A 113470-nucleotide genomic window follows, 5' to 3' on the forward strand; every position below is an offset into this window, starting at 1 on the left:
CTCCTGCTGGATCTCCAGGCTGGAGGCCTCGCGGCCGTTGGCCAGCCGCACCCGCCGCCGCCCGGTCATGTCGTGGGAGACCTCGCGGATCGCCCGGATCGGGTTCTCCAGCGACAGGTCCCGCATCACCGTGCCCGACTCGATCATGCGCAGCACCAGGTCGGTGGCGCCGACCTTGAGCAGCATCGTGGTCTCGCTCATGTTCGAGTCGCCGACGATGACGTGCAGGCGGCGGAACCGCTCGGCGTCGGCGTGCGGCTCGTCGCGGGTGTTGATGATCGGCCGGGACCGGGTGGTGGCGCTGGAGACGCCCTCCCAGATGTGCTCGGCCCGCTGCGAGACGCAGTAGACCGCGCCGCGCGGCGTCTGCAGCACCTTGCCCGCCCCGCACACGATCTGCCGCGTCACCAGGAACGGGATCAGCACGTCCGCCAGCCGGCCGAACTCCCCGTGCCGGCCGACCAGGTAGTTCTCGTGGCAGCCGTAGGAGTTGCCGGCCGAGTCGGTGTTGTTCTTGAACAGGTAGATGTCACCCGCGATGCCCTCCTCGCGCAGCCGCTTCTCGGCGTCCACGAGCAGGCCCTCAAGGATGCGCTCGCCCGCCTTGTCGTGGGTGACGAGCTCGATGACGTTGTCACACTCGGGTGTTGCGTATTCAGGATGGCTGCCCACGTCCAGATACAGACGTGCGCCGTTGCGGAGGAAGACGTTGCTCGATCGGCCCCAGGACACGACTCGCCGGAACAGGTAGCGCGCGACCTCGTCCGGGGACAACCTGCGCTGGCCCCTGAACGTGCAGGTCACGCCGTACTCGTTCTCCAGCCCGAAGATGCGACGATCCATCACCTCACACTATGCCCACGGATCGGCAAGCGGGAGAGATCTTCGCAGGTGTTTTCCCTCCGGAGTCGCCGATGACCGCTTTCGCCGCGCTTCGGCCCCCGTGCCCGCCCCCACGGGGCGCGGGTGCCGCGGCGCGCCTCGTCAGGGGGTGTAGATCTCCTGAACCTGGACGATCTTGCCCTTGTGGACGGTGATGAGGGCCGGGTGGCCCGCCTTGCCGTGCCGCTTGATCAGCGTCGCCCTGGAGCAGCGCTTGGCGCCCAGGCCCGTCTTGCGGCTGACGGTCAGGTTCCCGCCGGACGGCTTGCAGCCGTACGCCGACAGGAAGATCACGTCCGTGGCGACGGGCGAGGCGTACGCCATGACGTCACCCTCGGGCGGGCCCTCGAAGTGCCCCTCGGTGTGGGTGCCCTTCTTCCACCTGATCGGCTCGTACTCGGCCACGCCGCCCCGCACGTAGGTGAACCAGCCGCGCAGGATGCCGTCGTGGCGGGAGTGGATGCGCTTGGTGAAGTCGTGCTTCGGGTCCGCCTGGAACGTGGTGCCGAAGATCTTCGGCACCTTGTACCTGGGGAACGCGGTGGCGGCCTCGGCGGCCACGCCGGAGGTGAGCATCACGGCCGTCGCGGCGCCCGCCGCGAGAAGGCCACGCAAGGGAGTGTTCACGGATCATGAGATCCGCGATCAACGGGAGTGGTTCGGGCAGGCGCGAGTGAAACAGCTCACACCGGCCCTCACTCTCGGGCTCGGCTCCATACGGCGACGGGGACCGCCGTGGCGGTCCCCGTCGTGACGTCTCGTGCCCGCCCTACAGCGGCGAGGAGCCGTCGTCCACGTCCCCCTCGGGCCCCGTGGGCGGCGGCGTGTCACCGGAGCCCTGAGGCGGCGTGGCGGGCGGCGTGGCGGGGGGCGTGGCAGGCGCAGAGGGCGGGTTGCTGGTCTGGGCCAGCAGCCGCTCCAGCCGCGCCCCCGTCAGCCGGAGGAACTTGCGGTGCTCCCGGTTGCGGTCGAGCACCGCCACCTCCAGCTGCCCCACCGGCGGCCGCTCCCCGCCCGGCTCGGTCAGCGCCATCAGCGCCACCTCCAGCGCGTCGGCCAGCGACATCGACTCGCGGTAGCGCTCCTTCAGCCGGGTCGAGACCGCCTCGGCCTGGCCGCCCATGGCGGCGAAGCCGTGCTCGTCGAAGACCGACCCGTCGAAGGTCAGCCGGTAGATGGCGTCGCCCTCCTTGGTGTCGCCCACCTCGGCGACGACGACCTCCACCTCCAGCGACTTGATCGACTCGGTGAAGATGCGGCCCAGGTTGGAGGCGTACAGGTTGGCCAGGCCGCGGCCGGTCACGTCGGAGCGGTCGTAGGTGTAGCCGTTGATGTCGGCGTAGCGGATGCCGCCGAGCCGCAGCTCCTCGAACTCGTTGTAACGGCCCACGGCCGCGAACCCGATGCGGTCGTAGATCTCGCTGATCTTGTGCAGCGCCCGGGACGGGTTAGGCGCGACGAACAGGATGCCGTCCACGTACTGCAGCACGACGACGGAACGGCCCCGCGCGATGCCCTTGCGCGCGTAGTCGGCCTTGTCCCGCATGATCTGCTCGGGGGACGCATATCCGAAAGGCATGGACACGTGTGGAGGTCCTTTCTAGCGCAGCGGGGCGATGGGGCCGTCGGGCGAGATCAGGCGGGCGTCGAGCATCTGCTGGACGTAGCCCGAGACCTCCTCGTCCGACAGGCGGCGGAACCCGTCGGCGTCGATCACCGACACGATGGGCCAGATCTTCCTCGTCACGTCGGGCCCGCCGGTCGCCGAGTCGTCGTCGGCTGCGTCGTACAGCGCCTGGATCAGCGTCATCACCATGTCGTCGGCCGACGACCCGTCGCGGTAGAGCTTCTTCAGCGACCCGCGCGCGAAGATCGAGCCGGACCCGATCGCGTCGAACCTCTCCCGCTCGTACGGCCCGCCCGCCACGTCGTAGCTGAAGATGCGCCCCTCGTCCTTGTCCGGGTCGTAGGCGGCGAACAGCGGCACCACCACCAGCCCCTGCATCGCCATGGCGAGGTTGCCCCTGATCATGGTCGCGAGCCGGTTGGCCTTGCCCTGGACCGACATGGAGCGGCCCTCGACCTTCTCGTAGTGCTCCAGCTCCACCCGGTAGAGCCGGGCGAACTCGATGCCCGTGCTGGCCGTGCCCGCGATGCCCATGCACGAGTAGTCGTCGGCGCGGAACACCTTCTGCACGTCACGCTGCGAGATGATGTTGCCCGAGGTCGCCCGCCTGTCACCCGCCATGACGATCCCGCCGGCGAAGGTGGCGGCCACGATCGTGGTCGCGTGCGGAACCTGGTCACCGATCGGCGTGGCCAGCACCTCACCCCGCCGCGGTAGCAACTCAGGCGCGTACGAGCCGACAAACTCTGTGAACGAGGAACTTCCGGTGTTCTGGAAGAGCTGGTTCACCAAGCCGACGGGCAGATCCCTGTGCGATGCCACGCGACTCCCTCCAAACGTTCAGTGTTCCTAGGGCGACCCTACTCATGTTGGGTTGCTGTCTGCACTTCCCACGATCAGCTCACGGCGAACCACCCGCCACAGCTCGCCTGAAAGGCCCTATTAGCCCCTTCGCGCGCCAAAGGTCCGTGTTCAGATCGTTTCTTTACGGCCGTCGGCGCCCATGCGACTGTCGGTATGTCTGCACGTCCTGAACAGGAGGCCGACAATGCGACTCCCCAGCCGACCCGCGCTGATCGGGATCATCGCCGCACTCGCCCTCACCTCCTGCGGCACCGGCGGCGGCTCCGACGAGGGCAGCACCACCCTCACCATCGCCGCCAACTCCATCGAAGGCGGCAAGAACTCCGAGACCGCCCAGTGGATCAAGCAGTGGGTGATCCCCGAGTTCGAGAAGACCCACCCCAACGTCAAGGTCCTGTTCCAGCCCAGCGGCGTCGACGACGAACAGTACAAGACCAAGATCGCACTCGACCTCAAGTCCAGGACCGGCGCCGACGTGATCGACCTCGACGGCATCTGGGTCGGCGAGTTCGCCCAGGCCGGCTACATCAAGCCCCTCACCGAGGTCGGCGGCGCCACCGTCGAGCAGTGGGAGGGCTGGGCCCAGATCCCCCAGGCCGTGCAGGGCCTCGGCATCTTCGACGGCAGGAAGTACGGCCTGCCCCAGGGCACCGACGGCCGCGTCCTGTTCTACAACAAGACCCTGTTCGCCAAGGCCGGGCTGCCCGGCCGCTGGCAGCCCGCGAGCTGGCAGGACATCATCGACGCCGGCACGAAGCTCAAGGCCGCGGGCGTCCCCGTCCCCATCCAGCTCAACGCCGGCACCGCCATGGGCGAGGCCACCACCATGCAGGGCCTCCTCCCCCTCCTCGCCGGCGCGGGAGCCGAGATCTACACCACCGGCAAGTGGACCGGCGCCTCGCAGCCCATGAAGCACGCGCTCGGCCTCTACCAGCAGATCTACGGCGGCAGCGGCCTCGGCGACCCCAGACTGCAGCAGGAGGCCAAGGGCCGCGACAAGTCCTTCGCCCAGTTCGCCGAAGGCAGGATCGGCATCCTCGCCGAGAGCGACTACTTCTGGCGCTCCGTCATCGAACCCCAGGCCGGCGTCGCCCCCATGAAGGACCGCGACCAGGCCGTCGGCTACGCCAAGATCCCCGCCAGGCAGCCCGGCGCCGGCATCCGCGGGCAGGACTTCGTCAGCATGTCAGGCGGCGCCGTACGCGTGCTCAACCCGTTCTCCAAGAACCCCAGGCTCGCCTGGGACCTGCTGGCCTTCATGCACTCCGCCGCCGCCACCAAGTCACAGCTCGCCGGGCAGGTCCGCATCAGCGCCCGCACCGACGTCAACGACGAGGTGCTCACCGCCGACCCCATGCTCAAGTACATCGCCGACGAGGTGCTCCCCCTGACCGCCTACCGGCCAGGCGTCGCCGTCTACCCGCAGGTGTCCACCGCCCTGCAGGAGGCCACCGCCGCCGTCGTCAGCGGCAAGACCGCCGACGAGGCCGCCACTGCCTACCAGAGCACGCTCGAGGAAATCGTCGGTGGCGCGGCCAACATCAGCGGCTGACGCCGCCGGGCTCGGCAAGGGCAGGGCGATCGCGTTCGTCCTGCCCGCCCTCGCCCTCATCGCCGTCTTCCTCGTCTTCCCCGCCCTGTGGACCATCTACCTCGGCCTCACCGACTACCGCCTCACCGGCCTGGCCGCCGCCGACCCCCAGCTCGTCGGCACCGACAACTACACCGGCGCCCTCACCGACCCCCGCTTCCTGTCCTCGCTGTGGCTCACCGTCCTGTACGTCGGCGGCTCCGCCATCCTCGGCCAGGCCGGGCTCGGCTTCACCCTCGCCTGGATCCTGCGCACCCGCGCCGGCACCCTTCGCCGCGCCGTCGAAGGCGTCGTCCTGCTGTCGTGGATCCTGCCCAGCACCGTCGTCGGCTTCCTCTGGTTCGCCCTGCTCGACCGCGACGACGGCACCCTCAACGCCCTCCTGCACACCCCCGGCTTCGCCTGGCTCCTCGACCACCCGCTGCTGTCGATCATCGTCTTCAACGTGTGGCGCGGCACCGCGTTCAGCATGATGCTCTACTCCGCCGCGCTGGAGAACGTGCCGCCCTCCCACCTCGAGACCGCCCGCCTCGCGGGCGCGGGCGTCCTGCAGCAGCTCCGCGACGTCGTCCTGCCCCTCATCCGCCGCCACATCCTGACGAACCTCCTGCTCATCAGCCTGTGGACGTTCAACGACTTCACGCCGTTCGTCCTCACCGGCGGCGGCCCGGAAGGCCGCTCGGAGATCCTGCCCGTGTACGTCTACCGCGTCGCCCTCAGGGACGGCCAGCTCGGTGTCGGAGCCGCCATCTCCTTCCTCATCCTGCTCATCAACCTCGTCTTCGCCCTGGCCTACCTGCGGCTCCTGCGCGGCCGGCGCCGCCACGAGGAAGTCGTCGCCGCCGGAGGCCCACCCGCATGATCCGCCACACCGTCGGCAGGCTCGCCGCCACCGTCTTCATCGCCGTCGTCCTGGCCTTCTTCACCCTGCCCATGCTCTGGCTGGCCAGCGCCCCCTTCGACGACACCCCTGCCATCACCACCTCCATCCCCGAATTCACCCTCCGCAACTTCTCCGCCATCCTCGACAACCCCTACGCCCTCGGCTCCATCCGCAACTCCCTCATCCAGGGCGCAGGCGCCGCGGCCCTCGTCGTCGTCCTCGCCGCGCTCGCCGCCTACGCGCTCTCCCGCGTCCGCGTGCCCGGCCGTGACGCCCTGCTCTACCTGCTCCTCCTGCTGTCGTCCGTGGTCACCGGCACCGCCGCCATGGTGCCCATCTTCGAGCTCGCCACCCGTCTCGACCTGATCGACACCCACCTCGGCGTCGTCCTCGTCGTCTCCGGCGGCCTCCTGCCCGCCGCCATCTTCATCCTCAAGGACTTCATGGACGACACCCCCACCTCCTACGAGGAGTCCGCCCGCGTCTTCGGCGCCACGCCCCTGCAGATCCTCCGCCACATCGTGGTCCCCCTCGTCAGGCCGGGCCTGGCCACCATCGCCGTCTGGGCGCTCGCCAGCGTCTGGGGCGGCTTCCTGTTCCAGTTCATCCTGCTCAGAGACCCCGAGAAGGCTCCCGGCTCCGTCATCCTCTACACCCTCTACACCGAAGGCGGCGCGCCCAGGCTCGACCTCATCTCCACCTTCTCCCTGCTCTACTCCCTCCCCGTCGTCGCCATGTACCTGTTCGTCTCCCAGCGCTACGGCTTCCGCTTCCACGGAGGAATCAAACGGTGATCACCCTGCACGCCCTCACCAAGATCTTCCCTGGCGGGGTCCACGCTCTCGACGACATCCACCTCACCATCGCCGACGGCGAATTCTTCGCCCTCCTCGGCCCCTCCGGCTGCGGCAAGACCACCCTCCTGCGCACCATCGCCGGACTGGAGACCCCCAGCGGCGGCACCGTCCACATCGACGGCAGGGACGTCACCGGTCTCCCCCCGGGAGACCGCGACGTCGCCATGGTCTTCCAGGACTACGCGATCTTCCCCCACATGGACGTCACCGCCAACATCGCCTACCCCCTGCGCATCAAGAAGGTCCCCCGCGCCGAACGCGCCACCAAGGCCGCCGACGTCGCCGCCCGCCTCAGCCTCACCGAGCTCCTCCACCGCCGCCCCGCCGAACTCTCCGGCGGCCAGCAACAACGCGTCGCGCTCGCCCGCGCCATCGCCTGCCACCCCACCGCCTTCCTCTTCGACGAGCCCCTGTCGAACCTCGACGCCCGGCTGCGCCTCGAAGCCCGCACCTTCCTCAAGCGGCTCCAGCGCGAACTCGCCGTCACCACCGTCTTCGTCACCCACGACCAAGCGGAAGCCCTCGCACTCGCCGACCGCATCGCCGTCATGTCCCACGGCCGCATGGTCCAGGTCGCCACCCCCGCCGAGATCTTCCACCGCCCCGCCACGACCTTCGTCGCCTCCTTCATCGGCTCCACCCCCATGAACCTCCTGCCCGCCCGCGCCACCGCCACCGCACTCCACGTCGCCGGCGCCACCCTCCCCCTCCCCGACGGCGTCACCCCCGGCGACCACCTCACCTACGGCGTACGCCCCGAGTACATGACCCTCTCCCCCGCCGAGCGCCCCGACGCCTTCCCCGGCGTCATCACCGTCCTGGAGAACCTGGGCACCCACACCCTCGTCACCCTCGAGACCCCCGGCGCCCTCGTCCAGACCGTCGTCCCCGAAGGCGAAGAGCCGTCTCTCGGCACCCCCGCCTGGGCCACCCCCCGCCGCGCCCTCCTCTACCGCGACGACACCCTCCTCACCACCGGGTGAGACCCCCGCCATACTGGACACATGGCCACCAGGAACTGGATCCTGCACCTCGACCTCGACCAGTTCATCGCCGCCGTCGAGCTCCTCCGGCACCCCGAGCTCCGCGGCAGGCCCGTCGTCGTCGGCGGCACGGGTGACCCCACCCAGCCCCGCACCGTGGCCGCCACCGCCACCTACGAGGCCCGCGAGCACGGCATCCACTCCGGCATGCCGCTCCGCACCGCCCTCAGGCGCTGCCCCGACGCCGTCTTCCTGCCCAGCGACCCGCCCGCCTACGAAGCCGCCTCAGAGCGCGTCATGGCCGTCCTGCGTGAATTCCCCGTCCTGGTCGAAGTGTGGGGCTGGGACGAAGCCTTCCTCGGCGCCACCACCGACGACCCGGAGGCCCTCGCCGCCGACCTCCAGCGCGCCGTACGCACCCGCACCCGCCTCGACTGCTCCATCGGCATCGGCGACAACAAGCACCAGGCCAAACTCGCCTCCGCCTTCGCCAAACCCGCAGGCGTCCACCGCCTCACGACCGAGACCTGGGCCGAGACCATGAACCACCGCCCCACCGACGCGCTGTGGGGCATCGGCGCCAGGATCTCCAAAAAACTGGCCGCCCTCGGGCTGCACACCGTCGCCGACCTCGCCGCCGCCGACCCCGCCGACCTGGCCCGCCACTTCGGCCCCACCAACGGCCCCTGGTACCGCTATCTCGCGCTCGGCAAGGGCGAGGCCGAGGTCGTCACCACGCCCTGGGTCGCCCGCGGCCACAGCCGCGAGACCACCTTCCCCCGCGACCTCACCGACAGGGCCGAGCTCGCCCGCCACCTCACCGCCCTCGCCGAACACGTCACCCGGGACGCCGTCGACGCCGGCCGCGAGATCATCCGCGTCTCCGTCAAGCTCCGCACCACGCCGTTCCTGACCCGCACCCGCCAGTCGAAACTGCCCGCCCCCACCACCGACGCGGCCCTCATCACCCGGACGGCCCTCGACATCCTCGACCGCCACGACCTCGCCCACCCCGTCCGCCTCATCGGCGTGGCAGTCGAATACACCATGCCCGAGGGCTGATCCTCACCCCACCGGGGTCACCACCCGGCAGAACTCCGGCCGCAGCTCCTCCGGCCTCTCATAGCGAACCGCGGCATCCGGCAGATGGCGCAGAGCCCGCCCTGACGGGCGAGCATGCGCGCCCCATCCGCTCGCCGCACCCGAACTCCGGGACCGCTTTCCCTCCCCGCAGTCCGGGCACCTCCTGAACCCGTCCGGCACCTCCACCCGCTTCCTCGATGCCGGATTTATCCTCTACTGTCCGCCCTTCTGCACGTACGACCTGACAAATTCCTCTGCGTTCTCTTCAAGAACTTCGTCGATCTCATCCAGAATCGCATCGACGTCGTCCGTGAGCTTCTCCTGCCGCTCCTGGACGTCCGGCGCTGCCGACGCCTCGGTCTCCTCGACTTCGGACTCGCGCCGCCCGGTCTGCTTCTGACCACCGGTGTCCTTGGTTGCCATGTCCTACCTCCGCTTGGGGGACTGCCTCTAGGCATATCTTCCCCGAACGAGCCGACATTTCGCGCCGATCGCCCAGCGATCTTGCCCGCTTGACTAGATAGCATTCCTATCTAACAATGAACCCCCGTACCTACAGGAGGTTCAGATGTCCCCTTCGTCCCTGAGCACCGCGGGTGTGCTCCTCATCACAGTCCCCGGAGTGGCCTACGGCGGCGTGACGCTGCTGTCGTTCCTGATGAAGAACGTCCCGGGCTACCTGGACAACCCGGTCCGCCGCGGCCTGTGGCGGGCGGGTCACGCGCATGCGGGCGTGCTGGTGCTGTTCGCGCTGGTGGCGATGGTGTACGTGGACCAGTCGGGCCTGCCGGACGCGCTGAAGGCGGTCACGCGGACGCTGATCGTGGCGGCCCCGATCCTGATGCCCCTGGGCTTCTTCCTGTCGGTGGTGCGCCCGAGCGACACGAAACCGAGCAAGCTGATCCACCTGACGGTGGCGGGTGGCGTGTGCCTGGCGGCGGGCACGCTCATGCTGGGGATCGGCCTCCTCTGAGGAGGGGCCGGTCCCGTGGCGTCAGGTGCTCATTCGCCGCCGGTGAGCGCGGAGACGAGGTCGGCGGCGGTCTCGCAGCGGTCGAAGAGCTCGCCGACGTGCGCCTTGGTGCCGCGCAGCGGTTCGAGGGTGGGGACGCGCTGGAGTGATTCGCGGCCGGGGATGTCGAAGATGACGGAGTCCCAGGAGGCGGCGGCGACGGATTCGCTGTACTGGCGCAGGCAGCGTCCGCGGAAGTAGGCGCGGGTGTCGGTGGGCGGGTTCTCGACGGCGCGCTGGACCTCTTCCTCGGTGACCAGTCGTTGCATGCGCCCGCGGGCGACGAGGCGGTTGTAGAGGCCCCGGTCGGGCCGGATGTCGGAGTACTGCAGGTCGACGAGCTGCAGGCGGGGGTGGGACCAGGCGAGGCCGTCGCGGCTGCGGTAGCCCTCGAGGAGTTCGAGCTTGGCGACCCAGTCGAGCTCGCGGGAGAGCTGCATGGGGTCTTCGGCGAGGCGGGTGAGGACGGACTCCCAGCGGTCGAGGATGTCCTTGTTCATCTCGTCCTGGGCGGTGCCGCGCTCTTCGACGTACTTGCGGGCCTGTTCGAGGTATTCCATCTGCAGCTGCACGGCGGTGAGTTTGCGGCCGTCGCGCATGGTGATCTCGTAGCGGCAGCTGGGGTCGTGCGAGACGGCCCGCAGGGCCTGTACCGGGTTCTCGACGGCGAGGTCGCGGGTCAGGAAGCCTTCCTCGATCATCGCGAGGACGAGTGCCGTGGTGCCGAGTTTCAGGTACGTGGAGATCTCGGACATGTTGGCGTCGCCGATGATCACGTGGAGGCGGCGGTACTTCTCGGGGTCCGCGTGCGGTTCGTCGCGGGTGTTGATGATGGGCCGCTTCAGCGTGGTCTCCAGGCCGACCTCGACCTCGAAGAAGTCGGCGCGCTGGCTGATCTGGAAGCCTTCGCCGCGGGAGTCCTGGCCGATGCCGACCTTGCCGGCGCCGACGATGACCTGCCGGGAGACGAAGAAGGGGGTGAGGTGCCTGACGATGTCGGCGAAGGGGGTGGCGCGCCGCATCAGGTAGTTCTCGTGGCAGCCGTAGGAGGCGCCCTTGGCGTCGGTGTTGTTCTTGTAGAGCTGGATGGGGGCGTTGGAGGGGATGGCGGACGCGCGGGTGGCGGCGTCGTACATCACTCGTTCGCCGGCTTTGTCCCAGATCACGGCTGCCCGGGGGTTGGTGCATTCGGGCGCGCTGTATTCGGGATGGGCGTGGTCGACGTAGAGCCTGGCTCCGTTGGTGAGGATGACGTTGGCCAGGCCGAGATCCTCGTCGGTGAGCTGGCTGGAGTCGGCCACTTCCCTGGCCAGGTCGAAGCCGCGCGCGTCGCGGAGCGGGTTCTCCTCCTCGAAGTCCCATCGTGCTCTGCGCGCGCGGGCCGCCGAGGCGGCCAGGTAGGCGTTCACGACCTGTGAGGAGGTCACCATCGCGTTGGCGCCTGGCTGGCCGGGTACGGAGATGCCGTACTCGGTCTCGATGCCCATCACCCGACGCACCGTCATGCAACACCCTCTGTTCGTCCGGGTCTGTCTATCCGCCGTTTATATGCCCGAGCCTATGCCCTTCACAGTGCCCCAGGGCCACAGAGTTATGGCACCGACGTCTTTTCCATCTGTACGGCGGGAGCTGATGGGCTTTGTGTGGGTCTGCGGGGCTTGAGTAGCCGCTGGATGGGGCGTTCGGCAAAGGAGTAGACGAGATACGACACGAGAATCGACACCAATGTCGTGATCGTGGCGACGGCCCAGGGGGGCAGGTTGCCGGTGAGCAGTGGGATGAGGGCCACGGCGATGACGCTATGGAAGAGGTAAAGCGGGTATGTGGTGCCGCCGAGCGCGGTGAGCGTTCGGGAGGATCGCATGCGCAGCATTCCGAGCGCCATGAGAGCCATCACGGCGAAGATCAGCGTCAGGGTGATGATCACGCTGAGGTCGGTGACGGGCATGTTCTTGAACCCCGCGGCCTCGATGCGGCGGTCCACGCGGCCGAGTGCCGAATGGAGGGAAAGGCCGTAGGAGGCGGCGATGTAGAGCCAGGGCAGCCAGCCGCCGCGGTGCTTGTGCACGAGATAGAGGGCCATGCCGGCGACGAAGTAACCGGCGTAGTCGGGCATGACGATCTCGCGGATGACGTCGTTGTCGAAGATCTCGTTCTCTTCGAGCAGTTTGACGCCGAGGGCGGCGGCGAGCCAGATGCCGCAGAAGGTCAGGACGCGCCCGCGCGTGACGCCGATGATCACGAGGATGGCGATCAGCAGGTAGAAGCGGAGCTCGGCCCAGAGCGACCAGTAGACGCCGCTGGCGTCGGTGACCTTGAACAGCCGCTGGAACATGGTGGCGTTCAGCAGATATTCACCTGGGGAAAGTTTTGGGTCGAGCGCCTTGGCGCCGGTGAGGCCGTAGAGGGCGGCGATGGCGGCCAGGCTGAGCCAGTAGGCGGGGTAGAGGCGGACGAGCCGGGAGCGGGCGAACGCGCCGAGGCCGCGCCCCCACACGCTCATGAGGATGACGAAGCCGCTGATGATGAAGAACAGCTCGACGCCGAGGATGCCGAGCCCGGCGACGGGGGCCAGGGCGGGGAACAACTCGGCCGGCCGGTCTCCCCAGACGGAGGCGTAGGCGACCAGGTAGTGGAAGGCGACGACGGCGAGGGCGGCGAGGAAGCGCAGCAGGTCGAGCTCGGCCAACCGGCCGTCTCCGCGGGCGTGTCTGGATCGGGACCGGTTGGGAGGTTGCACGCCCTTTTGACGTCACTCTGATCACTTTGGTTCCACGGGTCCCTCCGTTCCCACGAGCAGCACACGTGCGGTGTGGTCGAGGCCGAGCCGGTCGCGGACGCCGGGGGTGAGGGCGAGCAGCCCGGCGGCTCCGGCGGCGCCGCAGTCGGACAGCGCGACGCCGTGGCCGGCGAGCAGGCGGGTGGCCGTGGCGGCCTGCTCGTCGGTGATGGTGAGGTAGAGGTCGGCGAGGTGGGACAGGAGCCGGTGGGCCAGCAGCGAGGGCTCGCGGCAGTCGAGCCTGCCGAGGGTGGTGGGGTGGCCGCTGACGCGGATGGGCTCCCCGGCGCGGGCGCTGCCGATGAGGCAGGGCGCGCCGTCCGGCTCGACGACGACGATCCTGGGGTGCTCGCCCCACCGGTCGCGTACGTATCCCGCCGCCGCGGCCGCGAGCCCGCCGACACCCGCCTGGACGAACACGTGGGTGGGCCCCGCCTCCCCGGGCCCGCCATGAGCCCCTGTGGGCTCTCCTGAGGGCGGGAACGCGCCGGGGTCGGACAGTTCGTCGAACAGGACGCTGTAGCCGCGCATGACGTCCAGGGGGACGCCGGTGTAGCCGTCCCAGGAGCTGTCGGCCACGAGCCGCCAGCCGTGCTCCTGGGCGGCGGCCATCGCGGCGGTCATGCTGGCCTCGTAGTCGTGCCCGGCGCGCCGCACCTCGGCGCCGAGCGCGCGCAGCCGCTGCGCGAACGGCTCGGGGACGCCTTCGCTGAGGTAGACGACGCACGGCACGCCCACTTCCGCCGCGCCGGCGGCGACGGAGATGCCGTGGTTGCCGGCGCTGGCGCAGACGAACGGCGCTCCGCCGCCGTCGCGCTCGGCGAGCAGGTGCACGGCGTACGCGCCGCCGAGCGCCTTGAAGCTGCCCAGCCCCATGCGGCCGCTCTCGTCCTTGACGTAGGCGGTGCCGGCTCCGCCGAGGCCGGGGATCACGTGGACCGGGGTGGGCCGGTAGTCGGGGTGGCGGGCGAAGCGGGCGCGGGCCTGGCGGGCGTGCTCGACGCCGATGAGCGCGCGGTCGTGCTCGGTGTACGGGGTGCGGGCCGGGTTGAGGTATTCCATGATCGCCATGCTAGGCGTGTGCCGGCCGGACACCGGGGACGGCGACCGCCACGCCACGCCGGGCCGCCCTCCGCACCCCCTCCACGCGGGCGGGCCGCCCTCCGGACCGTCCGCGCGGGCGGGCGGGCCTGCGCGCCCCGTCCGCGCGGGTGGGTCGCTACGTGGCGTCGCGGGCGGCGGCGACGGCGGCCTGGCCGAGGCTGAGTCCGCCGTCGTTGGGCGGCACCCGGACGTGCTTGAGCACCCGGAAGCCGGCCGCGCGCAGCCGCTGGACGGTGCGGTCGAGGAGGAGGGCGTTCTGGAAGACGCCGCCCGACAGGGCGACGGCGGTCAGGCCGGTGCTCTTCCTGAGGGCGACGCAGGCGCGGGTGATGGCGGCGGCGACGCCGTTGTGGAAGCGGCCGGCGATGACGCCTGGGTCGGTGCCCGCGGTGAGGTCGTCGGCGGCGGCGCGGACGAGGTCGCCGCCCTCGACGACCAGCGGGCCGGAGGTGGTGGTGACGGCGGCGGGGTAGGCGCCGGTCTCGGCGGGGTCGGCGCGCTGTTCGAGCTCGATGGCGGCCTGCCCGTCGTAGGTGATCTTGTCGCGGATGCCGAGCAGCGCCGAGACGGCGTCGAACAGGCGGCCGGCGCTGGAGGTGAGCGGCGAGTCAAGCCCGGTGGCGGCGAGGTGGAGGGCGTCGGCCCAGCGTTCGGCGTTGCGCCGAGCGACGTCGAGCCCGGGGTGGTCGTCGCGGAGGTAGGCCGCGGTCATGCGCCAGGGCTGCCTGATGGCGGCGGCGCCGCCGGGCATGGGGACCTGGGCGAGGTGGCCGAGGCGTTCGTAGCCGGTCAGGTCGGCGCGGAGGAACTCGCCGCCCCACAGGGTGCCGTCGGTGCCGTGGCCGAGCCCGTCGAAGGCGACGCCGATCACGGGCCCCGGGTCGCCGTTGTCGGCCAGGCAGGCCGCGATGTGGGCGTGGTGGTGCTGGACGCCGACGTGTTCGACGCCGGTGATCTCGAGGGCGTGCCGGGTGGAGAGGTAGCCGGGGTGCAGGTCGTGGGCGACGATCTCGGGGCGGATGCCGAACAGGCGGCAGTAGTGGTCGATGCCTTCGGCGAAGGAGCGCAGGGTGTCGTGGTTCTCGAGGTCGCCGATGTGCTGGGAGACGAACGCGCGCCGCCCCTGGGCCAGGCAGAAGGTGCTCTTGAGCTCGGCGCCGCAGGCGAGGACCGGTCTGGGGACGGGCCGGCGCAGGGCGAGCGGCTCGGGGGCGTAGCCGCGGGCCCGGCGCAGCATGGTGATGGCGCCGGGCAGGGGGCGGATGACGGAGTCGTCGGTGCGCTGGTGGATGGCGCGGTCGTGGGTGAGGAAGGCGTCGGCGATGCCGCCGAGGCGGGTGAGCGCGTCGTCGTCCTCGTACGCGATGGGCTCGTCGGAGACGTTGCCGCTGGTCAGGACGATCGGCTCGGCGAGTTCGGCGAGCAGGAGGTGGTGCAGGGCCGTGTAGGGGAGCATGAGGCCGAGGCTGCGGTTGCCGGGCGCGACAGAGGGGGCGACGGCGGGGACGGCGGCCGGGATGACGGCCGGGATGACGGCCGGGGCGGCTGAGCCGGCGGCGGGGGCGCCGTCGCGGCGGCGGGGCAGCAGCACGATGGGGCGGGCGCGGCCGGTGAGGAGCGCGGCGGCGGTGTCGTCGATCTCGGCGAGCAGGCGGGCCTGGGCGAGGTCGGCGGCCATGACGGCGAACGGCTTTTCCTCTCGGTGCTTGCGGCCGCGCAGCGCGGCGGCGGCGCGTTCGTCGGAGGCGGTGACGGCGAGGTGGTAGCCGCCGAGGCCCTTGACGGCGACGACGCGCCCGGCGCGCAGGAGGGCGGCGGCGCAGGCGATGGGGTCGCCGCACAGCTCGGTGCCGCGCGGGTCGCGCAGGCGGAGCCGGGGCCCGCAGGCGGGGCAGCAGGTGGGCTGGGCGTGGTAGCGGCGGTCGCCGGGGTCGTGGTACTCGCGGGCACAGTCGTCGCACATGCCGAAGGCGGCCATGGTGGTCATGGGCCGGTCGTAGGGCAGGCCGCGCACGATGGTGAAGCGGGGGCCGCAGTTGGTGCAGTTGATGAACGGGTAGCGGTGGCGGCGGTCGGCGGGGTCGGCGAGCTCGCGCAGGCAGTCGTCGCAGGTGGCGGTGTCGGCGGGGACGAGGGCGCGGCGGGTCCCGGCGGGGTCGCTGGTGGCGATGGTGAAGCCGCGATGGCCTGCGGGTTCGCCGCTGACGACGGTGACGCGTTCGATGGCGGACAGGGCGGGGGCGTCGCGTTCGAGCGCGGTGAGGAACTCCTCGACGCCGGCGAGTGCCCCTTCGACCTCGATGTGGACGCCGTTGACGTCGTTGTGCACGCGTCCGGCGAGGCCGAGCCGGTTGGCGAGCGAGTAGACGAAGGGCCGGAAGCCGACCCCCTGGACGATGCCTTCGACGTGCACGTCTACTCGTTTGAACGTGGTCACAGGGCCAGTGTGCGCCTCATCGGGGTGGTGTGCATGCGTATCGGCCGTGTCGCCGCGCGTTCCGCGTGTCCTCCGCCCGGGAGATCACCTGCCGGGGCGCGGTGGCGTCCGGCCGGGAAAGACGGCAGGAAAGACGGCAGGGCCGGGCGGGGAATCCCGCTCGGCCCTGCCGTCCAGGGGTTTTACAGGTACTGACCGGTGTTGGCGACGGTGTCGATGGACCGGCCGGCTTCGGTGCCCTGCTTGCCGGAGACGAGCGTGCGGATGTAGACGATCCGCTCGCCCTTCTTGCCGGAGATGCGGGCCCAGTCGTCGGGGTTGGTGGTGTTGGGCAGGTCCTCGTTCTCGGAGAACTCGTCCACGCAGGCCGTGAGCAGGTGCTGCACCCGCAGGCCCTTCTGGCCGCTTTCGAGGAACTGCTTGATGGCCATCTTCTTGCCCCGGTCGACGATGTTCTGGATCATCGCGCCGGAGTTGAAGTCCTTGAAGTACAGGACTTCCTTGTCGCCGTTGGCGTAGGTCACTTCCAGGAAGCGGTTCTCTTCGCTCTCCTGGTACATGCGCTCGACGACGCTCTGGATCATGCCCTGGATGGTGGCCTCGCGGGAGTCGGAGTGCTCCGCCAGGTCATCGGGGTGCAGGGGCAGGTCGGAGACGAGGTACTTGGAGAAGATGTCCTTGGCCGCCTCGGCGTCCGGCCGCTCGATCTTGATCTTGACGTCCAGGCGGCCGGGCCGCAGGATCGCCGGGTCGATCATGTCCTCGCGGTTGGAGGCGCCGATGACGATGACGTTCTCCAGGCCCTCGACGCCGTCGATCTCCGACAGCAGCTGAGGGACGATGGTGTTCTCCACGTCGGAGGACACGCCGGAGCCTCGGGTGCGGAAGATCGAGTCCATCTCGTCGAAGAACACGATCACCGGGGTGCCCTCTGAGGCCTTCTCGCGGGCCCGCTGGAAGACCAGGCGGATGTGCCGCTCGGTCTCGCCGACGTACTTGTTGAGCAGCTCCGGGCCCTTGATGTTGAGGAAGAAGCTCTTGCCGGACTGGCCGGTCTTCTCCGCGACCTGCTTGGCCAGGGAGTTGGCGACGGCCTTGGCGATGAGCGTCTTGCCGCATCCGGGCGGCCCGTACAGCAGCACGCCCTTGGGGGGACGGAGCTTGTGCTCGCGGAACAGGTCGGCGTGCAGGTAGGGCAGCTCGATGGCGTCCCTGATCTGCTCGATCTGCCGCATGAGGCCGCCGATCTCCTCGTAGGAGATGTCGGGGACCTCCTCCAGCACGAGCTCTTCGACTTCGGACTTGGGTATGCGCTCGTAGACGTAGCCGGAGCGAGGTTCGAGCAGGAGCGAGTCGCCCGCCCTGATGGGCTGGCCGACCAGCGACTCGGCCAGTCGCACGACGCGCTCTTCGTCGGCGTGCGAGATGACCAGGGCCCGCTTGCCCTCGTCGAGCAGTTCCTTGAGCATCACGATCTCGCCGACCTCTTCGTAGCCGAGTGCTTCGACCACGTTGAGCGCCTCGTTGAGCATGACCTCCTGGCCACGCCTCAGCGAGTCGACGTCGACGGCCGGGCTGACGTTCACGCGGAGCTTGCGCCCTCCGGTGAACACCTCGATCGTGCCGTCTTCTCTGGCCTCGAGGAAGGTGCCGAAGCCGGATGGCGGCTGCGCCAGCCGGTCGACCTCCTCCTTGAGAGCGACGATTTGGTCCCTGGCCTCCTTGAGGGTTGCCACCAGGCGCTCGTTCTGGCCGGTCACGGCCGCCAGATTCGCCTGTGCCTCATGGAGACGCTCTTCGAGGACCCTGGCCTGACGGGGTGACTCGGCCAGCTTCCGCCTCAGCGCGGTGATCTCCTCCTGGAGGAAGGAGACCTGTGTTGAAAGATCAGCGACCTCCCGTTCGCGCTGCGCGGCTCGAGCCTCAGCATCATCGCGAGCTGCCACGCCCCGTCACCTCCTTCCCAGTCGAGGGCGACTACTAAGGACCTTACCTATCTCGGGCCCCTCCGTAACCTGGCCGGGCAGTGTTCGTAGAGTGACATTCAGTATTCGTTGAATAATCCCCAATAGTGCGTTTAATACTCCCAGCATATGAACACGGCGGTCTGTTCCCGTGTCACGCACCAACGCACCCTCGTGGCCAAATTGTCATAGTTCTTCAGTGGTCCCCTTCGGTCGTCGACGGCGCGGCGGCGGGGTCACGCCGTCGGCCATGCGCCGGGCGATGACGAGGAACCCGGTGTGGCCGATCATCCGGTGATCGGGCCGAACGGCGAGTCCTTCGACATGCCAGTCGCGAACCAGGGTCTCCCACGCATGCGGCTCGGTGAAACACCCGTGATCGCGAATCGCCTCGACCGTCTTGGACATCTGGGTGGTCGTGGCCACGTAGCAGCAGATCACGCCGCCGGGCGTGAGCGCCTTCGCGGCGGCGTCGACGCACTCCCAGGGGGCGAGCATGTCGAGGATGACGCGGTCGACGTCCACCTCGTCGATGGAGGCGACCAGGTCGCCGACGACCAGGCGCCAGTTGTCGTCCATGGGGCCGCCGTAGAACTTCTCCACGTTCTTGCGCGCCACGTCGGCGAACTCCTCGCGCCGCTCGTAGGAGGTGACGTGCCCCTCGGGGCCGACGGCGCGCAGCAGGAAGCAGGTCAGCGCGCCGGAGCCGACGCCGGCCTCGATGACGCGGGCGCCGGGGAAGATGTCGGCCATGCCGACGATCATCGAGGCGTCCTTGGGGTAGATGACGGCCGCGCCGCGCGGCATGGCGAGCGTGTAGTCCTGCAGGAGGTGGCGGAAGGCGAGGTACTGGGTGCCGCCGGAGGAGCGCACGACGGAGCCTTCAGGCTGCCCGATCAGGTCGCTGTGCGGGATGGCGCCCTTGTGGGTGTGGAAGACGCCGTCCTCCTTGAGCGTGATCGTGTGGCGCTTGTTCTTGGGGTCGGTGAGCTGCACCTGATCCCCTGCCTGGAATGGCCCATGCCTGCGGAAACCCATGGCGGCAAGGTTATAGGGCTTTTGAGCGCGTCAGGACGCGCGATATCTATGGGGGATGCTCCCGCGTGACGTGATCTCGTCCGGCGCTCTGATCCTCCGGCCTCCGGCGGAGGGCGACGCCGAGGCGATCGTGAAGATGTGCGACGACCCGGTGACGGCCAGGTTCATGCCGTCGCTGCCGCAACCGTACGAGCTGGGTGACGCCCTCGGCTGCGTACGCCGCGGGGCGGGCGCCTGGGAGGACGGCGGGGCGCAGTACGCGATCACGGAGGGCGGGCGGTTCGCCGGGCTGGTCTGGCTGGCGCCGCCGGACCGCTGGGGCGTGTCGGGCGCGGGCTTCGTGGTGGCGCCGTGGGCCAGGGGCAGGGGCGTGGCGGCAACGGCGGCGCGGGCGGTGACCGACTGGGCGCTCGATCACGGCGTGCGCAGGGTGGAGCTGCAGGCCGAGGTGGAGAACGTGGCGAGCCTGCGGGCCGCGTACCGGGCGGGCTTCCGCGAGGAGGGGCTGCGGCGGGAGGCCAGGCGGCTGCGCGACGGGCGCTTCGCCGATTACGTGGTGTTCGCCAGGCTCCAGGGGGAGGCGGCGCCGGCGGTGGAGCCGTACCTGCCGTTCCTGGAGGGCGGGGCGCTGGACGACGGGGTGGTGCGGCTGGCGCCGATGGCGCCGGGCGACGCCGCCGAATACCACCGGATGATGGCCGAGCCGAGCGTGGCGGCGTACTCCGTGACGCCGCCCGCCTCGATGGCGGACATCGACCGGCGCTGCCGGTACACCGGCTACTGGTGGCTGTCGGGGCAGCGGGCGGAGATGGCGATCAGGGACGCGCGCTCGGGCGCGTTCGCCGGGCACATCCAGCTCATGCAGGTGGTCCCGGTGCTGGGCCAGGCCATGATCGGCTACTCGCTGCTGCCCGGCTTCCGCGGGCGCGGCTTCATGACGCGGGCGGTGGGGCTGGTGGTGGACTGGGCGTTCGCGCACACGGCCCTGCACCGGATCGTGGCGGGCACCGACGCGGACAACACGGCCTCGCACGCGGTGCTGGAGAGGTCGGGGTTCCGGCGGGAGGGCGTGCACCGGGAGCTGCTGCCGCGGCCGGACGGCACGCGGGCCGACGACGTCCAGTGGGCGCGGCTGCGCCCGGCGTAGCGCGGGCCCGCTCCTGTGCCGGAGCACGCCGGGGGTGTGGTGACCCGCCATGGATCACGGCGGTGTTGCGGCGGGACCGTACGGTCGGTCAGGAATTGGCAAAAATCCTGATTTCCTGTTGAGGGGTAGTCAAGGGCCGCGTCGAGGGCGATAGTCAGGTCACCCGCTGGCGAGTTTCGCGCGATCGGGCTGCGCGATCTCGCCCCCTCCGCCTCAGAGGGGATCTCGCGATGCCATACAACCGTGTCGACGTCGCCATGCGCGAACTCCTCTCCGCGTTCTCCTGCTTGCAGGCCGCGGAGCTGACCGACCGGCTGGCGCGCACCGCCGCCGCCGTCGCGGGCACTGCCTATGCCGGGTTCGTCCGGGTGGACGCGCTGCGGCAGGAGGCGTGCCCGGTGCACGTGCACGCACCGCCCGGAGACCCGCTGCGCCTGCGGCGCTGGCTGGCCGAGTCGGGGGTGCTGAAGGAACTGGCCGCGTCCTCGCACGCGGTGCGGCTGCCGCCGGACGCCTCGATGGGCGAGCCGGGGTTCCTGGCCACGCCCGTGCCGGTGGCGGCGCGGGACCACACGTTCCTGTGGGTCGCGGGGCGGAAGTTCTGCGATGGTGACGAGCATCTGCTGGGGCGGTTCGCGACCGCGGCGGGGCGGGCGCTGGAGGCGGCCAGCGGGTGTGAGGCGGCGGTGCGTCTGTTGCGGGGCGTACGGACTTTCCGACCGGTCCCACCGTGATCCCGGGGCTTCGAGGCGGGCCGGATCCCGGGAATGGGACAGCCGGTACGAGGGCGCATTCGCGGCGAGTCTCCGGTTCACAGGTGCGTTTCCACCTCCGGGGCTTTCCGAAGGATCTTCACGATTTAACGGATTAGGCGAGAAATTGCCCGGCATTTCCTGATTAGGCCGGGATGCAACTTCCCTCGCCTCCTCCCCCGCCCCGCCCGGGTACGCCACGGCCCGCCTCACGCCCGGACACGTCGCCGTCGTGGCCGCCGGGCCGGGCTGCCGGGCAAGCCTGCCGGGCACTCCCGTCGCGACGTTTCTCGGCCGCCTCGGACATCACGCGTGACGGTCGCCCCCTCCGACACCAGCGCCCTTGATGACTTTTGTCGCGTTTTCGCCTTAATGTGCTGCGATGTACTGCGAGCACGGAAGTTAGCGATCATCTCCATGTTCGTCAGGGCGCTCCGGTAGCGTGACCGGTCGTGAGGGTGCTCATCGTGGGCGGGAGCGGGTTCCTCGGCGGCGAGCTCGTACGGCGTTGCGCCGCCGCGGGCCACGAGGTGGGCGCGACCTACCTGACCCGGCCGGGAGAGCCCGCGCAGGCGACGTGGCTGCGCGTGGACGTCCGGGAGAGGCGGGACGTGGCCGCCGCGCTCGACGCGTTCGGGCCGGAGGTGACGATCAACGCCGCCTACCGTCAGGGCGACTGGGCGGTCACGGCGGAGGGCGCCGCGCACGTGGCGGCGGGGGTGGCGCGCACAGGCGGGCGGCTGGTGCAGGTCTCCAGCGACGTGGTCTTCTCCGGTGCCGGGAAGCGGTACGACGAGACGTGCCCGCCCGACCCGATCACCCCGTACGGGGCGGCCAAGGCGGCGGCGGAGACGGCCGTGCGGGCCGTGCTGCCCGGCGCCGCGATCGCCAGGACGTCCCTGATCCTCGGGCACGGCCGGTCGGGGCACGAGACGCTGGTGCGCTCGCTGGCGACGGGGGCGGGTGAGGGGGTGCTGTTCACCGACGACGTGCGGTGTCCCGTCCACGTCCGCGACCTGGCTGCGGCGCTGGAGGAGGCGGGGGTGCGGGGCCTGTCCGGCGTGCTGCACGTGGCGGGGGCCGACGCGGTGAGCAGGTACGAGCTGGGCGTGCTCATCGCCCGCCGGGACGGCCTCGACGCGGCGCGCCTCCGCACGGGCCGCCGGGCCGGCTCCGGGGTACCGGGGCCGCTGGAGGTGCGGCTGGACTGCTCGGCGACGCGGCAGCGGCTGAGAACCCGGCTCCGGGGCGCCCGCGAGTTCCTCGCGACGTCCGACGCCTCCTGAAGGCCCCCGTAAAGGCCCCATGAAGACCACCGCGCCGGGACGACCGCACCGCGCGGCGCCACGACAACCGGCACCGCATGCCCGCGCCATGAGGCCGGCACAGCGTATGCCCGCGCCATGAGGCCGGCACAGCGCTTCCCGAGCGGTGGTGGCACCGGTGCGGCACCCGAGCTCCCGCGCATGGCGGGGCGCGCCCGAGCGGCGTGTGCGTCTCTCCCCTGCGCGACCGCCCCTCATGCGACCGCCCGTACAGCCGTCCTCATGCGACCGCCCGCACGCGCTCATGCGGCCGCCCGCGCAACCGCCCTCAGGCGACCGCCTCTCATGCGACCGCCCGCGCCCACCCTTCGGGCGCGGGCGACCAGAGCCGAAACCCCCGCTACCCCCGGTGCGCCTCGAAGCGGAGCGTCCGGGAGACCCCGACGCGGACCGTGGTCCCCGGGGCGATCGTGACGGGCTCGTTCGGCGGGATGTCGTAGAAGTTGGGGTCACCGGGCGGCTGGATCTGGGTGCCGTTGACGGAGCCCAGGTCCACCAGGTTGACGTCCCACCCGTCGAGCGCCACCCGCAGGTGGCGGCGCGAGACCGAGCCGTCGGGGCTGGTGACCTTGGCGGGCCTGGCGGTGCCGCCGGCCACCTCCGGCGCGCGCTCGGGGTCGCGGCCGAGGAGGTAGTCGCTGTCCAGGGGCAGCGCGGTGCCGTCGTCGAGGACGAGGACGCCGAGCGAGGGCCGCGGCCCCTTGTAGGGGACGAGCGTGCGCTGCACCAGGGCGATGCCGCAGACGGCGCAGTAGGGCACGCGGGGGTCGTTGAAGTGGTCGTTCTTGCAGTCGACGCCGTAGACGAGCGGGCGGTCGCCGTGGTCGCCCTGCTGCTCCTGCTGCGGCGGGCCCGGGAGGTCGTACTGGTCGGGCGGGCCGAGCACGGGCGGCGCGGGCTGGTCGTAGTGGTCGGGCGTGCCCAGGTGCTGCGGGACCGGCTCGCCGACGCCGTTGCCGGAGGCGGGGGGCTCGTCGTAGGAGGGGAACTGCTGCTGCTCGTGCAGCGGCGGCTCCTGGGGGGGCTGGTAGGGCTGGTCCTGCGCGGGCGGATAGGCCTGGTCCTGCGCGGGCTGGTAGGGCTGGTCCTGCGCGGGCGGATAGGCCTGGTCCTGCGCGGGCTGGTAGGGCTGGTCCTGCGGCGGCAGGTAGGGAGGCGGCGGCTCCTGCGGCGTGTGGTAGGCGGGCGGCTCCATCGGCGCGGGCTGGGGCCCTGAGGGCGGGCCGGGCGTGATGGGCGGCTGGTCGGCCATCGGGTACGGCGGGCGCTCGACGGGCTGCTGCTGCTGGGGCTGGACGAGGTCGGGCTCGAGGTGGAAGCCGGTGGCGGGCAGCTCGCTGGTCAGGAGCCTGGGCTGGGCGGGGGCCGCGGGGCGGCCGGAGGACTCGCCGGTGAGGTCGCCGACGAGGCCGCCGCCGTGCACGATGCCGCCGGCGAAGCGGACGGCGGGGTGGGGGCTGCCGGCGCCGGGCAGGCTGAGCTCGACGCGCTCGACGGGGCCGCTGACGAGGCGGTCGGCCCAGGTGAGGGAGTCGCTGCCGGCCAGCCGGGTCTCGCCGCCGGAGGTGACGATGGTGGCCGAGGCGGAGCCGCTGACCAGGACGGCGACGCCGTCGCCGACGGGGCCGGCGACCGCGCAGGTGGCGGGGTCGGAGGCCATGTTGGCGGCGAGCACCTGCGCGGCGCGGCGGGCCATGGCCCGGCCGTCGCCGCCGGAGGCGGCGGTCTCGCGCAGCGCATCGATCAGGGCGTCGGCGGCCGCCTCGGCCGAGTCGCACACCAGCAGCAGCCCGCCTTCGTAGGCGACAAGCCCATTTCCAGGAAGCGGACGCACCACTCCGAAGCCTTGGTCGGTCATGCGTCCTCCCTCATGACGACCGTGCTGCGCTCATTGGTGCCCTCGCTGCGCTCGGTCACTCAACTCTCCTCCCCGGAAGCCGGCGTTGTTACGGCACCCGCACTGCCGTGCTGGCCACCAGCCATACGCATACCCAGACGACGAGGCCGTGTCGCGGCCCCCTCGTCTCGATTCGGTGAACCGGTGGACCGCAACAAACCCCTCAACTGTGCAAGTTTGGCCAAACCGAACACTATCGGCCAGTCGTGGTATCGCAGAAATCGCGGGGGTTGGCTCCGGGCCACCCGAAACTGCTGGACACGACCCTATCGAGGGGTCGCCGGTTAAACGAGTGGGACAAATCAGACGCCAGTGAAAACCCTGTTCACGTCGGCCGTCGAGAGCACACCGTAGATCTCCCCGCCGTCCTCGACCAGCAGGTACTCGCTGCCGGGGGCCTCGCGCATGGCGTCGATGAGCGGCTCTCCGGTCAGGCCGGCGGCGAGCACCATCTGGGGCTCGAGGGTCTTGGCCAGGGAGCCGACGTTCACCCAGGGGCGGCGGTGCTCGGGGGTGGCCTGGACGGCGGCCTCGTTGACGATGGCCAGCGGCCTGCCGTCGTGGTCGACGACGACGAGCGCGCCCGCCCGCTGCTCGGCGGCCTGCCGCAGCGCCTCCGACAGCGGCGTCTCGGCCGTCACCGGGATCGCCCTGCGCGCCAGGGCTCGCGCGTTGACCTGCGGGATCCTGGCCCTGATCTTGGCGACGCGGAGCGACTGGCTGGCGCCCATCCAGATGAAGGAGGCCAGCACCAGCGGCCAGATCACGTTGGTGAAGTCCAGCTCCCGCCCGCCCGACAGCATGCTCGCGATCGGGAACACCACCAGCAGCACGGCCAGGACCCGCCCGCCCCAGGCCGCCACGACGGTGCCGGAGCCGGGGTTGCGGGTGAGCTTCCACACTCCGGCGCGCAGCATCCTGCCGCCGTCGAGCGGCAGCCCGGGCAGCAGGTTGAACACGCCGACGATGAGGTTGGCGAACCACAGCTGCCAGGTGAGCACCTCGAGGATGCCGCGGTCGTTGATCAGGTAGACGTCGGCGACGAGGCCGAGCCCGGCCAGGCCGAGCGAGAGCGCGGGGCCCGCGGCGGCGACCATGAACTCCTTGCCCGGCGTGGGGGGCTCCTTCTCGATCTCCGACACGCCGCCGAGGAGGTAGAGGGTGATCCTGCGGACCGGCAGGCCGTACGCCTTGGCCAGCACGCTGTGGGCCAGCTCGTGCAGCAGCACCGAGACGTACAGCAGCACCGCGAACAGGAACGCCACGCCGTAGGCGGCGAAGTCGTCGAGCTGGGGCAGCATCTGGCGCATCTGGGGCCCGAACATGACGGTGATGAAGGCCGCCACGAGGAACCAGGTCCACGAGACGTACACCGGAATGCCGAACGGCTTCCCCATCCGGATGCCGGAGGACTCCTGCCGCGGGCTCTGCTCGCTCACCGCACTCCTTGAACGTCCATTACGTGCTGTTGCTGCCTTGATGCTACGCGCCCGATCACGTGATCCTCGTTCCGCGGCGGTTATTCTGTCGGGGTCTTGACCTAGAGTGCGGTGCATGACGTTGACCGAGCCGGTGATCATCGGAGCTCTCTCCCCGTCCCGGGCGGGCGATTTCATGACGTGTCCGCTGCTCTATCGCTTCCGGGTGATCGACCAGCTCCCGGAGAAGCCGTCGCAGGCGGCGGTGCGGGGCACGGTGGTCCACGCGGTGCTGGAGCGCCTGTACGACCTGCCGGCGCCGGGCCGCTCGGTGGAGGCGGCGCTGGAGCTGCTGGAGCCGCAGTGGGAGCGGCTGCTGGCCGACGACCCGCAGTACGCGGGGATGTTCGCCGACGAGGCGGAGCAGGCGCAGTGGCTGGGACAGGCGCGGGAGATGCTGCGGCGCTACTTCACGCTGGAGGATCCGACGCGGCTGGAGCCGGCCGAGCGGGAGCTGTACGTCGAGGCGGTGCTCGACGGGGGGCTGATGCTGCGGGGTTACGTCGACCGGCTCGACGTGGCGCCGACGGGCGAGATCCGGGTGGTCGACTACAAGACGGGCAGCGCGCCGGGGCCCGACTTCGAGGCCAAGGCGCTGTTCCAGATGAAGTTCTACGCGCTGGTGCTGTGGCGGCTGCGCGGCAGCGTGCCGCGGCTGCTGCAGCTCGTCTACCTGGGCGGGCAGGGCGAGGTGCTGCGCTACGCGCCGGACGAGGCGGATCTGCTGGCCACCGAGCGCAAGGTGATGGCGCTGTGGGCGGCGATCGAGCGGTCGCTGGAGACGGGCGAGTGGCGGGCGCGGCGCAGCCGCCTGTGCGACTGGTGCGACCATCAGGCGCTGTGCCCGGAGTTCGGGGGCACGCCGCCGCCGGTGCCCGACCGGCAGCCGGGTGACACGGTGCGCAGCAGCCGCCGCTCGGCCACGGACGAGCTGTAGGGCGGCGCTTATCCTCCCGGAGTAGGAGGTTCCCGGCTCTCACCTGGTCTTACAGTGAAGCGGTGCGCATAGATCGGAGCAGGCTCCACGACACGGTGCTCGCCGGGGTGGTGGCAGCGGCCTCCGTGGCCCTGTTCGCGCTGTACGGGCCCGATCGGCTGCAGGCCGAGGGGATCCCGGTCGAGGGCATGCGGCAGCCGGACGTGTTCGGGGCGCTGCTGCTGGTGGCGGCGTCGGCTCCGGTGGCGGTGCGCCGCCGCTGGCCGCTGTCGGCGCTGTGCGCGGGGCTGGTGCCGGAGACGCTGCTCAACGGGCTCGGCTACGGCACGGGCATGTCGAGCCTGGCCGGGATCGTGCTGCTGTATTCGGTGGCGTCCTACCGGGGGCTGGCGATCGCGCTGGCGGGGCTGGTGCTGTCGCTGGTGACGTACCTGGCGGGCGCCGTGTCGGCCCCGGTCAGGGTGGGCGGCGCCAGCGAGTACGTCGTGACCGCCGTGGTGCTGGTGGCGGTGTGGGGGGCGGGACGCAGCCTGCGGTTGCGCCGGGCGTACCTGGAGGAGCTGAAGGACCGGGCGGCGAGGCTGGAGCGGGCGCACGCGGCCGACACGCGGGCGGCGCGGGCGGAGGAGCGGTCGCGGATCGCGCGCGAGCTGCACGACGTGGTGGCCCACCATGTGAGCGTGATGACGGTGCAGGCGGCGGCCGCGCGGCGGGTGCTGGCCTCCGATCCCGACCTGGCGCGGGAGGCGCTGTCGGCGATCGAGCACACGGGGCGGCTGGCGATGACGGAGATGCGTAACATCGTGGGCGTGCTGCGTACCGACACCAGGGCCGACGCGCGGGCGGAGCTGGGGCCGCAGCCGGGGGTGCGGGATCTGCCGTCGCTGGTGGAGCAGATGCGGGAGGCGGGGCTGCCGACGCGGCTGCTGGTGACGGGCGAGCCGGTGCCGCTGCCCGCGGGGGTGGACCTGGCGGCGTACCGGCTGGTCCAGGAGGGGCTGACCAACAGCCTGCGGCACGCGGGCGCGGGGGCGGAGGCGGTGGTCACGGTCCGGTACGAGCCGTACGAGCTGGACGTGCGGGTGGAGGACGACGGGAAGGGGCCGGCGCAGGAGATGGAGCTGTCGTCGCCGTCAGGGCATGGTTTGGTGGGCATCCGCGAGCGTGTGGCCCTCTATGGTGGAATCCTGAACATCGGTCCGCTACCGGGGGGCGGTTTCGAAGTGCGGGCGAGGCTCCCGTTGAAGGACGGCCAATGACGATCAGAGTGCTGCTGGTGGACGACCAGCCGCTGCTGCGTACCGGTTTCCGCCTGATACTCGAGGCCGAGCCCGACATCACGGTGGTGGGGCAGGCGGGCGACGGCAAGGACGCGCAGGAGCAGACCAGGGCGCTGCTGCCCGACGTGGTGCTGATGGACATCCGGATGCCCGGGGTCGACGGCATCGAGGCGACCCGCAGGATCGTGCGGGAGGCGGCGCCGTCGGCGCACGTGCCGAAGGTGCTGGTGCTGACGACGTTCGACCTCGACGAGTACATCGTGGAGGCGCTGCGTTCCGGGGCGTCGGGGTTCCTGCTGAAGGACGTGCCGCCGGACGAGCTGGTGCAGGCGATCCGGGTGGTGGCGGCGGGCGACGCGATCGTGGCGCCGAGCGTGACGCGGCGGCTGCTGGACCGGTTCGCCACGCGGCTGCCGTCGGCCTACGAGCAGGCGGCTCCGGCGCGGCTGGACCGGCTGACCGAGCGGGAGCTGGAGGTACTGCGGCTCATCGCCAAGGGCATGTCGAACGCGGAGATCGCGGCCAAGCTCGTGGTGAGCGAGACGACGGTGAAGACGCACGTCGGCAACGTGCTGACCAAGCTGGGGCTGCGCGATCGCGTGCAGGCGGTGGTGCTGGCCTACGAGACGGGGCTGATCACGCCGGGCGCCATCTCCTGAGGACGCCCGGCGCGGCGGTTCAGCCGGCCGTGACCCAACCGGCCGTGACTCGGCCTGTCGTAACTCAGCCGGTCGTGACGGCGGGGGTGCTCGGCGCCTGCTCGGGGGCGTTCTCCGGGAAGTGGCAGGCCACCCGGTGGCCGTCGGCCAGCTGCGCCAGCGGCGGCTCGACCTGCTTGCAGATGTCCTGTGCCTTCCAGCAGCGGGTGTGGAAGCGGCAGGCGGGCGGCGGGTTGAGCGGGCTGGGCACGTCGCCGACGAGCCGGATGCGCTCGCGTTCCTTGCGCGACTTCGGGTCGGGCACGGGCACGGCGGACAGCAGCGCGTTGGTGTACGGGTGCATGGGCGACTCGTACAGCCGCTTGCGGTCGGCGATCTCGACGATCTTGCCGAGGTACATGACGGCGACGCGGTCGCTGATGTGCCGCACCACCGACAGGTCGTGGGCGATGACGACGTAGGTCAGGTCCAGCTCGTTCTGCAGGTCTTCGAGCAGGTTGACGACCTGGGCCTGGATGGACACGTCGAGCGCGGAGACGGGCTCGTCGGCGATGATCAGCTTGGGTTTGAGCGCGAGCGTGCGGGCGATGCCGATGCGCTGGCGCTGCCCGCCGGAGAACTCGTGCGGGTAGCGGTTGTAGTGCTCGGGGTTGAGCCCGACCAGCTCCAGGATGTCCTGGACGGCCTTCTTGATGCCGTTGTCGGTCTTGACGCCCTGGATGCGGAAGGGCGCGCCGACGATCGCGCCGACCGTGTGCCGGGGGTTGAGCGACGAGTAGGGGTCCTGGAAGATCATCTGCATGTCGCGGCGCAGCGGCCTGAGCCGGCCCTGCGACATGTGCGTGATGTCCTGGCCCTCGAAGACGATCTTGCCGGCGGTCGGCTCGAGGAGCCTGGTCACCAGCCGTCCCGTGGTGGACTTGCCGCAGCCGGACTCCCCCACCAGGCCGAGCGTCTCGCCCTTGAACACCTCGAAGTCGATCCCGTCGACCGCCTTGACGGCGCCGACCTGCCTTTTGAGCAGGCCCTTGGTGACGGGGAAGTGCTTCTCCATGTTGTGCACGGAAAGAAGCGGCTCGTTGTCGCTCACGGAGTCTCCAGCGCTGGCTTGATCTCGTTCTCCCACAGGTCCCGCCGTTCGGCCCGGTCGAGGTGGCAGCGCACCAGGTGGCCGCCCTCGGTCTCGGTCAGGGCCGGCACCTCGGTCCTGTCCTTGCCGCCGGTCTTCTCCGCGTACGGGCAGCGCGGGTGGAAGGCGCAGCCGGACGGCACGTTGATCAGCGACGGCGGGGAGCCCTTGATCGGCATGAGGCGTTCGGTGGGCTCGCGGTCGAGGCGGGGCATCGAGCCCAGCAGGCCCCACGTGTAGGGGTGCTCGGGGCGGTAGAAGATGTCGTCGGTGGTGCCGTACTCGACGCACTTGCCGCCGTACATGACGAGGATGTCGTCGGACAGCTCGGCGACGACGCCCAGGTCGTGGGTGATGATGATGAGCGCGGAGTTGAACTCGCGCTGCAGGTCGCGCATGAGATCGAGGATCTGGGCCTGCACTGTCACGTCGAGCGCGGTGGTGGGCTCGTCGGCGATGAGCAGCTCGGGGTCGCACGACAGCGCCATGGCGATCATGGCGCGCTGGCGCATGCCGCCGGAGAACTCGTGCGGGTAGGCGTCGACCCGGCGCTCCGGCTCGGGGATGCCGACCCGGCCGAGCATGTCGACGGCGTGCTTGCGGGCGACCTGCTTGGAGACGTTGTTGTGGATCCGGTACGCCTCGATGATCTGGTGGCCGACCGTGTAGAACGGGTGCATCGACGACAGCGGATCCTGGAAGATCATCGCCATCTTCTTGCCGCGCAGCCTGCGCACGTGCTCGGCGGAGGCGCCGATGAGCTCCTCGCCGTCGAGCCAGATCTCACCGGAGAGCCTGGCGCGGCCGCCCTTGTGCAGGCCGAGCACGCCGAGGCTGGTGACGCTCTTGCCGGAGCCCGACTCGCCCACGATGCCCAGGGTCTTGCCGCGTTCGAGGCTGAACGACAGGCCGTCCACGGACTTGACCAGACCGTCGTCGGTCGGGAAATGGATCTTCAGATCCTTGACGTCAAGGAAGCTCATGACAACCTCACCCTCGGGTCGACCACGGCGTACAGGAGGTCGACGACCAGGCTCGCGACCACCACGAAGCCGGCGGCGACGAGCACGACACCCATGACCTGGGGCAGGTCCTGATTCCTGATGGCCAGGATGGCGAACTGGCCGAGCCCGGGCAGAGTATAGGTGGTCTCGGTGAGGATGGCGCCGCCGATGAGCAGGCCGAAGTCGATGCCGAACAGGGTCAGGATCGGCGTGAGCGCGGCGCGCAGGCCGTGCTTGGTCACGACCTGGTTCTCGCGCAGGCCCTTGGCCCTGGCGGTGCGGATGTAGTCCTCGCCCATCGTCTCCAGCATGCCCGCGCGGGTCAGCCGCGCGTAGGTCGCGGCGAACAGGAACGCCAGCGTGATCCACGGCAGCAGCAGGTTGTAGGCCCACTGGGCGGGGTTGACGGTGAAGTCCGTCCACGCGCCGCCCGGCGGGGTCCAGCCCAGGCCGTAGCTGAAGACGACCAGGGAGATCATGCCGGTGAAGAAGATCGGCAGGGACACGCCGGCGAGGGCGGTGCCCATCGAGATCCGGTCGAAGATGCTGCCTCTGCGCAGCGCGGACAGCACGCCCACGCTGACGCCCGCCACCACCCAGAGGATCGCGGCGCCGATGGCCAGGGAGAAGGTCACCGGCATGCGGTCCACCAGGTCGGGCCAGACGGGCTGGCCGCTGATGAAGGAGTAGCCGAAGCAGGGCGCGGGGCACTGCTCGACGCCGGCGCCGTAGTCGTACTCGGCTCCCGCGAACAGGCCCTTGACGAACCTGCCGTACTGCACGACCACCGGGTCGTTGAAGCCGAGCCGCTCCGCGACCAGTGCCACGGTCTCCGGCGTGGCCGCGCGCCCGACGTAACGCGAGGCGAGGGCCTCGGGTGTCGCCCCCGCCCATTGCGGCACCACGAAGAAGATGCCGAAAGTGACCATGCTGATCACGATCAGCATGGCGAAGGCGCCGATCAGACGCCTGATGATGTATGTGACCACCGCTGTCGGCCGAGTGGCCCGCCCGCCGCGGGCGGGCCACTCCTGCCTTCACCTGCCTTCGCTAGATCCCCGAACCTGGTTCAGCCGTCACTGAACGCCGAGCAGGACGTAGTCGTACATGCTCTGGCCTTCGTTGTAGGCGAGGTTCGTCACGCCCTGACCGCGCATCAGCAGCGACTTGGCCCACACCACGGGAAGGATGGAGGCGTCCTCCATGACCTTCTTGTCGACCTCGACCCACAGCTTGGCGCGGGCCGCGGCGTCGAGCTCGGCGGAGGCCTGGTCGATCAGCTTGTCGACCTCGGGGTTCTTGACGCTGAGGTTGTAGTTGCCGGCGTCGCGGATGGTGCGGCTGTCGACGATGGCCTGCATGAAGCCGTAACCGTCGGGCCAGTCGGAGCCCCAGCCGTGGGTGGCCAGGCCGATGCCGTTCTCCTTGACGTAGTTGACGTTACCCGCGTAGTCGGAGAAGTAGCTGGAGGCCGGGAAGCCCTTCAGCTCCAGCTTGATGCCGACGCGGGCCAGCGCCTGCTGCATCGCCTCGGCCAGCGCCTTCTCGCGCGGGCGGTCGGAGCGGAACGACATGTTGGTGGTGAAGCCGTTCGGCTGGCCGCAGGCGGCGAGCGCCTCCTTGGCCTTGGCGACGTCACCCTTGTTCTCGGGGCTGGCGTACAGGTCGAACTTCTCCTGGCCGACGATGGGCGGCGGCATCACGTTCGTGGCGATCTCGCCACCGGCCACCGGGCCGCCGTAGGCGGTCTGGTTGGCGACGCGGTCGGCGGCCCACATGACGGCCTTGCGGCAGTTGACGTTGTCCAGCGGCTTGGTGTCGGGGATGACCGACACGTACCAGAGCCTCGGGATCGTCGGGTTGTCCGTACGGGCCTTCAGCGCCGGGTCCGGCAGCACCTTGCCGAGCGCGGCGGGCTGCATGCCGGTGCCGGGGATGTCGAGCTGGACGCTGCCCGAGATGAGCTGGTTGTCCAGGTCGTCGGCGTTGACGTTGAGCTGGACCTCGATGCGGTCCGGCAGCGCGGGACGGTTCGGGTCCGTCGCCGGGTCCCACTGGTCGTTGCGGACCAGCGTGAAGCGCTTGCCGATCTCGTTCGTCTCGAACTTGTACGGGCCGGAGGAGACGACCTTCTCCTTGTACTTGGCGCCCGTGTCCTTGTCCTTCGGCACCGGGGCCGTCATCGGCATCTGGACGACGTAGTCCATCGACGCGAACGGCTTCTTCAGGTGGAAGACGACCGTGGTGTCGTCGGTGGCCTCGACCGCCGACTTGTAGTCCACGTCGGGGGTCTCGTAGACGCCCTTGAAGTCCTTCGGCCAGTCGAGCAGCTCGTTGAGGTAGGAGGGGCCGTGCGTGAAGGTCTTCTTGTCGAAGGAGCGGGCAACCGCGTACGCCACGTCCTTGGCGGTGATCGGCGTGCCGTCCTCGAACTTCAGGCCGCTCTTGAGCTTGTACGTCCAGGTCTTGCCGTCAGGGCTGGGCTGGCCGAGCCCTTCCGCCAGGTCGGGGACGACCGTGTTGCCCTCGGGGCCGGGACCCGGCTTGTACATCGTCAGCGTCCGCCAGTAGAACCGGCCGAAGTTGAACGAGTAGCCGTAGTAGGTGTCGGCCGGGTCGAGGCTGTCCCAGTCGGAGGAGTGGGCCGCCTTGAGCGTCCCGCCCTTCTTCGTGGACGGGTTGTACACCTGCGTCAGAGCGACGTTGGCCGCGGGTTGCGCGGCGCCGCCTGCCGCCGACTGGGCGGGCTGGCTGGGAGTGCCGCCACCTCCGCCGCCACAGGCGGAGAGCACCAAGGCGAGCGCCGCTGTCGCGGCTCCTGCCAGTGCGTGTTTCCTTCTCATTGACTAACCCCTTGATGAGTGGGATGCGGGGGATGAAGCGTTGGCGGGCTCAGTGCGCCCGCGGGTCGAAGGCGTCCCTCAACCCGTCGCCGAACAGGTTGAACGCCAGGACGGTGATGAAGATCGCCAGACCCGGGAAGAGCACGAAGTGGGGCAGCGTGTAGAAGCGGACCGCTTCGGAGAGCATGCCACCCCAGGTCGGGGTGGGCGGGTTGATGCCGACGCCGAGGAAGGACAGCGCGGCCTCGAACAGGATGTTGGTCGGGATGAGCAGCGTCGCGTACACCAGGATCGGCGCCAGCAGGTTCGGCAGCACCTCGCGGAACAGGATGTAGCCGTGGCGCGCGCCGAGGCTCCTGGCGGCGTCGACGAACTCGCGCTCACGCAGCGAGAGCGTCTGGCCGCGGACGATGCGGCCGATGCTGGGCCAGCTGAAGAAGCCGATGATGAAGATCAGCATGGCGATGCGCAGGCCGTCGCCCTGGAGCCCGAACCCCTCGTTGGGCATGACGCCGACCAGCGCGATGGCGAAGACCAGCAGGGGGAAGGCCAGGAAGACGTCCATGATGCGGCCGATGACCTGGTCGACCCAGCCGCCGAAGTAGCCGGCGACGACGCCCATGACGGTGCCGATGACCACCGAGACCATGGTGGCCAGGAAGCCGATCAGCAGCGAGATCCAGGCGCCGGCGACGATCCGGCTGAAGATGTCGCGGCCGTTGACCGGCTCGACGCCGAGCAGGTACTCGCCGCTCATGCCGCCGAAGTTGCCCGCGGGCAGGAGCGTGTTCGGGTCGATCTGGTCCTGGTGGAACTCCAGCGGCGGGTGCCCGAGCAAGGAGATGATCGGCGTGGAGAAGATCGCCACGAGGATCAGCAGGAGCACGACGACGCCACCGCCGAGTGCCACCTTGTCGCGGCGCAGGCGCATCCACGCGATCCTTGTCAGCGATCGGCCCTGGATGGCCTGGCCCGCTCCCTTGAGCACCGACTCCGGATGTGCCTCCGCCGCGGAACCGGAAACGTCTAGCGGTGCGGTCATGCCGAGATGCCCCCTGGTACAAGACAACGCTGTCTTAACGCGTGGTTACAGTAGACCCGACTCGCGGACCTCAGGAGGCAGAATCTATGGCCTGAGCTGCTATGACTAGTCCCTCAGGCCGCTATGTGGCTAATCTGTGATTGTTGCGAAACTCATTCGTATCGATCTTGAAGGAATGTCGTGAACAGGTTCCGGTTGCGTCTCGGAACCGTGACACAAACGCCTCCGGCAAGTGGATCAGCTGATGCCGCGCCGCTTGAGGAGTTCCTCGATGTCGGAGAAGTCGTCGTCGCCCTTGCTCGCGGGCTTCTGGGAGACGGCCGGCCGCTGCGGCTTGCCCGGGGCCTGCTGTGCCTTACCCGCGGCGGGAGCCTGCTTGGCCGGGCCGCCCTGCGCCGGCGCGTCGGCGGCGTCACTCTTCTTCTTGCGGCCGGGCGACAGCTTCCTGCCGCGCATCACACCGGACACCACGAACAGCACCACCGACAGCCCCGCCACGGCCACACCGGCCCACACGGCCGGGTTGAACACCAGGCCGGTCACGAAGCCGGCCACCGTGGCGCCGATCCTCCACAGGGCCTGCAGCGCGCCCGTCAGATAAGCCGCGACCGGCAGCAGCGCCCACGCCGTCACCCGTAGCCCCGCTGCCGCTCCCCTGCGCCTGAAGGCCAGGAACGCCAGCGCCAGCCCGGCAAGGCTCACGCCCGCGCACAGCGGCAGCCAGGCGATCGCCTCGAAGTTACCCATCTCGCCGCCCCCTCGTCATCGCTCGCTCGTGCCCTCCATCCTGGCACGCGGAGGCTTGTCCGCCTCCTCCGCGAGAACCACATTTCCCTTAGGGGTAACGCGTCAGGACGGCAGAAGATCCCTGAGATCGGCGACCCCGATCTCCGTCAGGGACGGGACCACCAGCCGGCCGGGCGCCGGCTCGACGGGCAGCAGGCTCGGCACGGCCACGACGGCGCAGCCGGCCGCGGTCGCGGCGGCCACGCCGTTCGGGGAGTCCTCCAGGACCACGCACCGGACGGGCTGCACGCCGAGCAGCCGGGCGGCCGTCAGGTACGGCTCCGGGTCCGGCTTGGTACGGGTGACGTCGTCGGCGGTCACCACGACGTCGAAACGCTCCCTGCCGACGCTCTTGAGCACCGCGTCGGCGATGTCCTTGAGCGAGGAGGTGACCAGCCCCACCGGCACCCCTTCGGCGCGCAGGGCGTCGAGCAGCTCGGAGGCGCCGGGCATGACGCGCACCCCGGCCGACAGCCGGCTCACCATGCCGGTGACCATCCACTCGCGCACGCTCTCCGGCGGCACGCTCGCGCCGGAGACGGCCAGCATGTACTCGACGGTGCGCTCCATCGAGCCGCCGACGAGGTGGGCCTGGTGCTCGGGGGTCCACTCGGCGCCGAGCCTGGTCATCACCTCGGTCTCGATCTGCAGCCAGACGCGCTCGCTGTCGACCAGCAGGCCGTCCATGTCGAAGAAAGCCGCTTGCATTCCTGTCCCCGATCGGTGCTGCCACCCGCCGCCGCGGACCACGTGCATGGTGCGTGTCCGGGCTGAACGGCGGGCGGAATCGTGCCCGCCCGCGCGTGAACGGCGGGCGGGCGGACGTCTGCTGTCAGACGTTGAAGTACTTGGCCTCCGGGTGGTGGGCGACCAGCGCCGAGGTGGCCTGCTCCGGATGGAGCTGGAACTCCTCCGACAGCGTCACCCCGATGCGCTCCGGCGCGAGCAGCTCGAACAGCTGCTTCTGGTCCTCCAGGTTCGGGCAGGCCGGGTAGCCGAAGGAGTAGCGGCAGCCCTGGATGTTGACCTTCAGCATGTCGTCGAGCGACTCCTCGCCGCCGATCCCCCACTCCGAGCGGACCCGGGCGTGCCAGTACTCGGCCAGCGCCTCGGTGAGCTGCACCGACAGGCCGTGCAGCTCGAGGTAGTCGCGGTAGGCGTCCTTGGCGAACAGCTCGGCCGTGGCCTCGGAGATCTTCGCGCCCATGGTGGCCACCTGGAAGCCGACCACGTCCACCTCGCCGGAGTCCTTGCCCCGGAAGAAGTCGGACAGGCACAGGTGCCGGTCGCGGCGCTGGCGCGGGAAGGTGAAGCGGGTGCGCTCGCTGCCGTCGTCGTCGAGGATGATCAGCGAGTCGCCGTCGGCGACGCACGGGAAGTAGCCGTAGACGACGGCCGCCTCCAGCAGGCCCTCGGTCTGCATGCGCTCGAGCCACATGCGCAGCCGCGGCCGGCCCTCGGTCTCGACCAGCTCCTCGTAACCGGGCCCGTCGCCGCCCCTGGTGGGCTTGAGGCCCCACTGGCCGAGGAACAGGGCCCGCTCGTCGAGGAAGGCGGCGTACTCGTTCAGCGAGATGCCCTTGACCACGCGGTCGCCGTGGAACGGCGCGCGCGGGACCGGGTTGTCGGCGGCCACGTCGGAGCGGGCGGGCAGCTCCTCGACGGGCGTGCGGACGAGCGTGGCGCCGGTCTTGACGCGCCGCTCGCGCAGCGGCGGCAGCGTCGCGCCCTGCACGCCGCGCTTGACGGCCATGAACGCGTCCATCAGCCGCAGCCCCTCGAACGCGTCGCGGGCGTAGCGCACCTCGCCCTCGAACAGCTCGGCCAGGTCCTGCTCGACGTAGGCGCGGGTCAGCGCGGCGCCGCCGAGCAGCACCGGGTACTTCTCCGACAGGCCCCTGGAGTTCATCTCCTCCAGGTTCTCCTTCATGATGACCGTCGACTTCACCAGCAGCCCGGACATGCCGATGACGTCGGCCTTCTGCTCGTCGGCGGCCTCCAGGATGGCCGAGACGGGCTGCTTGATGCCGAGGTTGACGACCTGGTAGCCGTTGTTGGACAGGATGATGTCGACGAGGTTCTTGCCGATGTCGTGCACGTCGCCCTTGACGGTGGCCAGCACGATGCGGCCCTTCGTCTCGCCCTCGACGCGCTCCATGTGGGGCTCGAGGTAGGCCACGGCCGTCTTCATCACCTCGGCCGACTGCAGCACGAACGGCAGCTGCATCTGGCCGGAGCCGAACAGCTCGCCGACCGTCTTCATGCCGTCGAGCAGCACGTCGTTGATGATCTCCAGGGCGGGGCGCTGCTCCAGGGCGACGTCGAGGTCGGCCTCCAGGCCCTTGCGCTCGCCGTCGATGATGCGCCGCTTGAGCCGCTCCCACAGCGGCAGCGCGGCCAGTTCCTCGGCCTTGCCGGCGCGCATGACGGCGGCGTCCACGCCCTCGAACAGGTCCATGAACTTCTGCAGCGGGTCGTAGCCCTCGCGGCGGCGGTCGTAGACCATGTCGAGCGCGACCTGGCGCTGCTCGTCGGGGATGCGCGCCATCGGCAGGATCTTGGAGGCGTGCACGATCGCGGAGTCGAGCCCGGCGTTGACGCACTCGTTGAGGAACACCGAGTTGAGCACCATGCGGGCGGCCGGGTTGAGGCCGAAGCTGATGTTGGACAGGCCCAGCGTGGTCTGCACGCCCGGGTAACGGCGCTTGAGCTCGCGGATGGCCTCGATGGTCTCCAGGCCGTCGCGCCTGGTCTCCTCCTGGCCGGTGGCGATGGGGAAGGTCAGGCAGTCGACGATGATGTCCTCGACCCGCATGCCCCAGTTGGTGGTCAGGTCCTCGATGAGGCGGCTGGCCACGCGGACCTTCCAGTCGGCGGTGCGGGCCTGGCCCTCCTCGTCGATGGTCAGCGCGACCACGGCCGAGCCGTGCTCGCGCACCAGGCGCATGATCTTCTGGAAGCGGGAGTCGGGGCCGTCGCCGTCCTCGTAGTTGACGGAGTTGACCGCGGCGCGCCCGCCCAGCATCTCGAGGCCGGCCTGCAGCACCGCGGGCTCGGTCGAGTCGAGCATGATCGGCAGCGTGGAGGCGGTGGCGAAGCGGAAGGCCAGCTCCTTCATGTCGGCCACGCCGTCGCGGCCGACGTAGTCGACGCACAGGTCGAGCATGTGGGCGCCGTCGCGGGCCTGGTCGCGGGCCATCTCGACGCAGTCGTCCCAGCGGCCCTCCAGCATGGCCTCGCGGAAGGCCTTGGAGCCGTTGGTGTTGCAGCGCTCGCCGATGGCCAGGTACGAGGTGTCCTGCCGGAACGGGACGGTCTGGTAGAGCGAGGACGCGCCAGGCTCGGGATGCGGGCGGCGTGTGGCGATCTCCCGGCCCCTGACCCGCTCGACGACCTGGCGCAGGTGCTCGGGCGTGGTGCCGCAGCAGCCGCCGACCAGGGACAGGCCGTAGTCGCGGGTGAAGGTCTGGTGGGCGTCGGCCAGCTCCCCTGCCGACAGCGGGTAGTAGGCGCCGTCGGCGGTCAGCACGGGCAGGCCGGCGTTGGGCATGCAGCTCAGCTTGAGCCGGGAGTGGCGGGCGAGGTAGCGCAGGTGCTCGCTCATCTCGGCCGGGCCCGTCGCGCAGTTGAGGCCGACGATGTCGACGCCGAGCGGCTCGATCGCGGTCAGCGCGGCGCCGATCTCGGAGCCGAGCAGCATCGCGCCGTTGGTCTCGATGGTCACCTGCGCGATGATCACGATGTCGCGGCCGGCGGCTTCGATGGCCAGCCTGGCGCCGACGACGGCGGCCTTGACCTGCAGCAGGTCCTGGCACGTCTCGATGATCAGCGCGTCGGCGCCGCCCGCGATCAGGCCGGCCGCGTTGTCGCGGTAGGCGTCGCGCAGGCTCGCGTACGGCAGGTGGCCGAGGGTGGGCAGCTTGGTGCCGGGGCCCATGGAGCCGAGCACGAAGCGCGGCTGGTCGGGCGTGGACCAGTGGTCGGCCGCCTCGCGCGCGATCCTCGCGCCGGCCTCGGAGTATTCGAAGACGCGGTCGGAGATGTCGTACTCGCCCAGCGCGGCGAGGTTGGCGCCGAAGGTGTTGGTCTCCACGCAGTCGACGCCGACGGCGAAGTAGGCGTCGTGCACACCGCGCACGATGTCGGGGCGGGTGACGTTGAGCACCTCGTTGCAGCCCTCGTGCCCGTGGAAGTCGTCGATCGTCGGGTCCTGGGCCTGGAGCATCGTGCCCATCGCCCCGTCGGCGACGATCACACGCTGGGCCAACACTTCTCTGAAGGTCGGGGAGATGCTCATGGGGTAGAGCTTATCGGGTGCGTCTTGAGCGCTGCTCGCGCGCGGGTATAGGCGGACCTTTTCCCGCATCCTCGGATAAACGCTATCGTACGAGACGTCAATTGTACGCGGCGTCCAATTGGGGGCTCGTATGGCCTACCGCACCGTCCTCGTCGGCACCGACGGCTCCGCCTCCTCCTTCCGCGCCGTCTCGGCCGCCGCCTCCCTGGCCGCGGCCACCGGCGCCACGCTCGTGCTGGCGTGCGCTTACCTGCCCATGCGGGAGAGCACGCGGGCCGCCGCCGCCGACCGGCTCGGGGAGCTGGCGTACAAGGTGAGCGGCTCCACCCCCGCCGACGACGCGCTGCGGGCGGCCCGCGAGCACGCCGTGGCGGCGGGCGCCTCGGACGTGCTGCTGGCGGCCGAGCAGGGGGAGGCGGTGGACGTGCTCGTGTCGCTGGCGTCCCGGCACGGGGCCGATCTGCTCGTGGTGGGCAACCGGGGGCTCAACAGCCTGGCGGGGCGGCTGCTCGGGTCGGTGCCGTCGGGGGTGACGCACCGGGCCTCGTGCGACGTCCTCGTCGTCCACACGACGGCCGGGGGCCGCTGAGCGCACCCGCACCCCAGGACGGCGGCGCTCCGGACGGCCGCGCGGGGCAGCCGTCGCGGCGCACACGCGGTGGGCGACGCCGCGGGCCGGCCGCGCAGCGCGCCGCCGAGTTCGCGGCTCGCGAACGCCCGCCGGCCCCGGAGCCCGGCGGCGCAGCGGGCGGGGCCGGTGCGGCGGTCGTCACCCGGCCCGCGCGGGGACGCGTGGGCCGGGTGAGCCCGTGCCGGGCGAGCCGTCCACCAGCCGTTACGCGGCGTTCGAGCCCGTACGCCGCCGCCGGCCCCGCCGTCGCGCACCGCTGAGCCGCCCGCCTCCCCCACCAGCCCGCACGCCCCAGGGGCGGGCGCAGGGCCGCGTTCGGGGGGAGATCGGTGACGGCGATGCCTCCTTACCGCATAGGCTAAGCGGGACGATGGAGAGAGGAGGCGACACGTGATAGAGCTCGAAGGGCTCCCCGAGCTCGTCGACCCGGTGCTCATTGCCGCGTTCGAAGGGTGGAACGACGCGGGCGAGGCTTCCAGCGGTGTGATCGCCCACCTCGAGTCGGCGTGGAAGGCCGAGCCGCTCATCGCGCTCGACCCCGACGACTACTACGACTTCCAGGTCACCCGGCCCGTGGTCGAGATGAGCGACGGCCTGACCCAGTCGATCGTGTGGCCGACCACGCGGCTGCTGCGCGCCCGTCCTGCGGGCGTGGAGCGCGACGTCGTGCTGCTGCGCGGCATCGAGCCCAACATGCGCTGGCGCTCGTTCTGCGACGACATCATCTACATCTGCCGCGAGCTGGGCGTCGAGCTGGCCGTGATGCTCGGCGCGCTGCTCAACGACTCGCCCCACACCCGGCCCGTGCCGATCCTGGGCGGGGCGACCAACGCGGGCCTGGCCCGCTCGACGAACCTGGAGCTGAGCCGCTACGAGGGCCCGACGGGCATCGTGGGGGTGCTGCAGCACTCGTTCGGCAAGGCCGGGCTGGACGCGATCTCGCTGTGGGCGTCGGTGCCGCACTACGTGGCCCAGCCGCCCAACCCGAAGGCCACGCTCGCGCTGCTGCGCCGGCTGGAGGACGTGCTGGAGATCCCGATGCCGCTGGGCGACCTCGACGAGGAGGCCCGGGCCTGGGAGCGCGGCGTGGACGAGCTGGCCGCGCAGGACAGCGAGGTGGCCGAGTACGTCAAGGAGCTGGAGGAGCGCAAGGACGCGGCCGAGCTGCCCGAGGCCAGCGGCGATGCGATCGCGGCCGAGTTCGAGCGCTACCTGCGACGTAGAGATCGCGACACTGACAGCTAACCTTCAGGTATTAAGTTCCACATCTTTTCCCGCTTTCGGGTAATAATCGGGACCCGTATAAGTTTGCACCAAGTTGGGACCCTAGATTTAAGCGCCCCCTAAATCCCGGGACCGTCCGGGACCTCGGCTTCGCACGTGATGCCTGCTCAACTGACCGCGCACGTTAGGCATGCCATGGCGACACCTCACGTAGACCCGCACCACAGGAGCCAGGACACCAGGCAGCGGGTCCTCCAGATGGCCGTCTCGCTCAGGGAGGACCGCACCGGCGGCTCGGTGGACTACTTCCTCGCCCTGCTGCAGGATCGGCTCCCCCTCTGGCTGAGCATCCTTCACGATCTCTCTCACCGCATCGGAAAAGGGTCCGTATCGGATAATCTTCTACCGATTGCTCGTGCGGGGATTGACTACTACATAGATGTACAAAGTGCGGCGTTGCCCGCCTTCACCTCCCCGAACGTGACCGTCCGCTTCCGCCAGGCCATCCGCGACAACGGGCTCGGGCCGCGCACGGAGACGGCGCCGCTGGCCGCGTACCTGGCGGCCGAGCAGCGGCTGGGGCGGGTGCGGCCCGACGTGGACCCGGAGGCGAGCGCGCGGCTGCTGGTCGCGGGCTGCTTCCATCGTGCCTACATCGAGATGTTCGTCGGCGCGGACGCCGGGCCCGCGCGCGAGGTCAGCGCCCGCGAGATCGTACGGGAACTGCGGCTGGAGCCCGTCCCCCAGCCCGCGTGACGGCCGGAGCGGATCGCCGCCCGACGAGCGGCCCACCGCGCCCGTCCAGAGGCCGGGAAGCCCTGACGACGGCGCGTGCCGTGGGGCCGGGGAGCCCGGCCGGTGACCCGCGCCGTGGGGCGGCGCGTCGGCCGGTGGTCCCGCCGCAGGCCGGGAGGCCCGGCGGGTGGCCGGGCCGGGGTCAGGCGCGGCGCAAGGGCTGCGGCTCCGCGGTGGTGCGGTGGCGGCGGTGCAGGGCCTGGTCGTAGCGGTGCCAGATGAGGGCCGCCACGTCCGGGTCCGCGCCCAGGGGCTCGCTGACCAGGCCGGCGCCGGCCGAGGCGAGGCGGTCGTGGAAGAAGCCGGGCGCCAGCACGTACGAGGCGATGGCCACGCGGGCGGCCGGGGTCGAGGCGAGCCGTTCCATGGCCTCCTCCAGCGACGGCGTGCCCGCCGAGGCGAAGGCGGCCGTGACCGGGCGCGCCAGGCGTACGGCGAGCCGGTGGGCGGCGGCGCGCACGTCGGCCAGCGCCGAGGGGTCGGAGGAGCCGGCCGCGCCGAGCAGGACGGCGTCCGTGGAGCGCAGGCCCGCCCGCGCCAGCTTGCGTGCCAGCGCCGAGGTCAGGAGCCGGTGCGGGCCGAGCCAGCCGGCCACCACCGCGTCCGGGCGGTGCTCGGCGATGACCTCGGGCAGGTCGATGTGCACGTGGTAGCCGCCCGCCAGCAGCAGCGGCACCACGACCACCGGGCCGCGGACCTCGGGCAGGACCTCCGCAAGGAGGGGCGAGCTGATCTCCAGGTAGCTCAGCTCCACGCGTTGCCCCGGGCGGGCCCTGCGGACCGCTTCCGCCAGCTCCGAGAGGGTCCGCTCCCCCTCGGCGCTGCGCGTTCCGTGTGCGGCCAGGACGAGTGCGGGCGTCACCGGCTTCCTCCGGCGCGCCTGCCGCGGCCGGAGAACGGGGTGGCGCAGGGCATGGTGTTCTCCTCGTGGTGGTGGTGATGACGACGGTGCTGGAGGAACCGCGCGGCCGTGGAGGTCAAAGGCCCGCCTCGTACAGGCAGGCGAGCCGGTAGCCGCGCTTGACCACCGTCTCGACGATGCCGCTGGGCCCGAGGGCGCGGCGCAGCCGGGTGATGGCCATCTCGACGGCGTGCTCGGCCGAGTCGCGCGCCACGCTGCCCGGCAGCACCGTACGCAGCTCGGCCCGCGACACCACGTGCCCCGGCTTGTCGGCCAGGCGCTTGAGCACCGCCATCGGGGCGGGCGGCAGCGGGCGCAGCTCGCCGTCCACGACCACGGCGTGGCCGCGGATCTCGAGCCGGTGGTCGCCGGCCGTGAGGCGGGTGACGCCGTGCTCCGGCAGGTGACGGGCCAGGGCACGGGCCAGCGCGCCGAGGCGGGAGCGGTCCGGCTGGAGGGTGGGGACGCCGCGCGAGGTGAGCGGCTCGGCGGTGACGGGCCCGACGCAGGCCGCCACGACCGGTCCGCTGAACGCGGCCAGCAGCGCCTCCTCCAGCCCTTCCGACCTGGCGGCGCCGAGCATGGCGTGCACGGCGGGCGCGCTGGTGAAGGCGACCGCGTCCACGGAGCCGGTGATGGTCTGGCTGATCAGGCGGCGCAGCGGCGAGATGTCGCGGTACGGCAGCCACCGGTAGACCGGGATCTCGATCACCTCGGCCCCGGCCTCGCGCAGCGCGGCCACGAAGTCGGTGAGCGGCTCGCCGTGCTGCTGCACCGCGATGCGCCGCCCGTGCAGGTCCTGGGCCAGGAGGTAATCCTTGACCTCGTTGCACGACTCGGTCGAGGGGGTCCAGTGGTCGTTGAGACCGGCGGCGCGCACCGCTCCCCTGGCCTTGGGGCCGCGGGTGAGCAGGCGGGCCTTGGACAGGTGCTCGCCCAGGTCGGCGGACAGGCCCCAGCCCTCGGCCGCGGCCATCCAGCCGCGGAAGCCGACGCCGGTGGTGACCACGACGTCGTCGAGCGGCCCTTCCAGGCTCTGCCGGGTGGCGGCGAGCAGGTCGGTGTCCTCGGCCAGCGGGACGAGCCGGATGGCGGGGGCGCTGACCACGCGCGCGCCGCGGCGCTCCAGGAGCGCTCCGAACTCCTCGCGCCGTCTCGTCGCGGTGACGCCGACGGTGAAGCCTGCCAGGGCGTCCGGCGCCGTCTCCGGGGAAGAGCCGCCCTCTTGGGGAAGCGCGCTCATGCCTGCACCTCCAGGTAGTCGACGATGCCTGGCCGGGCCCCGAGCACCCGGCCAGGCATCACAGGCGCGTGTGACGCAAGTGAGATCACCCTCCGATACTGGTTCCGGGTGGTTTCGCCGCTGGGTCTCTTCTGTTACCGCTGTGCTACAAGGCACGACCTTCGCGATTGGCGGGGCGCACTCCAGGGAAGCGTTCATCGTGACGATCGCGGCCTATCGGGGAGTTGCGGGTGACGGTCCGGCCTATTCGCATGTTCGATGATCCGGTGCTCCGCTCGGTCTCGGCGCCGATCCAGGATTTCGATCGGGAGCTGAGACGGCTGGTCAAGTCGCTGACCGCGACCATGCGGGCGGCGTCCGGGCGGGCCGGGCTGGCGGCTCCGCAGATCGGGGAGCCGGTGCGGGTGGTGGTCTACTCCTACGACGGCAAGTCGGGCCACCTGGTCAACCCCCGGCTGGAGCTGTCGGAGCGCAAGGTCACCGCGGACGAGGCGTGCCTGTCGGCGCCCGGCGTGTGGTGGCCACTGGAACGCTCCTACATGGTCACGGCGCGTGGCCGCGACATGTTCGGCAAGCCGGTCACGGTGCGCGCGCTCGGGGTGCTGGCCAGGGTGCTGCAGCACGAGGTCGACCACCTCGACGGGGTGCTGTTCAGCGACCACCTCGAAGCGGCCGAGCGCGAACGGTTCCTCGCCGAGGCCCTGCCCACCGGCCGCTGAGCCGGGCGGGAGAGCGGACCGCCGAGCCGGCGGGGGCACGCCGGGCGAGCAGCCGGGTGGGCGAGCAGCCGGGTGGGTGAGCAGCCGGGTGGGTGAGCAGCCGGCCGGGCTGCTCGGTGTCAGCGGCAGGTCTTGCGATAGGCCAGTTCGGGGACCGAACGCCCCGCAGACCGCCTTCGCGTCCTGACCGTGACGGGAGACGAGGGCGAGGAGGGCAGGCGGGCACGAAGGCTCATGGAGCGGGCGCATCTCGGGGAGCGGGAGCACGCGGCAGCGGCCTCGGGCGCCGAGCGGGAGGCGGTCTCCGTCTACCGGCGGCCGGCCGCGGCCTCCCCCGGCCGCTACCTGGCCGACCTCGCCGAGGTGCTCGTCGACCTCGGCACGCCCCTGACCGGGCGCGGCCTTGCTGTCGAGGCGCTGCCGCTGGCGGTGGAGGCGGTCACCATCCGCCGCGAGCTCGCCGCGGCCTCACCCGAGCGGCACCGCGCCGGCCTCGCCCAGGCCCAGGACTGCCTCGCCGCCGTCCTGGCGGCGATCGGCCGCCCTGCCGGCGGCCGTCCATCCGGCGGGCGTCCAGCCGGCGGGCGTCCGGGCGAGGGACATCCGGGCGACGGGCGTCCGGGCCCCTAGTGTCGCGCGGCGGCCTCGGCTCGCAGGCCGAGCTCGCGCCGCTGGCCGGGATCGGTGCCGCCCCAGACGCCGTACGCCTGCCTGGTGCTCAGCGCGTACTCCAGGCACGGCTCGCGCACGGGGCAGCCGTCACAAACGTGTTTGGCCCGCTCGACCTGCGACTGGCTCGGACCTTCCATGGAGATCGGGAAGAACAATTCCGGGTCCAGGTCGAGGCAGGCGGCCCTGCGGGTCCAGTCGAGCATCATCATCATGCTCTTCGCGCCTACCCATCGCCCCGGGCCTCATACCTCGCTGAGCAGCGCATCCCAGTCGGCGAGGAACCTGTCGAGCCCGTATCGCGCCAGCGCGGCGGCTCTGGCGGCCTTGCCGGCCTGGCTCGCGCTCTCCGGATCCTGGGCGAAGGCGTGCAGCGCGTCGGCCAGCACGTTCACCTTCGTGGACAGCACGCCCGCCTCCGGCGGCACCGCCTCGATCGCCTCGGTGGCCGCGAGCGCGACCACGGGCATGCCGATCGTCATGGCCTCGATGAGGGCCAGGCCCAGCGAGGTCCACCGGTAGGGGTGCAGGTAGACGCGCCTGCGGGCCAGCTCGGCGTGCATGACGTGCTGCGGCAGGTCCTCGTGGGTGCCGTACGGCAGCTCGCGCACCTTCATCCCGAACACGTCGAGCGGCACCCGCTCGGCGAAGCGGGGCAGCAGGTCGGTCCCGGCGACCCTGGTGCGGCGCACAGGCTCGTTGACCACGACGCCGGCCCTGGGCAGCTCGCCCGTGTAGAGGTGGCCGGGGTCGGGGATGCCGTGCTCGACGACGCGGGTGGGGGCGCGGCCGTTGTCCCAGTACAGCTCGTTGAAGTGGGTGACGTGCACGAGCGTGATGTCGCTCTGGCCGGCGAGCGGGTGGCGGGTGCGGGGCACGTCGCCCGCGGGCGTGTTGTGCTCGACGTACAGGCCGGGCACGTCGCGGCCGAGCCACTCGCGGGCCAGGTCGAGCTCGTGCGGGCGCTGGTAGACGACGACGTCCACGGGCTCGTCGCGCAGCCGGTCCCAGGGCACCTCGCGGGCGCGTTCCGGCCAGTCGTAGGTGGCCGCCCGCCCCCGGCCATCGGGACCACGGCCGGGAACGAGCGGCAGCAGGTACTCGTGGGACCCCCGGATGAACGCGCTGGTCCACGAGCCGTGTACGTGCCAGATGAGGATCCTCACCAGCGGCTCCAGCCCATGGCGCGGGCCCAGGGCGCCGCCGCGGCCGGCACGGGGCTCTCGGCGTCGCTCAGCACGCGGTCCACGACGTCGATCAGGTCGTCGGCGACCTCGGCGGCCTGCCGGATCTCCTCCCGCAGCGTCTCCTGGGTCGGGACGAGGATGCCCCTGGCGCCGGCGGCCCTGGCGGCCTCCATGTCGCGGCCGATGTCGCCCACGACCACGCAGTCGCGGGGGCTGACGTCGAGCACGGCGGCGGCTCTGATCACGAGCCCGGGCGCGGGTTTGCGGCAGGTGCAGCCGTCGGCGTCGTCGTGCACGCAGATCGCCCACGCGTCGAACGGGCCGAGCAGCTCCTCCACCTTGGCGTTCACCTGGTCCATCTCGTCAGGGGACAGCAGGCCCTTGGCGACGCCCGACTGGTTGGTGACCACGGCCACCGGGACGTCGGCGCGTCTGAGCCTGCCCAGCGCCTCGATCGCGCCCGGCATGGGCTCCACGAGGTCCGGATCGCCGTTGTACGGCACGTCCCTGATCAAGGTCCCGTCCCGGTCGAAGAGCACGGCGCCGGGACGTCGCTTTTCGAACACCTTTCACCTCCGTCGCGTGTCCGGCAGCTACCCGGCGCCTGTCCTGGCAAACAACTACTTAAAGTGACCAAGCCCAGGAGCTAGCGCCTGTTTTCGCATCTCGCGGCGTCGCTCGATGTTTGAGAACCGCTTCTCTCGGTAGCGGTTCTCGACATCCTTAGGGGGAGGAAGCATGAAGTTTCTCGGCATCAACGCGATCTTCCACGACCCGGCCGCCGCGCTGGTGGTCGACGGGAAGATCGTGGCAGCGGCGGAGGAAGAGCGCTTCAGCCGCCGCAAGCACGGCAAGAGGCCGCTGGCGTTCTCCGCGTGGGAGCTGCCCGAGCAGGCCGCCGCGTGGTGCCTGCACGAGGCGGGGCTGTCCCCCGAGGACATCGACGCGGTGGCCTACTCCTACGACCCGTCGCTGGTGGTGCAGAAGCCGGAGGGCGACTGGGAGGACCTGCGGACCAGGTACGCGGTGCGCGCCCCGGCCTTCCTCGCCACGGCCCTGCCCGGCCTGGACCCCGGTCAGGTGAGCTACGTGCCGCACCACGTGGCGCACGCCGCCTCGGCGGGCCTGGCCGCGCCGTGGCGCGACTGCGCGGTGCTGGTGGCCGACGGGCGCGGCGAGAACGTCTCCCACCTGGCGGGCCGCTACCGGGGCGGCGAGCTGGAGGTGCTGGCGGCCCAGGAGCTGCCGCACTCCCTCGGCCTCATGTACGAGGACGTCACCGAGCACCTGGGTTTCCTGCGCTCCAGCGACGAGTACAAGGTGATGGCGATGGCCTCCTACGGCCGGCCCCGCCACCTGGAGGCGCTGCGCGAGGTGATCTACACGACCGGCGACGGCGGGTTCCGCGTCGAGCCGGTCGACTGGAGCGTCTACGCCAAGGCGCTGAAGAAGGGCGCCCCGTGGACCTCCGACCACGCCGACCTGGCCGCCAGCGTGCAGGCCCGGCTGGAGGAGGTGCTGCTGGAGCTGGTGCGCTGGCTGCACGAGCGGACCGGCGAGCGGCGGCTGGCGCTGGCCGGCGGGGTCGCGCTGAACTGCGTCGCCAACACGAAGCTGCTGGACGAGGGCCCGTTCGACGAGATCTGGGTCCAGCCCGCGGCGGGCGACTCGGGCACCGCGCTCGGCGGGGCGCTGCACCTGGCGCAGTCGTACGGCGAGCCGGCCGCGCCCATGCCGGACGCGGCGCTCGGGCGCGGCTTCACCGACGAGGAGCTCGGGGCGTGGCTGGACGTGGCCCGCGTGCCGTACACCCGCCCCGCCGACCTGGCCGCCGCGGTGGCCGCCGAGCTGGCGGCCGACCGGATCGTGGCCTGGTTCCAGGGGCGGGCCGAGTACGGGCCGCGGGCGCTGGGGCAGCGGTCGCTGCTGGCGCATCCGGGGCACGCCCGCAACACCGAGCGGCTGAACGACGTCAAGGGCCGCGAGCAGTTCCGGCCCATCGCGCCGATGGTGCTGGAGTCGCGGGCCCGGGAGATCTTCGGGCGGGGGCCGGTGCCGTCGCCGTACATGCTGTTCGTCCACGACGTGCACCCGGACTGGACGGGGCGGATCCCCGCGGTCGTGCACGTGGACGGGACGGCCAGGATCCAGACGATCTCGCCGCGGGAGCAGCCGCTGATGGCGCGGGTGCTGAGCGAGTTCGAGGCGCGTACGGGGCTGCCGGTGGTGGTCAACACGAGCCTCAACACCGCCGGGCGGCCCATGGTGGACGATCCGCGTGACGCGCTGGAGTGCTTCGGGTCCTCGCCGGTGGACGTGCTGGTGCTGGGGCCGTACGTGGTGCGGCGGGGGGAGGTGTTCGCCTCGTGATCACCGTGGTGATCCCCACCATCGGGCGGCCCACCCTGCGCGACACGCTCGCGGCCGTGGGGCCGGGCGTGCCGGTGATCGTGGTGGACGACAGGGCCGGCGCCGCGCGGAAGGGCGGCGCCCGGGGCAAGGAGCCGCCCGCCGTGTCTGAGCCGCTGCTGCCTGCGCCGCTGCCGCCTGAGCCGCTGCTTCCCGGGCCGCTGCCGGGGAACGTGCGGGTCGTCCGGTCGGGCGGCCGCGGGCCCGCGGCGGCGCGCAACGCCGGGTGGCGGGCCGCGGACACGCCGTGGGTCGTCTTCCTCGACGACGACGTGATCCCCGCGCCGGGATGGGCCGAGGTGGTCTGGAAGGACCTGGTGGACCTGCCCGACGACGTGGCCGGCAGCCAGGGGCGCATCGTGGTGCCGCTGCCCGCGGGGCGCCGGCCCACCGACGGCGAGCGGCACACCGCCGGGCTCACCGACGCGCTGTGGGTGACGGCCGACATGGCCTACCGGAGGGCGGTCCTGGAGGCCGTGGGCGGGTTCGAGGAGCGGTTCCCGCGGGCGTACCGGGAGGACGCCGATCTGGCGCTGCGGGTGACGCGGGCCGGGCACCGGCTGGTCAGGGGCGAGCGCGTGACGGAGCATCCGGTCCGGGCCGACGGGTTCTGGGCGAGCGTGCGCTTCCAGCGGGGCAACGCGGACGACGCGCTCATGCGCCGCCTGCACGGGCCCTCGTGGCGCGCCGACATCGGCGGCGGTCCGGGACGGCTGCGCCTGCACGCGCTGACGACCGCCACGGGCCTCGCGGCGGTGCTCCTCGGCGCCGCGGCAGCCGCGACCCGCACCCGCCCGGGCACCCGGGTGGCGGCGTGGGGGGCGGGGGCGGCGTGGGCGGCGCTGACCGCGGACTTCGCGTGGCGGCGGATCGCGCCGGGCCCGCGTACCCCGCGGGAGGTGCTGCGGATGGCCGTCACGAGCGTGCTGATCCCGCCGGTCGCCTGCGCGCACCGGCTTCGGGGGGAATGGAGGGTGCGGCGATGAGCAGGGGCCGGCAGGAACGTTCCAGCAAGGACCGGACCGCAGGAGACAGAGGGCGCGTGCTCGTGGCGCGGGTGGACGACGCCGGTGACGTGCTGCTGGCCGGGCCTGCCGTGCGCGCGGTCCGTACGAGGGCCCGCGAGGTGGTCTTCCTGGCCGGCCCGAACGGCAGGGCGGCGGCCGAGCTGCTGCCCGGCGTGGACCGCGTGATCGTGTGGCGTGCCCCGTGGATCGACCACACCCCGCCGCCGGTCACCGGGGCGGGGGTCGAGGAGCTGGTCGAGCGGGCCGCCGGGATCGACGAGGCGGTGCTGCTGACGTCGTTCCACCAGTCGGCGCTGCCGCTGGCGTTGCTGCTGCGGCTGGCCGGGGTGAAGCGGATCACCGCGATCAGCAACGACTACCCGGGCTCCCTGCTCGACGTGCGGCACGTGGTGGACGAGAGCGTCGACGTGCCGGAGGCGGAGCGCATGCTGGCCGTGGCGGAGGCGGCCGGGTTCGGGCTGCCGGAGGGCGATGAGGGGAAACTCGCTGTTCAGCGACCGTTGCCGGATATTGGGAAATTTACGGGGCACTGTGTAGGCGTCGGCGGCGTTGCCGACAAAGGCGCGTATGTCGTGGTGCACCCAGGGACATCGGCCCCCGCCCGTACGTGGCCTGCCGAAAGGCACCGGCAGACAGTGCGGGAGCTGGCCGACGACGGGCACCAGGTCGTCGTGACCGGCACAGAACGGGACCTCACCGCCTACGTGGCCAGCGATGTCGCGGTCGACCTGGGCGGCGTGACCACATTCGCAGAACTGGCTGCCGTGATCGAGCGGGCCGGTGTGCTCGTGGCGGGCAACACCGGCCCCGCGCACCTCGCCGCGGCTGTCGGAACGCCGGTCGTGAGCCTGTTCGCCCCTGTTGTCCCTGCGGTGCGGTGGGCCCCGTACGGCGTGCCCGCGGTGCTGCTGGGCGATCAGCAGGCGCCCTGCCGTGGCAGCAGGGCGCGCGTCTGCCCGGTGCCCGGGCACCCGTGCCTGTCCCAGGTGACAAGTGAGCAGGTGGTCAAGGCAGTGAGGGAGCTGACGCAGTGAAGGTCGATCTCATCTCGGAGCACGCGGACCCGCTGGCGGTAGTCGGCGGCGTCGACTCCGGCGGCCAGAACGTCCACGTCGCCGCGCTGGCAGTGGCCCTGGCAGAGCGGGGGCACACGGTCGTCGTCCACACCCGTCGCTCCTGCGAGTCGCAACCGGAGTCGGTGAGCCTGGCGCCCGGCGTCACGGTCGAGTACGTGCCCGCGGGCCCCGCGGCTCCCGTTCCCAAGGACGAGCTGCCGCCGTTCATGCCGGAGTTCACCGAGCGGCTGGCCGCGCGCTGGGCCGCCCGCCCGCCGGACGTCGCCCACGCCCACTTCTGGATGAGCGGGCAGGCGGCCTTGCGGGCGGCGGCGTCCGCCGGCGTGCCGGTGGTGCAGACGTTCCACGCCCTGGGCACGGTCAAGCGGCGCTGGCAGGGCGCGGCCGACACCAGCCCCGCGCACCGCCTCGAGACCGAGCGCGAGATCGGCCTGCGGGCCGACATGGTGCTGGCCACCTGCAGCGACGAGGTGAACGAGCTGTGCGCGATGGGGGTCCCCGAGCACCGCATCGCGGTCGTGCCGTGCGGGGTGGACCTGTCGGCGTTCTGCCCGGAGGGGCCGGTGGCCCCGCGCACGGACGGCCCGCTCGTGCTCAGCATCGGCCGGATGGTGCCGCGCAAGGGCGTGGACACCGTGATCGCGGCGCTGCGCCAGGTCCCCGGGGCGAACCTGGTGATCGCCGGCGGCAGCGAGGACGACGAGGAGGTGCTCAGGCTGCGCGAGCTGGCCGAGGGGTACGGGCTGGAGGAGCGCGTGCACGTCATCGGCTCCGTGCCGCGGCAGCACGTGCCGGCGCTGATGCGCTCGGCCGACGTCGTGGTGACGGTGCCCTGGTACGAGCCGTTCGGCATGGTGCCCGTGGAGGCCATGGCGTGCGGCGTGCCGGTCGTCGCCTCGGCGGTCGGCGGCCACCTGGACACGGTGGCGGGCTGCGGCGTGCTCGTGCCGCCGCGCCGCCCGCGCGCCCTGGCCAGGGCGCTCAAGGACGTGCTCGGCGACCCCGAGCGTCGCGCCACGCTCGGCGCGGCCGGCGCCCGCCGGGCCAGGGAGCGGTACGGCTGGCCCCGCGTGGCCGAGCTGACCGAGGCCGTGTACGCACAGGTCATCGACGGAAAGGTCTGCCGGCTGGCGGCCCTGGGGGGTTGATCGTGGACGCTCATCTGGAGAAGCTCTGGAACACCCTGGAGAAGGTCGATGACCACGCGGTCACCGTCCGGGCCTGGGGAGGCAAGCTGGCCGGCGTGCTGGCCGCCGGGGGCAGGCTGCTGGCCTGCGGCAACGGCGGATCGGCGGCCGAGGCGCAGCATCTGACGGCGGAGCTGGTCGGCCGGTTCAGGGACGACAGGCAGCCGTACGCGGCGATCCCGCTGCACGCCGACGGCTCGTCGCTGACGGCGATCGCCAACGACTTCGGCGCCGAGCAGGTCTACGCCCGCCAGGTGCGCGCGCACGGCCGTACCGGGGACGTGCTGCTGTGCCTGTCCACCAGCGGCGGCAGCCCGAACGTGCTGGCCGCGGCCAGGGCGGCGCAGGAGGCCGGGCTCGTGGCGTGGGCCATGACCGGCCCCGCCCCGAACCCGCTCGCCGGTTTGTGCGACGAGGCGGTCACCATCCCCGGCGAGACCGCCACCGTGCAAGAGGTGCACCTGGCGCTGATCCACCTGCTGTGCGACGCCGTAGAGGAGGCGCTGTGACGGAGAGGCCGCTGGTCGTCATCGGGGACACGCTGCTCGACGTGGACGTCGAGGGCGAGACCGAGCGGCTCTGCCCGGACGCGCCCGTGCCGGTGGTGGATGTCTCCACCGAGCAGGCCCGCCCCGGCGGGGCCGGGCTGGCGGCGCTGCTGGCCGCCCGCGACGGCGCGGACGTCGTGCTGATCACGGCGGTCGGCGACGACCCCGACGGGCACCGCCTGTGCGGGCTGCTGTCGCCGGAGCTCGACCTGGTACGGCTCCCGCTGCGCGGCGGCACCGTGCGCAAGACCAGGGTCAGGGCGCGCGGCCAGACGCTGGTCAGGCTGGACACCGGCGACGGCACGGCCAGGTACTCCCCCACCGCGGAGGCGATCGAGACGATCGGCCGGGCCGGCGCGGTGCTGGTCTCCGACTACGGCAGGGGCGTGGCCAGGATGGCCCGCGAGCTGCTGCGCGAGGTGGACGTGCCGGTGGTGTGGGACCCCCATCCCCGCGGCGAGCAGCCGATGCCCGGCTGCGCGCTGCTGACGCCCAGCGAGGCGGAGGCGCGGATGCTCTGCCCGTCCGGCTACCACGGCCCCGACCAGGCGGCCCGCCGGCTGGTGCGGGCGCTGCGGGCCAGGGCGGTGGCCGTCACGACCGGCGAGCGCGGGGCCGCGCTCGCCATCGCGGGCGGCCCGCTGACCACGGTGCCGCCGCCGGTGCGGGCGGGCGGCCAGGACGCGTGCGGCGCGGGCGACCGGCTCGCCGGGGCCGCCGCGCTGGCGCTGCGCGACGGCGCGGGCGCGGAGGAGGCGGTCACGGTCGGCGTGGGCGAGGCCTCCCGCTTCGTCGAGCGCGGCGGTGCCGCCACCGTGAAGGTGCAGGAGCAGCGGCTCGGCGACCGGCCGCGCACGGCGCTGGAGGTGGCCAGGCTCACCCGGGCGCACGGCGGCCGGCTGATCGCCACGGGCGGCTGCTTCGACCTGCTGCACGCGGGCCACGTGAGCCTGCTGCGGCGGGCCAGGGCGCTGGGCGACGCACTGGTCGTCTGCGTCAACTCCGACGACTCCGTACGCCGGCTGAAGGGCCCGTCCAGGCCCATCGTGGACGTCCGCGACCGGGTCGAGGTGCTGCGGGCGCTGGGCTGCGTGGACGCGGTGCTGGTGTTCGACGAGGACACCCCGGCCGCCGCCATCGAGCAGCTGCGCCCGGACGTGTGGGTGAAGGGCGGCGACTACGAGGGGGAAGTGCTGCCCGAGTCCGAGGTCCTCGGCAGACTCGGCGCGGAGATCGTCGTGCTGAGCACCCTGCCGGGGCGTTCGACAACCAATCTGATCAGGGAGATCCAGTGAAAGTATTGATCACCGGGGGCGCGTCCGGGCTCGGCCTGGCCACCGCCGAGGCCGTGGAGAAGGAGGGCTGGAAGGCCCTCGTCGTGGACGTGCGCGCGCCCGACCAGCGCTTCGAGCACGTGACGGCGGACCTGGCCGATCGGGCGCAGGCCGAGCGCGCGGTGCGCGAGCTGGCCGAGCGGGCCGGCGGCCTGGACGCCGTCGTGACGGCCGCGGGCATCGACGCGTGCGGGCGGCTGGAGGACGTGCCCGCCGACGACTGGGAGCGGGTCATCAAGGTGAACCTGCTGGGCACGGCCTCGGTCGTGCGGGCGGCGCTGCCGTACCTGAAGCACACCCGGGGCAAGGTCGTCACCTGCGCCTCGACGCTGGGGCTGCGTCCGCTGAGCGACGCGTCGGCGTACTCGGCCTCGAAGTTCGGCGTCGTCGGCTTCACCCGGGGCCTGGCGATCGAGACGCGCGGGGAGATCGGGGTGACGCTGCTGATCCCCGGAGGCATGCGGACGAGCTTCTTCGACGGCCGTCCCGAGCAGTACAAGCCGGGCCCCGAGGCGGGGCTGAACGATCCGGCCGACGTGGCCCAGGCCGTGGTGTTCGCGCTGCGGCAGCCGGCCGGATGCGAGGTGAGAGAGCTCGTCGTGTGCCCGTCCACGGAGACGTCATGGCCCTAGAACTCCTCGCGCTGCGCGGGCTCGGCCTGGGCGACCTGCTCACGGCCGTGCCCGCCCTGCGGTCGCTGCGCCAGGCCTTTCCCGCGCACCGCATCACGCTGGCCGCGCCGCGGTACCTGGACGCCCTGCTGCCGCTGATCGGCGCGGTGGACGACCAGGTGGACGTGTCGGGGCCGGGCCCCGTTCCGATGGACGCGGTGCCGTTCGAGCGCCCGGACGTCGCGGTCAACCTGCACGGGCGGGGACCGCAGAGCATCGAGGCGCTGCGGCGCACGGAGCCCGGGCGGCTGATCAGCTTCGGCACCGGGCCTCCGTGGCAGGAGGGGGTACACGAGGTGCGGCGGTGGTGCGACCTGCTGGAGTGGCACGGCATCCCCGCCGACCCCGGTGACCTGACGCTGGGCATCTCCGACCGCACGGGGCCGGCGATCGTGCATCCGGGCGCCGCCTATCCCGCGCGGCGCTGGCCGCCGGAGCGGTTCGCCGAGGTGGCGGCGGCGCTGGACGACGTGATCGTCACGGGCAACGCGGAGGAGGTGCCGATCGCCGCCCGGGTCGCCGAGCTGGCGGGGCTGCCTCCGGAGCGGATGCTGGCCGGGCGCACCTGTCTGGCCGACCTGGTCGACCTGGTCAGCAGGGCGAAGCTGGTGGTCTGCGGCGACACCGGCGTGGCTCATCTGGCGACGGCGTTCTGCGTGCCGTCGGTGGTGCTGTTCGGTCCGGTCTCGCCCAGGCTGTGGGGCCCGCCGCCCGGCTGGCGCCACGTGGCGCTGTGGGCCGGGCAGAACGGTGATCCGCATGGTCAGCGGCCCGATCCGGGGCTGCTGAAGATCGAGGTTTCCGAAGTCGTCGACGCTGCCATGGAGGTCATCTCATGAGGGCTCTGGTCACCGGAGGTGCCGGGTTCCTCGGCTCCTACCTGTGCGAGCGACTGCTGGACGAGGGTGCGGAGGTGGTCTGCATGGACAGCTTCCTCACCGGGGGGCCGCGCAACGTGGAGCATCTGCTCGAACGGCCCGAGTTCCGGCTCATCGAGTGCGATCTGACCGGGTACGTGCACGTGCCCGACCGGCTGGATCTCGTGCTGCACTTCGCCTCGGCCGCCTCGCCGGCCGACTACCTGCGCTATCCGATCGAGACGCTGCGCGTGGGCAGTGTCGGCACGCTGCACGCGCTGGGGCTGGCCAGGGAGAAGGGGGCCAGGTTCGTGCTGGCCTCGACCAGCGAGGTGTACGGGGATCCGCTGGAGCACCCGCAGAAGGAGACGTACTGGGGCAACGTCAACCCGGTCGGGCCGCGCAGCGTGTACGACGAGGCCAAGCGCTTCGCCGAGTCGCTGACCACCGCGTACCGGCAGTCGCGCGGCACCGACACGGCTATCGTGCGCATCTTCAACACCTACGGCCCGCGCATGCGCCCGTTCGACGGGCGGGCGATCCCGACGTTCATCCGGCAGGCCCTGACCGGCGAGCCGATCACGATCACCGGTGACGGCTCGCAGACGCGCTCCATCTGCTACGTCGACGACACCGTCTCGGGCATCCTGGCCATGGCCCGCAGCGACTTCGCCGGGCCCGTGAACATCGGCAACCCCGACGAGCTGACCATGCTGGAGCTGGCCACGCTCATCAAGGACCTGACGGGGACGTCGTCGGAGATCCGGTTCATCGACCGGCCCGCCGACGACCCGAAGGTCCGGCGTCCCGACACCTCGCTGGCCGCCGAGCGGCTGGGCTGGCGGGCGACGGTGCCCGCCGAGGAGGGGCTGCGCCGCACGATCGAGTGGTTCTCGGCCGAGCTCGCCGCGATCGAGCAGCTCGAACGCCTGCAGGTCTGACAGCCCCGGCCCCCGCCCAGCACGGGCGGGAGGCCGTCGCGGCCCAACCTCGCCCCCGCCGGCGCACCGGCGGGGGTTCCTGCTGCCTAGCGCTCGTGGCCCGCGCGCAGCCACTCCAGGTATTCGGCGACCGCCCGCTCGGTGTCGTAGGCGGGCTCGAACCCGGTGTCCTCGCGCAGCCGCGTGATGTCGAGGGGGTTGTCGACCGGGCCGGGAGCGCGCCCTTCCGGGATGTCCACGCGCGCGCCGGGGACGAGCTTCCTGATCGCCGCGATCAGGTCGCCGTTGGTGGTGATCCGCCCCGAGGCCACGTTGTACGTGCGGTGCCGCAGCCGCCCGGCCGTCTGCAGCAGCGCCAGCGCCCGCGCGCAGTCCTTGACGTAGCACGCGTCGAGACCGTTGCCCATGCGGGTCTCCCCCATCACCGCGGACAGGTCGGGCTCGGTGCCGCGGGCGGCGGCGTGCACGAGCTGCGGCACCGGGAAGAACGGGTCCGGGTTGTGCCCGAGCGGCCCCCAGATGCCTCCGATGCGGTAGTTGACCGCCTCGACGTCGTCGAGGGCCTCGTTCAGGTGGTCGGCCAGCAACTCGCCGATCTTCTTGAAGCGGGGGATCGCGTGCGGGGCGCTCATCGTCAGCGGCAGGTCCTCGCTCAGCGGCCCGTCGGCGGTGATCCCGGCGTACACGCCGATCGTGCTGGCCAGGCCGAGCCGGCGTACCTGCCAGGCGCGGGCGGCGCGGAACATGGCGAGCAGGCTCCGCACCGCCCGCTCGGTGTGCTCGATCGGCTCGTACGCGCCGGGCGGCCAGGGCATGGAGCCGGCGAGGTGCAGGATGCCGGTGATCTTGTGCCGGTCGCCGATCTCGAGCAGGGCCCGCTCGTCGGCGACGTCGGCCCGCTCGACGAAGAGCCGCTCACCGGCCTCGGCCGCGAAGGCGGCGGGCACCTCGGCGGGGCGGCGCTGGACGAGCACGCAGGACTCCCCCAGGTCCAGCAGGGCTCGGGTGGTGTGCGTGCCGATGAAGCCCAGCCCGCCGGTGATCAGAATCATATATAACACCCTCCCTGATAATCAGTACTACTGATTATCAGGGTATCCCACTCCCCCTCCGAAGCGGTAGTACGGTTGCGGATCCCTGCCTGGGCGCAACGAAAAAGCGGCCGCCCTGCTCGGGCGGCCGCTTGTGAAGGTCCGGGTCAGCGGAGGGCGACTCCCAGGAGGGCGTCGGCCAGGTCGCGGACGAGGCCGGGGGCCGACTCGTCCCGGCCGCCGCCCGCGAGGGCCTGCTCGGCCCAGGCGTCCACCGCGGCCAGCGCGCCGGGCGAGTCGAGGTCGTCGGCCAGCCGCTCGCGCACCTTCGCCAGCAGCTCGCCGGCGGGCGGCCCCGCCGTGAGAGCGGCGGCCGAGCGCCACAGCGCCAGCCGCCGTTCCGCCTGCGCCATCATGTCGGGCACGTACTCCCAGTCGGCCCGGTAGTGGTGGGCCAGCAGCACGAGCCTGATCGCCATGGGGTCGTGCTCCTGGCGCAGCCTGGAGACGAAGACCAGGTTGCCCTTGGACTTCGACATCTTCTCGCCGTCGAGCGCCACCATGCCGGCGTGCGTGTAGAACTTCGCGAACGGCCACTCGCCGGTCGCGGCGTGCCCCTCGGAGGCGCCGCACTCGTGGTGCGGGAAGATCAGGTCGGAACCGCCGCCGGCCACGTCGTAGCCGGCGCCCAGGTTGTCGAGGGCGATCGCGGTGCACTCGATGTGCCAGCCGGGACGGCCCCGGCCCAGCGGCGAGTCCCAGGCCGGCTCGCCGGGCCGCTCGGCCCGCCACAGCAGCCAGTCGAGCGGGTGGCGCTTGCCCTCCCGGCCGGGGTCGCCGCCGCGCTCGGCGAACAGGGCGAGCATCTCCTGCTCGGTGTAACCCGACACCTGGCCGAACTTGGGCGCGTCGGCCACGCTGAAGTAGACGTCGCCGTCGAGGACGTAGGTGACGCCCTTGGCGGCCAGCTTGGCGATCAGGTCCGCCACCTGGCCGACGACCTCGGTGACGCCGACGTACTCGCGGGGCGGCATGATCCGCAGCGCCTCCATGTCGCCGCGGAACAGCTCGATCTCCCGCTCGGCCAGCTCCTGCCAGTCGATGCCGGTCTGGTCGGCCCGCTCCAGCAGCGGGTCGTCCACGTCGGTGGCGTTCTGCGTGTAGTGCACCTCGTGGCCGGCGTCGCGCCACACCCTGCCGACGAGGTCGAAGGCGTGGTAGGTGTTGGCGTGGCCGAGGTGGGTGGCGTCGTAGGGGGTGATGCCGCAGACGTACATCCTGGCGGTGGGGCCGGGGTCGGTCTGCCGCACCTGCTTGGCCGAGGTGTCGTAGAGACTGAGCGGAATGCTCTCACCTGGGAGTTTGGGGACGTTCTGGGCAGACCACGATCTCATGTCTTTGAGCCTATCCGTCCCGATCGGCGGTCAGGTCGGTGAAGTCGTAGGTCACGCCTTCCCGCGCGATCTCGACCTCCATCACCGACAGGGAGGCGAAGATCCGGCCGTCCGGCAGCTCGTGCCTGACGATGAGCGCCCCGGGGTCGGCGGACGGCTCGGCCTTGATCAGTTCACCCCATCGCTCGGAGTCCCTGAAGCGGGGCAGGTACGCCACGACCCGCTCGCTGCCGGGGTCCAGGCCCGTGTTGACGACCATGCTGGTGCCCTGGGGCAGCTCCGACACGGCCGCGCGCTCGCCGTCCCAGCTCAGCAGCCGCACCCGCGACAGGTCGGCCAGCACGAGGTGGAAGGGGTCGTAGTCGCGCAGCCCGGCCTCGGCGGGGAGCTCCCCCGTGTAGGCCGCCCGCAGCGCCAGGTCGCCCCGAGAGACCTTGGTCCTCTCGTCGGCGGCCCGGCCGCGGCCGTTGAGCAGCGCCGCCGCGCGGCGGTCCGCCGGGTTGACGGCCAGCCAGGTGCCGCCGGCCTTGAGGTCACGCCCTCCGATCACGCCCGGGTACTCGGGCCAGTGCTCTCCCGGCCCCTCCCAGGGCCGGTCGGCGAGCTCGTCCCGGACGCCCATGAGGCTCAGCCGCCGCCCGGTTCTCACGATCAGCGTGCACATGGGCAAAGGGTATTAAACGGGCCCCCGGTCTTTCATATGGGGGGCCACGGTATGGCCGGCCAGCCCTCTGACGGGTACGGATGCACGCCGGTGTCGAGCAGCCTCCTGACCCGCTGCCAGGTGGCCTCGACCTCCGCCAGCGTCAGCAGCTCGCGCAGCCTGCGCCCGAGCGAGCCCGACTCGATGTCGCGCTCGAGCTTGGCCAGCACCGCCACCGCCTCGCGGGCCAGCGGCTTGCCGCGCCACTGCCACAGGACCGTGCGGAGTTTGTCCTCCACGGAGAAGCAGACACCGTGGTCGACGCCGTACACGTGGCCCGTGGGCAGCGGCAGCAGGTGGCCGCCCTTGCGGTCGGCGTTGTTGACCACCGCGTCGAACACCGCCATCCGCCGCACGACCGGGTTGCGGCTCTTGACCAGCCGCATGAGGTCGATCTCGCGCTCGGTGTCGATCCAGAGCTGGCACATGCCGGGGCCGAAGGGCCCGTCGCGGTAGACGGTGGGCGGGACGATGCGCCAGCCGGTGGCCTGGGAGACCTCGAACGCCGCCACCTCGCGGGCTGCGAGGGTGCCGTCGGGGAAGTCCCACAGGGGGCGCTCGCCGCGTACGGGCTTGTAGACGCACGCCGCCGACCTGTCGCCGAGCTTGACCGAGCAGTAGAGCGTCATGTTGGTCGCCTCGACGAGGCGGCCGGCGACCTCCAGCGTGCCGTCGCGCAGCAGCGCGAGCGCGTCCTCGTCATGCAGGGACGGCGGTGGGGAGGGAGGCTTGATGGCCGGTTCGCTCTCGGGAGCGGTCATGAAGCCGCCTCACCCCCGCGATAGCCGTTGAGACGGACGCAGACGTGACCGGCGGCGTCGAGCGGCTGCCCGCACAGGGGGCACGGCGGTCGGCCCGCCGCGACGATCTGGAGGGCCCGCTGGGTGAAGGCGCGCGCGGCGCCGGCGCTGATGCGCACGCGCAGCACCGCGGGGTCGGTCGTGTCGAGATCGTCCTCGTCGATGACCTCCTGCGCCTCTATCACCACCTGCGCCTTCTCGGCATCCCAGGTCAGCGCCATGGTGCCGACGCGGAAGTCCTCCGCGACCGGCGTGTCGAGAGGAGCGTCGTCGGCCAGGTCGGCCGGGGCCAGTGCGGGCACCTGGGCGGTGCCCCCGCTGAGCCGCAGCACCTCGTCGAGCAGCTCGTCGAGCCTGCCCGCGAGCGCGGCCACCTGCAACTTCTCCAGCGCCACCGTGGTCAGTCTGCCCTCGGCCCTGGCCTGCAGAAAAAAGACCCGCGCGCCCGGCTGCCCCAAGGCACCGGCGACGAACCTCTCTGGTGGGTCGTAGTCGAAGACCGGCATAGCCTGACCTTACGTGGTTCCTGGTCCGCCGCCGACGGCGGCATCGCTCCCGGTGATGTTTTCTCCCCCGTCTTTCTCCTCCGAATCCTCAGGAAGCCGCAATTCCCCCATATCGTTGACCCTGAGAACAAAGGGACGCAAGGGGGCATAGCGAATGACGGTGAGGGCCGCCGGATCGGCTGTTATCCGCTGAAACTGATCGAGATGAAGGCCCAGAGCGTCCGCGACGATCGCCTTGATCACGTCGCCGTGGCTGCAAACCAGGTAGACAGCCTTACTCCCGAGGGTTCGATTCCACTCCCGGACCGCCGCGAGGGCCCTGTGCTGCATCCCGGCCAGCGACTCCCCTTCCGGAAAGGTCACCGCGCTCGGGTGCGCCTGCACGACCTGCCACAACGGCTCCTTGGCGAGCTCGGCCAGTGGCCGCCCGGTCCACTCCCCGTAGCCGCACTCGATGAACCGGTCGTCGATGCGCACGTCCATCTCCCGGCCCTGCGCGACCGCTTCCGCCGTTTCCCGGCAGCGCTCCAGCGGACTGGAGACAATGGCGTCGAGCCTGACGCCCGCGACGCGCCCGGCGAGCGCGGCGGCCTGCGCCCTTCCCGCCTCGCTCAGATGCACCCCCGGGGTGCGGCCGGCCAGCACCGGCCCGGTGAGGTCCGTCAGCCCGTGCCGGGCCAGAAGCAGCGTGGTCATCCAGCAAGTGTCGCAGGCGTCGATCACAACGTTTCATCGGCCTGGACGGTAACCTGGCGGGATCATGGAGCAGCGCTATGTCGGCCACAGCGGCCTGTCGGTGTCCCGTTTGGGGCTCGGCACGATGACCTGGGGTCGTGACACCGACGCGGACGAGGCCGCCGCCCAGCTCCGCACGTTCATGGACGCGGGTGGCACCCTGGTCGACACGGCCGACGTCTACACCGGCGGCGACGCCGAGCGGCTGCTGGGGCGGATGCTGCGCGACTCGGTGCCGCGCGCGGAGCTGGTGATCTCCACCAAGGCCGTGGTGACGCCGACCGGCCGCCGCCCGCGCGACGCCTCCAGGCGCCACCTGATCGCCGCGGTGGACGACTCGCTCAACCGGCTCGGGCTCGACTACGTCGACCTGTGGCAGCTGCACACCTACGACGCCGAGGTGCCCCTGGAGGAGACCCTGGCCGCGCTCGACGCCATCGTCTCCTCCGGGCGCGCCGTCTACGCGGGCGTCTGCGACTACACCGGCTGGCAGCTCGCCGCCGCCGCCGTCACCCAGAAGACGGTCCCCGGCCGCATCCCGATCACCTCGGCCCAGGCCGAGTACTCCCTGCTGGCGCGCGAGCCGGAGCGCGAGCTGCTGCCCGCCGCCGCGCACCTGGGGGTGGGCGTGCTGGCCTGGTCGCCGCTGGGGCGGGGGGTGCTCACGGGCAAGTACCGCACCGGCATCCCGGCCGATTCGCGCGCCGCCACGCCGCACTTCGCCGACTTCGTCCGGCCCTACCTGGACGAGCGCAGCAGGCGGGTCGTGGAGTCCGTCATGACGGCCGCCGACGGGCTCGGCGTGTCGCCCCTGGCCGTGGCCCTGTCGTGGGTGCGGGATCAGCCCTGCGTGGCCTCCGCCATCGTCGGGGCACGTACGCACGCGCAGTTGAAGGGTGTCCTCCCCGCGGAGGACGTCGTGCTGCCGATAGAGATCCGCGAGGCCCTCGATGACGTGTCATCGCTCGACTGACCGGCCGCGCGACCGCCGCGACCTGGAACGAGAGACCTTCTCGCGTATCACTACTCGATACCGAATCGCAACTTTACCCGGCAAACGCCTGCGTCTGACGTCCGATGTCCATAAAGATTTCCCCCGGAAGCGACGCAGGAGGGGACGGATGGGGAGCAGGACCGCGATCTCGGCTGGAGTTCTCGCGGTGGCGCTGGTGGCCGTCCCGATGGGGGCACCTGCCGCCTCGGCCGCCGTCCAGGACTGCACGCGCGACGGGGGCCTGCTCTCGGGGGTGACCAACACGCTGTGCGACGTGGTGGAGGCCGTCACCGGCACCGTCGACACGCTGACCGGCGGCGCCACCGACCCGGTGACCGACGGCGTGGACAAGGCCACCGACGAGGTGCTCGGCCGGGTCGGTGAGGCGGTGCCCACCACCAAGGCCACCCCCTCCACGACCTCCTCCGTCAAACCGTCCACCACCTCGCCCACCACGCCGAGGCCGAGCAGGACCGGGCTGGTGCCGGAGACGCTCGGCGACGTGTGCCTGCCGGTGCTCGCCTGCGAGGACCAGGCCGTCGCCGACCAGCCGGCCCCCCGGGCCACGCCCTCGGCCACGCCGACGGAGGTCCGTACGGGGCGCGGCTGGGAGAGCACCGCCTCGGCCGCCCCTGCCCGGCCCCGCGCCACTCCCCCGGACAGGCGGCCGCAGACGGTCGGCACGGGCGCGCCGGTCGAGGAGAAGAAGACCGCCCACGCGGAGGAGCCGCGGGTGGACCTGCTGTGGCCGAACCCGTTCGCGCACGAGCTCGCCGTGCCCATGCAGGACCAGCGGGTGGTGCGGCCCACCCCGCCCGCCTCCGACGTGCTGGGGACGATGCTGACGATCGCGCTGCTGGGGTCGGCGGTGCTGGCCACCCGGATCGTGCAGCAGCGGCGGCAGCGTACCGAGCCCACGGAGTCGATCCCGTTCGAGCCGGCGCGGGCCGGCAACGGCCGGCACCGCCTGGCGTGACACGACGTATTGCGGCGAACACGATGAGGTCTATCGTGGTGATGGAGCGCGCCGATGGACCCGGTGGTGGAGTGATGAGACCACCGCTGTGGCGGGGTGGCGCACTCGGGTGAGGAGCCGCCATGTCCGCCCTGGACCGCCCTTCGTCGCAGCACCACGGACGGCGTGACATGGAGCCAGGAGGAAGCGACGGCTTCCTGCGGCTGGCGAAGGCGGCGGCCGAGCGGGCCGCGCGAGCCGGGGAGCGGGCCCGGCGGGCGGGCATCCGGCTGCAGCGCCTGCGAGCGGGCCTGCCACGGGCCGACCACGACTCCCTCGGCCCCGTTCCCGTGCCGTTGCGGGCGGCGCTCGATCAGTCCGTGGCCTACCAGGTCCTGGCCACCGTCCACGAACGGGCCGCCCGCCATTTCGAGTCGTGCGCGGAGCGCGGCTCCGGGGACGTCGCCCACCACCGCGAACGTGCCGCCTGGCACAGCGGCGCCGCCGAGCGGGCCCGCAAGGCCAGAGCCGCCTGGGCAGCCTCGTACCGCGTGGCCGGGCCTGCCGAGCCTTCGTCCTGATCTCCTGTCCCGCTGGGTGGAAGCCGCGCCGGAGGGCCGGGGAAAGTCGCCCCATCCATGCCGAGACAGTGGAACGATCAGGGGTCGTGGCGGAACGTAGGGAAGTTCCGGACTTCCGACGCACCTGGGCGGTCATCGCCCTGAGCGGAAGCCTTGACGATGCCACCGTGGATCAGGTCGAGCAGGAGATCCAGCAACTGGGCGGCCGGGGCGCGCGGCTGATCATCGACGTGAGCGAGCTGCACTTCCTCGACGACTTCGGGGTGGACATGCTGGTGCTGCTCGCCCACCACATGCACCAGCGGGACGGGCTGATGGCGCTGGCCGACGGCCGCGGTCATGTCGGCCGGGTGCTGGGAGAGGCCGGGCTGGAGGGCCTGCTGCCGCTGTTCGGCACCGTGGCCGAGGCGATGCGCGGCCTGGAGGACGAGACCTCCGGCTGATCCGCTCAGGACGGCTGCCCCGGCTTGTCAGAACGGGTGCCCGGGCCTGTCCCTGCCGTGCTCGCGGCGCACCGCCCGCCGGCCCTGCTCCAGGATGGGGCGTAAAAGAATCAGCCGCCGATCGCGTGGGCGCCGCCGTCCACGTGGACGATGTCGCCGGTGGTGGCCGGGAACCAGTCCGACAGCAGGGCCACGCATGCCCGAGCCGTGGGCAGCGTGTCGGCCAGGTCCCAGCCCAGCGGGGCCCTCTCCGGCCAGCTGTCCTCGAACTCCTTGAAGCCCGGGATCGACTTGGCCGCCATCGTGCGCAGCGGCCCCGCCGCCACCAGGTTGACGCGGATGTTGTGCTTGCCCAGGTCGCGGGCCAGGTAGCGGTTGCAGGACTCCAGGCCGGCCTTGGCGACGCCCATCCAGTCGTAGACCGGCCACGCCTTGGAGGCGTCGAAGTCGAGGCCGACCACCGCGCCGCCCTCCTTCATGAGCGGCAGGCAGGCCACGGCCAGGGACTTGTACGAGAACGTCGACACCTGCAGCGCCGTGGCGACGTCCTCCCAGGAGGTGTTGAGGAAGTTGCCGCCCAAGGCGCTCTGCGGGGCGAAGCCGATCGAGTGGACGACGCCGTCGAGACCGTCCACGTGCTCGCCCACGCGCGCGGCGAGGCTGTCGAGGTGCTCGTTGTTCTGGACGTCGAGCTCCAGGACCGGCGCCGGCGTGGGCAGGCGCTTGGCGATGCGCTCCACCAGGCTGAGCCGGCCGAACCCGGTCAGCACGACCGTGGCGCCCTCCTCCTGGGCGAGCTTGGCCACCGCGAACGCGATGGAGGCGTCCGTCAGGACACCCGTCACGAGGATCCGCTTGCCTTCGAGAATGCCCATGTCAGTGCCCCATTCCGAGTCCGCCGTCGACGGGGATCACGGCCCCGGTGATGTAGGAGGCGTCGTCGCTCGACAGGAAGCGCACGACGCGCGCGATCTCCTCGGGGGCCGCCTGCCGCCCGAGGGGGATGTTGGTCACGATGGCCTCGTGGTCGAGCTCGGCGGTCATGTCGGTGGCGACGAAGCCGGGTGAGACGACGTTGACCGTGATGTTGCGCGAGCCGTACTCGCGGGCCAGGGAGCGGGCGAAGCCCACCAGGCCGGCCTTGGAGGCGGCGTAGTTGGCCTGGCCTGCCTGGCCGGACAGGCCGACGACGGAGGAGATGAGGATGATCCGGCCGCGCTTGAGCCGCATCATGGGCCTGATGGCCCGCTTGGCGACGCGGTAGGCGCCGGTGAGGTTGGCGTCGATGACGTCGGTGAAGGTCTCCTCCTTCATCATCGCCAGCAGGGTGTCCTTGGTGATGCCGGCGTTGGAGACCAGGACCTCGACCGGGCCGTGCTCGGCCTCGACCTTGTCGAAGGCGGCCTCGACGTCGGCGGTGCTGGTGACGTCGCAGCGCACGCCGAACAGGCCCTCGGGCGGCTCCCCCGATCGGTAGGTGACCGCGACGGCGTCGCCTGCCGCGGCGAGTTCACGGGCGATCGCGAGGCCTATGCCGCGATTGCCCCCGGTGACGAGTACAGAGCGTGCCATGAGACCTGACGCTATCTCGTACCGGCGAGTTTCGGCTTGTCCGGGTGGTACAAGATCACAGGGTTAGGATCGTGGACATGCGCCAGATCGACCCCGATTTCCTGGAGCTGCCGATGCGGCAGCTGGCGGACGCCGCCCTGCAACGCGCTCGCGAGCTCGGCGCGCAGCACGCCGACTTCCGGCTCGAACGCGTCAGAGCGGAGACGCTGAGCCTCTACGACACCCGGCTCGAAGGCGCCATGGACGCCGACGATCTGGGCTACGCCGTCCGGGTCGTCAAGGACGGCACCTGGGGGTTCGCCGCCGGCATCCACCTGACGCCCGAGGCCGCCGCCGTGGTGGCCGAGCAGGCGGTGCGGGTGGCGGAGGTGAGCGCCCCGATCAACCGGGAGCCCATCGAGCTGGCGGCCGAGCCGGTGCACGCCGACGCCGTGTGGGTGTCGGATTACGACGTGGACCCGTTCGAGGTGCCCGCGGCCGACAAGGTGAGCCTGCTGGCGGAGTGGTCGGCCGGGCTGCTGAAGGGCGCCGACCACGTGTCGGCGCGGCTGCTGCAGGTCAAGGAGCAGAAGTTCTACGCCGACACGGCCGGCACGGTGACCACGCAGCAGCGGGTGCGGGTGCATCCGCAGCTCAACGCGATGAAGGCGGCCGGGAGCGGCTTCGACGACATGTCGACGATCGCGCCGCCGGTCGGGCGCGGGTACGAGTACCTGACCGGCACGGGCTGGGACTGGCAGGGCGAGCTGGCCAGGCTGCCGGAGCTGCTGGCGGAGAAGCTGGCCGCGCCGTCGGTCGAGGCGGGCGACTACGACCTGGTGATCGATCCGTCCAACCTGTGGCTGACGATCCACGAGTCGATCGGCCACGCCACCGAGCTGGACCGGGCGCTGGGCTACGAGGCGGCGTACGCGGGCACCAGCTTCGCCACGTTCGACCAGCTCGGCGAGCTGGTCTACGGCTCGCCGGTGATGAACGTGACGGGCGACCGCACCGTCACCCACGGCCTGGCCACGATCGGGTACGACGACGAGGGCGTGCAGGGGCAGAGCTTCGACATCGTCAGGGACGGCGTCCTGGTGGGCTACCAGCTCGACCGGCGGATGGCGCTGATGAAGGGGCTCGGGCGGTCCAACGGGTGCGCGTTCGCCGACTCGCCGGGCCACATGCCGATCCAGCGCATGGCGAACGTGTCGCTGGCGGCGGCGCCCGGCGGGCCCTCGACGGAGGAGCTGATCGCGGGCGTGGAGCGCGGCATCTACATCGTCGGCGACAAGAGCTGGTCGATCGACATGCAGCGCTACAACTTCCAGTTCACCGGGCAGCGGGCGTACCGCATCTCGCACGGGAAGCTGGACGGGCAGGTCAGGGACTTCGCCTACCAGGCGACGACGACGGACTTCTGGCAGTCGATGGAGGCGGTCGGGGGGCCGCAGACGTACGTGCTGGGCGGCGCGTTCAACTGCGGCAAGGGGCAGCCGGGGCAGGTCGCGCCGGTCAGCCACGGATGCCCGTCGGCGCTGTTCAGGGGCGTGCGGATCCTCAACACCGTGCAGGAGGGCGGGAAGTGACTACTCCCCAGGAGATGGTGGAGAGGGCTCTGGAGCTCTCCCGCAACGACGGCTGCGTGGTGCTCGTGGACGAGGGCTCCACGGCGAACCTGCGGTTCGCGGGCAACACGCTGACCACGAACGGCGTCGCCCGCTCCGCCCGGCTGACCGTGATCTCGGTCGCGGGGCAGGGCGTGGGGGTGGTGTCGCGGGCGGCCGTACGCGACGACCAGCTCGCCGACGTGGTGGCCGCGGCCGACGCGGCGGCCCGCGACGCGCGGCCCGCCGAGGACGCCCGCGCGCTCGTCGAGGCGGGCCCCGCCTCGCCGCACTGGGGCGAGGAGGTGCGGCCGACCGACATCGGGGTGTTCGAGGGGTTCGCGCCGGCGCTGGGCGAGGCGTTCGCGGCGGCGGAGGCGGGCGGCAGGAGGCTGTACGGGTTCGCGGAGCACTCGCTGACCTCGACGTTCCTCGGCACGTCCACGGGCGTGCGGCTGCGGCACGACCAGCCGACCGGGCGGCTGGAGCTGAACGCCAAGTCGGGCGACCTGAAGCGTTCCGCGTGGACGGGCGTGTCCACGCAGGACTTCACGGACGTGGACGTGGCGGCGCTCGGCTCCTCGCTGGCGCAGCGGCTGGAGTGGGCCAAGACGCGGGTCGACCTGCCGGCGGGCCGGTACGAGACGCTGCTGCCGCCGAGCGCGGTGGCCGACCTGATGATCTACATGTTCTGGTCGTCGGGTGCGCGGGACGCGCTGGACGGGCGCTCGGTGTTCGCCAAGCCCGGCGGGGGCACCCGCGTGGGCGAGCAGCTCGCCACGCTGCCCGTCTCGCTGTCGAGCGATCCGGGGGCGGCGGGCATCGCCTGCGCGCCGTTCGTGACGGCGCACTCCTCCAGCCGGGAGAGCTCCGTGTTCGACAACGGGCTGCCGCTGGAGCGGACCGACTGGATCAAGGACGGGCGGCTGGAGGCGCTGATGCAGACCCGCTACTCGGCCGAGCTGAGCGGGCTGCCGGTGACGCCCGGCATCGACAACCTCATCATGTCCGGGCCGGCGGGCGGGCCGGAGCCCTCGCTGGAGGAGATGATCGCCTCCACGCGGCGGGGGCTGCTGGTGACCTGCCTGTGGTACATCCGCGAGGTGGACCCGCAGACGCTGCTGCTGACCGGGCTGACCCGCGACGGGGTCTACCTGGTCGAGCACGGTGAGGTCGTGGGTGAGGTGAACAACTTCCGGTTCAACGAGAGCCCGGTCGACCTGCTGGGGCGGCTGGCGGAGGTGGGCGGGAGCGGGCAGACGCTGCCGCGCGAGTGGAACGACTACTTCCAGCGGACGATCATGCCGGCGGTCCGGGTGCCGGACTTCAACATGTCCACGGTGAGCCAGGCGAGCTGACCCGCCGGGTTCCTGGCCTTCGACGGGCCCGGCCGCCGCGCGGCCGGGCCCGTCGGCTGTGCGGGGGTTCGCCGCCCGGTCCTGCGGCCCGCCGGTCATGTGACGGCGGCCCTCCCGGTCACGTGGTGGGCCGCGTGCCGGCTCGGGCCTGGCGCGGGGCAGGCGGCCGCGTGCCGGCTCCGGCCTGGCGCGGGTCAGCGGGGGCCCAGGAGGGCGGCCAGGGCGTGGCTGAGGGACTCTCCGAGCGTCTTGGCGCAGGCCGCGTAGCCTTCCGGCGGGCCGCCGTACGGGTCGTACACCTCCAGCGGCCGCCGCTCGGCGCGGCGCTCGGCCGCCGACCGCACGATCGCCCTGGCCCGATCGACCGTGTCGGAGCGGTAGCGGCGCTGGCCCGCCCCCGCCGCCAGCTGGGCGAACTCGGGCAGCGTGAACGTCTTGGCCGCCGCCCTCGGGTCGAGGCGGACGGCGACGGCGCGGTGCGCGTCCTCCATGGTGAGCAGCAGGTCGGACGAGCCGATCAGGTCGTGGTCCAGCAGCCTGGCCCGGTGGGCCCTGCCGTTCAGGCCCAGCCGGTCGAGGGCGGTGATCGCGTGCGGGGCCATGGGGTGGCCGACCAGCGCCCGCACGCCCGCGCTTCCCGTGACCACGGGCAGGGGCGCGGAGTCGAGCATCGCCTGGGCGATCACCTCGGCCATGGCTGAGCGGCAGATGTTGGCCGTGCAGACCAGCAGGATGCGGAACTCGCCTCGTCCGGATGCCGCCTGGCTCGCGGCGGGAGGAATGGCCATCGTCTGCGCTCCCCGTGGGTCAGGGCCAATCTAGCCGCTCGGGCCCGCCGGGTGCGGCGGTTCGTACGGCGGCCCTCACGGCGTGCTGGGAGGCGCGGGGCGTGCGGCGGGCGCGGCGCCCGGCGGGGCCGCCACCGCCGCGCCCGGCGGCTTCAGGAGTCCTCGAGGCGGAAGCCCACCTTCATGCCGACCTGGTAGTGCGCGATCTCCCCCGCGTCGATGTGCCCGCGGATCTCCGTCACCTCGAACCAGTCGAGGTGACGCAGCGTCTGCGAGGCCCTCCTGATGCCGTTGCGGATGGCATGGTCGACGCTCTCGCCTGAGGTGCCGACGATCTCGGTGACCCGGTACGTACGATCCGTCATCTCCACATCCTCCTTACTCGAAGGCCATGATCGCATGACCCCCGCGCCCGCGCCGGGCTGCCGTCGCCACCGCGTCCCCCTGGGACTACCGTGGAAGGTATGAAGGGGTGGCGCAGAAAACCAGCCGTCCACCAGGTCACCGACGCCCAGCCGTCGCTGACCGCGGACATCCGTAAGCGTGAGATCAGCTACCTCATCAAGATGGGGATCCGCACGATCTGCCTGATCCTGGCGGTCGTGGTGCCGGTGCCGTGGCCGTACCGGCTGCTGTTCATCGCCGCTGCGGTCTTTTTGCCATACATAGCGGTAATCGGGGCCAATGAGAGGTCCAACGGTGCCCCTCCGCCTACCTTTCAGTCCCCTGAGGCTAACCAAAGCGAGATACCGCTGCATCGACGCGAGATCGGGTCGTGACTAAGTCTTGACGCATCCCATGGGTTGTAGGTGTACGCTTTAGCCAAGCGCTCCGGTCCCCCGTCGGAGTGCTGGTGCCGGCGTTCCGGGCCCCCGTCGGAACGCCGATGAAGCGACGCCGGGTGGTTTGCCCCCGTAACCACCCGGCGTCGCCCTTTTCCCGGCCGGGTTTCGATCAGTGCGCGCCGGTCCCTCAGTTGGATAGGGCGGCTTTCCCGAAATCGTTTACACTCGCCCCCGCCTCGTTATTCACAGGAAATCTTCAGGTAGGGGCGAGCTTGACTTCAAGAGTTCGTTCGAGTGTCAGCCGTCTGTCAGCGTCTCAGTGGTCGCTTCCCCCCAGTTCTTCGCCAATGTGGTCAGGCGCGCCACGGCGTCCTCGGGTGCGGTGCCTGCCCCCTGGGCCAGGCCGAGCAGGTACGCCGTCAGCGGCGCCGCCGGCCTGGCGACGCCGTGGGCGACCTCCTTGGTCAGGTCGAGTATCTGGTCGCGGTCCACGGTGGCCGGGTCGATCCCCAGCTCCTTGCAGGCCAGCGCGGTCCATTCGTTGAGCACGTGCATGCGAGCCTCCTCCTGGTCGTCCATTGTGTCGCAGCCGGATCACGGACGTCAGGGCGCGGGCTCGGGCGCGTCGTCCCGGCCCGGCCTCCCGGGACGGGCGGGACGCTGCCCGTGTGTTCGTCAGCCGCCGATGGCGGACATGGGGCGGGACGGCTGCAGGAACGCCGGGTCGTCGATGCCGTGGCCCGCCCGCTTGCGGGACACCGCCACCATCCACCGCTCGGCCAGCTCCTCGTCGGAGGCGCCGTCCCGCATCGGGGTCTTCAGGTCGGACTCCTCGGTGGCGAACAGGCAGTTGCGGATCTGGCCGTCGGCGGTCAGCCTGACCCGGTCGCACGCTCCGCAGAACGGCCGCGTCACCGAGCCGATCACCCCTACCCTGTCGGGGCCGCCGTCCACGAGGAACCGCTCGGCGGGGGCGCTGCCGCGCTCCTCCACGTCATCGGGGGTCAGGTCGAAGGAGACCGACAGGAGCTTCAGGATCTCGTCGGCGGTGACCATGTCCTCGCGGCTCCAGCCGTGCTGGGCGTCGAGCGGCATCTGCTCGATGAAGCGCAGCTCGTACCCCTGGTCGAGGCACCAGCGCAGCAGCGGGACTGCCTCGTGGTCGTTGACGCCGCGCATCAGCACGGCGTTCACCTTGACGGGGCGCAGGCCCGCGGCGTCGGCGGCGGCCAGCCCGGCGATCACGTCGGCGTGCCTGTCGCGGTGCGCGAGCCGCTTGAACGTGGCGGCGTCGAGGGTGTCGAGGGAGACGTTCACCCGGTCCAGCCCGGCGGCGGCGAGCGGCTCGGCGAGGCGGGCCAGGCCGATGCCGTTCGTGGTCAGGGAGACCTGGGGCCTGGGGTTGAGCGTGGTGGTGCGGCCGACGATGTCCACCAGCTCGCGCCGGAGCAGCGGCTCGCCGCCGGTGTAGCGCACCTCGGTGATGCCGAGCCGCTCGACGCCTATCGTCACCAGGCGGACGATCTCGTCGGCCGTCAGGAGCTTGGCGCTCGGCAGCCAGTCGAGACCCTCGGGCGGCATGCAGTACGTGCAGCGCAGGTTGCACTTGTCCGTGAGGGACACCCGCAGATCCGTCGCCACCCGTCCGAACGAGTCTCGCAACATGGGGCGTCACCTCCTGTTCGCTCACCAGGGGGCCAGACTACGACGGGTGTCGGCCCACCCCCAAAAAATCGCGCCTTCACCGCACGACAACACATTGTCCCCTAGATCGATTCCGGGCCCATGTCAGGAGGGGGGTGGAGCAGGGGCTTCGCGGTGGGCGTGCCGCCGGGGTCACGAGGTGGCGTACCAGGCGTCGCGGGCGCGCATGAGCTCGGACAGGTGCTTGCGGGACCACTCGCAGCCGGCGTTCATCGGCTCGATGAGGCTGCGGCCGAGGTCCGTGAGCTCGTACTCGACGCGCGGCGGGATCTCGTCGTACGGGGTGCGGGTGAGCAGGCCGTCGCGCTCCATGGCGCGCAGCGACTCGGTGAGCACCTTCGGGGTGATGCCGCGCAGCGGGGTCTGGATCTCGGTGAAGCGGCGCGGCCCCCGCTCCAGGCAGCGGATGATCTTCGCGGTCCATTTGTCGCCGATGCGGATCGGCGCGGCGACCGGCGGGCAACCGGTGAACATGTCCGGATCGAGTGGCTCGGCCATCCCGTCATCGTAGGTAACTATCGTTGCGGAAAGCGACATCTCGCCCTCTACCGTCTGCGCAGGGGCGGCCGGAAGGACCGGCCGCCTGTGAGCGGCGTGATGGAGGCAGCGGTGAGCAGGATCGTGGTGTTCGGGGCCGGCGGGCGGGCCGGGGTGCGGGTGGTCGCGGAGGCGGCCGGGCGCGGGCACGAGGTGACGGCCGTGGTGCGGGATCCAGCACGGCACCGGGAGCTGGGCGGTGCGCGGGTGAAGGTGGTCGCGGGAGACGTCACCGACGGCGGCAGCGTGGCCGCGGTGGCCGCGGGGCACGACGTGGCGCTGCAGGTGGCGGCGCGGCTGGACATGGCGTCGGAGGAGTTCTACACCGCCGCCACGCGGGCGCTGGTGGACGGGCTGGGGCGGGCCGGGGTGTCGCGGCTGGTGGCGCTGGGCATCGGGAGCCTGTTGGAGGTCTCGCCCGGCGTGCGGCTCATCGACACGCCCGGTTTCCCGGCCGACGCGCGGGCGTTCTCGCTGGGGCACGCGGCCGAGCTGGAACTGCTGGAGGCGTCGGCGCTCGACTGGGTGGTGATCGCGCCGCCGCCCGTCTTCCTGGACGCGGAGGCGGAAAGGACGGGGCGCTACCGGTTCGGGGACGGGCGGGTGCCGGAGGCGAGGGAGGGGGATCCGGTGTTCTCGTACGCGGATCTGGCGGTGGCGCTCGTGGACGAGGCCGAGGCCCCCCGGCATCGGCGGGCCCAGGTCGCCGTCTCCTACTGATCCCGGCGGTCGCGCTCCGACATGGCGAACGCCCGGCCGGTGCGGCCGGGCGTTCGAGGTGTCAACGCGTCAGTGACGGCCGACGACCTTCACCCAGTCCTTGCCCTCCGAGGGGGCCAGGTGCCTGCTGCCCTCGAAGACGGCGCGCCACGTGCCCGACTCGCGGGCGGGAACCCGCAGGCCGAAGTAGCCCCTGCCGCTGGTGCGGACGGTGTCCACGTGCTCCCAGCGGCCGCTGCCGTCCGCCTGGAAGAGGATCACGACCCGCTTGTGCGCCAGGCGGTGCCAGCGCTCCTGCTTCTTGCAGTGGTCGGCGTGGTGCACCGAGACGAAGCCGCTGATGTAGTCCTCGTCGCACTGCACGGAGAGCTTGCCCTCGATGTCGAGGGGCTTGCCCCGCCAGGCGGGCTCGGGGTTCACGTCGAGCTTGAGGCTGGTGTAGCCGCCGGCGACATCCGGGTCGAGGCCCGGGTCGTCCGCGAGCGCGGGCGAGGCGGCGGTGGCCACCACGGTCGCGCCCAGGGCCGCAGCCGCCAGGCCGGCGGCTAGACGTCGCATCTTCAAAACAGAAATCCTTCCCCGTCCGAAAGAACGCACCCAACCGGGCGCGTCAAATGCCAATGACGCGTAAGGGTAAGGAAAAGTTGCGACAAAGTTGATCACATTTCGGCAACGGCGGACGACCGAAGAGTTCGGCGCGATGGCCTTATGGGGCTTATTGCATTATTTGTCGGACTTTTGAGAGATCTGGCGCGTAATGTCCGGTTCCGGAGAAGCGGACGCGCCAGTAGCCGTCCGTACGCCCAGGGACCGTGCCGACGAACGCGCCGGCCGCGTCCGTCATCACCTGCCCCACCGCCTGCCAGGCCGAGGACGGGTCAGGACGCCAGAGGACCTCCAGGCGCTGCTGGGCGAACGGGCCGTAGTCGGTGAGGCCGCGCGGGTCCACGCGGGTCAGCGAGCCGCGCAGCCGTACGCCGTCCGCGCGGGCCGGCTTCTCCGCCCGCACGGCGGTCAGCCTGGTCTCGCGCTTGAGCTCGAACGACGCGTACTGGGTGATCGTCCGCCCGTTCGCGCCCCTGGCGGTGGCGGTGATCGTCCAGGTGCCCGCCGGGTAGAAGCGGTTCAGCTTCTTGTCCGGCAGGAAGCGCCAGGTCTCCCAGTCGTCCGTCATCCGCGCCGCTCCCCCGGCGACGTCACCCAGGGGGGCTCCCTGCGCCAGGCGCCACACCAGGCGAGGAGGCGTCACCGGGCCGTTCGCCCCGGTGACGCCGTCCTTGGGAGCGGCGGGCCCGGCCGCCGGAGCGGGCTGCGGGCCGGGCAGGGCCGGGTAACGATTCTTCAGGGGTTCCGTGCCGGGCGGCAGGGCCTGCTCCGCGTCGCCCTGATGCGCCGTGCCGGCGGCGGGGCTGGACGCGGGGGCCGCGACGACGGCGGGTGACGCCGCCGACGCCTGTGCCGACGCCTGTGCCGGGGTGAGCGCCGTGGACGAGCCCCCGGATTGGGCCGGGGCCTGGCCGGGCTGTACGGCCGGTCCTTGCGCGGGTGGCAGGGCGGGCGCCTTGCCCGGCTGCTGGGCGGGCGCCAGGGCGGGCGGTTTGGCGGGCGCGTGCGCGGGCGGCCGGGCGGGCGCCTGAGCCGGCGGCTGGGCGGGGGCGTGGCCGGATTGCTGGCCGGATTGCTGGCCGGGCTGCTGGCCGGGTGGGCGAGCAGGCGGGTAGGCGGGTGAGCCCGCCGGTGGGGCCACCGCGATGGGGCGGGGCTCGGGAGCGTGGGCGGGCGGAGCGCCGGGCTCGACCTTGACGGTGACACCGTCCTTGCCGCGTACCACCCCCTTGGCGATCACATCGATCACCAGACGGACGGACCCCTGCGCCCCGACCACGGGAGCCGCTGGACGTACGGTGATGGCACGGATGGCGGGCTCGATCGCGGCGGAGGCAGCAGGTGCGGGCACCGTGAGCGACCCCGCCGCGAGCGAGACGAGAAGAACACTTCTGGTCATGATCGAGACGGTAGGAACCGTCCGGTAATGGACGGGACCACAACACACGCCACGAATGGCAAAAGCCTCAGCCGGGCTGGCCGTAGAGCCCTTCGATGATGTCGGCGTACTTGCTGTGGATGATGCGCCGCTTGAGCTTCAGGCTCGGGGTGAGCTCCTCGGTCTCGGCCGTCCACTCCACGCCGAGCAGCGCCCACTTCTTCACCTGCTGCACCCTGGCCAGCTTGGCGTTGGCGGCCCGCACGGCCGCCTCCACCTCCGCCAGCACGTCGGGATGCTCGGCCAGCTCCGCCAGCGAGCCGAACGTGATGCCGCGCGCCTGCGCCCAGCCCGGCGCCACCTCGGCGTCCAGCGTCAGCACGGCCACCGGGTGCGGCCGGTTGTCGCCGTAGGCGAGGGCCTGGCCGATGAGGTTGTGCTGCTTGAGGTGGTTCTCGATCTCGGCGGGGGAGATGTTCTCGCCGCCCGCGGTGATGATCAGCTCCTTCTTGCGGTCCACGACCCGGTAGAAGCCGTCGTCGTCGACCGTGCCGATGTCGCCGGTGTGCAGCCAGCCGTCGGCGTCGATGAGCTCGGCGGTGGCCTCGGGGCGGTTGAGGTAGCCGGCGGTGTTGAGCGGGCTGCGGGTGAGGATCTCCCCGTCGTCGGCGATGCGGATCTCGACGCCGGGCTCGGCCCTGCCCACGCTGCCCAGGCGGTAGCAGGCGGGGCTGTTGCCGGTGAAGGCGCCGGTCGTCTCCGTCATGCCGTACACGTCGATGACCTTGAGCCCGAGCCCGGCGTAGAAGTGCTGCACCTCGTCGGGCAGCGGCGCGGCGCCGGTGGCGGTCCATTCTGCGCGGTCGAAGCCGATCATGCCGCGGATGACGGACAGGAGCGCGGCGTCGGCCTTGTCGTAGGCGGCCTGGATCTCGGGGGTGACCGTGCGGCCGTACTGGCCGGCCTCGACGTACGCGGCGCCGGCCGCCATGGCCTCGCGTACGGCGGCCTGCTGCTCCTCGGGCTGGGTGGCGAGCACGGCGAGCAGGCGGGCCATCATCTTCTCCCACACCCGCGGCACGCCGAAGAACATCATCGGCCTGACCTGGCCGAGCGTGGCGCCCAGGTTGGCCAGGTCGGTGCAGAAGTGCACGTGGGAGACCTTGACCAGGGGCAGGTAGAGGCTGAGGATGCGCTCGGCGATGTGCGCGTAGGTGAGGTAGGAGATCTGGGTGCCGCGCATGGGCAGCGAGGTGAGGCGGTCGGTGGCCGCGACCTCGTAGAAGATGTTCGTGTGGGTGAGCGGCACGCCCTTGGGGGTCCCGGTGGTGCCTGAGGTGTACAGGACGGTGGCGACGTCGCCGGGGGTGACGGCCCGCCAGCGCGCCTCGACCCGGCCGGGGTCGGCGGCCAGGCGCTCGCGGCCGAGGGCGAGGAAGTCGGCCCAGCTCATGAACCGGTCTCCGGCCGGCGCCCCCTCCAGCACAATGATCTTGCGCAGGCCGTCCAGCCGGTCGAGCACCGGCTCCCAGCGGGCCAGGTCGGCGGGGCCGCCGAGCACCGCGTACCGGGCGCCCACGTTGTCGGCCACGAAGGCGATCTGGTCGGGCGCGAACGTCGAGTAGACCGTGCAGCCGACGCCGCCCGCGTGCACCGCGCCGAGATCGGCCAGGACGTGCTCGCTGCGGTTGATCATCATGAGGGCCACGGACTCGCCGGGCTCGAGCCCGAGCGCGACGAACGCCGCGGCGATCTCCAGGACCCGCTCGCGGGCCTGCCCGTAGCTGAGCGTGCGCCAGCCCTCCCCGTCGGGGTCGGAGTAGGCGGGTGCGTCGTGGTGCTGTTCGGCCGCCAGCCGGAGCTGCTCACACACGGTACGGCCGGCGATCTGCCGCTCGATCTCGGCCCGGACTTCGAGGACTTCGCCCATGGCACGCGCCTCCAGTCAGTAATCACTTGCATGATTGGCCTGCATCGCACCACACCCCCGGGGCAGCGGCAAGAGCCTGTGCGGAAACACCCCTGCTGGTCACGTAAAGTGATCACGAGGATGCGAAGAGTATGGGGGCGTGGATGAGCGGCAGGACGTTCTTCGGGCATCCGTGGGGCCTGGCGACGCTGTTCGGCACCGAGATGTGGGAGCGCTTCTCCTGGTACGGCCTGCGGGCGATCCTGGCCACGTTCATGGCGGCCTCGCCGGCGCACGCCGGGCTAGGGCTGTCGCAGGAGACGTCCCAGGCGGTGGTGGGGGTCTACGGGGCGCTCATCTACCTGGTGGCGCTGCCGGGCGGGTGGATCGCGGACCGCGTCCTGGGGGCGCGCAGGTCGGTGTTCTGGGGCGGGTTCGTCATCATGCTGGGGCACATCAGCATGGCGATCCCTGTGACGTCGGCGTTCTTCGTCTGGCTGGGGCTGCTGCTGATCATCGTCGGCACCGGCCTGCTCAAGCCGAACATCTCGGTCATGGTCGGCCGGCTCTACCCCGAGGGGGACGACGGGCGCAGGGACGCCGGGTTCTCGCTGTTCTACCTGGGCATCAACCTCGGCGCCTTCTTCGCGCCCCTGGTGGTGGGGTGGCTGGCCGGGGGCGACCGGTGGCACCTGGGGTTCGGCGCGGCGGCGGTGGGCATGGCGCTGGGCCTGATCCAGTACGTCCTGGGCGGCAGGAGCCTGCGCGGCGTCGGCGAGCGGCCCGGCATGCGGCTGACCCCGCGCGAGCGCCGCCACTTCGGCCGCCTCGTGGCCCTGGGGGTGGTGCTGACGCTGGTCGCGCTGGGCGCGTGGGCGGCGACCGGCACGCTCACCATCGACCGGTTCACGGTCGCGCTCACGGTGGTCATCCTGATCGTGCCGGTCGTGTACTTCGGTTACATCATGTTCGGCAGCCACGACCTGACCGAGGACGAGCGGATCAGGATGAAAGCCTACATCTGGCTGTTCGTGGCGGCGGCCATCTTCTGGATGATCTACGACCTGGCGCCGAGCAAGCTGCTGTTCTTCGCCCAGGACCACACCGACCTGTCGCTGTTCGGCATCAGGATCAACCAGGCCACGACGCAGTCGTTCAACCCGCTGTTCATCATGATCTTCGTGCCGGTGTTCGCGGCGCTGTGGGTGAAGCTGGGCACACGGGTGAGCACGCCGCAGAAGTTCGGCTTCGCGCTGGTCATGGTGGGGCTGAGCTTCGTGGTGATGGCCGTGGCCGCGGGGCTGGCCGGCGCGGGGCGGGTGTCGGTGTGGTGGCTGGTGCTGGTCTACCTGATCCAGGTGTTCGGGGAGCTGTCGCTGAGCCCGGTCGGGCTGTCGGTGACGACGAAGCTGGCGCCGGAGGCGTTCAAGGGGCAGATGCTGGGGATCTGGTTCATCGCGGTGTCGGTGGGCGACGCGGTCGGCGGGCAGACGGGGCGGCTCGGCCGGGTGATGTCCGAGCCGATGTACTACCTGGTGCTGGCGGCGATGGCGATCGTGGCCGGGCTGGCGCTGTTCATGTTCACGCGGGTCCTGCGGGTGATGATGGCCGAGCACCATGAGCCCGCCGCCATGCGGTAGACATTCCGAACGTGTCTGAACTTCTCGACCTTGTCGGCATCTTCGTCTTCGCACTGTCGGGCGCGCTCATGGGGGTGCGCAAGCGGCTCGACGTGGTCGGGATGGCGGTGCTGGCCGAGATCACCGCGCTCGGCGGGGGCGTGGTGCGCGACCTCATCCTGAACGTGCGGCCGATCGCCTTCCAGAGCCTCGGGTACGTGCTGGTGCCGGTGGCGGCGACGGTGATCGTCTTCTTCTGGCATCCGCACGTGGCCCGGGTGATGCCGGCGATCCTGGTGCTGGACGCGGCGGGGCTCGGGCTGTTCTGCGCGGTCGGCACGGAGAAGGCCATGGAGTACGGGCTCAGCCCGCTGCACGCGGCGCTGCTGGGGGTCACGACGGCCGTCGGCGGGGGCATGCTGCGCGACGTGCTGGCCGGGGAGATCCCCACGCTGCTGTACGACCGGCAGCTCTACGCGCTGCCCGCGCTGCTGGGGTCGGCGGTGATGGCGGGGCTGTCGTACCACGGGCTGCACGGCTGGCCGGCCACGCTGGCGGCGGCGCTGCTGGCGTTCGGGCTGCGGATCGCGGCGATGCGCTTCAAGTGGCGCGCGCCCCTGGCCAAGGGCGTCGGCGAATGACCACGGGGCGGCAGGTAACGCGCGGCGGCAGGTGACCCCGGGGCGACCTTCACCTCCTCACACCATCGCGATGAGCTGGTCCGAGGGGCGCGGGGCGCCGGTGGGGCCGTGGTCGCGGGCGGCGCGCAGGCGGGTGACGGCGTCCGCGAGCAGGCAGGGCGGCTGGGTGTAGGGCAGGCGGAGGTAGCCCTCGAGGGTGCCTTCCAGGCCGAACCAGGGGCCGGGCGCCAGGCGTACGCCGTGGGAGAGCGCGGCCTCCGCGAGCGGGGTGGAGCCGGCGCCGTCCAGGCGGACCCAGAGGGCGCCGCCGCCGCGCGGCGGCTCGAACGACCACTCGGGCAGGTGGGTGCGCAGCTCCGCGGCCAGGGTGTCGCGTGAGGCGCGCAGCGTGCGGCGGCGCTCGGCGCGGGTCTCCTCCAGCCGGTCGAACAGCCTCGCCACGACGAGCTGCTCCAGCACCGGGCTGGCGATGTCCACCGACGAGCGGAACACGGTGAGCCGTCGGGCCAGGGCGGCCGTGGCGCGGATCCAGCCGATGCGCAGCCCGCCCCACCACAGCTTGGAGGCGGAGCCGATGCTGATGACGCGGCTGTCGGTGTCGAAGGCGGCCATGGGCGAGGTGCGGGGCACCTCCTCCAGCGCCAGCTCCGACCAGGTCTCGTCCACCAGCAGCAGCGTGCCGGCGCGGCGGGCGGCGCCGGCGACGGCGGCGCGGACGGGGTCCTCCATGAGGGCGCCCGTGGGGTTCTGGAAGTCGGGCATGAGGTAGGCCAGGCGCGCGCCCGACTGGCGCATGGCGCCGGCGACGAGATCGGGCTGCCAGCCCTCGTGGGAGACGCCGACCGGGACGATGCGGGCGCCGCGCTGCCGGGCGGCGTCGATGGCGTGCGGGTAGGTCGGCGACTCCACGATCACCGCGTCGCCGGGGCCGGCCAGCAGGCCCATGACCAGGTGGATGGCGTGCTGGGCGCCGGTGGTGACGACGATCTGCTCCGGCCTGGTGGCCACTCCCCTGGCGGTGTAGCGGGCGGCGATCCGCTCCCTGAGCGACGGCAGGCCCATGGGGTCGTAGCCGTTGCCCATGCCGTACCTGGGCAGGTCCTCGACCGCCGCGGTCATGGCGGCGAGCAGGCCCGCGGGGGCGGGCGGGGCGGCGGTGTGGAGCTGGATGAGGCCGTCGCGGTCGGTGCCGAGCCACGGGTTGTCGGGCCAGACGGACGGGTCGGGCAGGGCGGTCCAGCTGCCCGAGCCCTGCCGGCTCTCCAGGTAGCCGCCCTCGCGCAGCAGGTCGTAGGCGGCGGTCACGGTGGTGCGGCTGACCTTGAGCGTCTCGGCGAGGTGGCGCTCGGCGGGCATGCGCACGCGTACCGGGATCTGGCCGTCCATGACCAGCGTGCGGACGCCGTCGGCGAGGGCGCGGTAGTACGGGCGCGCCGCCGGGTCGACGTCGAGGAGCCGGGCCACCTGCATGGCTGACATGTGCCGCATAAGGCCACTTTTCGTGATTGGCCCTGTTTTGGCAAATCGGAAGATGCCAATCTGGGGCCATCATGAGCGAATCAACCGTCCCGCTGCCGAGTTCACTGCCCGCCCGCCTCGGCCGTCTCTACGGCGGGCTGGCCCTGTACGGGCTCGGCATCGCCCTGCAGGTGAAGTCCGGGCTCGGCAACGGCCCGTGGAACGTCTTCCACGAAGGGGCCGCCCTGCGTACCGGCCTGTCCATCGGGACCGTCATCCTCGCGGTGGGCGCGCTGGTCATGCTGCTGTGGATCCCGATGAAGCAGAAGCCCGGCCTCGGCACGATCAGCAACGTGCTGCTCGTCGGCCCGTTCGCGGACGCCGCGATCTTCCTGCTGCCCACGCCCGAGCACCTGGCGTTCCAGGCTTTCTACCTGGTCATGGGCGTCGTCGTCATCGCCCTGTCCACCCTGTTCTACATCGGCGCGGGCCTGGGCCCCGGCCCCCGCGACGGCATCATGACGGGATTGGTGCGGCTGGGCATGTCGGTACGGCTGTCCCGCCTGTCCATCGAGGTCGCCGTGCTGATCGCGGGCTGGCTGCTCGGCGGCACCGTGGGCCTGGGGACCGTGGTGTTCGCGCTGGCCATCGGGCCGTTGACGCAGGCGTTCACCCGCTGGTTCCCTCTGACGTGATCCCGCGGCCCGGGGCGGACATGACGCGACATGATCGACCCGGCCGCGGGATCACCCCTTCTCCGAGTAGCGTCTAGGCATGCGGATCGAGGATTACGCGCTGATCGGAGACATGCAGTCCGCCGCGCTCGTGGGGCGGGACGGCTCGATCGACTGGCTCTGCCTGCCCAGGTTCGACTCGCCGTCGTGTTTCGCGGCCCTGCTCGGCAGCGAGCGCAACGGGCACTGGTGGCTCGGGCCCACCGGCAGGAATCCCGCCACCCGGCGGCGCTACCGCCCCGACACGCTCATCCTGGAGAGCGAGTGGGACACCCCCACGGGCACCGTCCGCGTGATCGACTTCATGCCGCCGCGTGACCGCAACCCCGACGTCGTACGCATCGTCGAGGGCGTGTCCGGCTCCGTCCAGGTCTCCACGCAGCTCCGCGTCCGCTTCGACTACGGCCGCATCGTGCCGTGGGTGCGCCACACCAACGGCCACATGCAGGCCATCGGCGGGCCCGACTCGGTGTGGCTGCACTCCCCCGTGCCGCTCAAGGGCGGCGACTACGCCCACCGGGCCACGTTCACCGTGAACGAGGGCGACCGGCTGCCGTTCGTGTTCACCTGGCATCCCTCGCACGAGCCGATGCCGCCGCAGATCGACTGCCACACCCAGCTCGCCGAGACCGAGGCGTTCTGGGCCGACTGGGTCGGCAGGTGCACCTACTCGGGCCCGTACCGCGAGGCCGTGGTCCGGTCCCTGATCACGCTCAAGGGCCTGACGTACGCGCCGACGGGGGGCATCGTGGCCGCGCCCACCACGTCCCTGCCGGAGGACCTGGGCGGCGTGCGCAACTGGGACTACCGCTTCTGCTGGCTGCGCGACGCCACCCTGACGCTCGACGCGCTGATCAACTCCGGCTACCTGGAGGAGGCCGCCGACTGGCGGGGCTGGCTGCTGCGCGCGATCGCCGGCCGCCCGCAGGACCTCCAGATCATGTACGGCGTCGCGGGCGAGCGCCGCCTGCCCGAGCTGCGCCTCGACTGGCTCGACGGCTACGAGGACTCCCGCCCGGTGCGCATCGGCAACGAGGCGGTCAAGCAGCTCCAGCTCGACGTCTACGGCGAGGTGATGAACTGCCTGTACGTCTCGCGCACCCGCGGCCTGTCGGCCGACGACCGGGCGTGGAGCATCCAGCGGCAGCTCCTCGACTACGTGGAGGAGCACTGGGACGAGCCGGACGAGGGCCTGTGGGAGGTGCGCGGGCCGCGCCGGCACTTCGTGCACTCCAAGGTGATGTGCTGGGCGGCGCTCGACCGGGCCGTCAAGTACGTCGAGCGCTTCGGCCGTACCGGGCCGGTGGACAAGTGGCGGACGCTGCGCGACGCCATCCACGCGGAGATCTGCGACCAGGGCTACGACGCGCAGCGCAACACCTTCACCCAGTCGTACGGCTCGTCGGAGCTGGACGCGGCGCTGCTGATGATCCCCATGGTCGGATTCCTGCCGGTCGACGACCCCCGGGTGGCCGGCACGGTGGCGGCGATCGAGAAGGAGCTCATGTCCGACGGGTTCGTGCTGCGCTACCCGATCGCCGAGGACAACGACGTGGACGGGCTGCAGGGCGGGGAGGGCGCGTTCCTGGCGTGCAGCTTCTGGCTGGTGGAGGTCATGGCGATGCAGGGGCGCAAGGACGAGGCCAAGGACCTGTTCGAGCGGCTGCTGTCGCTGCGCAACGACGTCGGGCTGCTGGCCGAGGAGTACGACCCCCGCTACGGGCGGCTGGTCGGCAACTTCCCGCAGGCCTTCAGCCACGTGCCCCTGGTGCACGCGGCCCGCGCCCTGTCCTAGGGGGTCGCAGGGGTCGCAGGGGTCGCAGGGGTCGCGGGGCGGGGTCGTGATCAGGTCGGCATGTGCCGCTCTCTTGGCGTTCATGTCCGATTCATCCCGTTCCGCCACGCTCCGGCCGTAGCCGGCGCACCCTTTCCGGCGGGACGGAGAAACACCCCATGGGCCACGGGCACCATCACCATGACCACGATCACGACCACGCGCACGAGCAGCTCGGAGACACCGAGGCCGCCGTGGCGCGGGACCTCGCGGTTCCCGACGGCGAGCTGTCGCCGGGGCAGCTCTCGCGCCGGCGCATGTTCCGGCGGGCCGGGCTGCTCGGCGCCGGCCTGACCGCCGCCGGCGTGCTGGGCGGCGAGGGGCAGGCCGCCGCCGCCTCCGCCACCGCCGCCACCAGGGACGAGGGGCGCGGGCGGGAGCCCAGGGACGGCTACCAGTGGCTGGCCGGCGACCACCACATCCACACGCAGCACAGCTCCGACGGCATCTACCGGGTCATCGACCACGTGCGCCACGCCAACGCGTTCGGGCTGGGCTGGATGGTCATCACCGACCACGGCGGCGCCACGCACGCCAAGATCGGCGTCGAGAAGGTCAACCCGGACATCGTGGCGGCTCGCGAGGCGGTCAAGGACACGCTGGTCTTCCAGGGCCTGGAGTGGAACATCCCGGCCGCCGAGCACGGCACCGTGTTCGTCGCCCCGGGCCGGAACGAGGTCGCCACGCTCAAGGAGTTCGAGAGCTCCTTCGACGGGTCGGTGAAGGGCGCGAGCTCCAACACGCCGCAGAACGAGGCGCTGGCCATCGCCGGGCTGAACTTCCTGGCCGAGGCGGTCAGGAAGCGGCGCGTGCCGGACGCGCTGTTCCTCGCCAACCACCCCTCGAGGAAGGGCATCGACTCGCCGCACGAGATCCGCGGCTGGCGCGACGCGCAGCCGTCGATCGCGATCGGGATGGAGGGCGCGCCCGGCCACCAGGCCGCCGGCATCGCCAAGCCGAACGGCCCCGGCGGCGGGCGCGGCTACTACGACGGCAACCCCGGCGCCGACTCCTTCCCCGGTTACCCGGCCGAGAGCTACAAGACCTTCGGCGGGTTCGACTGGATGACCTCGACCGTGGGCGGCCTGTGGGACAGCCTGCTGGCCGAGGGCAAGCCGTGGTGGATCACCGCCAACTCCGACGCGCACTGGGTGCACGGCGACACCAGCGACCGCGGCCCGAACAGCGACTTCAACGCCAACGGCCGCTACGAGGACCCGGTCTACAAGGGCGTGGCCAACTTCGGCTCCGGCGACTTCTGGCCCGGCTTCTACAGCAGGACGCACGTCGGCGCCGAGGACTTCTCCTACCGCGCGGTCATGGACGCCCTGCGCGCCGGGCGGATCTGGGTGGACCACGGCGGGCTGATCAGCGGCCTGGTGGTGCGGGCCCGCACGGCCGGCGCCGGCCAGCGGGGCGTGACGCTCGGCGGCACCCTGCACGTACGGCAGGGCGCCCGCGTCGAGCTGTCCATCGAGGTCACCCTGGCCGGGCGGCCGAACTGGGCGCAGTTCGTGCCCACGCTGGCCCGGGTGGACGTCATCCAGGGCGACGTCACCGGCCCCGTCTCCGACAGGGACGCCTTCACCACGCCGAACACGAAGGTCGTGCAGTCGTACGAGGTGAACAGGGACAGCGGCACCGTCACCTTCACCTACCAGCTCGGCGCCGTCGACCGCCCCGTGTACGTGCGGCTGCGCGGCACCGACGGCAAGCGCGGCGCGCCCGGCCTGCTGGGCGCGGCCGTGGACCCGAACGGCCCGCAGATCGACGTGTACGGCGACGCCGACCCGTGGAACGACCTGTGGTTCTACAGCAACCCGATCTGGGTGCTGCCGCGCCGATGATCCTCGGATTCGACGCGGGCAGCCGCACGTTGCCCGAGGCCGAGCACCTGCTCCACGCCGTGGCGCGGGCGCTCGGCCTGCCGGGCGACGCGATCGGGTGCACCCACTTCGTCCCGGCGGGTCAGGCGGGGGACGAGCCGCACGTCGCCTGCTCGCTGGCCGTCCCCGGGCCGATGACGCCCGCGGACCTGTCCGCGGCGCTGGGTGAGCCGCCGGTCGTCGCGTCGTGGGCGCTGGGCGACAGGCGTGCCGGGCCGCTGGCGGCGGGGGCGGCGCTGGCGGCGGCCGAGCACGAGGCCAGGCGGAGCGGCCGGGTCGTCACCTTCCCCGGCCGTGACCTGCTCACCGGCACCCTCAGCGCGGGCGAGCTGCGCGCCGGCTCGGCCATCGACCTGGTGCTGCTGCTCGCCTCGCCGGGGCCGCCGCCCGACGACGTGCCGGTCGTCACGAACGACCACGTCAGGCCCGTCTGGCGGGACGGCCTCATGACCCTGCTCACCATGCCGGCCGCCGGTGGCCGGATCGCCCCCGCCGAGGTGCCGAACCCCACGCCCTGCTGCGCCGACCACACCTGACCTGCCGGAGGGACGGCGCCTGACCTGCCGAGGGGGACGGCGCCTGACGTGCGGGGGACGGCGCCTGACGTGCGGGGGACGGCGCCTGACGTGCGGGGGACGGCGCCTGACGTGCGGGGGACGGCGTCTGACCCGCTCGTCCTACGGGCCGGTCAGGCGGCGCTCCCCCGCCGTGGTGATCACGTACACCTGCCAGTTGTAGTACGCGTAGTAGGCGCGCGGGTCGCGCTTGATCTGGCGGGCGTGCAGCAGGATGGCGTTCACGTACGCCTGGGACGGGTTGTAGGCGTGCAGGGCCCGCCGGTAGTCGCGGGGCGCGCCGCTGGCCTTGAGGTAGTTGGCCGCGCCCATGACCGCGTCGCGCGGGTCGCGCACGTCGCCGCCCATCCCGTACGCCTTCCAGGTGGCGGGCATGAACTGCATGGGACCCTGGGCGCCGACGTGGCTGTCGGCCCGCACCCGGCCGAACTTCGTCTCCGCGAACATCACCGCCGCCAGCACCTCCCACTCCACCCCGAATCTGCGCTCCGCCTTCTTGAAGTGGCCGAGCAGCTCGCCGGCGGGGCGGGGCTGCTGCGTCTTGAAGACGGCGTCCGGCTTGATGGGGTGGGCCAGGGCGAGCAGCTCGCCGATGGCGGCCGTGTTGTCCCTGGCCTGCGCGGCCAGGGCGGCGGGCAGGCGGGCGAAGGCCTTGGCGGCGAGCTCGGGGTGGCGGGCGGCGTGGCGGTAGATGCGCTGCTGGTGCAGGGCCAGCAGCTCGACGTCCTCGGGCGGCCGGCCGGGCGCCGGCGCGCCGCCCTCCGTCCAGGCGTCGATGGACTCGTTGAGCGCCTCGGTGGTCTCCCGCAGCGCCGCGGCCAGCCTCGCGGCGCTGCCGGGGATCTTCTCGTCGGGGGCCGGGAGCCTCTCCTCCTCCGGCGGCGGCGTCGTGGCCACCGGTGCGGACGGCGCAGGAGTGGACGGGTCGGGTGGTGGGCTGGACGGCCGGCTCGCCGGGGCCGTCCCGCACGCCGCCGCGCAGACGAGCACGGCCGCGCCCCAGGCGAGCCGTCGTGGCCGGGTGTGCTTCGGGCGTGCCTCCATGGGAGGTCAACCTACCCGGTGCGCCGATCACGTGTACGGGGTGAGGAACTCCTTCGGGCGCAGCGCCCTGGCGACGATCCGCACGTCGCCGATCCAGCCGTAGAAGCCCTGCCCGTACTTCAGCGCGAACTGCGTGCCGCCGATCGCGAACGGCCTGCCCAGCGTCGAGATGCCCTTGGACGGCTGGCTCGGGTTGCGGGCGATCCTGGAGCCGTCCACGTACACGATCGTCCGCCGCGCGTCGTTGACCACGGCCACGTGCATCCAGCGGCCCACCGGCAGGGCGTGGCTCCACGAGGTGGGGTCGGCGTCGCGGTCGGTGGGGTAGACGACGTACTGCAGGAACCGCTCGGGCGACAGGTTGAGGCTGCACGTCGGCTCGTCGGGCGACCAGCCGCTGCTCTTGCCCGCGTCGCCGCTGCGGCCCTCCCAGCTCAGGATGCCCATCCAGGCGTGGTCGCCCTCGAACGGCTCCGGCAGCTTGATGAACGCCTCGATCGTGTACCCGGACTCGAACGTCATGCTGTTGATCGGCGCGTTCGCGCCCGACCTGAGCACCGCGCCCCGGTCGGGGGACTTGCCGCCGTCGAAGCGGAGGCTGGCGTGCGCGGGCTGGCCCTCGTGGTGCTCGGCCGACCACTTCAGCGTCTCGGGCGCGCCGGCGTGCAGCAGCTCCATGGTCAGGTCGTTGCCGCCGCCGGTCAGGTCGCGGGCGACCGTGCCCGCGGGGACGACCGCCCCGTCCGTGCCCGCCGCCGCCAGTCCCTCGGCGTCGAACCTCCAGTACGCCACCGTGCCGCGCGGCATCACGGCCCTGGCGGGGCGCGCGGGCGGCGGGGTGCGCGGCGCGAACCCGGCGAAACGCTCGTCGAAGTCGATCTCGATGCTGAAGCGGTCCACCGGGCCGGTCAGCTCCAGGTGCTCGGCCTCCAGCGGGGTGCGGTCCTCGGGGTCGCGCGCCAGCAGCCACGGCGACAGCGTCTCCACGTCGATGACGTTGCGGACGAGGTCGAAGGCGTAGAGGCGGACCATGCCGGCGCCGCCGTAGTAGCGGTCCTGGTAGTTGGCCAGGTGCACGTGCACGTCGTGGCCGGCGTCGTTCCTGAGCACGGTGCGGCCGGAGGGCCAGTAGTGGCCGTTCAGGGTGAGGAAGATCTGGTCGTTGCGCTTGATGAAGGCGTCCCAGAGCCGCTGCCCGTGCTGGGACAGGGCCGCCACGCCGGCGTCGTCCGCCCAGGCCAGGTCGTGGGTGGTGAGGATGGCGGGCAGCGTCCTGTTCGCGTCGATGACGCCCTGCGCCCACCGCAGGCCCTTGTCGGAGACGCGCCAGTCGAGCGCGAGCACCAGCCACTGGCGGCCGCCCGCGTCGAGCACGTGGTAGCTGTTGTAGCCGTCGGGCGAGGCGCCGCGGAAGGTGGACATGCGGGCGTAGCGGGACGGGCCGAACGCCTTCAGGTAGGCGCTGTCGCCGCGCTGGTCGTCGGCGCCGGTCACGTCGTGGTTGCCGGCCAGGACGCTGTAGGGCAGCCGGCCGTCCAGGGACCTGAACGTGTCGGAGGCCAGCGCGAGCTCCTCCTGCGTGCCGTGCTCGGTGACGTCCCCCAGATGGGTCATGAACGCGATGTTCCTGCTCTCGCGCTCGTCCCCGGTGAGGAAGCGGAACGTCTGGCGCACGGGGGCGGGGTCGGAGCGGTCCTCGTCGAAGAGGTACTGCGTGTCCGGCAGCACGCCGATCGTGAAGCGGGGGCTCTCGCGGTCGAACCTGCCCCCATGGGCGGAGACGTGGGCGGAGGCGTGGGCGGAGGCGTGGGCCGGGGACGTGGCCGTGCCGGTGAGGGCGCCGGCTGCCGGGGCGGCGATGGCCGCCGTGAGCAGCGCGCGGCGGCCGAGGGTGGGGTGGGACATGACCAGCACCTTGATCTTCGCATGTGGCGCGGTGGTGCCCCGGGCGGTAACAGGCGCCTTCCCCCAGGGGAAATCTCACCCTTGATCTCTTCAGTGGCGCGCGTAGCCTCCTTCCGTGTTCACCGCGTCGATCGGCTGGGATGCGCTGCCGCGGGTGCCGTTCGACACGCCATGGGCGCTGATCGGACTGCTGGCCGCCGCGATCCCGCTGCTCGCGGCGGTGGCGGGGATGTTCGTCAACGCCGGGGCGTCATCCGGCCGCGGAGCGCGTCCACGTGGTTCATGGCCGGGGTGGCGGTCACGCCGTGCAGCACCACCGAGGCCAGGACCGTGAAGCCGGTGACCGCCCACAGCTCCTGCGCCGGCACGCCGAAGTCGGCCTCCCCCAGCGCGTACGCCAGGTAGAACAGCGACCCGATCCCCCGGATGCCGAAGAACGAGATCGCCAGCCGTTCCCTCGGCCCCGCCCGGCCGCGCCACTGAACCAGCCAGCCGGCCAGCGGCCGGATGACGAGCAGCAGCAGGAGGCCGACGGCGGCGCCGCGCCAGGTGAGCGCCGCCAGGCCGCCGGTGGCGACGAAGCCGCCGAGCAGGAGCAGCAGCCAGGCCGTGAGCAGCCGCTCGATCTGCTCCACGAAGCCGTGCAGCACGTTGTTGTAGCCGTGACCGTGCTCGGCGCTCCTGATGGCGCACGCGGTGACGAACACCGCGACGAACCCGTAGCCGTGGGCCAGCTCCGTCACCCCGTACGCGAGGAACGTGCAGGCCAGCGCGACGAAGCCGTCACGGCGCTCCGACAGGCGCAGGCCGTCGGACCTGGCGCGGAAGAACAGCCGGCCGAGCAGGCGGCCGATCAGCAGCCCCAGGACGGCGCCCGCCGCGGTCCGGTAGAGCACGTCCACCAGCGCCCACTCCCCCCACGCCACCGAGCCGGCGGCCACGGCGATGGCGGCGTACACGATCGGGAAGGCCAGCCCGTCGTTGAGGCCCGCCTCCGAGGTCAGGGCGAAGCGGACCTCGTCGTCGGCGTTCTGGGCGTCCACGGGCTCGCCCACGTGCACGTCCGAGGCGAGCACCGGGTCGGTGGGCGCGAGCACGGCCCCGAGCAGCAGCGCGGCGGCGATCGGCCAGCCCGGCAGGGCGAGGGCCGCGGCGGCCACGCCGGCCACGGTGAGCGGCATGCCCAGGGCGAGCAGCCGCCAGGTGGTGGACCAGCCGCGCGGCCCGGTGCGGCGGTTGATCGCCAGGCCCGCGCCCATGAGGGAGATGACGACGCACAGCTCGGTGATGTGCTCCAGCGCCGCGCGGTGGGCGATCGGGTCGGGGTCGGGCAGGCCGATGGGCAGGGTGAACAGGAGCACGCCTGCCAGCAGGTAGACCAGGGGCAGGGACAGGGCGCGGCGGGCGAGGAACTCGGGGAGGATCGCGGCGAGCAGCGCGGCGGCGCCGCCGAGGGCCAGGACGAGGTCGAGGGTGGACATCGCCGGACCCACTGCCCGGAAGATCGTGAAATATCCGCTTTTGGGGGCCGGCGATCAGAGCGGTGCCGTGACTGGCGGTCTCGCCGTCGGAGGTGAGACCGCCAGGACGGGGTCAGGCGGGGCGGAGCCGTTCGATCAGGGCCTTGGCGTCGCGGACCAGGGCCGATCCGGCCGCCGCGTCCCGCACGTTGCCGCGCTTCTCCGCGACCCTCACGAACCGTTCGAGCGCCGCGACGGCCAGCGCCCGCTTGCCCCTCTTCTCGTGCCGCTCCGCCTGCGCGAGCTGGTCATGCAGGTCCGCGGCGGCCTTCCAGGTGATCGCCCCGGTCTGCCGGAAGCGCGAGACGAGCGCCCGCACGTCGGCGTACGAGGTGGTCGTCTCGAACGTCACGGAGGCCGTGGCGGTCCTGCCCGCCTGGTCCGTGACGGTGCCCGTGAGCCGGTGCTCGCCGAGCGGCAGCGCCCACAGCGCCACCGGCTTCCCGGACGCCACCGCCTCGCCGTCCAGCTCCGCCGTCACCCCGGCCACGCCGGACACCGCGTCGGCGCCGGTCAGGACGGGCGTGACGGTGGCCGAGTCGCCGTACGCCCCGGGTTCCACGCCGGTGACCGTCAGCGTCGGGTCCGACTTGTCGATCTTCACGGTGAGGGTGCCGGCCGGGGAGACGTTGCCGCCGTTGTCGGTGGCCCGGTAGCGGACCTCCCTGGCGCCCTCGGCGCTGAGCGTGACGGGGTTGTTGGCGTTGGACCAGGTGGTGCCGTCCAGGGAGTACTGGCGCGAGGCGACGGTGCCGTTGTCGGTGGCGGTGACGGCGAGCGTGACGTTGCCGGTGTGCCAGCCGTTCGCGCCGTCCGGCTGGGCCGGGGTGAGCGTGGCGGTGACGGCCGGCGGGGTGGTGTCGGCCACGCCGCCGCCCTGGAAGGTGAACGCGTCCAGGTCCACGCCGCCGGAGGAGGTGACGTACAGCCGGCCGGTTCCCTCCGGCAGGTCGTCGAGCCGCGTGGTGACCGTCTGCCAGCCGTCGCCCTCGGGAACGGTCACGCCGGCGAACGGCTCGGCCGTCGGCGAGTTCCACCGCAGCGACAGCGTGCCCGCGCCCGACGCCCTGGTCTGGACGCCGGTGATGCCGGCGAAGTGCACCGGGTCGTAGGCGATCCAGTCGCCGGGGTCGAACGAGGTGACCTTGGCCTTGGCCGACGCCGTGTCGTCGGGGGTCTTGGTGACGCCGCTGCTCTCGTCGGCGTGCTCGGCCTGCGCCAGCTTGGGGTTGAGGGTGAGCGCGGCCTCGCCCAGCGCGCCGGGGATGGAGCCGGCGCCGTTGTCGCGGTAGCTGACGACGACCACGCCGTAGATGTTCTCGGTCTCGCCGTGCTCGGGCGCGCTGGCCGGGGTGGGCCAGGCGCCGGCGCAACCCGTGCCGAGCGTCTCCGGGTGCGCGTGCGTGTCGTGCCCCAGGCCGAACGTCCACTGGACCCGCGAGCACACCGGGTTGTCGCCGTCCTCGGCGTCGGACACCCCGATCCGGTACGGCAGCGCGTTCCCCCAGTCGAAGAACCCGCCGTCCGGCGGCGTCTTGACGGTCACCACGGGCGCGGTGTTGCCCACGGTGACCTCGACGGAGGTGAGCCCGGACCGGCCGCCGGAGTCGGTGACGCGCAGCCGGGCCGCGTACTGGCCCAGCTCGGTGTAGGTGTGGGTGGCGGTGACGCCGGTGGCGTCGAAGTCGCCGTCGCCGTCGAAGTCCCATTCGTAGGTCAGCGTGCCCGGCTCGGTGTCGCTGGAGGCGGTGGCGTCGAAGGCGACGGTGAGCGGCGCGGCGCTGCTGGAGGTCCTGTCCGCGGCGATCCTGGCCTGCGGGGTCTTGTTGGCGGGGGTGTAGTCGATGCGGTAGAGGCCGGCGTCCGGGTTGGCGCGGAAGAAGCCGTCGCCGTACTCCAGCACGTACAGGGAGCCGTCGGGGCCGAACTCGATGTCCATCGGGCTGTCGGTGACGGGCTGCGCGGCCGTGCGCAGCGCGCTGTTGGGCAGGAAGTGCTCGATCGCGGTGACCGGCCCGTCCGCGCCGGTGAAGGTGAAGGCCGCCAGGTAGTCCTGGGAGAACTCGGCGAAGAACGCCTTGCCGTCCCAGTGCTCGGGCAGCTTGCCCGGCGCCGGGTTGCCGGGGTCGTAGTGGTAGATCGGCCCGCCCATCGGGCCCTGGCCGCCCTGCGGGTCGAAGTCGGTGAGCCCGGCCCACGCGGCCGGCTGGTGGGTGTTGTTGTCGCCGTAGTACAGGTCGGCGGGCACGGCGGGCGGGAGCTGCGCCAGGCCGGTGTTCCAGCGGGAGGTGTTGCGGGGGCCGGCCGCGCAGTCGAACCACGGGCCCGGCCGGGCGGTCTCGAAGTCCCAGTCGTTGTAGTTGAAGTTGTCGCCCGTGCAGTACGGCCAGCCGCTGTTCATCGGCTTGGTGAGCGGGGTGATGTTCCACTCGACGTACCCCATGGGCCCCCTGGCGGGGTCGCCGGTGCCGGCGTCGGGGCCGTAGTCGGCCCAGGACAGGGTGCCGGTCTCGGCGTCCACGTCCATCCTGAACGGGTTGCGCACGCCGGTCACGAAGATCTCCGGCCTGGCCCCTTCCGTGCCGGGCGCGAACAGGTTGCCCTCGGGGATCGTGTACGTGCCGTCCGCGGCCACCCTGATCCGCAGGATCTTGCCGCGCAGGTCGTTGCTGTTGCCCGCGCCGCGCCGGGCGTCGAGGCCCGGGTTCATGCCGGGCGCGTCGTTGTTGGGCGCCATCCCGTTGGCGCCCGGCGTGCCGGCGGGGGTGTTGTCGCCGGTGGCGAGGTAGAGGTTGCCGTCGGCGTCCCAGTCGACGTCGCCGGCGACGTGGCAGCACTGGCCGCGCTGCGCCTCGACCTTGATGATGACCTGCTCGGTGGACAGGTCCAGCGCGCTGCCCGTCCACGTGAAGCGGGAGAGCTGGTTGTAGCCCTTCCACTGGTTCCAGTACGTCTCGTCGGCCCCGGCGGGCAGCGTGTTCGGCGCGGATCCGGCCGGGGTGCTCGGCGGGTAGGGCGCCGTCATCGTCTTCGGCGCGTAGTAGACGTAGACCCACCTGTTCTGGTCGAAGTCCGGGTCGAGGGCGATGGTCTGCAGCCCGTCCTCGGAGTTGGCGTAGACCGGGACGGTGTTGATGACCTTGGTGACGCCGGTGGCGGGGTCGGTCAGCCGGATGTCGCCGTTGCGGGCGGTGTGCAGCACCCGCCGGTCGGGCAGGACGGCCAGGTCGATCGGCTCGCCGACGTTCTTGGTCAGGGTGATCTTCTCGTAGCTGGACCACGTGGTGGCCGGGTCGTGTGCCCGGGCGGGTAAGGACAGGCAGGCGCCGGCCAGCACGAGGCCGCCGAGCACCGCGAGGGTACGCTGCATGGTGATGCTGCTCCTAGGACGAGGAGTGCCGGATGCCGGGCCGCCACGTCTGCCGGGCCAACGGCAGGGTGCTTCGTGGCGGTCCGGTTCCGTTTCTGGTCCGCGTCAGCCGCGCAGGGCGGCCATGTTGCGGTAGCTGAGCTCGGCGAGCTGCAGGGACTGCGCGGGGTCGGCGCCGGGGGCGTTGTCCTGCTCGTACATCGGGTTGTGGAAGCCGTGGTTGCGCAGGCGGGAGAAGAAGCGGCGGTAGTCGATGTCGCCGGTGCCGAACGGCACCATGTCGTAACCGTTGGGGACGGCCGGGTTCGACGCGCCGTCCTTGGCGTGGAAGAGCGGGAAGCGCTTCTCCTGGGCCCTGACGGTGCGCAGCGGGTCGAAGACGTCCGTCTGCGTGGAGCCGTCGGGCGCGGTGTAGGTGCGGTGCTTGTACTGCGCGACGTGCGCCCAGTAGATGTCCATCTCGAAGTGCACGAGCCTGGGGTCGCTGATCCTGAAGAAGTACTCGAGCTTGCGGATGCCGGACGAGCGCGTCGGCCGGCCCTGCTCGTCGGGCGGGCCGCTGTCGAGCAGGAACGCGTAGGCCGCGTCGTGGTTGTGCGTGTACAGCTTGATCCCGGCGCTGCGGGCGATCGCGCCGAGCGCGTTCCACTTCTCCGCCGCCACGTCCCAGTCGGCCTTGTACGCGCTGCCGGTCGGGTCGGCGCCGGTGCCCATGTGCTCCAGGCCGAGGATGTTCGCGATCTCCAGTGCCTGCTTGAACCGGTCGAGGTCGGCGGTCGTCAGCGGCCAGGAGCCGGGGATGAACCCGTGATTGCCCTGGGCACGCAGCCCGTTGCCGTCCAGCCAGCCGCGCAGCAGCCGGGCGCCCTCGACGGTGTCCAGGCTCGCGCCGCCCTCGGCGTTCGCGTGCTGCCGGTAGCCGGCGAACTCGACCTGCCGGAACCCGATGGCCGACAGCGCCTCCAGGACGCGGCGGAAGCCCGACGGCGAGGTGGTGGAGGCCGGGTCCCGGGTGATCGCGTCGCGGACGGTGTAGAGGATGATGCCGCGCTTGCCCGGCGGGATGAGCACCCGGCGCGTGCCGGCCCCGGCGGGCTGGGCGAGGGGGATCGCGGCGGCGGCGGCCAGACCGGTGGTGGCGGCGAAGAGTCGGCGGCGGCTCAGCCCCAGCCGGTGGCGGAGCGTCTCGGCGCGCTCCCGCTCCTCGTGCACGTGGTCGGGTAAGGCGTCGTCAGGCAGGGCATGGCGAGGGCTCACGCGAGGGTTCCCTTCCTTGAGGGACGCGTGCGCCGACCACGTCGCAGCGGATCCGTGCCCGGTCCCCGCGGCATGCCACCGCCCCGGTTCCCGGACGATCACCATTGTTACGCCGCCGTCGTGAAAGGGTCAATGGTGCTCGTACCCGGCGCTCAGCTTCCGGCGATCCGGTCGATGCTGCCGGGCGCGAGCACGTGCTCGACGACCATGACGGCGGCGCCGACGACCCCGGCCCGGTCGCCCAGCTCGCCCGCCTTGATGCCGAGGTGCTGCGTGGCCAGCGGCAACGACCGGCTGTAGATCGCCTCCCGCACGCCCGCCAGGACCTGCTCGCCGGCCGCGGCGACGTCGCCGCCGATCAGGATGACGGACGGGTTGAAGAAGTTCACGATGGCGGCCATCACCGCGCCCACCTCGCGCCCTGCCTGCCTGACCAGGCGGGTGGCCCGCGGGTCGCCGGCGCGCATGAGCGCGACCACGTCCCTGCTGCCGCGCGCCTCGACCCCGGCGCCGCGCAGCGCGGCGGCCATCGAGGCGCCGCCCGCGATCGCCTCCAGGCAGCCGGTGTTGCCGCACCGGCACGGCGCGTCCGAGGCGGGCACCCGGATGTGGCCGACGTCCCCGGCGGCGCCCCGCGCGCCGCGGTGCAGCCTGCCGCCGGAGATGATGCCGCAGCCGATGCCGGTGCCGATCTTGATGTAGATCAGGTGGTCCACGGCGGGGCCGGCGGCCCAGTGCTCGCCGAGCGCCATGACGTTGACGTCGTTGTCGACCAGGACGGGCGCTCCCAGCCGCTCCCCGAGCCACTCGGGGACCGCGAACCCGTCCCAGCCCGGCATGATCGGCGGGTTCACCGGCCGTCCCGTGCGGTGCTCGACCGGGCCCGGCAGCCCCAGCCCGACGCCGCACACCTGCTCAGGGCCGCGCCCGGCCGCGGCCAGCAGCTCGCAGAACGCGTCGGCCACCCCTCCGAGCACCGCCTCGGGGCCGAGCTCGACGGGGAATCCGGCGACCTGCTCGGCCAGCACGTTCAGGCCGAGGTCGAGGACGGCCAGGCGGGCCCGGGTGGCGCCCACGTCGGCGGCGAGCACGACCCGCGCGCCGCCGTTGAAGGTGAACACCGCCGCCGGCCGGCCTCCGGAGGAGATCGAGCCCTCGCCCTCGACGACCCAGCGGGAGCCGATCAGCCCGTCCAGCCGCTGCGAGACGGTGGATCTGGACAGGCCGGTGAGCCGGGCCAGCTCGCCTCTCGTCCTGGCCCGCCCGTCCCGGAGGATCGCCAACAGTGCCCCCGCCCCCGCCGCGTGCTGGCCGTAGGTTGGCATGCATCCACCTTACTTCGAAAATCGGCTGACTTATGTTGACAAGAATTAAAAGTCAGATCTATCGTCCCGAAATATCACGGACATATGCGATGCTCGGTCGAAATTTCCGAGAATGTCCGGCGTTTTACGAGCTCCTCGCGCTGCGAGGGTCCGGCCCGGTCCACACCCGCCGTCGCGCCGAGACGCGCGGGCCCAGGGAATGCCACCCGGGCCGGATTCGTCGTGCGGGGTTCACGCCAGAGGCAGCCGGTTGAGAAACCGCCGGCCACATTCACCTCGCTCGGCGAGTGCCGATGCGCGCGGGTGCCGGTGCAGCGCGTCAGGCCGGGTGCCGGGGGCCGGGTGATGACGAAGTCGCACAGTTCCGGCGCGCCGCCCAGGTCACAGCACGAGGTTCTGCGGCTCGACGTCGCCACGCAGGGCCGGGCCGCCTCCTGGTGCACGCGGCGGGTTCGGCGCTGTCCGGCGCAGGAAGCCGGGAGGGTTGCATGCCATGGGTGATGTGTGATGTGGTGCCGCTCCTGGTTCCCTGTCCGGCTCTAGGAGGCTCTGTCATGCCGTTCATTGTGGATTTGACCAGCGGGAACGTGGAGAAGGAGTATCGGTCTCCGGAGAAGGGGCACTACGGCGGGTCCATCCTGGGGCTGCGGCTGATGCGGGAGCGGACGGCGGCGGGGCTGGATCCGTACGATCCTGGTGCGCTGCTGTACGTGGCGGCCGGGATGCTGGGCGGGACGGCGGCTCCCGGGCTGGCCAAGGCGGTGTTCCTGGCCAAGTCGCCGCTGACGGGGGTGGCTGGGGAGGCGCACGCGCTGGGACCGTTCGCGGCGGGGATGCGGGGGGCGGGGGCCAGGGCGCTGGCCGTGGTGGGGCGGGCGCCGCGGCTGTCGTACCTGCTGGTGGCGGGCGGGGAGGTGAGCCTGCACGACGCCGGCGACCTGCGCGGGCTCGGCACCGCCGCCACGACCGACGCGCTGCGCGCCCGGCACGGGGCGGGGGCCCACGTCGCGGCGATCGGGCCCGCCGGGGAGAACCTGGTGCGGTACGCGAGCGTGGTGACCGACCACGCCTTCCCCGCCGGCCGGTACGGGCTCGGCGCGGTCTTCGGCGCCAAGAACCTCAAGGCCGTCGTCTGCGCGGGGGACGCGCCCGCCGAGGTCGCCGACCCGGAGGCGATCGCCGCCCTGACCGCCTACTACCGCGAGTCCCTGGCCACGAACCCGCTGGCCGCGCTCCAGGCGGGCCTGCCGGGCTTCGCGGGCTGGGCCGGCGACCCGCTCGACCCGGGTTACGCCTCGGTCCGCAACTTCTCCGTCCCGGGGCCGCCCGGCCTTCGGGTGCCCTCGGCGCGCGACTACGACGGCCGCGCGCTCTCGGCCGCGGGCTCCTGTCCCGGCTGCCCGAACGACTGCCTCAAGGTGTACGGGGAGCGGTCCGGCGGGCTCGGGCAGGAGGCGTTCCTGTCGCTCGGCTGGAATCTCGGCATCGACGACCTCGGCACGATCCTGGCCGCCAACGCCCGCTGCAACGACCTCGGCCTCGACGTGGTCTCGCTGGGCGGCACGATCGCGTTCGCGATGGAGTGCGCCGAGCGCGGCCTGCTCCCCGGCGGGCCGGCGTTCGGCGACGCGGCGGCGCTGCCGGGCCTGATCGAGGACGTGGCCGCCCGGTCGGGCGCGCTCGGCGGCCTGCTGGCCGAGGGCTCGGCCAGGGCGGCGCGGCACGTGGGGCGGGGCGCGCAGGCGTACGCGATGACGGTGAAGGGCGCGGAGCTGCCCTGCTTCGACCCGCGCCCGCAGCCCGGCATCGGCCTCGGCTACGCGCTGGCCCCCGGCGGCCCGCGTTACGACGCCCTGGAGCACGACCTCGACTTCGACCCGGTCGCCGGGCTGGCCTACAGCTTCCCGGAGGCCGCCCGCGTCGGCGCGCTCCCCGCTCCCGCGCACGAGCTGGACGAGGAGCGGGGCCGGCGCAGCGCGCGGCTGCTGCGGCTGTGGAGCGGCCTGGACGCGCTGAACCTGTGCGTCTTCGCCTCCACCCCGACCCGCCCGCTGACCGTCGACCACCTGACCGCCCTGGTCACGGCCGTCCTGGGTGCGGAGTTCACCCTGGAGGACCTGCTGGCGGCCGGGCAGGCGCGCCTGGACGAGCTGCGTGCCTACGCGGTGCGCGAGAGCGGCGGGCGGCTCGACGAGGCGCTGCCCGCGCGCCTGCACGACGAGCCGATCACCGAGGGCCCGCACAGGGGCGCCGTCCTCGGCCGGGCGGCGTTCGAGCGGGCCCGTGCGGCCTTCTACGCGGAGCTGGGCTGGACCCCGTGAGGGGCGGGGAAATTTCCGAATAAAAACGATTGACCTCCCTCTTGTTCGGTTTGTGAGCCGCTTGCTATCGTCAGGTCAATCGTTTGACCAACGCATGAGGGAGGCCATCGAGGATGGCGGTCACGATCGACCTGACGGGCCGCACCGCGCTCGTCACGGGCGGTGCGGGAGGTCTCGGTCTCGCCTGCGCCCGCGCGCTGGCCGGCGCCGGAGCGGATGTCGTGCTCTCCGACCTGGAGGGGCCGCGGCTCGACGAGGCGGCGGCCGGGCTGGGCGTGGCGAAGCGGGGAGCCGACCTCACCGACCGGGCCCAGGCCAGGGCCCTGGTGGACGGGCTGGACCGGATCGACGTGCTGGTGAACTGCGCCGGGATCATGCGCACCACCCCCCTGCTCGACATCGAGCCCGAGGAGTGGCTGCGGATCGTGGACGTCAACCTCAACGCCGCGTTCTGGCTCACCCAGGCCGTCGGGCGGCGCATGGTCGAGCAGGGCGGGGGCTCGATCGTGACGCTGGCCTCGGTGGCCGCCCGCTCGGGCCGGCCCAACGCCGCCCACTACTCGGCCACCAAGACGGCGCTGCTGTCGCTGACGAAGTCGGCGGCCGAGGCGCTGGCACCCGTGCGGGTGAACGCGGTCTGCCCCGGCGTCTTCCTCACCGCCATGTGGGACGACATCATCAGCGACCGCGACCGCCGCTTCGGCCCCGACGCGGGCGCGGGCTACCTCAAGGAGGTCAGCGAGCGCTCGCCGCTCAAGCGCCCCGGGCGGCCCGAGGAGGTCGCCTCGGCGGTGTTGTTCCTGGCCAGCGACCTGGCGTCGTTCGTGACGGGCCAGGCGCTGAACGTCGACGGCGGACTGGAGATGAACTGACCTTGAACAGGCAGACGTTCAAGCTGCTGCCCGAGCTGTTCGGCGACGCCGTGATGGCCGAGATCTTCTCCGCAGAGCGCACGGTGCTGGCGTGGCTGCGTACCGAGGAGGCGCTGGCCAGGGCCCAGGCGGAGGCGGGCGTGATCGAGCCCGGCGACGCCGCGGCCATCGCCGCGGCGTGCGTGCCCGCCAACATCGACCTGCCGCGCCTGTGGTCGGAGGCGGTGAACGTGGGCTACCCGATCCTCCCCCTGGTGCGGATGATCTCGGCGGCCCTGCCCGAGGGCCCGAACGGCCGGGTGCACTACGGCGCGACCACGCAGGACATCATGGACACCGGCCTGGCCCTGCAGCTCGGCGAGGCGCTCGACCGGCTGGCCGAGCTGCTCGGCGCGTTCGGCGACGCGGTGGCCGGGCTGGTGGCCGAGCACGCGGGCACGGTCATCGCCGCCCGTACGCACGCGCAGCAGGCGGTGCCGACGACGTTCGGGGCGAAGATGGCGGTGCTGCTGGCGGAGGTGACGCGGCAGCGCGAGCGGGTGAGCGCCACCGCGCGGCAGGTGCGGGTGGTGTCGCTGTTCGGCGCGGGCGGCACCTCGGCCGCCATGGGCGAGCGCTCCTCGGCCGTACGGGCGGCGCTGGCGCGGGCGCTGGGCCTGCGCACGACCGAGGTCCCATGGCACGTGGCCAGGGACGGCGTGGCGGAGTTCGGGGTGACGTGCGCGTCGCTGGCGGCGACCGCGGCCCGCTTCGCCCGCGAGGTCGTGGACCTGTCCAGGACCGAGGTGGGCGAGGTGCGCGAGGCGGGCGGCCACCACCGCGGCGCCTCCTCGACGATGCCGCAGAAGGCCAACCCGATCGGCTGCGAGGCCGTGATCGGCATGTCCGGCACGGCGGGCGCGCTCAGCTCGGGCCTGTTCCGCGCGATGGAGGCCGGGCACGAGCGGGCGGCCGGCGAGTGGCAGGTGGAGTGGTACGTCGTGCCGCTGCTGGCCGAGCTGGCCGCGGGCGCGCTGGCCACGGCCGCCGATGTCGCGGCCGGCCTGCGGGTCTACCCGGAGGCCATGCGCGCCAACCTGGACGCGGAGGGCGGCCTGATCATGGCGGAGGCGTACATGATGCGGCTGGCCCCGGCGCTGGGGCGGGAGCGGGCGCACGACCTGGTCTACAAGGCGGCGCACGAGGCGCGCGAGCGCGGGCGGGCGCTGGCCGACGCGCTGCTGGAGGTGGCGGGGGCCGGCGAGCTGGAGAGCCTGGGCCCGCTGCCCATCGCGCCCGAGTCCTACGTCGGCGACGCCGGGGCCGTCTGCGCCGCGGCACTCGACGCGTGGAGAGACGAGCAGGCAAGGAGTGGGCATGAGTGAGAGACGGCTGGCGGACCTGCTGGCCATGTGGCGGATCCGCGCGTTCGAGGAGAAGGTGCGTGACCTGCGGACAGGCGATCCGGCTGGGGGGCCGATCGTCGGCTCGGTGCACCTGTGCGTCGGGCAGGAGGCGATCCCGGTCGGGGCGTGCGACGTGCTGGAGCCGGAGGACGCGCTGTTCGCGACCTACCGGGGCCACGGGTGGGCGCTGGCCAGGGGCGTTCCGGCGGAGCCGCTGTTCGCCGAGCTGATGGGCCGGGCGAGCGGGGTCAACGGCGGGCGCGGCGGGTCGGCGTACTTCACCGCCGCCGAGTACGGCTTCCACGGCGAGAACTCGATCGTCGGCGCGGGCGCGCCCATCGCTTGCGGCGCGGCGCTGGCGGGCCGGCACGACGGCTCGAACCGGGTCGCGGTGAGCGTGTTCGGCGACGGCGCGATGAACCAGGGCGCGGTGCACGAGGCGATGAACTTCGCCGCCGCGTTCAGCCTGCCGGTCGTGTTCGTGTGCGAGAACAACCGGTACTCCGAGCTGACGCCGATCGCCGACATGGTGCGCAGCCCGCGACTGGCCGATCGCGCCGCCGCGTACGGCATGCCGGGGCACCGGATCGACGGCAACGACGCCGAGGCGGTGCGTTTCCACGTGCGCGACGCGCTGGAGGTGGCCCGCGAGGGCGGCGGCCCGACGCTGCTGGAGTGCATGACCGAGCGGCTGGTCGGCCACTACATCGGCGACGCCGAGACCTACCGGCAGCCCGGCGAGCTGGAGCGGATCAGGCGCAGGGAGCCGATCGCCCGGCTGCGCGCGGGCCTGCTGGCCGACGGCGTGCCGGAGCGGGAGATCGACGCGGTGGAGCGCCGGGCGCGCACTGAGATGGACGCCGCCGCCGAGGCCGCGCGGCAGGCGCCCCTGGCCGACCCCGCCACAGCGATGGAGCACCTGTATGCCTGAGATGACCTACGGCGAGGCCGTGAACGCCGCCCTGCACCGCCTGATGGAGGAGCTGCCGGAGACCCTGGTCTACGGCGAGGACGTGGGCGTGCCCGGCGGCGTGTTCGGGGTGACGCGGGGGCTGCGCAAGCAGTACGGCGAGCGCGCCTTCGACACCCCGATCAGCGAGTCGGCCATCCTGGGCAGCGCGGTGGGCGCGGCGATGTTCGGCCGGCGCCCGATCGTGGAGATCATGTGGGCCGACTTCTCGCTGGTCGCGCTGGACCAGATCGTCAACCAGGCGGCCAACGTGCGCTACGTCTCGGGCGGCCGGTTGACGGCGCCGCTGACGATCCGTACCCAGCAGGGCAACGCGCCGGGCGCGTGCGCGCAGCACTCGCAGTGCCTGGAGGCGCTGTTCCTGCACGTCCCCGGCTTGCGGGTGTGCATGCCGAGCACGCCGCAGGACGCCTACGACCTGCTGGTGACGGCCGTGCACTGCGACGACCCGGTGCTGGTGATCGAGAACCGCACCCTCTACTTCGGCCGGAAGGAGCCGGTCGAGACGGGCGGCCCGGTGCGGCCGATGGGCGGGGCGCGGACCCGCCGCGAGGGCTCCGACGTCACGATCGTCACCTGGGGCGCGATGACGCAGCGCGTGCTGGAGGCGGCGGGGGCGCTGGCCGGCGACGGGATCGAGGCCGAGGTGCTGGAGACGCCGTGGCTCAACCCGTTCGACACCGGCGCGGTGGTCGCGAGCGTGGCGAGGACGGGCAGGCTGGCGGTCGTCCACGAGGCGAACGTCACGGGGGGCTTCGGCGCGGAGGTCGTCGCCCGCGTCGCGGGGGCGGGGGTGCCCCTGCTCGCGCCGCCGATCCGGATCGGCACGCCGGACGTGCGGATGCCGGCCGCGCCGGTGCTGGCCCAGTCCCTGGTGCCGGACGCCGCGCGCATCACGGGGGATGTACGGGGACTGGTCAAGGGCTGACAGGCCCGCCAGTCAAACGATTGACTCCATCAGGAGAACCATGAAGAAGGCATTCCTCGCCGCCACCGCGCTCGTGCTGGGCGCGACGGCCTGCGGCGGATCCACCAGCGCGTCCGGCGACGGCAAGAAGGAGTACACCATCGGTGTCTCCAACCTGGGCCTGAGCTTCCCCTTCCCCGCCGCCATCGGCAAGGGCATCAAGGAGGAGGCGGCCAGGCTCGGCGTCAGGATCGTCGAGCTGGACGCCCAGGGCAAGGCCGACAAGCAGAGCAACGACATCCAGGACCTCATCGCCCAGCAGCCCGACGGCGTGCTCATCCTGCCCGTCGACTCGGGCGTGGCCCAGGGCCTGGCCGACCGGCTCAAGGCCGCCGACATCCCCACCGTGGCCGTCGCCTCGCAGGTCGGCGACCCGAAACAGCGACAGCTCAAGGACGTCTACCCGGGCCTGGTCGCCCTGGTCACCCAGGACGAGTACGCGGCCGGCGGCAAGGCCGGCGAGATCGCCGCGAGCGTCGTCCCCGGGGGCGGCAAGATGGCGATCGTCGAGGGCCAGGCCGGCTTCGCCGAGGTGGTCCAGCGCTACCAGGAGTTCCCGAAGTCGGCGGCGGCCAAGGGCGCCACGTACCAGGTCGTGGCCCGCCAGCCCGGCGACTGGGTGCAGGACAAGGCCCAGTCGGCCTGCCAGAACATGCTCTCGTCCAACCCCGACACCCAGCTCTTCTACGCCCAGTCCGACGACATGGCGGCGGGCTGCGCCAAGGCGGTCGCCGCGGCCGGCTCCAAGGCGAAGATCGTCGGCATCGGCGGCAGCAAGCTGGGCATCGACGCCGTCAAGTCGGGCGCGATCGCGGGCACCGTCTGCTACAAGCCCGAGGACCTGGGCAAGCTCGCCCTCACCACGCTGCACCAGCACCTGACCGGGCAGAAGAAGCAGGACGCGGCGTTCGTCACCTACGACACCCCGGCCATCACCAAGGACAACCTCACCGATTGCACGCCGCAATGGTGACGCCACTGCTGTCGCTGACGGGCATCGGCAAGGAGTTCCCCAACGGCACCGTCGCGCTCAGGGACGCCCGCCTGACCGTGCACGCGGGCAGCGTGCACGGCCTGGTCGGCGCGAACGGCGCGGGCAAGTCCACGATGATCAAGGTGATCGCGGGCGCGCACGCGCCGACCTCGGGCGCCGTCCGGTGGAAGGGCGAGCAGGTCGTCTGGCGCACCCCGGGCGCCGCCAGGAAGGCGGGCGTGGCCACGATCATGCAGCACGTGCCGCTCGCGCCCACGCTCACCGTGCTGGAGAACGTCTTCCTCGGCGCCCCCGGCCCCTGGCGGCTGCCCCGGGCCCGCCGCGCCGAGTTCGCCCGGCTGCTGGAGCGGGTCGGCTACGCCATCGACCCCGACGCCGAGGTGGCCGGCCTGGCCATCGGCGAGCGGCAGATGGTCGCGATCCTGCAGGCCCTGGCCACCGGCGCGGAGCTGGTCGTGATGGACGAGCCGACCGCCTCGCTCGCCGAGGGCGAGCGGCAGGTGGTCTTCGACGTCGTGCGCAGGCTCTCCGCCCAGGGCACGGCCTTCCTGTACGTCTCGCACTTCCTGGACGAGGTGCTCTCCCTGACCGACCGGGTCACCGTGCTGCGGGACGGCACGGTCGTGGCGGAGGGCGCCACCGGCGACTACGACGAGGACCGCCTCGTCCAGGCCATCGTGGGCCGCGACCTGCTGGAGGCCGGGCGGCGCGGCGCCGAGCCGGTCCCCGAGGACGCCCCGGTGCTGCTGTCGGTGCGCGGGCTCGGCTCGCCGTCCGGCGTGCGGGAGGTGTCGTTCGAGGCCAGGGCGGGCGAGGTGATCGGGCTGGCCGGGCTGCTCGGCTCCGGCCGCTCCGAGATCCTGCACGCCGTCTACGGCGCCGACCCGCGCGCCACCGGCCAGGTGCTGGTCAAGGGCCGCCCGGTCCGCCGCACCCCGCGCGCCGCCGTGGCCGCGGGCATGGCGCTCGTGCCCGAGGACCGCGGCGCCCAGGGCCTGGTGGGCACGTTCCCGATCTGGAAGAACGTCTCGCTGCCCGACCTGCCGTCCCTGTCGTCGGGCCGGTCGCTGCCGCGCGAGCCCGCCGAGCACGAGCGCGCCGAACGGGCCATCGCCGACCTCGGCATCGTCTGCTCCGGCCCCGGCGCGCTGCCGGCCGAGCTGTCCGGCGGGAACGCGCAGAAGGTGGTGTTCGGCAAGTGGCTGTACGGCGGCGCCCGCGTGTTCATGCTCGACGAGCCCACCGCCGGTGTGGACGTCGGCGCCAAGGCCGACATCCTCGAACTCGTCCGCCGCTTCGCCGCGGACGGGGGCGCGGTGCTCGTGGTGAGCAGCGAGTTCGAGGAGATCCTCGCGGTGGCGACCCGGGTGCTGGTCGTGCGCGAGGGCCGCGTCGTCGCCGAACGGGCGGCGCACGAGACATCGGAGGAGGAGTTGCTGATGCTGGCGAACGGCTTCGGCGAGGCAGGTGCGAACCATGCCGCATGACACGCGCTCACGGCTGGCCGCCGCGCTGCGGCCGGGCAACGCGGGCGTGGTCTACGCCCTCCTGCTGATCGTCGCCGTGCTGACGCTGCTGACGGCCCAGCTCGGCCGCCCGCCTTACCTGTCGGCGACGAACGTCATCAACATCCTCGACCAGTCGTCGCTGATCGCCATCCTCGCCGTGTTCACCACGGTCGTGCTGATCAGCGGGAACTTCGACCTGTCCGTGGCGTCGGTGGCGGCCTTCTCGGCGGCCACCGTGCTCAGCCTGGTGGCGCCGCTCGGCCTGCCGCTCGCGATGGCGATCGCGCTGGGCGCGGGGCTGGTGTGCGGGGCGGTGAACGGGCTGATCGTGCAGCTCGTCGGGATCAACGCGTTCATCGTCACGCTGGGCACCATGACGGCCGTGCGCGGGCTGGTGCTCATCCTCACCGACGGCCGCACGATCACCGCCTCGGACCCGGACGCGCAGAGCTCGCTGATCGCCCTCCAGGCCGGCTACTGGACGATCCCCCACATCCTGGCCGTCCTGGGCGCGGCGGCCGTCGCGGCAGGCGTGTTCGTGCTGCTGCGCCGCTCCCGCGCCGCCGGGATCGCGATCGTCGCCGCGGGCGTGGTGGCGATCGTGCTCAGCCCGGTGCTCGGGTTCGAGCTGCGGCTGAGCAAGCCCACCTACTACCTGATCGTGATCGCCGGGATCACCTGGGCGGTGCTGCGGTACACGGTGATCGGCCGCCGCCTGTACGCGGTGGGCGCGAACGCCGAGGCGGCCCGCCTGTCCGGCATCAACGTCAACCGCTACAAGATCGGCGCGTTCGTGCTGAACGGGCTCGGCTCCGGCTTCGTCGGCATCCTGTTCGCCGCCAAGCTCCTGGCGATCAACCCGACGGGCCTGCAGGGCACCGAGCTGACCGTGCTGGCCGCGGCCATCCTCGGCGGCACCTCGCTCTTCGGCGGCCTGGGCAGCGTGCTGAAGTCGGTGGTGGGGGCGCTCATCCTGTTCACCCTGGACAACGGCTTCAACGTGCTCAACCTCGGCGCCAACTACCAGGGCGTCATCGTCGGCACGGTCGTCGTCGTGGCCGCCGCCATCTACACCGTCGCCGGCCGCCAGCGGCAGGTCAAACGGGTGAGGCCATCGTCGGAACCGCAGGTCCAGGTCAGACAGGAGGCGCTGCGATGAGGGGCGTCTGGCACTTCTCGTTCACGGTCGCCGACCTCGACAGGTCCGTGGCGTTCTACCGCGACCTGCTCGGCTTCACGCTGGTGCACCGGCAGGAGCAGGACAACGACTACACCCGCAGGCTCGTCGGCTACCCCGACGCGGTGCTGCGCGTGGCCCAGCTCGCCGTGCCCGGCCAGCCGCGCGGCGTCTCCACCCACGACCTGGAGCTGGTCGAGTACGTCCAGCCGCGGGGCGAGGCCCGCGACCCCGCCCGCCACCTGCCGGGCGCCGCGCACCTGGCCCTCACGGTCGAGGACGCCCGCGCCGAGCACACCCGGCTGGCGGCGGCCGGGGTGCGGTTCGTCAACCCGCCGGAGGAGATCACGGCCGGGGTGAACAAGGGCGGTTACGCCTGCTACTTCCTCGACCCGGACGAGATCACGCTGGAACTCGTCCAGCCTCCTGCTATTTTGTTGCGCTCAAACGATTGATCATGGGAGGAGGGGCCGGATGCCCGTCGTCGACGCCCACCAGCACTTCTGGAACCTGGAGACGGGTTCGTACCCCTGGCTGACGCCCGGGTCCGGGCCGATCTTCCGCACGTTCGAGCCGGAGGAGCTCATCCCCCAGCTCGCCGCGGCGGGCGTGGACCGCACCGTCCTGGTGCAGTCGATGGACTCCTACGCCGACACCGACGCCATGCTGGCGCAGGCCGACGCGTACGACTTCGTCGGCGCGGTGGTGGGCTGGGTGCCGCTGCTCCGGCCCGAGGAGGCGGCGCGGGCGCTGGAGCGCTACCGGCGGCATCCCAGGTTCGCCGGGGTCAGGCATCTCATCCACGACGAGCCCGACCCCGACTGGCTGCTCCAGGAGCCGGTCATCGAGGGGCTGAAGCTGCTGGCCGCCGCCGGGGTGCCGTTCGACGTGGTGGCGGTGCTGCCGCGGCACCTGGAGCACGTGCCGGTGTTGGCCGAACGGGTGCCGGGGTTGCGGATGGTGATCGACCACCTGGCCAAGCCGCCGATCAAGGGCAGGGGCTGGGAGCCGTGGGCGTCGCTGCTGGCCCGCGCGGCCGAGTGCCCCGGCGTGTACGCCAAGGTGTCCGGGCTGAACACCGCCGCCGACGCCGCGACCTGGACCGGCGAGGACCTGCGGCCGTACGTCGAGCACGCGCTGGAGCTGTTCGGGCCCGGGCGGCTGATGTTCGGCAGCGACTGGCCGGTGGCCACGCTGGCCGGCGACTACGCCACGGTGTGGCGGGAGACGCAGGTGGCGCTGTCGGGGCTGGACGACGCCGAGCGCGCGATGGTGCTCGGCGGCACCGCCGCCCACTTCTACCGGATGGAGGAGCGTTGATCGACGTGTTCGCGCCCATCGCGGCCGCCGCCGACCTGTCGATCCCGGCGGAGCACCGCCGGCCGGTCGCGATCGTCGGCGCCGGGGCCATCGTGGACGTGGCCCACCTGCCCGCCTACCGGCAGGCCGGGCTGGAGGTGACCGGGCTGTTCGACCTCGACGCGGGGCGCGCCGCCGAGGTGGCCGCCCGTCACGGGGTGCCCAGGACGTACGCCTCGCTGGAGGAGCTGCTGGCCGACGAACGGGTCGCGGTCGTGGACATCGCGGTCGCGCCGCAGGCGCAGCCCGCCGTCGCGCGGCAGGCGCTGGCGGCGGGCAAGCACCTGCTGTGCCAGAAGCCGTTCGCGCCGGACGTGGCCACCGGCCAGGGGATCGTGGACGTGGCGGCGGCCACGGGGCTGAAGGTCGCGGTCAACCAGCAGCTCCGCTTCGACGAGGGCATCGCCGCCGCCCGTGCCATGGTGCGCGCCGGGTGGATCGGGCAGCCGACGGCGATGACGTTCACCGTGAACATCCTCACCGACTGGAGCGCGTGGGACTGGCTGGTCACCACCGACCGGCTGGAGATCGTCTACCACTCCATCCACTACCTGGACGCGATCCGCTCGGTCCTCGGCGACCCGGAGCTGGTCTTCTGCACCGGCAGCCGCACGCCAGGCCAGCTCGCCAAGGGCGAGACGCGCACGATGAGCACGCTGGTCTACCCGGGCGAGGTGCGGGCGCTGGTGCACGCCACGCACGAGAACCGCACCGGCGACGGGGAGGCGTCCTTCCGCATCGACGGCACCGAGGGCGCGATCAGGGGCACGCTCGGCCTGCTGTACGACTACCCGCACGGCCGCCCCGACACCCTGGAGGTCAGCAGCCGGGCGGTGCCGACGGACGGCTGGCTGCCGTACCCGGTGACGCGGCGCTGGCTGCCCGACGCGGTGGCAGGGCCGATGGGATCCCTGCTCAGGGCGATCGCCGAGGGCGGCGAGCCGGAGACGTCGGGCCGCGACAACCTCGGCACTCTGCGGCTGCTCGACGCGCTCTACCGGTCGATGGACAGCGGGCAGAGCGTGCGTCCAGGATCGAGCGCATGAAGCGCTCCCGCGTGACGCTCGCCGACGTCGCCGCGATGGCCCGGGTGGACCGGGCCGTCGTCTCGCGCGTGGTCAACAAGGACCCGACGCTCAACATCCGCCAGGAGACGCGCGAGCGGGTGCTGGCGGCCATCGACGAGCTGGGCTACCGGCCAAACGTGGCCGCGCGCAGCCTGCGGACGTCGCGGGCGCACATGTTCGGGCTGTTCATCCCCGACTTCGCCAACCCCGTCTACGCCGAGATCATCAAGGGCGCGGAGGCGGAGGCGGCGGCGCAGGGGTACGTGCTGGTCACCGGCAGCGCGACCGGGGCGGGGCTCGGCGAGTACATGGACCGCATCGGGCAGGGCCGCATCGACGGGCTGCTGCTGGCCGGCACCGGCGACGACACCACGCTCACCCATCAGCTCGACCAGGCCGCCATCCCCTGGCTGATGCTGAACAACCGCAGCAGGGGCGTCAAGCGCTACGTCATCCTCGACGACGAGCGGGCCGCCGCCCTGGCCGTGGAGCACCTGGTGCGCCTCGGCCACCGCCGCATCGCCCACCTCGCGGGCCCGTCGCGGGCCGACACCGCCGCGCGCCGGTCGGCCGGCTACTCGGCGGCGATGCGCGAGGCGGGCCTGCCGGAGGGCCCGATCGTGGCGGCCGACTACACGCCGGCGGGCGGGGCGGCGGCCATGGCGCGGCTGCTGGCCGGGTCCGAGCCGCCGACGGCGGTGTTCGTGGCGAACGTGGCCTCGGCCATCGGGGCGATGGAGGGGGTGCGGGCGGCCGGGCTGGAGATCCCGCGGGACGTGTCGATCGTGGCCGTGCACGACCTCGACCTGGCCAGTTACCTCTACCCGGCGCTGACCACGGTGCGGATGCCGCTGGCGGAGCTGGGCAGGCGCGGCGTGACGCTGCTGGGCAGCCTGAAGCCGGACGACACGGTGGCCGAGGTGCTGGCGGGCCCGATCGAGCTGATCCAGCGCCGCTCCACCGCTCCCCCTGGACGATGACTTCCGCCGGGCGCGATCGTCTACAGGTCATGAGCAAACTGCTGTACTCGGTGACCATGTCGGCTGACGGTTTCATCGCGGGGCCCGGCGGCGACATGTCGTGGCTGGCCCCGCACCTCGGCCCGAACCCGCAGGCGGACGACCTCGCCGCCCGGACCGGCGCGCTGCTGGTGGGCAACCGCACCTTCCGCGGCGACGACCCGAACAAGGGCACGGAGAAGGAGGGCGCGTTCGAAGGCGCCTGGCAGGGACCGCACATCGTGCTGACCCACCACGTCCCGGACACGCCGGTGCCCGGCGTCGAGTTCCTCGGCAGCCTGCCCGACGCCGTCGCGGCGGCGAAGGCCGCGGCGGACGGCAAGTACGTCAACGTGCTCGGCGCGAACGTCGCCCGTCAGTGCCTGGAGGCGGGCCTGCTGGACGAGGTGCTCACGATGGTGGCGCCGGTGCTCCTCGGTGACGGCGTGCGCCTCTTCGAGCACCCGGGCGGCACGAACGTCCGGCTCGAACAGATCAGCGTCAGCCACGTGCCGACCGCCACGAACATCTGGTATCGCGTGGTGAGCTGAACCTCCCATGCCGGAGAACCGGCCGGGCCCGAGCGGTCCGGCCGGGAAGGGTGACGCGGCGCAGCCTCCGCGGACGATGATGTTAGCGTTAACACCACGGACGAAAGCGGCCCGAACCTACGAACGCTGACACCCCTTGTCAAGAGGGGGCCACCCGCTCCCGGCGTCACCGCAGCTCGGCAGGCCAGAGGCATGTAAGTTTCACCACCGGGTTGACGGTCGCGGAAAACCGCGCCTACATTGCCTGCGACGCACCGGCGCAGCGTCCGACCCACCCGAGGAGGACTCTTGCGCCGCCTGTCCCGTCTCGTCGTCACCGCCGCGAGCGCGCTGGCGCTCATGGGCGCCGCGTTCGCCTACCCCAACCCCGGCCGGGTCACCGGTGACGTCGTCGTGCACGACCCCACGATGATCCGCACCTCGTCCGGGTACGTCCTGTACTCCACCCACGGCTACCTGGAGGCCCGCACCTCCACCGACCGGATCAACTTCGCCCGGGCCGGCTCGGCCTTCCGCACGCCGCCGTCGTGGTGGCGGACGTACTCCTCCGGCAACGACCCGTGGGCGCCGGACATCTCCCAGCAGGGCGGGAGATACCTGATGTACTACGCGGTCTCCAGCTTCGGCTCCAACAACTCCGCGATCGGCCTGGCCACCAGCTCGACCGGCCAGCCGGGCACGTGGACCGACCAGGGCGTCGTTTACGCCACCACGACCAGCGACGACCACAACGCCATCGACCCGGACCTCCTGGTGGACGCCTCGGGCCGGTGGTGGCTGAGCTTCGGCTCGTACTGGACGGGCATCCGCATGATCCGGCTCGACCCCGCGACCGGCAAGCGGCACTCCTCCGACCGCACGCTCCACCACCTGGCCACCCGCCCCGACGCCCCGCACGCGGTCGAGGCCCCGGACGTCGTCCGGCACGGCGACCACTACTACCTGTTCGCCTCCTACGACCGGTGCTGCGCGGGCCTCGACAGCACGTACAAGATCAAGGTCGGCCGCTCGACCAGCCCCACGGGCCCGTACACCGACCGCTCGGGCCGGTCGATGCTGAGCGGCGGCGGCACGATGGTGCTGGAGACCCACGGCAGCATCGTCGGGCCGGGCGGGCAGAGCGTCATGTCCGACGTGGACGGCGACCTGCTCGTCTACCACTACTACGACGGCAACGCGGGCGGCACGCCCAAGCTGGGGATCAACCTCATCGGCTGGGACTCGGCCGGCTGGCCGTACGTGTACTAGCGAACGTGGCTCCCGGAGGCCTGCCCGGGCACCGTCTGCTCGGGCGGCCACCGCCCCGCCCGCGGGCCTTCCGGGTCCCGTCCGGGCAGGGGAAGGAGCACCACCAGCCATCGCTGCGGGGCGGCGAGCAGCCGTTCGGCCGGGACCGCGGCCTGCGCGCCCGGTCCGGCGAGCGGCGGCCCGTCGTGGGGCGCCGCGCCCGGCAGGCTGGTCGGCCCCCAGCACACGGCGACGGGCAGCGGATCGCCCGGGTGCCGCAGCGCGGCCTCGGCCCGCCACCGCGCCAGGACGGCGCCGGCGAGCGCGGCCCTGGCGCTGTCCACCTGCTCGGGCGGGGTGGCGGCCGTGCGGGGGCCGCGCAGCAGCCAGCGCCACAGCGCCCCGCAGCAGGCCGCCACCCCGGTCAGCCCGGCGACCAAGCCGATCGCGTCGTTCGCGGTGTCGAGGACGCCGAGCCGCGCGAGCAGAACGCAAAGGGCCGCGATCAGCGACACCCCCGTGAGCAGCGCGATGAATCGTCCCGAGCGGCGCACCCTCATCCTCCTTGTAGCGGTTGAGGTACGTACCGTAGTGAAGCCGCTCCGGGACCGTCCCCGCGCGGAGGAGGCTCAGGCCGGAGCGGGATTCTCGCAAGTTTCGGCCGCCCGAATACTGACCATTGACATCCCCATAAACCGGACTTTAGCGTGGTGCGAAA

General features: G+C 72.0%; 105 protein-coding genes. 54 read left to right on the forward strand and 51 right to left on the reverse strand.

Features of this window, described 5'->3' with window-relative positions; genetic code table 11:
* The 4 genes from AB0I79_RS28880 to prcB all read right to left on the reverse strand — a co-directional run.
* The coding region (locus AB0I79_RS28880) for a proteasome accessory factor PafA2 family protein (protein WP_357879052.1) at window positions 1–843 on the reverse strand (843 nt) is incomplete at its 3' end.
* A gap of 141 nt (window positions 844–984) precedes the next feature.
* A complete protein-coding gene (locus tag AB0I79_RS28885) occupies window positions 985–1497 on the reverse strand; it encodes a hypothetical protein (RefSeq protein ID WP_357879056.1) in 513 nt (170 codons plus the stop codon).
* Between the two features lie 154 nt (window positions 1498–1651).
* Window positions 1652–2461 (reverse strand): proteasome subunit alpha, encoded by an 810-nt coding sequence (gene prcA, locus AB0I79_RS28890; protein WP_357879746.1) that lies wholly within the window; start codon window positions 2459–2461, stop codon window positions 1652–1654.
* 21 nt (window positions 2462–2482) lie between these two features.
* Window positions 2483–3331, reverse strand: a complete 849-nt coding sequence (gene prcB / locus AB0I79_RS28895; RefSeq protein WP_357879060.1) for a proteasome subunit beta — start codon at window positions 3329–3331, stop codon at window positions 2483–2485.
* Window positions 3332–3557: 226 nt separating this feature from the next.
* Here prcB and AB0I79_RS28900 point away from each other — a divergent pair, with 226 nt between their 5' ends.
* The 5 genes from AB0I79_RS28900 to AB0I79_RS28920 are packed head-to-tail and all read left to right on the forward strand — an operon-like array spanning window position 3558 to window position 8749.
* Window positions 3558–4925, forward strand: a complete 1368-nt coding sequence (locus tag AB0I79_RS28900) for an extracellular solute-binding protein (RefSeq protein ID WP_357879063.1) — start codon at window positions 3558–3560, stop codon at window positions 4923–4925.
* Window positions 4900–5826, forward strand: coding sequence for a sugar ABC transporter permease (locus tag AB0I79_RS28905; protein ID WP_357879066.1), 927 nt, complete (start codon window positions 4900–4902; stop codon window positions 5824–5826). The genes AB0I79_RS28900 and AB0I79_RS28905 overlap by 26 nt, the downstream gene beginning before the upstream one ends.
* Window positions 5823–6641 (forward strand): ABC transporter permease subunit, encoded by an 819-nt coding sequence (locus tag AB0I79_RS28910; RefSeq protein WP_357879069.1) that lies wholly within the window; start codon window positions 5823–5825, stop codon window positions 6639–6641. Before AB0I79_RS28905 ends, AB0I79_RS28910 begins: the two co-directional genes overlap by 4 nt.
* Window positions 6638–7687, forward strand: coding sequence for an ABC transporter ATP-binding protein (locus tag AB0I79_RS28915; protein ID WP_357879072.1), 1050 nt, complete (start codon window positions 6638–6640; stop codon window positions 7685–7687). Before AB0I79_RS28910 ends, AB0I79_RS28915 begins: the two co-directional genes overlap by 4 nt.
* A 21-nt stretch (window positions 7688–7708) precedes the next feature.
* The gene (locus tag AB0I79_RS28920; RefSeq protein WP_357879075.1) at window positions 7709–8749 is read left to right on the forward strand and encodes a DNA polymerase IV; all 1041 of its coding nucleotides are present in this window, start codon (window positions 7709–7711) and stop codon (window positions 8747–8749) included.
* A 234-nt stretch (window positions 8750–8983) separates the two neighbouring features.
* On the opposite strand, the gene AB0I79_RS28925 is transcribed toward AB0I79_RS28920, so the two are convergent.
* Complete coding sequence (locus AB0I79_RS28925) at window positions 8984–9193, reverse strand: ubiquitin-like protein Pup (protein WP_237107473.1); 210 nt, start codon at window positions 9191–9193, stop codon at window positions 8984–8986.
* A gap of 145 nt (window positions 9194–9338) precedes the next feature.
* Between AB0I79_RS28925 and AB0I79_RS28930 the strand changes: the two genes are divergently transcribed.
* A complete protein-coding gene (locus AB0I79_RS28930; protein ID WP_357879078.1) occupies window positions 9339–9743 on the forward strand; it encodes a hypothetical protein in 405 nt (134 codons plus the stop codon).
* A gap of 29 nt (window positions 9744–9772) precedes the next feature.
* On the opposite strand, the gene dop is transcribed toward AB0I79_RS28930, so the two are convergent.
* The 6 genes from dop to AB0I79_RS28960 form a co-directional block, all read right to left on the reverse strand.
* Complete coding sequence (gene dop, locus AB0I79_RS28935) at window positions 9773–11287, reverse strand: depupylase/deamidase Dop (protein WP_357879081.1); 1515 nt, start codon at window positions 11285–11287, stop codon at window positions 9773–9775.
* Between the two features lie 86 nt (window positions 11288–11373).
* Window positions 11374–12471 (reverse strand): acyltransferase, encoded by a 1098-nt coding sequence (locus AB0I79_RS28940; protein ID WP_357879084.1) that lies wholly within the window; start codon window positions 12469–12471, stop codon window positions 11374–11376.
* Window positions 12472–12543: 72 nt separating this feature from the next.
* Complete coding sequence (locus tag AB0I79_RS28945; protein WP_357879087.1) at window positions 12544–13623, reverse strand: pyridoxal-phosphate dependent enzyme; 1080 nt, start codon at window positions 13621–13623, stop codon at window positions 12544–12546.
* A gap of 157 nt (window positions 13624–13780) precedes the next feature.
* Window positions 13781–16102 (reverse strand): carbamoyltransferase HypF, encoded by a 2322-nt coding sequence (gene hypF / locus AB0I79_RS28950; protein WP_357879089.1) that lies wholly within the window; start codon window positions 16100–16102, stop codon window positions 13781–13783.
* 182 nt (window positions 16103–16284) lie between these two features.
* Window positions 16285–18048, reverse strand: coding sequence for a proteasome ATPase (arc, locus tag AB0I79_RS28955; protein ID WP_225266745.1), 1764 nt, complete (start codon window positions 18046–18048; stop codon window positions 16285–16287).
* A 204-nt stretch (window positions 18049–18252) separates the two neighbouring features.
* On the reverse strand, window positions 18253–19104 hold the full coding sequence (locus tag AB0I79_RS28960; protein WP_253742092.1) for a tRNA (adenine-N1)-methyltransferase: 852 nt from the start codon (window positions 19102–19104) through the stop codon (window positions 18253–18255).
* 55 nt (window positions 19105–19159) lie between these two features.
* Between AB0I79_RS28960 and AB0I79_RS28965 the strand changes: the two genes are divergently transcribed.
* The 3 genes from AB0I79_RS28965 to AB0I79_RS28975 all read left to right on the forward strand — a co-directional run bounded on the left by AB0I79_RS28965 (window position 19160) and on the right by AB0I79_RS28975 (window position 22289).
* Complete coding sequence (locus AB0I79_RS28965; RefSeq protein WP_357879093.1) at window positions 19160–20251, forward strand: GNAT family N-acetyltransferase; 1092 nt, start codon at window positions 19160–19162, stop codon at window positions 20249–20251.
* A 230-nt stretch (window positions 20252–20481) separates the two neighbouring features.
* Window positions 20482–20985 carry a hypothetical protein gene (locus AB0I79_RS28970; RefSeq protein ID WP_357879096.1) on the forward strand — a complete coding sequence of 168 codons (504 nt, stop codon included), beginning with the start codon at window positions 20482–20484 and terminating at the stop codon, window positions 20983–20985.
* 470 nt (window positions 20986–21455) lie between these two features.
* The gene (locus AB0I79_RS28975; RefSeq protein WP_357879099.1) at window positions 21456–22289 is read left to right on the forward strand and encodes a sugar nucleotide-binding protein; all 834 of its coding nucleotides are present in this window, start codon (window positions 21456–21458) and stop codon (window positions 22287–22289) included.
* Between the two features lie 379 nt (window positions 22290–22668).
* Here the strand turns inward: AB0I79_RS28975 and AB0I79_RS28980 are convergent, their stop codons facing one another.
* Together AB0I79_RS28980 and AB0I79_RS28985 are read right to left on the reverse strand one after the other, a co-directional pair.
* On the reverse strand, window positions 22669–24186 hold the full coding sequence (locus tag AB0I79_RS28980) for an FHA domain-containing protein (RefSeq protein WP_357879102.1): 1518 nt from the start codon (window positions 24184–24186) through the stop codon (window positions 22669–22671).
* 341 nt (window positions 24187–24527) lie between these two features.
* Window positions 24528–25664 carry a site-2 protease family protein gene (locus tag AB0I79_RS28985; protein ID WP_357879105.1) on the reverse strand — a complete coding sequence of 379 codons (1137 nt, stop codon included), beginning with the start codon at window positions 25662–25664 and terminating at the stop codon, window positions 24528–24530.
* Between the two features lie 115 nt (window positions 25665–25779).
* Here AB0I79_RS28985 and AB0I79_RS28990 point away from each other — a divergent pair, with 115 nt between their 5' ends.
* From AB0I79_RS28990 to AB0I79_RS29000, 3 genes are all read left to right on the forward strand, one after another.
* The gene (locus AB0I79_RS28990; RefSeq protein ID WP_357879108.1) at window positions 25780–26640 is read left to right on the forward strand and encodes a RecB family exonuclease; all 861 of its coding nucleotides are present in this window, start codon (window positions 25780–25782) and stop codon (window positions 26638–26640) included.
* A gap of 62 nt (window positions 26641–26702) precedes the next feature.
* A complete protein-coding gene (locus AB0I79_RS28995) occupies window positions 26703–27899 on the forward strand; it encodes a sensor histidine kinase (RefSeq protein ID WP_357879111.1) in 1197 nt (398 codons plus the stop codon).
* The gene (locus tag AB0I79_RS29000) at window positions 27896–28579 is read left to right on the forward strand and encodes a response regulator transcription factor (protein ID WP_043627946.1); all 684 of its coding nucleotides are present in this window, start codon (window positions 27896–27898) and stop codon (window positions 28577–28579) included. The genes AB0I79_RS28995 and AB0I79_RS29000 overlap by 4 nt, the downstream gene beginning before the upstream one ends.
* Before the next feature lie 64 nt (window positions 28580–28643).
* Here the strand turns inward: AB0I79_RS29000 and AB0I79_RS29005 are convergent, their stop codons facing one another.
* The 8 genes from AB0I79_RS29005 to metH form a co-directional block, all read right to left on the reverse strand.
* The gene (locus tag AB0I79_RS29005; RefSeq protein WP_357879749.1) at window positions 28644–29633 is read right to left on the reverse strand and encodes a dipeptide ABC transporter ATP-binding protein; all 990 of its coding nucleotides are present in this window, start codon (window positions 29631–29633) and stop codon (window positions 28644–28646) included.
* 32 nt (window positions 29634–29665) lie between these two features.
* Entirely contained in the window at window positions 29666–30691 is a 1026-nt protein-coding gene (locus tag AB0I79_RS29010; RefSeq protein ID WP_357879114.1) for an ABC transporter ATP-binding protein, read from the reverse strand.
* Window positions 30688–31701: an ABC transporter permease gene (locus AB0I79_RS29015; RefSeq protein WP_357879117.1), complete on the reverse strand. Its 1014-nt coding sequence runs from the start codon at window positions 31699–31701 to the stop codon at window positions 30688–30690. Before AB0I79_RS29015 ends, AB0I79_RS29010 begins: the two co-directional genes overlap by 4 nt.
* Window positions 31702–31788: 87 nt before the next feature.
* Window positions 31789–33555, reverse strand: a complete 1767-nt coding sequence (locus tag AB0I79_RS29020; RefSeq protein WP_357879120.1) for an ABC transporter substrate-binding protein — start codon at window positions 33553–33555, stop codon at window positions 31789–31791.
* A gap of 49 nt (window positions 33556–33604) precedes the next feature.
* A complete protein-coding gene (locus tag AB0I79_RS29025) occupies window positions 33605–34597 on the reverse strand; it encodes an ABC transporter permease (RefSeq protein WP_357879123.1) in 993 nt (330 codons plus the stop codon).
* Between the two features lie 237 nt (window positions 34598–34834).
* Window positions 34835–35344, reverse strand: a complete 510-nt coding sequence (locus AB0I79_RS29030) for a cellulose synthase (RefSeq protein WP_357879126.1) — start codon at window positions 35342–35344, stop codon at window positions 34835–34837.
* Window positions 35345–35446: 102 nt separating this feature from the next.
* Window positions 35447–36091, reverse strand: a complete 645-nt coding sequence (locus AB0I79_RS29035; RefSeq protein WP_357879129.1) for an HAD family phosphatase — start codon at window positions 36089–36091, stop codon at window positions 35447–35449.
* Window positions 36092–36215: 124 nt separating this feature from the next.
* A complete protein-coding gene (gene metH, locus AB0I79_RS29040) occupies window positions 36216–39680 on the reverse strand; it encodes a methionine synthase (RefSeq protein WP_357879132.1) in 3465 nt (1154 codons plus the stop codon).
* 130 nt (window positions 39681–39810) lie between these two features.
* Here metH and AB0I79_RS29045 point away from each other — a divergent pair, with 130 nt between their 5' ends.
* From AB0I79_RS29045 to AB0I79_RS29055, 3 genes are all read left to right on the forward strand, one after another.
* Entirely contained in the window at window positions 39811–40269 is a 459-nt protein-coding gene (locus AB0I79_RS29045) for a universal stress protein (RefSeq protein WP_357879135.1), read from the forward strand.
* Between the two features lie 432 nt (window positions 40270–40701).
* The gene (locus AB0I79_RS29050; RefSeq protein WP_357879138.1) at window positions 40702–41556 is read left to right on the forward strand and encodes a PAC2 family protein; all 855 of its coding nucleotides are present in this window, start codon (window positions 40702–40704) and stop codon (window positions 41554–41556) included.
* Window positions 41557–41991: 435 nt separating this feature from the next.
* Window positions 41992–42291 (forward strand): TetR/AcrR family transcriptional regulator C-terminal domain-containing protein, encoded by a 300-nt coding sequence (locus AB0I79_RS29055; RefSeq protein ID WP_357879141.1) that lies wholly within the window; start codon window positions 41992–41994, stop codon window positions 42289–42291.
* 181 nt (window positions 42292–42472) lie between these two features.
* Here AB0I79_RS29055 and AB0I79_RS29060 read toward each other — a convergent pair whose 3' ends face one another.
* Together AB0I79_RS29060 and AB0I79_RS29065 are read right to left on the reverse strand one after the other, a co-directional pair.
* Window positions 42473–43192, reverse strand: a complete 720-nt coding sequence (locus AB0I79_RS29060; protein ID WP_357879145.1) for a CbiX/SirB N-terminal domain-containing protein — start codon at window positions 43190–43192, stop codon at window positions 42473–42475.
* Window positions 43193–43307: 115 nt separating this feature from the next.
* On the reverse strand, window positions 43308–44474 hold the full coding sequence (locus AB0I79_RS29065; protein WP_357879149.1) for a uroporphyrinogen-III synthase: 1167 nt from the start codon (window positions 44472–44474) through the stop codon (window positions 43308–43310).
* Between the two features lie 230 nt (window positions 44475–44704).
* On the opposite strand from AB0I79_RS29065, the gene def reads away from it, so the two are divergent.
* Both def and AB0I79_RS29075 read left to right on the forward strand, forming a co-directional pair.
* A complete protein-coding gene (gene def / locus AB0I79_RS29070; RefSeq protein WP_357879152.1) occupies window positions 44705–45193 on the forward strand; it encodes a peptide deformylase in 489 nt (162 codons plus the stop codon).
* Window positions 45194–45382: 189 nt separating this feature from the next.
* Window positions 45383–45823 carry a hypothetical protein gene (locus AB0I79_RS29075; RefSeq protein ID WP_357879155.1) on the forward strand — a complete coding sequence of 147 codons (441 nt, stop codon included), beginning with the start codon at window positions 45383–45385 and terminating at the stop codon, window positions 45821–45823.
* Here the strand turns inward: AB0I79_RS29075 and AB0I79_RS29080 are convergent.
* The 3 genes from AB0I79_RS29080 to AB0I79_RS29090 are packed head-to-tail and all read right to left on the reverse strand — an operon-like array spanning window position 45820 to window position 47615.
* Window positions 45820–46077: a WhiB family transcriptional regulator gene (locus AB0I79_RS29080; RefSeq protein ID WP_357879157.1), complete on the reverse strand. Its 258-nt coding sequence runs from the start codon at window positions 46075–46077 to the stop codon at window positions 45820–45822. The two genes, AB0I79_RS29075 and AB0I79_RS29080, sit on opposite strands and share 4 nt — an antisense overlap.
* 30 nt (window positions 46078–46107) lie before the next feature.
* Window positions 46108–47028 carry a glycosyltransferase gene (locus tag AB0I79_RS29085; protein WP_357879160.1) on the reverse strand — a complete coding sequence of 307 codons (921 nt, stop codon included), beginning with the start codon at window positions 47026–47028 and terminating at the stop codon, window positions 46108–46110.
* Window positions 47025–47615 (reverse strand): HAD-IIIA family hydrolase, encoded by a 591-nt coding sequence (locus AB0I79_RS29090; protein WP_357879163.1) that lies wholly within the window; start codon window positions 47613–47615, stop codon window positions 47025–47027. The genes AB0I79_RS29085 and AB0I79_RS29090 overlap by 4 nt, the downstream gene beginning before the upstream one ends.
* A gap of 172 nt (window positions 47616–47787) precedes the next feature.
* Between AB0I79_RS29090 and AB0I79_RS29095 the strand changes: the two genes are divergently transcribed.
* From AB0I79_RS29095 to AB0I79_RS29135, 9 genes are read left to right on the forward strand one after another with little or no spacing between them, the layout of a single operon-like run.
* The gene (locus AB0I79_RS29095; protein ID WP_357879166.1) at window positions 47788–49419 is read left to right on the forward strand and encodes a carbamoyltransferase C-terminal domain-containing protein; all 1632 of its coding nucleotides are present in this window, start codon (window positions 47788–47790) and stop codon (window positions 49417–49419) included.
* A complete protein-coding gene (locus tag AB0I79_RS29100) occupies window positions 49416–50444 on the forward strand; it encodes a glycosyltransferase (protein WP_357879169.1) in 1029 nt (342 codons plus the stop codon). Before AB0I79_RS29095 ends, AB0I79_RS29100 begins: the two co-directional genes overlap by 4 nt.
* Window positions 50441–51520: a glycosyltransferase family 9 protein gene (locus AB0I79_RS29105; RefSeq protein WP_357879172.1), complete on the forward strand. Its 1080-nt coding sequence runs from the start codon at window positions 50441–50443 to the stop codon at window positions 51518–51520. The genes AB0I79_RS29100 and AB0I79_RS29105 overlap by 4 nt, the downstream gene beginning before the upstream one ends.
* Window positions 51517–52710, forward strand: coding sequence for a glycosyltransferase (locus AB0I79_RS29110; RefSeq protein ID WP_357879176.1), 1194 nt, complete (start codon window positions 51517–51519; stop codon window positions 52708–52710). The genes AB0I79_RS29105 and AB0I79_RS29110 overlap by 4 nt, the downstream gene beginning before the upstream one ends.
* Window positions 52711–52724: 14 nt before the next feature.
* Window positions 52725–53258, forward strand: coding sequence for an SIS domain-containing protein (locus tag AB0I79_RS29115; protein ID WP_357879752.1), 534 nt, complete (start codon window positions 52725–52727; stop codon window positions 53256–53258).
* Complete coding sequence (locus AB0I79_RS29120) at window positions 53255–54592, forward strand: PfkB family carbohydrate kinase (protein ID WP_357879179.1); 1338 nt, start codon at window positions 53255–53257, stop codon at window positions 54590–54592. Before AB0I79_RS29115 ends, AB0I79_RS29120 begins: the two co-directional genes overlap by 4 nt.
* Complete coding sequence (locus AB0I79_RS29125; RefSeq protein WP_357879182.1) at window positions 54589–55263, forward strand: SDR family oxidoreductase; 675 nt, start codon at window positions 54589–54591, stop codon at window positions 55261–55263. Before AB0I79_RS29120 ends, AB0I79_RS29125 begins: the two co-directional genes overlap by 4 nt.
* The gene (locus tag AB0I79_RS29130; RefSeq protein ID WP_357879186.1) at window positions 55254–56141 is read left to right on the forward strand and encodes a glycosyltransferase family 9 protein; all 888 of its coding nucleotides are present in this window, start codon (window positions 55254–55256) and stop codon (window positions 56139–56141) included. Before AB0I79_RS29125 ends, AB0I79_RS29130 begins: the two co-directional genes overlap by 10 nt.
* Entirely contained in the window at window positions 56138–57100 is a 963-nt protein-coding gene (locus AB0I79_RS29135; protein ID WP_357879189.1) for a UDP-glucuronic acid decarboxylase family protein, read from the forward strand. Before AB0I79_RS29130 ends, AB0I79_RS29135 begins: the two co-directional genes overlap by 4 nt.
* Before the next feature lie 86 nt (window positions 57101–57186).
* On the opposite strand, the gene AB0I79_RS29140 is transcribed toward AB0I79_RS29135, so the two are convergent.
* The 6 genes from AB0I79_RS29140 to AB0I79_RS29165 form a co-directional block, all read right to left on the reverse strand.
* The gene (locus AB0I79_RS29140; RefSeq protein WP_357879192.1) at window positions 57187–58152 is read right to left on the reverse strand and encodes an NAD(P)-dependent oxidoreductase; all 966 of its coding nucleotides are present in this window, start codon (window positions 58150–58152) and stop codon (window positions 57187–57189) included.
* A 146-nt stretch (window positions 58153–58298) separates the two neighbouring features.
* A complete protein-coding gene (mshC, locus tag AB0I79_RS29145; RefSeq protein WP_357879195.1) occupies window positions 58299–59525 on the reverse strand; it encodes a cysteine--1-D-myo-inosityl 2-amino-2-deoxy-alpha-D-glucopyranoside ligase in 1227 nt (408 codons plus the stop codon).
* 10 nt (window positions 59526–59535) lie between these two features.
* Window positions 59536–60189 carry an NRDE family protein gene (locus AB0I79_RS29150; protein ID WP_357879197.1) on the reverse strand — a complete coding sequence of 218 codons (654 nt, stop codon included), beginning with the start codon at window positions 60187–60189 and terminating at the stop codon, window positions 59536–59538.
* A gap of 32 nt (window positions 60190–60221) precedes the next feature.
* On the reverse strand, window positions 60222–60989 hold the full coding sequence (locus AB0I79_RS29155) for an SCO1664 family protein (RefSeq protein ID WP_253742053.1): 768 nt from the start codon (window positions 60987–60989) through the stop codon (window positions 60222–60224).
* Window positions 60986–61534: a DUF3090 domain-containing protein gene (locus AB0I79_RS29160; protein WP_357879200.1), complete on the reverse strand. Its 549-nt coding sequence runs from the start codon at window positions 61532–61534 to the stop codon at window positions 60986–60988. Before AB0I79_RS29160 ends, AB0I79_RS29155 begins: the two co-directional genes overlap by 4 nt.
* 9 nt (window positions 61535–61543) lie before the next feature.
* Window positions 61544–62230: an MSMEG_4193 family putative phosphomutase gene (locus AB0I79_RS29165; protein WP_357879204.1), complete on the reverse strand. Its 687-nt coding sequence runs from the start codon at window positions 62228–62230 to the stop codon at window positions 61544–61546.
* Window positions 62231–62294: 64 nt separating this feature from the next.
* Between AB0I79_RS29165 and AB0I79_RS29170 the strand changes: the two genes are divergently transcribed.
* From AB0I79_RS29170 to AB0I79_RS29185, 4 genes are all read left to right on the forward strand, one after another.
* The gene (locus tag AB0I79_RS29170; protein ID WP_357879207.1) at window positions 62295–63242 is read left to right on the forward strand and encodes an aldo/keto reductase; all 948 of its coding nucleotides are present in this window, start codon (window positions 62295–62297) and stop codon (window positions 63240–63242) included.
* A 148-nt stretch (window positions 63243–63390) separates the two neighbouring features.
* The gene (locus AB0I79_RS29175) at window positions 63391–64239 is read left to right on the forward strand and encodes a hypothetical protein (protein WP_357879209.1); all 849 of its coding nucleotides are present in this window, start codon (window positions 63391–63393) and stop codon (window positions 64237–64239) included.
* A 122-nt stretch (window positions 64240–64361) separates the two neighbouring features.
* Window positions 64362–64799, forward strand: coding sequence for a hypothetical protein (locus AB0I79_RS29180; protein ID WP_357879212.1), 438 nt, complete (start codon window positions 64362–64364; stop codon window positions 64797–64799).
* 86 nt (window positions 64800–64885) lie between these two features.
* Complete coding sequence (locus AB0I79_RS29185; protein ID WP_357879215.1) at window positions 64886–65242, forward strand: STAS domain-containing protein; 357 nt, start codon at window positions 64886–64888, stop codon at window positions 65240–65242.
* A gap of 110 nt (window positions 65243–65352) precedes the next feature.
* Here AB0I79_RS29185 and fabI read toward each other — a convergent pair whose 3' ends face one another.
* Together fabI and AB0I79_RS29195 are read right to left on the reverse strand one after the other, a co-directional pair.
* Entirely contained in the window at window positions 65353–66117 is a 765-nt protein-coding gene (fabI, locus tag AB0I79_RS29190; RefSeq protein WP_357879219.1) for an enoyl-ACP reductase FabI, read from the reverse strand.
* 1 nt (window position 66118) lies between these two features.
* On the reverse strand, window positions 66119–66814 hold the full coding sequence (locus tag AB0I79_RS29195) for a beta-ketoacyl-ACP reductase (RefSeq protein ID WP_357879222.1): 696 nt from the start codon (window positions 66812–66814) through the stop codon (window positions 66119–66121).
* Window positions 66815–66891: 77 nt separating this feature from the next.
* On the opposite strand from AB0I79_RS29195, the gene AB0I79_RS29200 reads away from it, so the two are divergent.
* Complete coding sequence (locus AB0I79_RS29200) at window positions 66892–68385, forward strand: TldD/PmbA family protein (protein WP_357879225.1); 1494 nt, start codon at window positions 66892–66894, stop codon at window positions 68383–68385.
* A gap of 14 nt (window positions 68386–68399) precedes the next feature.
* Complete coding sequence (locus AB0I79_RS29205; protein ID WP_357879755.1) at window positions 68400–69761, forward strand: metallopeptidase TldD-related protein; 1362 nt, start codon at window positions 68400–68402, stop codon at window positions 69759–69761.
* Window positions 69762–69955: 194 nt separating this feature from the next.
* Here the strand turns inward: AB0I79_RS29205 and AB0I79_RS29210 are convergent, their stop codons facing one another.
* Complete coding sequence (locus AB0I79_RS29210; RefSeq protein WP_357879228.1) at window positions 69956–70549, reverse strand: hypothetical protein; 594 nt, start codon at window positions 70547–70549, stop codon at window positions 69956–69958.
* 152 nt (window positions 70550–70701) lie between these two features.
* Window positions 70702–70914 carry a dodecin gene (locus tag AB0I79_RS29215; RefSeq protein ID WP_225266795.1) on the reverse strand — a complete coding sequence of 71 codons (213 nt, stop codon included), beginning with the start codon at window positions 70912–70914 and terminating at the stop codon, window positions 70702–70704.
* A 99-nt stretch (window positions 70915–71013) separates the two neighbouring features.
* On the opposite strand from AB0I79_RS29215, the gene AB0I79_RS29220 reads away from it, so the two are divergent.
* On the forward strand, window positions 71014–71328 hold the full coding sequence (locus AB0I79_RS29220; protein WP_253742040.1) for a DUF3099 domain-containing protein: 315 nt from the start codon (window positions 71014–71016) through the stop codon (window positions 71326–71328).
* A gap of 303 nt (window positions 71329–71631) precedes the next feature.
* Here AB0I79_RS29220 and AB0I79_RS29225 read toward each other — a convergent pair whose 3' ends face one another.
* The 3 genes from AB0I79_RS29225 to AB0I79_RS29235 form a co-directional block, all read right to left on the reverse strand.
* On the reverse strand, window positions 71632–71889 hold the full coding sequence (locus AB0I79_RS29225) for a DUF6457 domain-containing protein (protein ID WP_357879232.1): 258 nt from the start codon (window positions 71887–71889) through the stop codon (window positions 71632–71634).
* A 120-nt stretch (window positions 71890–72009) separates the two neighbouring features.
* Window positions 72010–72999 (reverse strand): GTP 3',8-cyclase MoaA, encoded by a 990-nt coding sequence (moaA, locus tag AB0I79_RS29230; RefSeq protein ID WP_357879235.1) that lies wholly within the window; start codon window positions 72997–72999, stop codon window positions 72010–72012.
* 171 nt (window positions 73000–73170) lie between these two features.
* Window positions 73171–73536 (reverse strand): helix-turn-helix domain-containing protein, encoded by a 366-nt coding sequence (locus AB0I79_RS29235; protein WP_357879238.1) that lies wholly within the window; start codon window positions 73534–73536, stop codon window positions 73171–73173.
* 111 nt (window positions 73537–73647) lie between these two features.
* Here AB0I79_RS29235 and AB0I79_RS29240 point away from each other — a divergent pair, with 111 nt between their 5' ends.
* Window positions 73648–74295 (forward strand): NAD(P)H-binding protein, encoded by a 648-nt coding sequence (locus AB0I79_RS29240; protein WP_357879241.1) that lies wholly within the window; start codon window positions 73648–73650, stop codon window positions 74293–74295.
* A gap of 69 nt (window positions 74296–74364) precedes the next feature.
* Here AB0I79_RS29240 and AB0I79_RS29245 read toward each other — a convergent pair whose 3' ends face one another.
* From AB0I79_RS29245 to AB0I79_RS29255, 3 genes are all read right to left on the reverse strand, one after another.
* On the reverse strand, window positions 74365–74853 hold the full coding sequence (locus AB0I79_RS29245; protein ID WP_357879244.1) for a hypothetical protein: 489 nt from the start codon (window positions 74851–74853) through the stop codon (window positions 74365–74367).
* Between the two features lie 157 nt (window positions 74854–75010).
* Window positions 75011–76300: a hypothetical protein gene (locus AB0I79_RS29250; protein ID WP_357879246.1), complete on the reverse strand. Its 1290-nt coding sequence runs from the start codon at window positions 76298–76300 to the stop codon at window positions 75011–75013.
* A 67-nt stretch (window positions 76301–76367) separates the two neighbouring features.
* On the reverse strand, window positions 76368–78209 hold the full coding sequence (locus tag AB0I79_RS29255; RefSeq protein WP_357879249.1) for an AMP-dependent synthetase/ligase: 1842 nt from the start codon (window positions 78207–78209) through the stop codon (window positions 76368–76370).
* A 143-nt stretch (window positions 78210–78352) separates the two neighbouring features.
* Here AB0I79_RS29255 and AB0I79_RS29260 point away from each other — a divergent pair, with 143 nt between their 5' ends.
* Both AB0I79_RS29260 and AB0I79_RS29265 read left to right on the forward strand, forming a co-directional pair.
* A complete protein-coding gene (locus AB0I79_RS29260; RefSeq protein ID WP_357879252.1) occupies window positions 78353–79828 on the forward strand; it encodes an oligopeptide:H+ symporter in 1476 nt (491 codons plus the stop codon).
* An 11-nt stretch (window positions 79829–79839) separates the two neighbouring features.
* The gene (locus AB0I79_RS29265; RefSeq protein ID WP_357879255.1) at window positions 79840–80448 is read left to right on the forward strand and encodes a trimeric intracellular cation channel family protein; all 609 of its coding nucleotides are present in this window, start codon (window positions 79840–79842) and stop codon (window positions 80446–80448) included.
* 57 nt (window positions 80449–80505) lie between these two features.
* Here AB0I79_RS29265 and AB0I79_RS29270 read toward each other — a convergent pair whose 3' ends face one another.
* Entirely contained in the window at window positions 80506–81927 is a 1422-nt protein-coding gene (locus AB0I79_RS29270; protein WP_357879258.1) for a PLP-dependent aminotransferase family protein, read from the reverse strand.
* A gap of 71 nt (window positions 81928–81998) precedes the next feature.
* Between AB0I79_RS29270 and AB0I79_RS29275 the strand changes: the two genes are divergently transcribed.
* The 4 genes from AB0I79_RS29275 (at window position 81999) to AB0I79_RS29290 (ending at window position 86896) form a co-directional block, all read left to right on the forward strand.
* Window positions 81999–82601 carry a hypothetical protein gene (locus AB0I79_RS29275; RefSeq protein WP_357879261.1) on the forward strand — a complete coding sequence of 201 codons (603 nt, stop codon included), beginning with the start codon at window positions 81999–82001 and terminating at the stop codon, window positions 82599–82601.
* A gap of 79 nt (window positions 82602–82680) precedes the next feature.
* A complete protein-coding gene (locus tag AB0I79_RS29280) occupies window positions 82681–84435 on the forward strand; it encodes a glycoside hydrolase family 15 protein (protein ID WP_357879264.1) in 1755 nt (584 codons plus the stop codon).
* 158 nt (window positions 84436–84593) lie between these two features.
* Complete coding sequence (locus tag AB0I79_RS29285; RefSeq protein ID WP_357879267.1) at window positions 84594–86321, forward strand: histidinol-phosphatase; 1728 nt, start codon at window positions 84594–84596, stop codon at window positions 86319–86321.
* Window positions 86318–86896, forward strand: coding sequence for a hypothetical protein (locus tag AB0I79_RS29290; protein WP_357879270.1), 579 nt, complete (start codon window positions 86318–86320; stop codon window positions 86894–86896). Before AB0I79_RS29285 ends, AB0I79_RS29290 begins: the two co-directional genes overlap by 4 nt.
* A 141-nt stretch (window positions 86897–87037) precedes the next feature.
* Here AB0I79_RS29290 and AB0I79_RS29295 read toward each other — a convergent pair whose 3' ends face one another.
* The 7 genes from AB0I79_RS29295 to AB0I79_RS29325 all read right to left on the reverse strand — a co-directional run bounded on the left by AB0I79_RS29295 (window position 87038) and on the right by AB0I79_RS29325 (window position 97356).
* Window positions 87038–87979, reverse strand: coding sequence for a lytic transglycosylase domain-containing protein (locus tag AB0I79_RS29295; RefSeq protein ID WP_357879273.1), 942 nt, complete (start codon window positions 87977–87979; stop codon window positions 87038–87040).
* Between the two features lie 27 nt (window positions 87980–88006).
* Complete coding sequence (locus AB0I79_RS29300) at window positions 88007–89884, reverse strand: LamG-like jellyroll fold domain-containing protein (protein ID WP_357879276.1); 1878 nt, start codon at window positions 89882–89884, stop codon at window positions 88007–88009.
* A 90-nt stretch (window positions 89885–89974) separates the two neighbouring features.
* Window positions 89975–90124 carry a hypothetical protein gene (locus AB0I79_RS29305; RefSeq protein WP_357879279.1) on the reverse strand — a complete coding sequence of 50 codons (150 nt, stop codon included), beginning with the start codon at window positions 90122–90124 and terminating at the stop codon, window positions 89975–89977.
* Entirely contained in the window at window positions 90121–91365 is a 1245-nt protein-coding gene (locus tag AB0I79_RS29310; protein WP_357879283.1) for a cation:proton antiporter, read from the reverse strand. Before AB0I79_RS29310 ends, AB0I79_RS29305 begins: the two co-directional genes overlap by 4 nt.
* Before the next feature lie 112 nt (window positions 91366–91477).
* Entirely contained in the window at window positions 91478–94774 is a 3297-nt protein-coding gene (locus AB0I79_RS29315; protein ID WP_357879286.1) for a PQQ-dependent sugar dehydrogenase, read from the reverse strand.
* Window positions 94775–94879: 105 nt separating this feature from the next.
* Entirely contained in the window at window positions 94880–96031 is a 1152-nt protein-coding gene (locus AB0I79_RS29320; protein ID WP_357879289.1) for a TIM barrel protein, read from the reverse strand.
* Window positions 96032–96183: 152 nt separating this feature from the next.
* Window positions 96184–97356 carry an ROK family transcriptional regulator gene (locus AB0I79_RS29325; protein ID WP_357879292.1) on the reverse strand — a complete coding sequence of 391 codons (1173 nt, stop codon included), beginning with the start codon at window positions 97354–97356 and terminating at the stop codon, window positions 96184–96186.
* Between the two features lie 554 nt (window positions 97357–97910).
* Between AB0I79_RS29325 and AB0I79_RS29330 the strand changes: the two genes are divergently transcribed.
* From AB0I79_RS29330 to AB0I79_RS29395, 14 genes are all read left to right on the forward strand, one after another.
* Complete coding sequence (locus tag AB0I79_RS29330) at window positions 97911–99677, forward strand: aldehyde ferredoxin oxidoreductase C-terminal domain-containing protein (RefSeq protein ID WP_357879295.1); 1767 nt, start codon at window positions 97911–97913, stop codon at window positions 99675–99677.
* 113 nt (window positions 99678–99790) lie between these two features.
* Entirely contained in the window at window positions 99791–100549 is a 759-nt protein-coding gene (locus AB0I79_RS29335) for an SDR family NAD(P)-dependent oxidoreductase (RefSeq protein WP_357879298.1), read from the forward strand.
* Window positions 100550–100551: 2 nt separating this feature from the next.
* Window positions 100552–101913, forward strand: coding sequence for a lyase family protein (locus AB0I79_RS29340; RefSeq protein ID WP_357879301.1), 1362 nt, complete (start codon window positions 100552–100554; stop codon window positions 101911–101913).
* Window positions 101906–102865, forward strand: coding sequence for a thiamine pyrophosphate-dependent dehydrogenase E1 component subunit alpha (locus AB0I79_RS29345; protein WP_357879304.1), 960 nt, complete (start codon window positions 101906–101908; stop codon window positions 102863–102865). Before AB0I79_RS29340 ends, AB0I79_RS29345 begins: the two co-directional genes overlap by 8 nt.
* Window positions 102858–103832 carry a transketolase C-terminal domain-containing protein gene (locus AB0I79_RS29350; RefSeq protein WP_357879307.1) on the forward strand — a complete coding sequence of 325 codons (975 nt, stop codon included), beginning with the start codon at window positions 102858–102860 and terminating at the stop codon, window positions 103830–103832. The genes AB0I79_RS29345 and AB0I79_RS29350 overlap by 8 nt, the downstream gene beginning before the upstream one ends.
* A 40-nt stretch (window positions 103833–103872) precedes the next feature.
* Window positions 103873–104844, forward strand: coding sequence for a sugar ABC transporter substrate-binding protein (locus AB0I79_RS29355; RefSeq protein ID WP_357879310.1), 972 nt, complete (start codon window positions 103873–103875; stop codon window positions 104842–104844).
* Window positions 104826–106352: a sugar ABC transporter ATP-binding protein gene (locus AB0I79_RS29360; RefSeq protein WP_357879313.1), complete on the forward strand. Its 1527-nt coding sequence runs from the start codon at window positions 104826–104828 to the stop codon at window positions 106350–106352. Before AB0I79_RS29355 ends, AB0I79_RS29360 begins: the two co-directional genes overlap by 19 nt.
* Window positions 106342–107532 (forward strand): ABC transporter permease, encoded by a 1191-nt coding sequence (locus AB0I79_RS29365; protein WP_357879316.1) that lies wholly within the window; start codon window positions 106342–106344, stop codon window positions 107530–107532. Before AB0I79_RS29360 ends, AB0I79_RS29365 begins: the two co-directional genes overlap by 11 nt.
* Entirely contained in the window at window positions 107529–108005 is a 477-nt protein-coding gene (locus tag AB0I79_RS29370) for a VOC family protein (RefSeq protein ID WP_357879319.1), read from the forward strand. The genes AB0I79_RS29365 and AB0I79_RS29370 overlap by 4 nt, the downstream gene beginning before the upstream one ends.
* Before the next feature lie 19 nt (window positions 108006–108024).
* Window positions 108025–108870: an amidohydrolase family protein gene (locus AB0I79_RS29375; RefSeq protein WP_357879322.1), complete on the forward strand. Its 846-nt coding sequence runs from the start codon at window positions 108025–108027 to the stop codon at window positions 108868–108870.
* 5 nt (window positions 108871–108875) lie between these two features.
* Window positions 108876–109955, forward strand: coding sequence for a Gfo/Idh/MocA family oxidoreductase (locus AB0I79_RS29380; protein WP_357879758.1), 1080 nt, complete (start codon window positions 108876–108878; stop codon window positions 109953–109955).
* Entirely contained in the window at window positions 109952–110956 is a 1005-nt protein-coding gene (locus AB0I79_RS29385; RefSeq protein WP_357879325.1) for a LacI family DNA-binding transcriptional regulator, read from the forward strand. Before AB0I79_RS29380 ends, AB0I79_RS29385 begins: the two co-directional genes overlap by 4 nt.
* A gap of 29 nt (window positions 110957–110985) precedes the next feature.
* Window positions 110986–111525, forward strand: a complete 540-nt coding sequence (locus tag AB0I79_RS29390) for a dihydrofolate reductase family protein (RefSeq protein WP_357879328.1) — start codon at window positions 110986–110988, stop codon at window positions 111523–111525.
* Window positions 111526–111813: 288 nt separating this feature from the next.
* On the forward strand, window positions 111814–112773 hold the full coding sequence (locus tag AB0I79_RS29395) for an arabinan endo-1,5-alpha-L-arabinosidase (protein ID WP_357879331.1): 960 nt from the start codon (window positions 111814–111816) through the stop codon (window positions 112771–112773).
* Here the strand turns inward: AB0I79_RS29395 and AB0I79_RS29400 are convergent.
* On the reverse strand, window positions 112770–113306 hold the full coding sequence (locus tag AB0I79_RS29400) for a hypothetical protein (protein ID WP_357879335.1): 537 nt from the start codon (window positions 113304–113306) through the stop codon (window positions 112770–112772). The genes AB0I79_RS29395 and AB0I79_RS29400 overlap by 4 nt on opposite strands.
* Between the last annotated feature and the right edge of the window lie 164 nt (window positions 113307–113470).

Source organism: Nonomuraea sp. NPDC050202, assembly GCF_040656115.1.
GTDB lineage: Bacteria > Actinomycetota > Actinomycetes > Streptosporangiales > Streptosporangiaceae > Nonomuraea.

Coding starts and splice junctions, on each gene's coding strand:
- fabI (WP_357879219.1), bottom strand. CDS start 66,117: ATGGGCATTCTCGAAGGCAAGCGGATCCTCGTGACGGGTGTCCTGACG.
- AB0I79_RS29250 (WP_357879246.1), bottom strand. CDS start 76,300: ATGACCAGAAGTGTTCTTCTCGTCTCGCTCGCGGCGGGGTCGCTCACG.
- AB0I79_RS29045 (WP_357879135.1), top strand. CDS start 39,811: ATGGCCTACCGCACCGTCCTCGTCGGCACCGACGGCTCCGCCTCCTCC.
- AB0I79_RS29315 (WP_357879286.1), bottom strand. CDS start 94,774: ATGCAGCGTACCCTCGCGGTGCTCGGCGGCCTCGTGCTGGCCGGCGCC.
- AB0I79_RS29215 (WP_225266795.1), bottom strand. CDS start 70,914: ATGACGGATCGTACGTACCGGGTCACCGAGATCGTCGGCACCTCAGGC.
- AB0I79_RS29170 (WP_357879207.1), top strand. CDS start 62,295: ATGGAGCAGCGCTATGTCGGCCACAGCGGCCTGTCGGTGTCCCGTTTG.
- AB0I79_RS29140 (WP_357879192.1), bottom strand. CDS start 58,152: ATGATTCTGATCACCGGCGGGCTGGGCTTCATCGGCACGCACACCACC.
- AB0I79_RS29160 (WP_357879200.1), bottom strand. CDS start 61,534: ATGCCGGTCTTCGACTACGACCCACCAGAGAGGTTCGTCGCCGGTGCC.
- prcA (WP_357879746.1), bottom strand. CDS start 2,461: ATGCCTTTCGGATATGCGTCCCCCGAGCAGATCATGCGGGACAAGGCC.
- AB0I79_RS28990 (WP_357879108.1), top strand. CDS start 25,780: ATGACGTTGACCGAGCCGGTGATCATCGGAGCTCTCTCCCCGTCCCGG.
- AB0I79_RS28920 (WP_357879075.1), top strand. CDS start 7,709: ATGGCCACCAGGAACTGGATCCTGCACCTCGACCTCGACCAGTTCATC.
- AB0I79_RS29255 (WP_357879249.1), bottom strand. CDS start 78,209: ATGGGCGAAGTCCTCGAAGTCCGGGCCGAGATCGAGCGGCAGATCGCC.
- AB0I79_RS28970 (WP_357879096.1), top strand. CDS start 20,482: ATGCCATACAACCGTGTCGACGTCGCCATGCGCGAACTCCTCTCCGCG.
- AB0I79_RS29285 (WP_357879267.1), top strand. CDS start 84,594: ATGGGCCACGGGCACCATCACCATGACCACGATCACGACCACGCGCAC.
- AB0I79_RS29155 (WP_253742053.1), bottom strand. CDS start 60,989: ATGACCGCTCCCGAGAGCGAACCGGCCATCAAGCCTCCCTCCCCACCG.
- AB0I79_RS28930 (WP_357879078.1), top strand. CDS start 9,339: ATGTCCCCTTCGTCCCTGAGCACCGCGGGTGTGCTCCTCATCACAGTC.
- AB0I79_RS29390 (WP_357879328.1), top strand. CDS start 110,986: ATGAGCAAACTGCTGTACTCGGTGACCATGTCGGCTGACGGTTTCATC.
- AB0I79_RS29355 (WP_357879310.1), top strand. CDS start 103,873: ATGAAGAAGGCATTCCTCGCCGCCACCGCGCTCGTGCTGGGCGCGACG.
- AB0I79_RS29325 (WP_357879292.1), bottom strand. CDS start 97,356: ATGCCAACCTACGGCCAGCACGCGGCGGGGGCGGGGGCACTGTTGGCG.
- AB0I79_RS29330 (WP_357879295.1), top strand. CDS start 97,911: ATGCCGTTCATTGTGGATTTGACCAGCGGGAACGTGGAGAAGGAGTAT.
- AB0I79_RS28980 (WP_357879102.1), bottom strand. CDS start 24,186: ATGACCGACCAAGGCTTCGGAGTGGTGCGTCCGCTTCCTGGAAATGGG.
- AB0I79_RS29225 (WP_357879232.1), bottom strand. CDS start 71,889: ATGCACGTGCTCAACGAATGGACCGCGCTGGCCTGCAAGGAGCTGGGG.
- AB0I79_RS29095 (WP_357879166.1), top strand. CDS start 47,788: ATGAAGTTTCTCGGCATCAACGCGATCTTCCACGACCCGGCCGCCGCG.
- AB0I79_RS29270 (WP_357879258.1), bottom strand. CDS start 81,927: ATGTCAGCCATGCAGGTGGCCCGGCTCCTCGACGTCGACCCGGCGGCG.
- dop (WP_357879081.1), bottom strand. CDS start 11,287: ATGACGGTGCGTCGGGTGATGGGCATCGAGACCGAGTACGGCATCTCC.
- AB0I79_RS29205 (WP_357879755.1), top strand. CDS start 68,400: ATGGTGGAGAGGGCTCTGGAGCTCTCCCGCAACGACGGCTGCGTGGTG.
- AB0I79_RS29165 (WP_357879204.1), bottom strand. CDS start 62,230: ATGACCACGCTGCTTCTGGCCCGGCACGGGCTGACGGACCTCACCGGG.
- AB0I79_RS29235 (WP_357879238.1), bottom strand. CDS start 73,536: ATGGCCGAGCCACTCGATCCGGACATGTTCACCGGTTGCCCGCCGGTC.
- AB0I79_RS28910 (WP_357879069.1), top strand. CDS start 5,823: ATGATCCGCCACACCGTCGGCAGGCTCGCCGCCACCGTCTTCATCGCC.
- AB0I79_RS29290 (WP_357879270.1), top strand. CDS start 86,318: ATGATCCTCGGATTCGACGCGGGCAGCCGCACGTTGCCCGAGGCCGAG.
- AB0I79_RS28965 (WP_357879093.1), top strand. CDS start 19,160: ATGCTCCCGCGTGACGTGATCTCGTCCGGCGCTCTGATCCTCCGGCCT.
- AB0I79_RS28900 (WP_357879063.1), top strand. CDS start 3,558: ATGCGACTCCCCAGCCGACCCGCGCTGATCGGGATCATCGCCGCACTC.
- AB0I79_RS29195 (WP_357879222.1), bottom strand. CDS start 66,814: ATGGCACGCTCTGTACTCGTCACCGGGGGCAATCGCGGCATAGGCCTC.
- AB0I79_RS29130 (WP_357879186.1), top strand. CDS start 55,254: ATGGCCCTAGAACTCCTCGCGCTGCGCGGGCTCGGCCTGGGCGACCTG.
- AB0I79_RS28925 (WP_237107473.1), bottom strand. CDS start 9,193: ATGGCAACCAAGGACACCGGTGGTCAGAAGCAGACCGGGCGGCGCGAG.
- moaA (WP_357879235.1), bottom strand. CDS start 72,999: ATGTTGCGAGACTCGTTCGGACGGGTGGCGACGGATCTGCGGGTGTCC.
- AB0I79_RS29280 (WP_357879264.1), top strand. CDS start 82,681: ATGCGGATCGAGGATTACGCGCTGATCGGAGACATGCAGTCCGCCGCG.
- AB0I79_RS29025 (WP_357879123.1), bottom strand. CDS start 34,597: ATGACCGCACCGCTAGACGTTTCCGGTTCCGCGGCGGAGGCACATCCG.
- AB0I79_RS29200 (WP_357879225.1), top strand. CDS start 66,892: ATGCGCCAGATCGACCCCGATTTCCTGGAGCTGCCGATGCGGCAGCTG.
- AB0I79_RS29260 (WP_357879252.1), top strand. CDS start 78,353: ATGAGCGGCAGGACGTTCTTCGGGCATCCGTGGGGCCTGGCGACGCTG.
- AB0I79_RS29180 (WP_357879212.1), top strand. CDS start 64,362: ATGTCCGCCCTGGACCGCCCTTCGTCGCAGCACCACGGACGGCGTGAC.
- AB0I79_RS29385 (WP_357879325.1), top strand. CDS start 109,952: ATGAAGCGCTCCCGCGTGACGCTCGCCGACGTCGCCGCGATGGCCCGG.
- AB0I79_RS29275 (WP_357879261.1), top strand. CDS start 81,999: ATGAGCGAATCAACCGTCCCGCTGCCGAGTTCACTGCCCGCCCGCCTC.
- AB0I79_RS29210 (WP_357879228.1), bottom strand. CDS start 70,549: ATGGCCATTCCTCCCGCCGCGAGCCAGGCGGCATCCGGACGAGGCGAG.
- AB0I79_RS29370 (WP_357879319.1), top strand. CDS start 107,529: ATGAGGGGCGTCTGGCACTTCTCGTTCACGGTCGCCGACCTCGACAGG.
- AB0I79_RS28945 (WP_357879087.1), bottom strand. CDS start 13,623: ATGGAATACCTCAACCCGGCCCGCACCCCGTACACCGAGCACGACCGC.
- AB0I79_RS28960 (WP_253742092.1), bottom strand. CDS start 19,104: ATGGGTTTCCGCAGGCATGGGCCATTCCAGGCAGGGGATCAGGTGCAG.
- AB0I79_RS29175 (WP_357879209.1), top strand. CDS start 63,391: ATGGGGAGCAGGACCGCGATCTCGGCTGGAGTTCTCGCGGTGGCGCTG.
- AB0I79_RS29295 (WP_357879273.1), bottom strand. CDS start 87,979: ATGGAGGCACGCCCGAAGCACACCCGGCCACGACGGCTCGCCTGGGGC.
- AB0I79_RS29150 (WP_357879197.1), bottom strand. CDS start 60,189: ATGTGCACGCTGATCGTGAGAACCGGGCGGCGGCTGAGCCTCATGGGC.
- AB0I79_RS29005 (WP_357879749.1), bottom strand. CDS start 29,633: ATGGAGAAGCACTTCCCCGTCACCAAGGGCCTGCTCAAAAGGCAGGTC.
- AB0I79_RS29135 (WP_357879189.1), top strand. CDS start 56,138: ATGAGGGCTCTGGTCACCGGAGGTGCCGGGTTCCTCGGCTCCTACCTG.
- AB0I79_RS29020 (WP_357879120.1), bottom strand. CDS start 33,555: ATGAGAAGGAAACACGCACTGGCAGGAGCCGCGACAGCGGCGCTCGCC.
- AB0I79_RS29300 (WP_357879276.1), bottom strand. CDS start 89,884: ATGTCCCACCCCACCCTCGGCCGCCGCGCGCTGCTCACGGCGGCCATC.
- AB0I79_RS29035 (WP_357879129.1), bottom strand. CDS start 36,091: ATGCAAGCGGCTTTCTTCGACATGGACGGCCTGCTGGTCGACAGCGAG.
- AB0I79_RS29310 (WP_357879283.1), bottom strand. CDS start 91,365: ATGTCCACCCTCGACCTCGTCCTGGCCCTCGGCGGCGCCGCCGCGCTG.
- AB0I79_RS29080 (WP_357879157.1), bottom strand. CDS start 46,077: ATGATGATGATGCTCGACTGGACCCGCAGGGCCGCCTGCCTCGACCTG.
- AB0I79_RS29065 (WP_357879149.1), bottom strand. CDS start 44,474: ATGAGCGCGCTTCCCCAAGAGGGCGGCTCTTCCCCGGAGACGGCGCCG.
- AB0I79_RS29375 (WP_357879322.1), top strand. CDS start 108,025: ATGCCCGTCGTCGACGCCCACCAGCACTTCTGGAACCTGGAGACGGGT.
- AB0I79_RS29345 (WP_357879304.1), top strand. CDS start 101,906: ATGAGTGAGAGACGGCTGGCGGACCTGCTGGCCATGTGGCGGATCCGC.
- AB0I79_RS29010 (WP_357879114.1), bottom strand. CDS start 30,691: ATGAGCTTCCTTGACGTCAAGGATCTGAAGATCCATTTCCCGACCGAC.
- AB0I79_RS29105 (WP_357879172.1), top strand. CDS start 50,441: ATGAGCAGGGGCCGGCAGGAACGTTCCAGCAAGGACCGGACCGCAGGA.
- AB0I79_RS29365 (WP_357879316.1), top strand. CDS start 106,342: ATGCCGCATGACACGCGCTCACGGCTGGCCGCCGCGCTGCGGCCGGGC.
- AB0I79_RS29335 (WP_357879298.1), top strand. CDS start 99,791: ATGGCGGTCACGATCGACCTGACGGGCCGCACCGCGCTCGTCACGGGC.
- mshC (WP_357879195.1), bottom strand. CDS start 59,525: ATGAGATCGTGGTCTGCCCAGAACGTCCCCAAACTCCCAGGTGAGAGC.
- AB0I79_RS29220 (WP_253742040.1), top strand. CDS start 71,014: ATGAAGGGGTGGCGCAGAAAACCAGCCGTCCACCAGGTCACCGACGCC.
- AB0I79_RS29350 (WP_357879307.1), top strand. CDS start 102,858: ATGCCTGAGATGACCTACGGCGAGGCCGTGAACGCCGCCCTGCACCGC.
- AB0I79_RS29245 (WP_357879244.1), bottom strand. CDS start 74,853: ATGCGACGTCTAGCCGCCGGCCTGGCGGCTGCGGCCCTGGGCGCGACC.
- metH (WP_357879132.1), bottom strand. CDS start 39,680: ATGAGCATCTCCCCGACCTTCAGAGAAGTGTTGGCCCAGCGTGTGATC.
- AB0I79_RS29030 (WP_357879126.1), bottom strand. CDS start 35,344: ATGGGTAACTTCGAGGCGATCGCCTGGCTGCCGCTGTGCGCGGGCGTG.
- AB0I79_RS29000 (WP_043627946.1), top strand. CDS start 27,896: ATGACGATCAGAGTGCTGCTGGTGGACGACCAGCCGCTGCTGCGTACC.